Here is a 112,181-nt window from a genome sequence, read left to right as displayed (position 1 = left end):
CGACGGCGTACGGCATCTCATGTACGGCGGCCCCGGCGTCTCCCTCGGCAAGGACCTCCTCGTCCTGACCGCCTGGCTGCTCGCCGCCCTGCTCGCCTCAACCCTCGCAGCTCGCAAGCAACGCGTCTGGGTAGCCAAGAAACTCCAGCCGGAAATCGCCCTCTAGCCGAGCGAGAGCCGACCGTTCAGTCGGCAAGTGCCTGGTGGAGGCGGACGAGGTTTTCCTCGACGGGGTTGAGCGCGTTCAGGGTCAGGTGGGGGACGGTGAGGGGTGGGTACTCGGTGCGCATGCGTTCGACGTGGGGCCAGGGGACCTCGTGCCAGCCGGGGATGTTGCGGCGGCGGGTGGTGAGGCGGCGGTGGTGTTCTGGTTCGTCGGGGCAGATGCACTCGACGATCAGGGCGCGGGCGTCGTGCTGGGTGGCCAGGGTCTGCCAGCGGGTGGCGGTGGCGTCGTTGATCAGGCAGTCGACGATGGCGGACTGGCCGAGCATGAGTTGGCGGGTGATCAGGGTGGTGAGCAGGTCGTAGTACATGGCGAGCAGGGTGGGGCGGTCCAGGCCTGTCAGTACGCCGTGGGGTTTGAGGGCGCCGAGGAGCCAGTCGCCGGAGAAGGCGGGGGTGGACAGGTCGCGGGCCAACTGGTCGGCGGCGGTGGATTTGCCGGTGGCGGGTAGGCCGGTGATGGCTATGAGGGTTGGTGGGGGCACGTCACCGGTCTACCCGGGTGGGCAAGTCACAGGCGGAGGTGCCAGGTGGTGGGGGTGCGGATGCCGGGGCGGATTTCGCCGGTGATCAGGGTCAAGCCGTTGGTGTGGGGGACGGCGGGGGTGGTGACTTGGGACGGGCCGGGGAAATGGCCGGTGGTGGTCCAGCGGTTGGCTTCGTACTGGAGGAGCTCGGTGTTGAAGCCGGTGTGGTGGTCGTAGATCCAGGTGATGACGTTCTGGTGCTCGGTCCACGCGGGGGAACCCACGGGAGCGGCGTCGCGGAGGGCGGTGTGGTGCTGGATCTTGTTCCAGCGGGTGATGTCCTTGTCGCCGCCCAGGACGAGGAGGCCCTTGCGGGTGGGGTGGGCTTGGCCCGCGGTGACGCAGAAGGGGAGGTCGGGGAGGCGGGTCCAGCGGGATCGCCTGGGGTCGTAGGCGTAGGCGTCCTTATGGAACGTCCACGACTTGTCCGCGGCTTGGGAACGGCCGCTGAGGAGGTAGAAGTTGCCGTGGGCCGCGGTGCCGACGGCAACGGTGCGGGGTGGGCCGGGCCATGGGGGCAGGGCTTTCCAGCCTCGGGAGAGGTTGGCGAGGTCGAGGGCGTAGAAATCGGGGCCTTCGGCAACATAAACAGTCGTGCCGACGAGGCCGGCGACGGCGTACGACGTGGGCCGCGGTAGGGGTGGGAGGTCGCGACGGGTGCCGTTCGGCTGGAGGAGGACGACGTCGGCGAACTTGTCGGCGGGCTTGAGGGCGGTCGCGTTCGGGCCGCCTCGGTAGCCTTCGCCGCCGATCACCAGTACGCCGTACGGGGTGCTGAGGCAGGCCGAGTAGGCGATGGCGTCGGGGAGCTGGATCGGGTCCGACCAGCGGGTGGCGCCGGGGCTCAGGGTGAAGAGCTCGTTCCAGTAGACCTTGCCGAGCGTGGTGGGGCGGTTCGAAGTGAGCGCCGGTTCGGGGAAGTTGGCGCCGCCGCCGACCAGGAGGTGGCCGCGGTGTGAGCCGGCGATCGGGCCGGCCAGGCCTAGTTGGGTCCAGTAGGGCTTGGCGACGGGGATGGCGGGGTGCCAATCGACGCGGTTCGGCGGGAGGTCGGGGAGGCGCGTCCAGGTGCCGGGCGACCCGGCTGTGCCGGGTGCCGGGGTCGCGTGTGCGGTGGAGGGGGCGAGGAGCGGGGCCGTCGCGGTGGCGAGGCCGGCGGCCAGCAAGCTGCGGCGGGCCGGGCGCCGGGTGCTCGTCGAAGCGCTCATCGGTCCAGGTCCTTCAGGGGGATGCGGCGGAAGGTGATGGTTTCGTTGGCGCTGAAGTCACCGGTTTCGTAGAGCAGGCCGATGGTGCCGCGGTCGAGGGAGACCAGGTCCGAGTACGCCGCGGGGAGGCCGGAGATGGCGAGGGACGACTGCCAGGTGACGCCTTGGTCCTTGCTCGTGCGGATCGTCATCGCGGCGCGGGCGGCCGGGTCGGCGGGGCCGGAGTACAGGAGGGTGTTGCCGACGGCGAGGACGCTGGCCTGGACGACCGGGCCGATGAGCGTGGCCTGGGGGCGGAACGGCTTGTCGAGGGTCTTGCCGCCGTCGGAGGAGTAGGCGTCGGCTCTCGTGCCGGGGGCGGTGCCGTTGTGCTCGCGGGTGTTGAAGTAGACGCGGCCGTCGGGGAGCTGGGCGGCGGTCGACTCGTTGACGTTGAGGTAGCCGTCGGGGTTGTCGTCGACGTACCCGATCTGCCAGGTGCGGCCGCCGTCGTCGGAGTACAGGCTGTGGCCGCCGTAGTACTTGGCCTCGGCGCCGGTGTCGGTCGAGCCGGCCGGCGGGGCGATGGAGTGGTTGGCGGGGACGACGAGACGCCCTGATCTCAGGGCGATCGCGTGGCCGGGGGTGGTCGCGTACCAGCGCCAGTTGTCGAGCTTGGTGGTGGCGGTGATCTCGGCCGGGGCGGAGAAGGTGCGGCCGTGGTCGGTGCTGCGTTGGAGGAAGACTCGTCGGGTGTCTTCGGCGCTCGCTTCGCCGCGGAGGATCTGGGCTTCGCTGACCGGGCCGTTGCGGACGCTGAGCAGGACGACGTCGCCGGTCTTCGGGTCGACGACGGGGGCGGGGTTGCCGATGGTGTTGGTGCCCTGGTCGGTGACGACCTGTTGGGGTCCCCAGGTGCAGCCGCCGTCGGTGGAGTGACGCAGGACGATGTCGATGTCGCCGGTGTCGCTCGAGCCACCGCGGCGGCCTTCGGCGAAGGCGAGGAGGGTGTCCTTGGCTTTCACGACGGCGGGGATGCGGTACGACGCGTAGCCGCCGACGCCGGACTTGAAGGGGGTGGACTCCTGGCATTTGCCTTTGTCGGCGGGTGTTGCGCCGGCGGTCAGCGTGGTCGCCAGGGTGAGAGCCAGGGCTAGGGGCAGGACGGTACGGGAGAGGTGCATGGGGGTGTCCTCACGGCGTAGGTCTGATATCTGATCTCTGGGTTGGGGTGGGTGGGGATGCGGCCGGGGAGGTCGCGGGGGCTGAGGCCGCGGCGGCCGGGAAGAGCAAAAGAAGAGTTGGGGGGGTCGAGGGGAGCGGGCGGAGGCGGGCGGGCCGGAAGCGGATGCGGGGCCGGGGGCGGAAGCGGGGCGGGACGGGGCGGAGGTGCGGCGGGGTTATTCGGAGGCGTCGCGGAGCATGGCTGCTCGGACTCTTACGTCGTTGAAGTGGTCTTGCATGCGTTGGACTGCTTCGAGGGGTTCGCCGGACTGCAGGGCCTCGACGATGCGGAGGTGGACCGCGGCGCGGCCGGCCTCGGTGGGGGCGGGGATGGCGTCGCCGAGGCGGACGAAGATCTCCCAGAAGAGCTCGATCAGGTTGTCGACGAGCGGGTTCTGCAAACCCTTGTAGAGGGTGAGGTGGAAGGCCCGGTCGACCTCGATCGTCTCCTGGCCGGCGGCTTCGAGCTCGGCCATCTTGCCGGCCAGGCGGGTGCACTCCGCCAGCTCTTCGCTGTCGGGGCGGCGGGCGACCGCCGGCATCAGGCCGACCTCCATCGCCTCGCGGGCGGTGAGGATCTCCTCCAGTGCCATACCGGGCGCGGCCAGTCCGTACGGGAGTTGCTCGATCAGCGGACGGAAGGAGAACGTCGACACGAACAGGCCGTTGCCGTGCTGGGCCTCGATCACGCCCAGGGTCTGCAGGCTTCTTGTTGCCTCACGCAACGAAAGACGGCTGACGCCCAGCTCGGCGGCCAGGACGGCCTCGGCAGGAAGCCGGTCGCCGGGGCCGAGGTCGCGGGACTTGATGAAGTCGCGCAGCTTGACCTGGGCCTCGCGGTAGATCGGGCTCCTGCTCACGATTCATCCCTCCGGAGTGACAGCTCGCCAGGAGGCGGCGAGCCGTTCAATCGTGTCATGCGCGGCCACCGGCAGCGGCCCCCACGGCGTACGGGCCACACCGGTGTCCGGGCCACATGCGTTCAGCCACTCCTTCACGAAGCCGACGCCGCCGTACCGGCCGGCCTCCGCGGCGACCTGCCGGAACGGCTCGTGCAGCGTCAGCGCGTCGGCGACCCGCCCGGACGCCATCGCCGCCGCGACCTGATGAGCCTGCGGCGCGAGCGCGTTGTAAAGGCTCCCGATCACCGCGTCCGCGCCGAAGGCGAGCGCGGCCGGCAGCAGCTCGTCGCGCCCGAAGTACACCCGGACCTTCGACGACACCGCCCGCGTCCGGTCGAACTCGAGCAGATCCTCGTGGGTGAACTTCACCCCCGCGAAGTTCGGGATCCGCTCGACGGCCAGTGCGACCAGCTCACTCGGCTGGTACGGCGAACCGGTCATCCCGGGAAAGTGGTAGTACAGGAACGGCGTTGATGGAGCCTCGGCGGCGACCGCCGCGAGGTAGTCGACCGCGGTCTCCAAGGTGTTCGCCACCCCGAAGTACGGGGTGACCGAAGCGATCAGGTCCACCCCCGCGGCCTCCGCGTGCGCGGCCAACTCCCGCGCCTCGGCGAGCACGCTGTGCCCGACATGCGTCCCGAGCGCGAGCCCGTCGGGCCGTACCGAGGCCCACTCGTCGACGAGCGCCTTCCGCTCGGCCACAGTCATCGCGGGGAACTCCCCCGACGTACCGCCGACGAACGCGCCCTGAACGCCGTGCGCGAGCAGGTGCTTGCCCTGATCGGCGACCACCGGCAGGTTCAGTGCGCCGTCCGGGCCGAACGGGGTCGGCGTCGCCGCCCAGATCTCCAATGTGCTGGTCAACTCTTGGTCGCTCCTTCGGTGAGTCCGGCCACGATGTAACGCTGCAGGAAAACGAACGCGGCGATCACCGGCAGCGCGACCACGGCGGAGACCGCCATCAGGTCGTTCCACCGGGTGCCGAAAGCATTGGTGAGGCCCGCCAGGACGACGGTGATCGGCTGCAGGTCCTCGTCCGCGGCCAGCGCCAGGCCGAAGACGAACTCGCCCCAGGCGCCGAGGAAGCTGATCACCGCGAGCGTGATCAGGCCGGGCCGGCTGATCGGCAGCGCGATCCGGACGAACGCGCCGAACGTCGTACAGCCGTCGACCTTCGCCGCTTCGAGGATCTCGGTGGGCACCGACAGGAAGTACGGGCGCAGCAGCACGATGCCGAGCGGGATCGCCAGCGACGCGTTGGCCAGGATCAGGCCGGCGTAGCTGTTCACCAGCCCCAGGTCGCTGAAGATCGCGAACATCGGCAGCGCGAGGTTCACCGCCGGCACCATCTGGACCACCAGGAACAGCATCAGGAACACCGACACGAACCGCAGGCGCAGCCGGGCCAGCCCGTACGCCGCCGGAACGGCGATCGCGATCGTGAGCAGCGTCGTACCGATCGCGATCACGGCCGAGTTCGCCAGCCCCTTGGCGATCGCGGGGTTGCCGAACGCGGCGTCGGCGTACGAGCGCAGCGTCGGCGACAGCGGCACGAGCTGCGGCGGGGTCGCGAAGATGTCGGCCGGCTTCTTGAACGACGTGTTGAGCATCCAGTAGACCGGCAGCAGGTAGACGAAGGTGATCAGCACCCCCGCGACCGTCATCGGCCAGCGGCGCCTCATGCGGTCTCCTCCTTGCGCAGCGAGCGGAAGTAGAACACCGACAGCACCACCGGTACGACGAGCAGCATCGTCGTCGCCACCGCGGCGACGTCGAACTTGTAGAAGCTGAACGCCAGCTTGTACGCGTACACCGGCAGCACCTCGGTCGCGCCGCCCGGCCCGCCCTGCGTCATCAGGAAGACCGTGTCGAAGGTCTTGAACGTGGAGATGAAGCAGAGCAGCACGGTGGTCAGGCTGACCGGCCGCAGCAGCGGCAGCGTGATCCGGCGGAACTGCGCCCAAGCGCCGGCCCCGTCGATCCGGGCCGCCTCGTAGAGCGTGCCCGAGATCCCTTGCAGGCCGGCGAGCAGCAGCACCATCGCGAACGGCGCGAAGCTCCACGCCGACGCGAGCATGACCGCGACCATCGCCGTACCGGGCTTGCCGAGCCAGAAGATCTCCGTGCCGAGCACGGTGTTGAGCAGGCCGTACGTGCCGTCGAGCAGCCAGCGCCAGACGTTCGCGCTGACGACGGTCGGCAGCACCCAGGCCAGCAGGAGCAGCGCGCGCAGCACGTTCCGGCCCGGGAAGTCGCGGTGGAAGAACAGCGCCAGCGCGAGCCCGGCGACGAAGGTCGCGAGCACCGTGCCGCCGGTGTAGAGCAGCGAGATCCCGAACGACTTCCAGAACTCCGGACGGCCGAACTGGTCGGCGTAGTTGTCCAGGCCGACGAACTTCGCGTTGCCGTTGACGATCTGCGCGATCCCGACGTCCTGGAAGCTCTGCACGACGTTGTAGCCGAGCGGGTAGAGCACGGTGAACCCGACGAACAGCACGGCCGGTACGACGAACAGGTACTCCGCCGTCGTCGTCCGCCGGGCTGCCGCCCTGCCGGTCGCCACCCGCTGCTGCGGCACGGTGATCGCCATTACTTGGCCAACGACTCGTCGATCGCCTTCTGCGCGGTCTTCAAGGCGTCCTCGGTGCTGGCCGATCCGCTGGCCGACGCCTGCAGCGCGGCCTGGATGTGCGTCATCACCTCGGACGACTTCGGCGCCAGCTTCTCGTCCGGCGCCCACGCCTCCTCGAGCTGCTGCGCGAACACCTTGCGGACGGCGTCGTTCGAGCTGTCCGGTACGTCGTTGCGGGCGGCAAGCTTGTTGCGGACCGGGAGGTAGGTCTGCAGCTCGGCCGGCTGCTGCAGCCAGGTGATCAGGTCCCAGGCGCCGTCCGGATTCTTGCTGGTGGCACCGATCGCCAGGTTCTCCGCGGACAGGAACGTCTGGCCCGACTTGTCCTTCGGCAGCAGGGCGACGTCCCACTGCAGCTTGGGGTTCTCCTTGCGGAGGATGTTCACGTAGGTCGCTGAGTTGATCATCATCGCGGCCTTGCCGTTCGCGAACTGGTTCTTCGCGTCCTCCTCGTTCCAGGTCAGCGCGCCCTGCGAGATCGAGCCGGCCTTGATCATCCGGGTCAGCTGGTCGAGGCCGGCCTTCGCCTCCGGGGAGTCGACCTTGTCGATCGCGGCACCGGCGGCGAGCATCCGGATGATCGGCACGGTCGCGCCTTCGGGTCCTTCGATCCCGCTGATCGCGAGCCCGGTCCGGCCCTGCGTGGTCAGCGTCTTCGCCGCGGTCTCCATCTCGGCCCAGGTCGTCGGCGGCTTCACGCCGGCCTGCTGGAGGAGCTGCTTGTTGTAGTAGACGGCGTACGCGTCGGCGACGTGCGGGATGCCGTACGTCTTGCCGTCGACCTGCGTGGTGGCCCAGCTGGTCTTGAAGTACTTGTCCTGCTGCCCCCACTCGCCGACCCGGTCGCCGAGATCGGTGATGATCCCGGCCGAGGCCATCGTGGCGGTGTCGAAGGCGCCGATCAGCGCGACGTCGGGCAGTTCCTTGGCCGCGGCCGACTGCAGCAGCGTCCGGTTGAAGTCGTCGTACGGGATGAAGCGGATGTCGACGGTGACGTCGGCGTGCGCGTCGTCGTACTTCTTGACCAGGTCGTACAGCGGCTTGCCGGTCGGGCTGCTCGGGTCGCCGTAGTACTGCCAGAGCGTGATCGTGCCGCTCGCCTCGCTCCCGCCGCCACTGTCGCTCCCGCCACAGGCGACCGCGCCCGCCAGCAGGCCGATTCCACTCACCACGGCCACCAGCCGCCTACGAACACTCATCACGCGCCTCCTCACCAGGGGAATGCAGGCGAAATTAGTCAGATATCTGATATCTGTCAACAGGCCGGAGCCGGGGAGATCAGTCACCGGACGCGGCTGCGCGCGCTCGGCGGGGTCAGTTCTGAGGCACGAGCCAGCCGATCCGCAGCTCCTCGGCGCCCGGGCGGAAGGTTCTTTCCAGCTCGGCGCGTTCGGGGTCGCCCGCGGGCAGATCCTCGGCGAGGACGGCTTGGGCGGCGATGGTCTGAGGCCGGGCGCCGAGGGCGGCACGCAGGTGGAGTGAGCGGCGCAGCATCGCGATCCGCTCGGCAGGCTCCTGGAGGTGGGCGAGGTGCCGGATGATGTACGACTCGAAGAGGCCGTCGCCGGTCCTCGTCGCGATCTCGAGTGCCGTCGCGTACCGCGGGATCGCGCCGGCCACGTCGTCGTCGATGTTGTCCAGCAGGACGGCCCAGTGGTACTCGGCCCAGCCGCGCTGCAACTCGTCGCCGCTCTCGGCCGCGGCGCGGTAGTTGGCCTCGGCCACCGCGCGGTCGTCCGGGCGTGGGTCGCGCTGGAACAGCAGGCGACTGTAGGCCAGCCGCGCGGTCAGCAGGTACGCCGTCGACGACGTGGGATCGAGCGCGGCGACCGCCTTCTCCGCCTCCTCATGACCCTCGATCCGGAAGAACCAGCGGTCCACGGCGATCTCCGCGCGCAGCTCGGGATCGCCGTCCGGGCCGAGCACGGCCAGCGCGGCGTCCCACTCCCCGAGCAGCAACAGCCGCCGGGCCACGTAGGTGTCGTCAGTTAGCATGACGCCTACGGTAAGCAGCGGCGATGTAGGGGGTCAAGTGCAATACGGTGACTACATTGGGAACGTGACCCGGCTGGCCGTCGAGCTGGCCAACACCGGCACGCTCGACCCGTCCGGCGAACTGGTGGCCGCGTTCTTCGCCGAGCACGACATCACTCCACCGCCGGACGGCCAGTACGGCGACCTGCCGGATCTCGTCCGCACGACCCTGGCGCAGTCGGTCGACGGCGCGACTCCCGACGGCGTACACCGCCTGCTGCGCGACTACCCGCCGGACATGCACCTGTCCGACCACGACGGCGCCTGGCACGTCCACTTCAGCCGCAACGGCACCCCGGCCGAGCGCTGGGTCGGCCAACTGATCGCCGCCAAGCTCGCGCTCGTCGCGGCCGGGGATCCGGCGGTCACGCTGGGCCGCTGCGCCGCGACCAGTTGCGGCAACTACTTCGTCGACCAGTCACGCAACCGCACCCGCCGCTTCTGCTCCAACGCGTGCGCGAGCCGGACGACGGTCGCGGCGTACCGGGCGCGCAAGAGTTCCTAGTTCCGCCAGCCGGCGAGGAGGTCGGAGGCTGCGGTGAGCAGGTCGGTGGTGGCTCGTTGGTCGAAGAAGGTGATGAGGGCTTCGTAGGTCTGCTGGTGGGCGGCGTCGGGGTCGACGACGTACCCGAAGTAGCCGTCGGTGTAGCCGATCACGCGGGTGATCGGGTGCGGGCTGGTGGCCTGCAGGTAGATGCCGTGGAGAGCGAAGAGCTCGACGGGGAGGTGGAGCCAGGCGACGGGGCCGAGGCTCACGTGGCTCAGGGGGAGGTCGTAGGTGGCGGGGAGCGTGGTGGTGGACATCAGGGACTGACCGCGGACGCCGTCCAGGCGGGTCTGGGCGATGCGCTGGTTCGGGGAGTCGCCGGAGACCGCCGGGTCGAGGGTGGGTGCCTCGGTCGGGAGGTCGCGGACGCGCAGGCGCGCTGTCGTACGGCGGATGGTGGGGGCTGTCGACAGGAGGTCGAGGCCCGGGGTCTCGAGGGACGCAATGACTTCCTCGGCCAGGATCTTGCCGAGCCGGGTGACCTCGTCCGGGCCTCGGGACTGGCGGGTGAAGCGAGGGCTGACGTCCCCGGCGGCGCCTTGGAGGTAACCGACGACCGCGGGGGCCAGGGCGGCGCGGGTGGCGCCGGGCCAGTCGGCGGACCACTGCAGGTTCTCGGGGCCGTGGGCGGTCGGGTGGCAGGCGAAGTCGAGGAGGATCGCGGCCAGCGAACCGTCGAGCGCGTGCAGGGCGAGGATGCCGGCGGTGTTGTCGTGCGGGCCGTTGCGGCGATGGCGGTTGGTGCCGACACCGATGACCTCGGTCGAGCGCCAGGAGGCGCGGACCGGACGGCGTACGAGGTCTGCCTTGGCCACGGCCGCGACCAGTTGGTCGACGAGGGCCGGCTCGCGGTCGGCGGGGATGACCGGGTGGATCTCGCCGGTCCAGCCGGACGGGCCGGAGTGGGTGTGGGAGGCGCAGACCAGCACGTTCCCGGCGGGGATGCCGGCGGCCGAGGCGGCGGCCGCGGAGAGTTCGGCGGTCAGGGCGGTACCGGCGGCGATGGCGTCGAGGCTGAGCCAGAGGACGCCGGGCGAGCTTTCGGTGGAGAGCCAGATGATGGTGGCCTGCAGCGGGTCCGCCGTACCGGTGGCCAGGCCGGAGCGGGCCGAGTAGCCGTCCAGGCGGTGGCCAGGTGGCGGGGTGACGTCGAACGAGGTGGCGGCCAGCAGCAAGTCCGACATCGTTGTGCTCCCTCTCCGGTGTGGCTCATACATACGCCGGGACCCGGTCGGGGTGGAAGAGCTTCGGGTGACTTTGTTTAGACCACTTGGATCGCGGCGGCGAACCAGGCGGTGGTCTCCATCGGGTTCGTGATCGCGGTACCGATCACCACGGCGTGGGCGCCGGCCTCGCGGACGGCGCGGACGTCGGCGGCGGTCCTGAGTCTTCCCTCGGCGATCACCGGGCAGTCGAGGGTGGCTGCGAGGGAGCGGACCAGGGCGACGTCGGGGCCGGTGGCCGGCGTGGAATTGGTATAGCCGGAGAGGGTGGTCGCGACGAGGTCGGCGCCGGCGGCTCGGGCGGCGAGGCCTGCCGCGTGGGTGTCGACGTCGGCGAGTACGGGGAGGCCGAGCTCGGAGTGGATGCGGGCGATCTGGTCGGCGAGTGGGGTGCCGTCAGGGCGGGGGCGTTGGGTGGCGTCGATGGCGATCAGGTCGGCGCCGGCTTCGGCGACGCCGGCGGCTGCTTCGAAGGTAGGGGTGATGAAGACGCCGGAGGGGTCGCCGAGTTTGTGCAGGCCGATGATCGGGAGGCCGGTGACGGCGCGGATCGCGGCGATGTCGGCGGGACCGTTGGCGCGGAGCGCGGCGGCGCCGCCTGCTTCGGCGGCTCGGGCCATGAGGGCCATCGACTCCGGGGAGAAGAAGGGGTTGCCGGGGGCTGCTTGGCAGGAGACCACCAAGGACCCGGCGGGGACTTGAGGGCGAAGCGGAGGTGAGCCCCGGCGCGGGGGCGAGCCGGGGGGCGGGGGCGGGTGGATCGGGCGGGTCACCGGTGGACCAGGACCAGGTCGGCGTACGGGGTGAGGTCGCCGGTGGCCAGGCGTTCGGCGCCGTCCAAGGAGGTGCCTGCGGGTGGGGTGAGCTGGGCGCGGGGTGAGAGGGCTGCGCGCAGTGGTTCGACGAGTTGCTCGCCGGCGCCTTCGAAGAGGCCGCCGACGAGGGCGACCGGTACGGCGTCCGGTCCGATCAGCGCGGCATGAATGGTGTCGGCGATGTCGCGGGCGGCCTGGTCGACGATCGCCTGCGCGACGGCGTCGGTCGGGGCGTGCCGGAAGACCTCGGGGGCGAACGCGGCGACCTCGGCCACCAGGGTCGGCGACGGGTAGAGGCTGATCGGGTCGAGCCCGGTGCCGGTGAGCGTCGTCGACGGGCCGCGGCCGTCGCGGGCACGCTGGACGGCGACCAGGCCGGCGCGGCCGATGGCGAACGCGCTGCCGGCGTCGCCGAACAGGTAGCCGTGGCCGTCGACCTTGCGCCAGGTGCCGTCCTGGCCGACGCCGAGGCAGACCAACCCGGTGCCTCCGGCAACTACTACGCCGTGCCCGCCGGGCAGCGCCCCGGCGTGGGCGGTGACCATGTCCTGGGTCAGCCGCACCTCGCGGGCGGGCAGCGACCGGGCGATGTGCCGGGCGAGCTGCGCGGCGGTGGCCGCGTCGGGTGGGAAGCCGGTCAGTCCGAGGCAGATCGTGTCGACAGGCTCGGTGAGCCGCGCGCCGGACGCGCCGCGGATCGTGTCGACCTGCTCGGCGACCCCCGCGTCGCGGGCGGCGGCCCGGATCGCCTCGACCGTGGCGGCGCGGCTGTCGGGCCCGTGCTGGTAACCGGGCCCACGACCCGTCCTGCCGTCGGGGAGAACACGGAGGCGCAGGCCGGACTGGCCGCCGTCGATCGCGAGGTTGATCATCGCGGCCAACTCTGGCCGTTCACCGGCCGCAGGTAAAGGAGTTCCTAGCGCGAGGTTGTGTAGAGCAGCTCGCGCGTCGTGTGCAGGCGGCTCAGGACCGTGGTCAGGTCGGCGCCGTACACCGTCACGGACTCGTCGCACCACTGGTCGACGACGGGCTCGTTCCCGGTGACGTGCACGGCGAGCTCGGTCAGGTCGAGCTCGTAGAACTGCGCCGCGTTGCCGGTCATGTCGACGACCGTCCGGAGCAGGTCGGCGGCCTGCTGCTCCCACTGATCGTTGTCTGCGGCAACTTCATGGGGCCGGATCAGCAGCACCTCGACGTCGCTGTCCAGGTCGCCGTCGCCGCGCGCGGCCGCGCCGTACAGGCCGGCGTGGACCGGGGGCAGCGTCCAGGTGGCCAGCTCGGCGCGCAGGCCGGTGACGAACGCGGTGCGCAGCCCGGACAGCAGCTCGACCGCCTGGGCGGCGAGGTGCTTGCGGTTGAGGGTGTAGAGCAGCGAGTTGCCCGCCTCGGCGACGTGGACCAGCCCGGTCGAGGTCAGCCGCTGCAGCACCAGGCGGACGCCGGCGACGCTGCCGACCCCGGCGAGCCCGTGCACCTGCCGCCCGGACAGACCGCGATCGGCCCCCGCGAGGACCTGCAGCACAGCGCCGTCCAGTGACGGTACGACGGTTCCGATCGGCCTGCCGAAGTCCATAGTTCTGTGACTGTAGTGACTATTGTGATCAATCGCCTACTTTCCGTGACGACTCAGAGACCCTTCGCGGTCGCGCGCACGGTCGGCGTCATCCGGAGCTCGGCGGTGAAGGCGTAGCGGTCGCCGCGGTAGACCGCCGAGGTGTACTCGAAGACGCGCTCGCGACGGTCGAAGCTGATCCCGTACGACGCCAGGCACGGCTGGGTCGACGGGATGTCGAGCCAGCCGGCCGTCTTCGCGTCGGGCAGCACCGGCTCGAGCTTCGACGTACCGCTGACCAGCTCGATCCCGTACCGCGCAGTGAGCAGCTCGTAGAGCGAGCCGTCCAGGTCCTCGGCCTCCAGACCGGGCACGTAACTGCCGGGGACCGTCGTGTGCTCGACCACCATCGGCAGGTCGTCGGCGAGCCGGAGGCGGGTGAAGGTCAGGACCGGGTCGCCGACCGGGATGCGCAGCCGGCGTGCGGCCGGCCGCGAGGCCTTCTCGCGGCGGAACTCCAGTGTCCGGCTTCCCGGCGTCATCCCGCGCCGGCGGATGTCCTCGGAGAAGCCGATCATGCCCAGCCACTTCGCGACCTTCGGGCGGGCCGTGTACGTGCCGCTGCCGTGGCGGCGGACCAGCAGTTCCTCGATCACCAGCTCGTCGACCGCGCGGCGCAGCGTCATCCGCGCGACGTTCCAGCGCACCGCCAGCTCACGCTCGGCCGGCAGCGCGGCGCCCTGCGGCAGCGTGTCGATCAGCGAGAGCAGCAGCGCCCGGATCTCGGCGGCCTTTCCGGGCAGGGAACTCGGCATTGGTCCTGGCTACCAGGCGTGAGGATCAACCGGTAGCCATTCCATCAGGTTGCAAAGGAGGAAGCGGCCCGGTGGAGAAGTAACCTGACGCGAGTGAACAGCGGGCAGAAGTCTTCCTCGGCAATCGTTGTCGGCGCGGGGATCGGCGGGCTGACTGCTGCGGTCGCCCTGCGGAGGATCGGGTGGTCGGTGACGGTCCTGGAGCGGGCTCCGATCATCGCCGAGGTCGGCGCGGGACTGACGCTGTGGCCGAACGCGATGAGTGCTCTGGCCGCGCTGGAGCTGGACCGGAAGGTCGAGGCGCGCGCCGTCGAGACGATCTCGCGCGGGAACCTCCGGACGCCGAAGGGCGGCTGGATCCGGCGCAGTCAGCCGGAGGATGTCGGCGTGCTCGCGGTCCACCGGGCCGAGTTGCACGCCGTACTGCGGAGCATGTTGCCCGAGTCGGCGCTGCACACCGATGCCGAGGTGCTCTCGGTGGACGGCCGGAAGGTGCTCTGCCGGTGTGCGGGCGAGGAGCACGAACTGTCGGCCGAGCTCGTCGTCGCGGCCGACGGCGTCAACAGCGTCGTACGGCGAACGCTGTGGTCAGGCTCCGCGGTCTTCCAGGGCCGGACGGCCTGGCGAGGTGTCACTCCGAGCGGCGCGGTCTGGCCGGTGGAGGAGTCGCTCACGCTCGGCCGTGGCGTCCAGGTCAGCATCCTGCCGCTGCCCGACGAGCGGGTCTACTGGTTCGTCACCGCCAACGCGCCCGAGGCCAACCGCGAGTACGCCGACGAGCAGGCCGAGGCGCTCCGGCGTGTCCAGGGCTGGCACGACCCGATCCCGGCGCTGATCCGCGCGACCCCGCCGGACCAGGTGCTGCACAACGATCTCGTGGACCTCGATCCGCTGGACACCTTCGTCCGCGGCACCGTCGTCCTCCTCGGTGACGCGGCGCACGCGATGACGCCGGACCTCGGCCAGGGCGCGTGCCAGGCGATCGAGGACGCCGTCGTCCTGGCTGCATCGTTGAACGACAGCGATCTCGAATCAGGGCTGGCCGAGTACGACCGCGTACGCCGGGCGCGAGTGCAGCCGATGGTCGCCGCCGCCCGCGCCTCCGTCCGCCGCAGCTCCAGCACCAGCCGCGTCGCCCACCTCGGCGTGACTCTGGCCGCCCGCTTCGTCCCACCCGCCAAGTGGCGCAAGCTGACCGCCCGCTGGTCCGACTGGCAGGCCCCGAAGCTCCCCTAGGCCTCGAACAGTCTCCAGTGTCCCTCGGAGACGACCTCGACGGTCCCGTCGACGACCTTGAGCGCCGTCTGGTTGTCGATCGCGTACGCCGGGATCGGCAGCTCGGCGGCCCAGCGCTCGGCTTCGGCCATCGTGTTGTCCATGCCCGGGTAGTCCAAGTGCGGGAAGATCGCGAAGTCGACCAGGCCGAGCGTGCTGTCGTCACCGCCCTCGGGCGGCGTCCAGCCGACGAAGCTCGCGCCGATCCGGGGCGTCATCACCATGCTGCCGGCGCTCAGCCCGACGTACACCAGATCCAGCGACGGGAGAAGCTCGGCCAGTCCGGACTGCTGCATCCAGTAGTGGAGGTAGAGCGGGTCGCCACCACCCACGAGCAGGACGTCGGCCTCCTGGACCTTCGGCTCCCACAGCTCCCGGTCGAGGCTGGGCAACGCGGTCAGCTCCAGCACACCGACCGACTTCCATCCGACCTCGGTCATCGGCGACCTGGGCTCCTGCCCGCTGATCGTGCGATGGGCCATCTCGGGACCGATGGGCTTGGCGTAGATCGCGGTCGGCACGTACAGCGCGCTCGACTCGGCGATCGGCTGGCCCAGCAGCTCGACCAGCGCGTCGGTGATGCTCCGGTTGATGATGCCGGAGTCCGTGAGCAGAAGTTTCATGGCGACCCGTCCCCTGGTGCGGTTGGCGTGCGGCTGGGCGAGCCTAGCCCTCGGCACCGACAGCCGGAGCAAAACAAGCACCCTTGATTCTTTTTGCCCGGGGTGGGACGCTCGGCCGATGGACCTGGACGAGGTACTGGCTGATCTCTGGGCTGAGAACGCCGAGTTGGACATGGTGGTGGCCGGGCTGGCCGCTGACACGTGGACGACTCCGACGCCGGCGGAAGGGTGGTCGGTGGCGCATCAGATCGCGCACCTGGCCTGGACCGACGAGGCCGCGTTGAGCGCGATCACCGACCAGGACGAGTTCCAGGCGACGCTGCGCAAGGCGAGTGCCGATCCGGCGGGGTACGTCGACAAGGGCGCTGCCGAAGGCGCCGCGTTGCCGACCGATCAGCTGCTGCCGTACTGGCGAGAGACTCGGGCCGAGCTGGCCGAGGCACTGAAGCAGGTGCGCGCGGGCGAGAAGATCGCCTGGTTCGGGCCGCCGATGAGCGCGACCTCGATGGCGACCGCGCGGCTGATGGAGACCTGGGCGCACGGGCAGGACGTCTACGACGGGCTTGGGGTGAGCCGGCCGCCGTCGAGCCGGTTGCGGCACGTCGCGCACCTCGCCGTACGGACGCGCGACTTCTCGTACCTGCTGCACGACCGGAAGCCGCCGGCGGCGCCGTTCCACGTGGAACTCACCGCGCCCGACGGCACGACCTGGTCGTACGGCGACGCGACCGCGGACCAGCGGGTGACCGGTCCGGCGCTCGACTTCTGCCTGCTCGCGACCCAGCGCCGGCACCGCGACGACCTCGCGGTCGAGGCGGCCGGCGCGGACGCCGAGGAGTGGCTCGGGATCATCCAGGCCTTCGCCGGGTTGCCCGGCAAGGGCCGCGTCGCGGGACAGTTCGGCTGAAGGGGCGACGATGACGGAACCTCTCCGGATCGGCAACGCGTCGGGGTTCTACGGCGACCGGTTCAGCGCGTTCCACGAGATGGTGACCGGGGGGCCGCTCGACTACGTCACCGGGGACTATCTCGCCGAGCTGACGATGCTGATCCTCGGGCGGGACCGGCTGAAGGATCCCTCGCTCGGCTATGCGCGGACGTTCTTGAAGCAGCTCGAGACCGGGCTCGGCGAGGCGCTCGATCGTGGGGTGAAGGTGGTCAGCAACGCGGGCGGGCTGAATCCTGCTGGGTTGGCCGAGGCCATCGAGGGACTTGTCGACAAGTTGGGCCTGACAGCGAAGGTTGCCTATGTCGAGGGCGACGACCTTCTGGCGCGGGCCGGCGAGTTGGGGTTCGGTACGCCGTTGACGGCCAACGCCTATCTGGGTGCCTGGGGGATCGCCGAGGCGCTGCGCGACGGCGCCGATGTGGTCGTGACCGGGCGGGTCACCGATGCTTCGGTCATCGTCGGGCCGGCCGCCGCGCACCACGGCTGGCGGCCCGACCAGTACGACGAGCTCGCGGGCGCCGTCGTCGCCGGGCACGTGATCGAGTGCGGCTGTCAGGCGACCGGCGGCAACTACGCGTTCTTCCACGAGCTGCGCAACCTCGATCGGCCCGGGTTCCCGATCGCGGAGATCCACGCCGACGGGTCGAGCGTGATCACCAAGCACGACGGCACGGGTGGCGCCGTCACGATCGACACGGTCAAGGCCCAGCTGCTCTACGAGATCACCGGTGCCCGGTACGCCGGGCCGGACGTGACGACCCGGCTCGACACGATCGAGCTGAGCGACGACGGCATCGACCGGATCCGGATCACCGGGGTCCAGGGCGAGCCCCCGCCCCCGACGTACAAGGTGTCGCTGAACAGCCTCGGCGGATTCCGGAACGAGGTCGACTTCGTCCTGACCGGGCTGGAACTGGAGGCGAAGTCCGAGCTGGTCCAGCGACAGCTCGAGCACGGGCTCACCCGCAAGCCGGCCGAGCTGAAGTGGTCACTGACCTGGACCGAGCAGCCGAACGCCACGAGTGAAGAACTCGCGAGCGTGCTGCTCAAGTGCGTGGTGAAGGACCCCGATCCGAAGGTCGTCGGGCGTGCGTTCTCGAGCGCCGCGGTCGAGCTGGCGCTGGCGAGCTACCCGGGCTTTCACGTGACGCGGCTGCCGGAGGACGGTTCGCCGTACGGCGTGTTCACGGCGGGGTTCGTCGACGTCGACGAGGTCGAGCAGGTCGTCGTACTGCCGGACGGGTCGCGGCGGGTGATCGCCGCCGCTGCCGAGACGCAGGTGCTCGAGCCGGCCGACGACGCCGAGTTGCCGATCCCCCTGCCGCAACTCGTCGCCGCGGGCAGGCCCGCGCGGTCGCTGACGCGGGAGGTCCCGTTCGGCCGGGTGATCGGCGCGCGGAGCGGCGACAAGGGCGGCGACGCGAACGTCGGCGTCTGGGTGCGGAACGAGACCGCCTGGCGCTGGCTCGCGCACACGCTGACGATCGGGCTGTTCAAGGAGCTGCTGCCGGAGACCGAGGACCTGAAGGTGACTCGGTACGTGCTGCCGAATCTGTGGGCGCTGAACTTCGTGGTCGAAGGGCTGCTCGGTGAGGGTGTGGCGTCGCAGGCGCGGTTCGATCCGCAGGCCAAGGCGGTCGGCGAGTGGCTGCGGTCGCGGTACGTCGACGTACCGGAAGTGTTGCTGTGAACGACTTCCGGGAGTCCGTCCGGCGGTTCATGGCGGCGGAGGTGCTGCCGTCGCTCGACGGCTGGGAGCGCGCGGGTGAGTTGCCGCGGGAGCTGCACCAGAAGGCCGGCGCGCTGGGTCTGCTCGGAGTCGGCTTTCCCGAGGCGGTCGGTGGCGGTGGTGGGTCGCTGAGCGACGCGATCGCCGTGGTGGAGGAGATGCACTACAACGGTGGGTCCGGCGGGCTGGTCGCGTCGCTGCTGACCTGCGGGATCGCGGTGCCGCATATTGTTGCTGCAGGCAACCAGAGGCAGATCGATCGGTGGGTCAGGCCGACGCTGGCGGGCGAGCTGATCGGAGCGCTGGCGATCACCGAGCCGGATGGTGGGTCCGATGTCGCGTCGCTGCGGACGACGGCTCGGCGCGAGGGCGATCACTACGTCGTCAACGGCGCGAAGACCTACATCACCAGCGGAGCGCGGGCGGACTTCGTGACGACGGCGGTGCGCACCGGTGGTCCAGGGGCGCACGGGATCTCGTTGCTGGTGATCGAACGCGGCGACTTCGTGGTGTCCCGCAAGCTGGAGAAGATGGGCTGGCTGTGTTCGGACACGGCCGAGTTGTCGTTCACCGACGTCCGCGTGCCGGTGGGCAATCTGGTGGGCGAGGAGGGCACGGGCTTCGTTCAGCTGGCGCAGAACTTCGTCGCCGAGCGGCTGACACTCGCCGTACAGGCCTATGCCGGGGCGCAGCGGGCGCTCGACCTGACCGTCGAGTGGTGCCGGGCGCGGACGACGTTCGACCGGCCGTTGATCTCGCGGCAGACCGTGCAGTTCACGCTGACCGAGATGGCCCGGCGGATCGATGTCGCGCGGGTGTACGTGCATCGGGTGGCTGAGCGGGCGGCGCGGGGCGAGGACGTGATCGCCGAGGTGTGCTTCGCGAAGAACACGGCGGTCGAGGCCGGGCAGTGGGTCTGCGACCAGGCCGTGCAGCTGCACGGCGGACTCGGCTACATGCGCGAGTCCGAGGTCGAGCGGCAGTACCGCGACCAGCGGATCCTCGCCATCGGTGGAGGCAGCACCGAGATCATGACCGGCCTGGCCGCCAAGAGACTGGGGTTCACCGCATGAGCAACCGCGAGGCGATGCTGGACAAGCTCGCCGCTCTGGACGTCGAGCACGCGAAGGCGCTGGCCGGCGGCGGGGAGAAGTACGTCGCGCGCCACCACCAGCGCGGCAAGCTGCTGGCGCGGGAGCGGATCGAGTTGCTGATCGATCCCGACTCCGCGTTCCTCGAGCTGTCGCCGCTGGCCGGCTGGGGGTCCGACTTCACCGTCGGCGCGAGCCTGGTGACCGGGATCGGTGTGGTCGAGGGCGTCGAGTGCCTGATCACCGCGAACGACCCGACCGTCAAGGGCGGCGCGAGCAATCCGTGGACCCTTCGGAAAGCTCTGCGCGCCGACGAGATCGCGCGGGCGAACCGGCTGCCGGTGATCAGCCTGGTCGAGTCCGGCGGCGCGGACCTGCCGACGCAGAAGGAGATCTTCATCCCGGGCGGCGCGATGTTCCGCAACCTGACCCGGCTGTCGGCCGAGGGGATCCCGACGATCGCGCTGGTCTTCGGCAACTCGACCGCGGGCGGCGCGTACATCCCGGGGATGAGCGACTACGTGGTGATGGTCGACGGCGGCGCCAAGGTGTTCCTGGCCGGGCCGCCGCTGGTGAAGATGGCGACCGGCGAGGACGCCGACGACGAGTCGCTCGGCGGCGCCGCGATGCACGCGCGGGTCTCCGGGCTCGCGGACTATTTCGCCGTCGACGAGCCGGATGCGATCAGGCTCGGGCGGCAGATCGTGTCGCGGCTGAACTGGAAGAAGCTCGGGCTCGCGCCGGCGCCGTCGTACGAGGAGCCCTTGTACGACGCCGACGAGCTGCTCGGGATCGTGCCGGGTGATCTGAAGATCCCGTTCGATCCGCGGGAGGTGATCGCGCGGGTGGTGGACGGGTCGGTGTTCGACGAGTTCAAGCCGCTGTACGGGTCGTCGCTGGCGACCGGCTGGGCGTCGGTGCACGGGTACCCGGTCGGGATCCTGGCGAACGCGCGCGGCGTGCTGTTCTCGGAGGAGTCGCAGAAGGCGGCGCAGTTCATCCAGCTCGCCAACAAGTCGTCGACGCCGCTGATCTTCCTGCACAACACGACCGGGTACATGGTCGGGCAGGAGTACGAGCAGGGCGGGATCATCAAGCACGGGGCGCAGATGATCAACGCGGTCTCCAACTCGGCGGTGCCGCACATCTCGGTGCTGATGGGAGCGTCGTACGGCGCCGGGCACTACGGGATGTGCGGGCGGGCCTTCGATCCACGCTTCCTGTTCGCCTGGCCGTCGGCGAAGTCGGCGGTGATGGGGCCGCAGCAGCTGGCCGGGGTCTTGTCGATCGTCGCTCGGGCCGCTGCGTCGGCCAAGGGGCAGCCGTACGACGAGGACGGGGACGCGGCGATGCGCGCGTACGTCGAGGGGCAGATCGAGGCGGAGTCGCTGCCGATGTTCCTGTCCGGGCGGCTGTACGACGACGGCGTGATCGATCCGCGGGACACCCGGACGGTGCTCGGGCTGTGCCTGTCCGCGATCCACTCGGCGCCGGTGGAGGGCACGTCCTCCTTCGGTGTGTTCAGGATGTGAGGGCGATGATCAGCTCGGTACTTGTCGCGAATCGTGGGGAGATCGCTCGGCGGGTCTTTCGGACCGCGCGTGCTTTGGGCTTGGGGACTGTCGCTGTGCATTCGTCGGCCGACGCCTTGGCGCCGTACGTCGGGGAGGCGGATGCGGCGGTTCATCTGCCGGGTCACGCTGCCTCGGAGACTTATCTGGTGGGGGATTTGCTGATCGCGGCCGCGCGGGCGGCGGGGGCGGATGCGGTGCATCCGGGGTACGGGTTCCTGTCGGAGAACGCCTCGTTCGCGCAGGCTGTTCTCGACGCCGGGCTGACGTGGATCGGGCCGCCGGTGGCGGCGATCGCCGCGATGGGGTCGAAGATCGAGGCGAAGAAGCTGATGGACGCGGCGGGGGTGCCGGTCCTGCGGCAGCTCGCGGCTGCTGAGGTCACCGCTGCGGAGCTGCCTGTTTTGGTGAAAGCCTCGGCTGGTGGCGGCGGGCGGGGTATGCGGGTCGTCGAGTCCCTGGCGGAGTTGCGCTCGGAGATCGCGTCGGCGGAGGCTGAGGCGTTGTCAGCTTTTGGGGACGGGACGGTGTTCTGCGAGCCGTATCTGGCGAGCGGGCGGCATATCGAGGTGCAGGTTCTGGCTGATTCCTTTGGGACCGTGTGGGCGGTTGGGGAGCGGGAGTGCTCGATCCAGCGGCGGCATCAGAAGGTCGTGGAGGAGTCGCCGTCGCCTTTGGTGGAACGGGTTCCGGGGATGCGGTCTTTGCTGTTCGAGGCGGCACGGAAGGCTACGGAGGCGATCGGGTACGTCGGGGCGGGGACGGTGGAGTTCCTGGCGGACGAGCACGGGAAGTTCTACTTCCTGGAGATGAACACGCGCCTGCAGGTCGAGCATCCGGCGACCGAGTCGGTGACTGGGTTGGATCTGGTGGCGTTGCAGTTGTCGATCGCCGCGGGTGAGGCGTTGCCTGCTGAGCCGCCGGAATCGGTCGGGCACTCGATTGAGGTGCGGTTGTACGCGGAGGATCCGGCGACCGATTGGCAGCCGCAGACGGGGCGCCTCCACAGATTTGTTCTTCCAGGGAGTGAGTTCACCGCTGGTGGACCACGCAGCGGAACGCCTTGGATTCGGGTCGACTCCGGGGTCGAGGACGGCTCGGACGTCTCCCCCTACTACGACTCGATGTTGGCCAAGGTCATCGTGTGGGCGCCTACTCGGGAGGTGGCTGCTCGGCGGTTGGCTGCTGCTGTGGCTTCGGCGGAGATTCACGGGGTGGTGACCAACCGGGAGTTGCTGGTGTGGGTGTTGCGGCATCCGGCGTTTGTTGCCGGGGACACCGATACCGGGTTCTTCGACACCTACGGCGTGGGTGGTGAGAAGCAGGACGTGGAGTTGTCGGCGTTGGCGGCCGCCCTGGCTGAGGCGGCGCGGAATCGTGCGCGGGCGAAGGTGCAGGGGCGGCTGCCGAGTGGGTGGCGGAACCTGCCGTCCCAGGCGCAGCGGAAGTCCTACGCGGTGGGCGACTCGACGTACGAGGTGTCGTACCGGCTGACGCGGGACGGGCTGGTCACCGACGGGGACGTGAAGCTGATCGAGGCTTCGGGTGAGCTGGTGGTGCTGGAGATCGCCGGCGTCCGGCGGCGGTTCGAGGTGGCGGCCTACCCCGGCCTGGTGTGTGTCGGGCCGGTGCAGCTGGTGCCGGTGGAGCGGTTCGCGGATCCGGCGGATCAGCTGGCGGCGGGATCGCTGGTCGCGCCGATGCCGGGGTCCGTGATCCGGGTCGCGGTGGAGGTGGGTGACGAGGTGAAGCAAGGGCAGGCGCTGCTCTGGCTGGAGGCGATGAAGATGGAGCACACCATCTCCGCACCGGCCGACGGCGTGGTGGTCGAGCTGAACGTCGCCAAGGGTGAGCAGGTCGAGGTCGGGGCCGTTCTGGCCGTCGTACGAGGTGGGGAGGACGCATGAGTTTCGTCGAGAGCGAGGAGCGCCGGGCGTTGCGGGCGGCGGTGAGCGAGCTCGGGCACAAGTACGGCTATGCCTGGTTCACCGAGAAGGCGCGCACGGGCGGGCAGACCACCGAGCTGTGGCAGGAGGCCGGCAAGCTCGGCTACCTCGGGGTGAACCTGCCGGAGGAGTACGGCGGAGGCGGCGGCGGGATGGCCGATCTGTCGATCGTGCTCGAGGAACTCGGCGCGGCCGGGTGCCCGTTGCTGATGATGGTCGTCTCCCCCGCGATCTGCGGCACGGTGATCAGCCGGTTCGGCACCGACGGGCAGAAGCAGCGCTGGCTGCCGGGGCTCGCGGACGGCTCGGTCACGATGGCGTTCGCGATCACCGAGCCGGACGCCGGGTCGAACTCGCACAACATCACCACCACCGCCCGGCGTACCGACGAGGGCTGGTCGCTGTCGGGCCGCAAGGTCTACATCTCCGGCCTCGACGTCGCGCAGGCCGTGCTGGTCGTCGGCCGGACCGAGGACGCGCGGACCGGCCGGCTCAAGCCCGCGCTGTTCGTCGTCCCGGTCGACGCGCCGGGCGTCGAGTTCCGGCAGATCGAGATGGACCTGATCAGCCCGGACAAGCAGTTCTCGCTGTTCCTGGACGACGTGACGCTGCCCGCCGAGGCACTGGTCGGGTCGGAGGACGCGGCACTGCTGCAGCTGTTCGCCGGGCTCAACCCCGAGCGGATCATGGCCTCGGCGTTCGCGATCGGCATCGGCCGGCACGCGCTCGGCAAAGCCGTTGCCTACGTCAAGGAACGGCAGGTTTGGAAGACTCCGATCGGCGCCCACCAAGGGATCTCGCACCCGCTGGCCCAGATCAAGATCGAGCTGGAACTGGCCCGGCTGATGATGCAGAAGGCGGCCGCCCTGTACGACGCGGGCGAGGACCTGGCCGCCGGCGAGGCCGCGAACATGGCCAAGTACGCCGCCGGTGAAGCCTGCGTCCGTTCCACCGACCAGGCGGTCCAGTCGCTCGGCGGCAACGGCATGACGGTCGAGTACGGCGTCGCGTCGCTGGTCGCCGCGGCCCGCGCGACCCGGATCGCCCCGGTCAGCCGGGAGATGATCCTGAACTTCGTCGCGCAGCACTCGTTAGGCCTACCCAAGTCGTACTGATTCGGCCACAGTCGTGCCACTCAGCTTCGGAAAGGACCGCCCATGGTGATCAACAGCGAGTTCCCGCCGGTGGAAGTGCTCGACGTCCCGATCCACGACGCCGTGCTCGGCCGCGCCCAGGAGTACGGCGAGCGGCCGGCCCTCGTGGACGGGGTCAGCGGCAAGGAGATCAGCTACGCGCAGCTGGACGCGATGAGCCGCCGGGTCGCGGCCGGATTCGCCGAGCTCGGCATCGTCAAGGGTGACGTGATCGCGCTGCACAGCCCGAACACGATCCTCTACCCGGTCGCCTTCTACGGCGCGACGCGGGCCGGGGCGACGGTGACCACCGTCAACGCGCTCTACACCGCCGCCGAGCTGCACAAGCAGCTGGTCGACTCGAAGGCGAAATTGCTGGTGACGATTTCGCTCTTCCTGCCAGTCGCGACGGCCGCTGTGGAGGGCACGGACGTCCGGGAGATCCTCGTCTGCGACCAGGCCGAGGGATACCGGTCGGTGATGGAACTGGTCGCGTCGACCGGGCCCGAACCGGCCGTCGCCTTCGATCCCGCGGAAGATGTCGCCGTCCTGCCGTACTCCAGCGGTACGACGGGCGCTGCCAAGGGCGTGATGCTGACCCACCGCAACATCGCGACCAACATCGCGCAGGCGCAGGCGACCTTCACGATGGGAGAGGACGAGCGGATCATCGCGATCCTGCCGTTCTTCCACATCTACGGGCTGAGCGTGCTGATGAACCTGCCGCTGCGGGCCGGCGCGACCGTGGTGGTGCTGCCGAAGTTCGACCTGGACCAGTTCCTCACCACGCTGGACCGGCAGAAGATCACCCGCGCGTTCGTCGCGCCGCCGATCGTGCTCGCGCTGGCCAAGCACCCGGCCGTGGACGGGGTCGACCTGTCCGCGCTGAAGTACGTGACGTCGGCCGCGGCGCCGCTCGACGGTGAGCTGGCCGAGGCCTGCGCGAAGCGGCTCGGGCTGCACGCCGTACTGCAGGCGTACGGGATGACCGAGCTGTCGCCGGGCACGCACGCCGTACCGCAGGACGCTGTCGATCCGCCGGCCGGTGCCGTGGGCAAGCTGTTCCCGTCGACGGAGATGCGACTGGTCGGTGCCGATGGCAACGATGTGGGCGACGAGGAGACCGGCGAGATCTGGATCCGCGGGCCGCAGGTGATGAAGGGGTACCTCGGGCGTCAGGCCGAGACCGACGCGACGATCGACCCGGACGGCTGGTTGCACACCGGCGACATCGGGCGGGTCGACGAGCGCGGGTACCTGTACGTCGTCGACCGGGTCAAGGAGCTGATCAAGTACCACGGGTACCAGGTGCCGCCGGCCGAGCTGGAGGCGATCCTGCTGACCGACGACCGGATCGCGGACGCGGCGGTGATCGGCGTACAGGCCGACGGCAACGAGGTCCCGAAGGCGTTCGTCGTCCCGACGCCGGGCAGCGGGCTGACCGAGCAGGACGTGATCGACTACGTGGCCGAGCGGGTGGCGCCGTACAAGAAGGTGCGGCAGGTGGAGTTCATCGAGGCGGTGCCGAAGGCGGCCTCGGGCAAGATCCTGCGCCGCGAGCTGAGAGCGAGGGAGGCCGCGAGTGGCTGACCCGCTGCGCGCGCCGCAGCAGGACCGCAGCCGGGCGACTCGGCAGAAGCTGCTGGAGGCTTCGGTCGAGTCGCTGGCCCAGGTCGGCTACGCCGCGACGACGGTCGCCGTCGTCGCGGCACGCGCCGGGGTCTCGCGGGGTGCGGCGCAGCACCACTTCCCAACCCGCGCGGACCTCTTCGAGGCCGCGGTCGAGTACATGACCGAGGTCCGGCTCGCGGAGATCCGCACCCAGGCCGCTGCCCTCCCGGTCGGCGCCGGCCGCACCGAGGCCATCGTGTCGATGCTGGCCGACGTCTACACCGGCCCCCTCTTCCGCGCCGCCCTGCACCTGTGGGTCGCGGCCTCAACGGAGGAGCCCCTACGCCGCCAGATCGTCCGCCTGGAAGCCCACGTCGGCCGGCAAGCCCACCGAGCGCTGCTGGAGGTCCTCGAGGTCAGCGAGAAGACCCCCGGCGTACGGGAGACGGTCCAGGGCGTGCTCGACATGGCGCGTGGGCTGGGGCTGGCCGACCTGCTCACCGACGACGGCAAACGCCGCCGAGGGATCGTCCGCCAGTGGTCGAAGATCCTGGACCAGGCGCTCGCGAGCTGACCCTCACGGTGGTCGACCTCGACGGCGTGAACGGCAGAGTCCTTCGGTGAAGGTCCGCCGGCACTTCGGTCAGTCGAGACCTTCGACGATGCGGAAGTCGCGCTCGACGCCGTCCGACAGGGCGGCCAGCGCCTCCTGGTAGGCCGGGCTGTCGTGCGCCGCGACGGCCTGCTCGAAGCTGTCGAACTCGACCACGACGGTGCGTTCGGCGATTCCGGCGTCGTGCGCGACGACCCGACCGCCACGGACGATGGTCCGCCCGTCGAAGGCCTGAACAGCCGGCGCGGCCAGCTGGTTGTAGGCAGCCAGTTTCTCGGGGTCTGAAATGGTGCGGTAGGCGCTGACCCAGTAGCCCTTGGGCATGAGGAAACCTCCAGTGGTGGGACGAGTGCGGGTGACGTACGGGGTGGTCGGACGAGCGTCGGTGGTGGGTCTGGGGTCACGCGGTCGCGGGTTTGCCGATGGCCACCATGCGCTGGACCGAACGCCTGGCCCGCTCGGTGATCTCGCTCGGCAGCTGGATCTCGTCGCGGCCCTCGCGCAGGCAGCGGACCAGCAGCTCCGGGGTGATCATCTTCATGAACCGGCACGACGCCTTCGGGTTCACCGGGACGAAGTTCGTGTGCTGGTTCACCTTGCGCAGCTGGTGCAGCATGCCGATCTCCGTGGCGACGAGAGCCGTCTCGGCCTTCATGCCCCGGGCGCTCTCCAGCATCCCGGCCGTGGAGAGGATGTGGGTCCGCTCGGCCGGCAGGTCGCCCCGCCCGGCCAGCCAGATCGTCGACGACGCACAGCCGCACTCGGGGTGAACGAGCACCTCGGCCGCGGGATTGGCCGCGACCTGGGCGCGGAGGTCGACCGGGCTGATCCCGGCGTGGACATGGCACTCACCCATCCACACCTCGATGTTGTCCCGGCCCGTCTGCCGCCGGACGTGCTCCCCGAGGAACTGGTCGGGCAGGAACAGCACCGGCTGATCGCGGGGGATCGAGTTGACGACCTCCACGGCGTTGGACGAGGTGCAGCAGACGTCGGCCTCCGCCTTCACCGCCGCACTGGTGTTGACGTAGGCAACGACCGCGGCGCCCGGGTGCTGGGCCTTCCAGGCCCGCAACTGGTCCGCGTCGATGGTGTCCGCCAGGGAACAGCCTGCCTGGGCGGTGGGGATCAGCACGGTCTTCTCGGGGCTGAGCAGCTTGGCGGTCTCGGCCATGAAGTGCACGCCGCAGAAGACGATCGTGCCGGCGTCGGTCCCGGCCGCGATCCGGGACAGTGCGAGCGAGTCGCCGACGTGGTCGGCGACGTCCTGGATCGCCGGTTCCTGGTAGTTGTGGGCGAGGATCACGGCGTCTCGCTCCCGGGCGAGGCGGCGTACCTCGTCCTGCCACTGGGTCGAACGGGTCTCGGTCACAGTCACGGCGGTGCCCTTCGGGAGGTTTTCGCTTGACAGGCGATAACTAGGCCCACGTTAGCATCGTCGACGTGCCGGCAGCCAAGGAAGGTGATCGGGTTAACTTCCCGAGTTATCCCCACGAAGTACTCGCGGTGGTCCTCTCCGTCCGCGACGGCAGGTTGTGCGTCCTGCTGTGGAAGCGCGCCCGGAGTCCGCACCGGGACCGATGGGCCCTTCCCGGCGGCGGCGTCGAGTCCACCGAGAGGTTCCGGGACGCCATCACCGGGCACCTCGCCGCGAAGGTCGACGTCCGCGACGTCGCGCACCTGGAGCAGCTGGCCACCCACAGCCGGGTCGACCGTGATCCCCGGACCCGGGTGGTGGCCACGGGCTATCTCGGCCTGGTTCCGTCCGACGTCCAGCCGGACCTTCCGTCCGACACGGCGTGGCATCCGGTCGAGGATCTGCCGCGGACCGCGTTCGACCACCACTACTTCATCGACGCCGCGACCGGGCGGCTGCGCGCGAAGCTCTCGTACACGAACATCGGGTTCGCGCTGGCTCCGCTCGAGTTCACCATCGCGGAACTGCGGGACCTGTTCGGTGCGGCCCTGGGCTACCAGCCCGGCGCCACCAACCTCACCCGCGTCCTGACGCGCCGGCACGTGATCGACCCGACCGATCGGCGAGCCAGCTCCGGCCAGTCCGGTGGACGCCCGGCCACCGTCTACAAGTTCGTGACCCGCGAGCTCACCGTCACCGACCCGTTCGCGGTCCTCCGGCCGCCCCGATGATCGGCTTGGCGCTAGCGGGTTGAGCGCTGCCTGCGGCTTGTCGTGCGTTGGTCGACCTTGGCGGCGAGGAGGTCCGGTTGGCATTCGGCGAGGTGGTCGCGGACCAGGAGGTGGATGAAGGCGTACTCGCCGCGGCCGGTCCGGGTGAGGACGTAGCGGTCGGCGGCGTACTGGAGGAAGGCTCGACGGCGCCAGGGGAGGTAGCCGGTCCAGCGGAGGAGTAGGCCGTGCATGAGGCGGGACATGGGGCCGGCGAAGAGGGCGGGGCGGCGGCGCCAGGCTTTGGCGGCTACTACGCCGGTGACGATGCCCAGGATCGCTTCGACTTGGGTCCAGCCGGGGTCGGCTCCTAGAGCCAGGGCGACTGTGACGGCTGCGGCCAGGCCTGCGACAACCCAGAGGTCCATCAGGTCTCGGGCGTCGTCGTACTGGCGGACCTGGTGGTCCATGGGGAGAGCCTTCACGACTCTGATGCCTTGGGCAACGATTAGGCCGACGGTGGCCGAGGCCAGGAAAGCGTCTTGGTGGTCCAGCTGGGTCAGGGCGAGTGTGGTGCCGGTGGTGACTACTGCCAGGCGGATGAGGAGGAGCAGGCGCCGGCGGGGGCCGTCGGAGACGATCAGCTCGAAGGCGTACGACGCGGCTACGGCGGTGGCGAGGAGGAGCAGGGCCAGCCATCTGGGGAGGGCTGCGAAGACCGAGGCGCCTGCTAGGGATGAGGCGAAGCCTGCGACTGCGCCGACGGCGGTCATGGCTGCTGCGACCAGGGCGCTGGGCTGGCCTGGGCTCTTGCGGAGCGGTTGCCACGGGCGGGGGCGGATGTGGACCAGCAGCAGGCTGGTGGCGCCGACGGCTACGCCCGCCAGTACGCCGTACAGGGCGGTGATGGCGAGTGCTGCTCCGCCGACCAGGCCGGCGAAGAGGGCGGGCAGACAGACCCGGTGGACCAGGTAGCCGATGGATGGGAGCGACAGGCCGTACCAGCCGTTGGGGGTTAGCCAGCGCGGGACGGCCGTGCGGTCGCCGGCTCGGGTGCGGGTCCACCAGGCCAGGCACCACAGGGATCGGAGGGCTGTGCGTGAGTCGTACTGGCGACTGGCCGGGCGGGCGCGGGACAGGACTTCGGAGATGAAGGTGTCGAACAGGGCGCGGCGGTGGTCGGCGACTGCGCCTGCGGCGACCTCCTCGGCGTCGCGGCCCTGGTAGGCGAGCGCCATCACGTTCAGCATCAGCGGCGAGGTGATCAGGTCCCAGAGGTCGTCGTCCTGCTCCATCGCGGCCCGGGCGCCCGCCAGCTCAGCGCCGACGGAGGTGAAGTAGTCGAGGACCTGGCGGCGGGTCAGCGGGCGGATGCGCACTGCGCCGTACAGCTTGAGGGGCTGCGGGAGGCGGGCGTAGTCGGCGATGCGGCAGGTGACGGCGAGCTGGCCGACCAGGTAGCGCTGCTGGAGCTCCTCCAGGGCAGGGGCGAGTTTGACTCGGTGCTGCAGGGCTATCTCGTCCACACCATCCAGCAGGAGAGCTAGCCGGCCACGGCGGAGCCAGACCCGGCCGACGGCGGCGGGGATCTGGTAGCGGCTGTTGAGGTCGCGCAGCAGCCAGCGGACGAAGCCGGCCAGCAGCGGGCTGTCGCCGGGGTCGTCGTCCTCGCGCCGGGTGGTGATCGGGCCGGTCCAGCCGGAGAGGTCGACGAGGACCGGGATCGGTTGGTCCGGGTCCTGGTGAGCCTTGGCCGCGAGCGTGCGAGCCAGGTCGAGCAGGAGGGTGGTCTTGCCCGCTCCGGGAGCGCCGAGGATGAGGACCGAGTCCTGCAGGTCGTCGAAGGCCTTCGCGATGTCGGCGTTCTCGCGGATCTCCGGTTCGGTGCCGTGCAGCGGCTGGACCAGCAGGTCGTACGGGCGGACGACGGCTTCCGGGCTCTCGTCGAGGTCGAGCGCGAGGCGGGTGTACTGCGCGAGCGAGCCGGCGACGCGCTCGGAGAGGTAGCGGTCGACGCGGGCCAGGGCGTTCGGGCGGTTGCGGGGCTGGTCGGCGGAACGGATCGAGAGCGTGCCGGTCCGGCGGCTGCGGAGCTCCCAGACGCCGGTGACGATCGCGATCAGCCAGAGCACGCCGATCACGGGCCACGTCCAGCCGACGTACGGCGTGAGGAAGGCGGGCGCGGTGCCGCCGGTGCCGACGTTGATCGCGATCGGCAGCAGTACGAGCGTGAGGGACAGGGTGAGCACGACGAGGACGACCCTCAGCACTGCGCGCATCCTCACCCACGGAGAGTATCGGCAGCTGGATTCCCGAGGGAATGGTTGTTCGTTCAGTTAGATTGTTCTCCGATATGACTACCGAGCAGACCGACCGCGCCGCCGTTGGACTGCGGTCCGAACGCGGACCGATTCTCCTGTCCGTGATGCTCAGCGTCGGACTGGTCGCCATCGACGCGACGATCCTCGCGACCGCCGTACCGGCCGTGGTCGAGGACCTCGGCGGCTTCACCCAGTTCCCTTGGCTCTTCAGCATCTACCTGTTGGCCCAGGCGATCTCGGTCCCGATCTACGGCAAGCTCGCCGACCTGCGCGGGCGCAAACCGATCATGCTGCTCGGCGTCGGGCTGTTCGTGCTCGGGTCGATCCTGTGCGGCTTCGCCTGGAGCATGCCGGCGCTGATCGCCTTCCGGCTGATCCAGGGCCTCGGCGCGGGCGCGATCCAGCCGATCGGGATGACGATCATCGGCGACATCTACTCGGTCGCCGAGCGAGCCCGCGTGCAGGGCTACATCGCGAGCGTCTGGGGCATCTCGTCGTTCGTCGGGCCGGCCCTCGGTGGTGTGTTCGCCGACTACATCTCGTGGCGCTGGATCTTCTTCGTGAACATCCCGCTCGGCCTGGCCGCGGCCTGGGTGCTGGTCCGGCGCTTCCACGAGAACGTCGTCCGCGGAACCACCAAGCCGCAGATCGACTACTGGGGCACGATCCTGCTCGCGGTCGGCGGTTCGCTGCTGCTGCTCGGGCTGCTCGAGGGCGGCGTGATGTGGTCGTGGGACTCGGTCGCGAGCATCGTGATCCTGTCCGTTTCGGTGGTGCTGCTCGTCGCGTTCGTTCTGGTCGAGCGGAAGGCGCCGGAGCCGGTGCTGCCGTTGTGGGTGCTCGGGCACCGGGTGCTGAACTCGGCGAACTCATCGGCGCTGCTGATCGGCGTACTGATGGTCGGGCTGTCGACGTACGTGCCGCTGTACGCGCAGGGCGTGTTGGGGACGAGTGCGCTGGTCGCCGGGTTCGCGCTGGCGGCGATGACGCTCGGGTGGCCGATCGCGGCGTCGCTGGCCGGGCGGATCTATCTGCGGGTCGGGTTCCGGACGACGATGCTGCTCGGGGCGGTGATCGTGGTGATCGGGTCCGGACTGCTGCTCACGGTGTCGTCGGACAGCTCGGTGCTCTACCTCGCGCTGGCCTGCTTCGTGATCGGGCTCGGGCTCGGGTTCTCCGCGTCGCCCGGGGTGGTCGCGGCGCAGTCCTCGGTGGACTGGCGCAGTCGCGGGGTGGTGACGGGCGCCAACATGTTCGCCCGGTCGGTCGGGAGCGCGGTCGGGGTCGCGGTCTTCGGAGCGGTGGCGAACGGTGTGGTCGCCTCCCGGCTGGGTGACTCGCACGAGGATCTGGAGCACCTGTCGGGCGACGTACTGGCCCCGGCGATCCACGACGTGTACTACGGCGCTGCCCTGGCCGCGGTGCTGCTGGTCGTCGCGGTGGTCTTCATGCCGAACCGCGTCGAGGAGCAGCCGCGCGACACGCCCTAGGGCAGCAGGGCGACGAGGGCGACCTGGTCCGGACGCATTCGACGAGTCTGCCGGTTGGCGCGGGTCACCTCTAGATTGGGGGCATGCGTGAGGTCGACTGTGTGGGGGCTTTGATCCGGGATTCGTCGCAGCGGGTGTATGTGCATCGGCGGACGGCGTCGCGGCGGTTGTTCCCGGGGATCTGGGATGTCGTGGGCGGGCATGTCGAGGCCGGGGAGACGCCGGAGGAGGCGCTGGCGCGGGAGGTCTTCGAGGAGACCGGGTGGACCGTGCGCGACGTGCTCGCGGTGGTCGCGGACTGGGAGTGGACGTACGAGGGGCGGGTACGGCGGGAGCTCGACTACCTGGTGACCGTCGACGGGGATCTGTCGAATCCGCGGTTGGAGGAGGGAAAGCACGACGCGGGCGCCTGGGTCGGGGCCGACGACGTCGAGTTGCTGATGGTCGGGCGGACCGACGGAGATCGGCGGTTGCTGGAGATCGTGGCGCACGCCGTACGGATCCGGCTGACCGACCGGCTGCGGCTGGTGCCGATCGGTGGGCCGGTGGAGGTCCTGGGCGGACATGGGCCGGACCTGGAGAGGCTGCACGCGGATCCGTGGGTTGCCGAGTGGTACGCCGAGACGCTGTCGGCCGAGGCGGCGGTCGAGCGGGCTGCGGCGGTGCACGCCGCGTGGGAGCGCGACGGGGTGAACAAGTGGATGGCGTACGAGCGAGCGGGCGCGGAGTTGGCCGAGGGCGGGGCGCTGGTCGGGCGCGGGACGCCGGCTGAGGGCGGGGCGCCGGTCGGCCGCGGGGCGCTGGTCGGGCGGGGTGGATTGTCGCGGCTGGCGGCGGACTCGGTGGTGACCGAGCAGATCGCCGCGCTGGTCGGGCTGGAGTGGGCTGCTGATCGGCTCGAGCTGGGGTGGGCGCTGGTGGAGTCCGCGCGCGGACGCGGATATGCGACGGAGATCGGGGCGGCAGGGCTGGAGTTCGCGTTCGGCACGCTGGGCGCTCAGGCGGTGATCGCGTTCACCGAGCAGCACAACCGGGCGTCGCGAGCGGTGATGGAACGGATGGGGATGCAGTACGCCGGCGAGATCGTCGCGGAGGGCCTGGTCGAAGGGGTGGACAGTGTCCGACCGGACGCGCCGTTCGCGGTCCACCTGACGGCCCGGGCGGACCAGAAGCGGACCTGAATCGCTCTGACCTGCGGGTTTGCCGATTCAGAGAGCGGACACGAAGCGGGTCAGCAGGTCCGCGAAGGTCTGCTGCTCGGCCGCGGACCAGGTCTGCATGGCACCGGTGAAGCGGGCGCGGCGATGGGTGTGGACCTCGGTCAAGCGGTCCCGGCCGGCGTCGGTCAGGACCAGGACCGTACGGCGGCCGTCGTGCTGGTCGGCGTCGCGCCGTACGAGCCCTGCGGTGACTGCGGCGGCGACGAGTTTGCTCGCTCGGGGCTGGTCGACGCCGAGGGCATCGGCGACGCCGTTCACGCCGAGCGGCCCAGCCGCTTCGAGCGCGTCGAGGACCTGCTGACTCGCGTCGCCCCCGGTCTCAGCGGCGAACACGCGGCGGGTCTGGCGGCGGCGTACGGCGATCATCGCGGCCTCGACCTCGGCGACCGGATCGGCGCTGGGCATACGAGTCCTCCAGGTATATGCTCATTGACATGTATATGTCAGAGGACAACAAGCCTATCGGGTGGTGGCTGAAGGAGCTGGACCGGCGGATCGAGGCGTCGTTCGAGCGGTTGCTGGCCGGGGACGGGCTCGGCCGGCGGCAGTGGCAGGCGCTGAACGCGGCGGCGGGCGACGAGCCGATCGCTGTCGCGCTGGCGCCGTTCCTCGCCGGCGACTCGGAGCTCCGGGCGGCGACCGAGCCGCTGGAGGCGCGCGGCTGGCTCGTCGGAGAAGAGTTGACCGCCGAAGGACAGGCGGCGCTGGAGCGGTTGACCGCGCTGGTGGTCACGCAGCGGCAGCGGCTCTCGGCCGGGATCGACGACGGAGAGTACGCCGTAGCGCTCGGCGTACTCCGGAAGATGACGCAAAACAGCTCCGCTGTGTGACCACCCAGGCGCGGTGGTCACACAGCGGAGCGGGCCGCCCGGGGGACGGCTCGCGGTGAGGTTCGCGAGCCGTCTGTGTCCCGCGCCGGAGGTCATCTCTGACAAATCCGCCCGATCTCCGGCGTGGGGCACTGACCCCAGCTCCTGACCCGAGGTGTCGGTCAGGAGTGGTTGGAACGGCTGGGCGGCGGCGACACAGGGAGTTCAACCGCCTGCCCAGCCGGGCTGGTGGGCGGCGCGGTCCGGAGCTGAGGAGTGCTCCGGACCGCACCTGGTTGGCGTCCGGGGACTGAGGAGTGTCCCGGACCTTTCCGTGCACTGCTACCTGGACGTGAGGAGACTCCAGGGCGCAGCCGCTCAGGTCTGAGGAGGACCTGAGCAGGTTCAGATGTCCGTACCGTCCTGGGGCCCGAGGAGGTCGTTGGTGACCCGGAGGCCGGCGAAACGCCTCCGCATCGCCTGCTCGTAGCGTGCCGCCAGCGGTGCTTCGGCGACGTACTGCGCGATCACATGTTCGCCGAACCAGACCCGCACCCGGCGGCGGTGCTGCCTCGACGTCATCTCCGCGACTGTCACTACTCGCTCACCCCGTAACTCTCAGGCCTTGCAACCAGTTGGACTTACTGGTTGTCATGGCAGTAATGGTGCACAACCCGAGCGTGACCGCTCTAGGACCTGAGGCGGACCTTTCCCGGACCTCTTCAGGACCTCTGGCGGACATCTGGGTGACTGCACCTTGTCGTGGGGCATGAGTCGAGACACCGTCTGAACTGACGTGAACGGGAGGAACGATGGCGAGTAGGTATGCGCCAAGAACGGTCCTGGCGCACCTGATCCAGCGCCGGAACCAGACCTACTCCGAGATCGTCGCCGAGTTCGTCGAGCTGGGTGGAACCATCACCGAGCGGCACCTGCGGCGCCTCGCATCGGGCGAGCGCGCAGGGACCACTCCACAGACCCGGCGCACCCTGCAACGCATGTTCGGCAAGCCGGTCGAGGAGCTCCTCGCCCCGTACGCCCCCGAGCAGGCAGCCCAGGTGGTGCCGGCACCTGCCGCGAGTGGGCGGATCACGACAGGGAACGAGATGGAGGTACTCGACATGGCTGCCAGCCGTGCGCGGGCTTTTGCCCTCGCGGCCCAGACCGGTCTCGGGAGCGAGGCCATGGAACAGGTGTACGACGACGTCAGGCACGTCGCGAAGGCTTACCCGCAGCGTCCGCTGCCGGAGATCCTCGGCCAACTGGTAGAGACCCAGGACCTGGTCTTCGCGCTGCTGGAGAGCCGGCAGCGCCCGGAGCACCTGCGGCAGCTGTACTTCCTCGGTGGCGTCACCGGCGGTCTGCTGGCGAAGGCCTCCCACGACCTGGGCAACCCGCACGCCGCCCTGACCCAGGCCCGGACGGCGTTCCTGTGCGCCGACAACGCCGACCACCACGGTCTGCGCGCCTGGGTGCGCGGTCTGCAGTCACTGGTCTCGTACTGGGCCGGCAACCCGCACGACTCGGTCCGGTACGCGCAGCTCGGCGCCGGGTACGCGGAGCAGGCCAACAGCACCACCAGCGTCTGGCTCCCGGTCAGCGAGGCCCGCGCCTGGGCCGCGCTCGGCAACCCCGACGCCACCCGCGCCGCCCTGGAGCGCGCGGAGAACGCGTGGGGCTCGGTCCGCAACGACGAGCTCGACGACATGGGCGGCCTGTGCACCTTCGGGCGCAACCGGCAGCTCTACTACGCCGCCGACGCGCTGGCCTGGCTGCCCGGTGAGATGGAGACCGCCGAGCGGTACTCCAACCAGGCCGTCGACGCCTACACCGACCAGTCGCACCCCGAGTGGGCCTTCGGCGACGCGGCCGGCAGCCACGCCGCGATGGCGATCACCCGGATCGCAAGCGGTGAGCTGGACGGCGCCGCCGACGCGATCGCCCCGGTCCTGGGCCTGCCGGCCGAGCGCCGGATCAACGGCGTGGTGCACTCGGCCCGCCGGGTCCACCAGGCCCTGCGGCAGTCCGGTCGCGCCGACGACGCCCGGGAGCTGCAGGAGGAGATCGAGATGTTCACCCGGACGCCGATCCAGAGCTTCCCGCGGTAGCAGGCGGGATGGATCCGCTCACCGGCGACGGCGTCAGCCTGCGGGACTTCCGATCGGAGGACTTCGACGACTGGTTCGCCGTCGTCGGCGATGATCGGGTGACCGAGTGGATGGCCTTCGCCACCCACACGCCGGAGTCCGGGCGCAAGATGCTCGACGGCATCATCGAACGCTCCGCCCAGGAGAGCCGGCCCGACTACATGCTCGCCGTCACCCGCCTTGACGACGACCGTGTGCTCGGGTTCGTCCGGCTCGCCCCCGGTGTCCACAAGGGCGCCAAGCTCGGCTACGCGATCGGCGCCGACCACTGGGGTCACGGCTACGCCACCGCCGCGTGCCGGCTGATCCTCGACTTCGCCTTCGGCCCGCTCACCCTGCACCGCGTCACGGCCGCGATCGGCCCCGAGAACGCCGCCTCGATCGCCGTCGTCGACCGCCTCGGCTTCAGTTACGAAGGCCACCTCCGCGACCACGTCTTCACCAACGACGCCTGGCGCGACTCTTTGCTCTACTCCCTCCTTGCCGACGAATGGGCGGCACAGCAGGCGCGCTGAGCCCCCGCTTCCGCCGTACCCGGCACCGTTCATCTGGTGCACACGTGCAGGTCATCGGCACCCTTGACAGTGGCTTGTCAGCACAAGGAAGGGTTGCCGGATGCAGCAGCAGGTGCCGGAGTGGGCCGATCTGGCGGTGCCGGAGGAGCGGCTCGATGCGCAGGGGGTTTCCCGGCGGGGGCTGCTGCGGGGAGCCGGGATTCTCAGTGGGGTCGGGCTGCTCGGCGCCGCAGGGGTGACCGAGGCCGCGGCGACGTCGGGCGGGGATCCAGAGCTGGTGTGGCTCGTCGGTGACCACCACGTGCACAGCCGGTACAGCCACGACGCGAAGTACGGGTTCGGGCAGCTGGCGCAGCGGGGCGCGCAGTTCGGGCTGGACTGGATGGCGTTCACCGAGCACAGCAACTTCGGGCACGCGGACAAGGGCGCGGCGGCCGAGCAGGACGAGGTCGTGAAGGCGCGGGCGGAGAACCCGCGGATGCTGATCTTCCAAGGGCTCGAGTGGTACATCCCGGCCGCGGAGCACGGGACCGTGCTGGTCGCGCCGGGGCCGAACGTCGTACCGCTGCTGCAGGCCTTCGAGCGCGAGTACGACGGGAAGCTCACGAACCGCTCGGCAGACACCGCCGAGAACGAGGCGCACGCGGTCAAGGCGCTGCAGTGGCTGGCCGCGCAGAAGCGGAGCGGGTACGTCGACGACGTACTCGTGCTCGCCAACCACCCGCTGCGGCTCGGCATCGACGCTCCGCACGAGCTGCGCGCCTGGCGGGACACCGGCGTACTGATCGGCATGGAGGGCGCGCCCGGGTCGCAGGGCGACGCCGACCCGGCCTGGGTCGCCTATCGCGGCGTCACCAACGCCCAGCGCGGCGAGTACGTGAACGCGCCCGGTACCGGCAGCTACGCCGGCTACCCGGCCGACGCGTACCGCACGTACGGCGGCTTCGACTGGGCCACCGCGACCGTCGGCGGACTGTGGGACTCGCTGCTCGCCGAGGGCCGGCAGTTCTCGATCACCTCCAACAGCGACAACCACCGGACCATCTGGGACACCTGGAAGGACGGCGAGTTCCCGCCCGGCGAGACCTTCGACTCGCTCGGCTGGAAGCCCGCGCCGACCGACACCGGGACACCGCAGGCCGGCAGCGACTTCTGGCCCGGCCAGTTCAGCCGGACCCATGTGGGCGTGACCCGCTACTCGTACCTCGACGTGATGGCCGGACTGCGCGCCGGGCGGGTCTGGGTCGACCACGGCCAGCTGGTCGACGGCCTGGACGTGCGGCTCGCTCCTGCGGGCTCCAAGTACCGGGGCGTCACGCTGGGCGGCCGGCTGAAGGTGGGACGCGGCGAGCGGCTGGAGCTGCGCGTCACTGTCACCAGCGCGACCAGGCCGAACTTCCACGACCTCCTGCCGCGCCTGGCCCACCTGGACGTCATCCGCGGCGTCGTGACCGGCCCGGTGAGCAACCGGGACAGCTGGAAGGCACCTGACACCAGAGTGGTCGAGCAGCTCGACGTACGGCGGAAGTCGGGCACGTACACGCTGCGCATCCCGCTGGGCCGGGCCGAGCGCAACCACTACCTCCGGCTGCGCGGCAGCGACGGCCGCCGCAACGGCCCGGGCTACCTGGGCCGCGCGATCGACCCGGCTGGGCCGATCCAGCACCCGGTCAACAACGGCGACCCGTGGCTGGACACCTGGCTCTACACCAACCCGATCTTCGTCGACGTGGGCCGATGATCGAAGGCTTGGAGTGGTGGGGAGACTGGGGGTATGACCGCCACGCTGCCGACCACACTACTCGATCCGGTGAGGGACGGCCTGGCCCGGATGATCATGACGAAGGTGGCCGGCCCGGATCCGCGCGCCGAGCGGAACCGGGTGCACAACACCCCTGGGCCTAGGTGGTTCGCGCCGGACCGGCCGATCCGGCGGGTGCACGGCGACGCGTCGATGTTCGCCGGCGGGCTGCGAGCGCTGCTGCTGCAGTCGCTGCACCCCTCGGCGATGGCTGCCGTGTCGGCGCACTCCGGCTACCGCGGCGACCCGTGGGGGCGGCTGCAGCGGACCAGCTTCTTCCTGGCCATCACCACGTACGGCGCTGAGTCCGACGCGGAGGCGGCCATCGCCAAGGTGAAGTCGGTGCACGAGCGCGTCCGTGGGACGAGTCCGGACGGTACGCCGTACCGGGCCGGCGATCCGCACCTGCTCAAGTGGGTGCACTTAGCCGAGATCGACAGCTTCCTGACCGCCCACCAGCGGTACGGCGCGGCACCACTCGACGCGGCCGAGCAGGACGGGTACGTCGAGGACACCGCTCGGGTCGCCCGGGCACTGGGCGTGGTGGACCCGCCGACAACGCTGCTGGAGCTCCGGCAGATGCTGGACGCGTACCGGCCCGAGCTGCGCGGCACGACCGAGGCGCGGCAGGCTGCGCGGTTCATCCTGATCCACCCGCCGGTGCCGCTGGCCGCGCGTCCGGCGTACGGCGTACTGACGGCTGCCGCGGTCGGCCTGCTGCCGCGGTGGTCGCGGTGGCCGCTGCGCCTGCCGTACCTGCCGCTGGCGGAGGGGACTGTCGTGAGGGCCGCCGGAGACGGGCTGACGCGGACGATCCGCTGGGCGCTGACCTCGCCGATCCTGGGGAATGTCGACATCTCCACCCCCTGAATGCGCTTTCCTGCGCGGTCGCCCGCAGGGAGCGCGCAGGAAAGGCCTCCGCGCCGGTAGTTTGCTCCCATGTCACCTCGCCCGAACCGACCGCTGCCGCTGGCGACGCCGGCCGGGATCGAGGTACTCACCAAGATCCTCACCCAGGGTCCGATCCCGCGGGTCGAGATCGCCCGCCGGACCGGGCTGTCCCAGGCGGCGGTCACCAAGGCGGTCGCGCCGCTGATCGAGGCCGGGTTCGTCACCGACCAGCCGGTCGCGGCCGACCCGGACGCGCACATCGAGAGCCAGCTCGGGATCGGCCGGCCGGTCAGTCCGCTGACGGTCGTCGCGGACAGCGTCTCGGTGATCGGGCTGAAGGTGACGCCGACCGACCTGATCGGCGTGACCACGGACTTCACGGCGGGGATTCGCGCCGTGCGGCACTGCCGGCTGCCGGACACGGCGGCGGAGACGGTGACCGCGAAGCTGATCGAGCTGGCGCGGCAGCTGATCGAGGAGATCGAGGACCCGGCGAGCCTGGCCGGGCCGCTGGTCGGGATCGGCGTGGCGGTGTCCGGGGATGTGGACGCGGTGCACGGCGTCGTGCGGGACTCGCCGTTCATGGGGTGGCGGGACGTGCCGCTGGCGGCGTCGCTGACCGACTCGCTCGACGTACCGGTGGTGGTGACGAACGACGTCCGCGCGCTGACCGTGGCGGAGCACTGGTTCGGGGTCGGGGTGAACGCCGACTCGTTCGCGGTGGTGACGATCGGGTCGGGAGTCGGGTGCGGGCTCTACATCAACGGCGAGGTGGTGTCGGGGGCGCACGGGGTTTCCGGTGAGCTCGGGCACTTGCCGTTGGCGCCGGGTGAGCTGGTCTGCACGTGTGGGCGGCGCGGCTGCGTGGAGACCGTGGCCTCGTCCGACGCGATTCTGGCGCGGGCGCGGGAGACGACCGGGAAGCCGACGCTGGATCTGTCCGGCGCGATCGAGCTGGCGCACGCGGGGAACGACGACGCGCGGGAGGCGTTCGACCGGGCCGGCGAGGTGATCGGCTCGGCGCTGGCCGCCATGGTGAACCTGGTCGGGCCGGAACTGGTGGTGATCGCGGGCGAGGGCGTCGCGGACTACGACCTGTACGAACAGCGCATGCGTGAAGCGTTCGCGGCGCACGCCTTCGGAGCGGCTGGCGACTGCCGCCTGATGCTCAGGTCCCACACCTTCGACGACTGGGCGCGCGGTGCTGCGGCCACAGTCATCCGTTCTTACGTCCGTGGTGAACCGCCTCTGCGACGCTGAGGCGGTCCACCACGTCGTTGCTAACTGCGGGCCGCGGCGAGGATCTTGCGCCAGACCTTCTTGTAGGACTCCAGGCCGTCTTCGGCCAGAGGACCCGTGGGGCCGGCGGTGATGGAGACCCGCTCGGGGATGGAGCCCCAGACCGGGATGTTCTCCTCGGCGTACTGCTGCATGGTCTCCTGGTAGGCGCGGGTGTAGGTGCGCGCCGAGCAGATCACCAGGCCGACCGGCGTGCCCTCGGGGACCAGCTCGAGCACGGCCTTCACGCGGGGGGTCTCGACGCCGCCGACGCGGGTCGGGATGACCACGATCCGGGCCCGTTCGAGCGCCTTGTTCAGCAGGCGTTCGTGCGACGGTGGCATGTCGACGACGCCGATGCCCTCCGGTGGCACCTTGTCCAGCGCCTTGGTCAGCAACCGCTCCGTCGGCGCCTCGGCGATCTCGATCCGGGCCAGGTGGTCGTCGTCCGACGTCTCGATCCAGTCCGCGGCGGAGCCTTGCGGATCGGCGTCGACGAGGGTGGCGGTCCGGCGGTTCGACGATGCCAGCGCGGCGAGGTACACCGACGTGGTTGTCTTGCCGACCCCGCCCTTCAGTGCAGCTGTCACGATGATCATGAATCCGAACTTACCCGGTTCTGTCCGATTTCCGGCGTGTCGTCGGCGTTGCCGAAACGCGTCGTGATAGTTGCCGACGGCGTCGACAGTACGTCGGCCGGACGCCGGACGCCCGCTCAGGCCGCCGGTTTGCGGATCGTCTCGATCACGCTGCCGAGGCCGTCCCGGCCGTACCCGCCCGCGTCGGTCCGGGCGAACACCTCGGCCAGCGCGGCCGGCAGCGTGGTGTCCAGCCCGGCCTGGGTGAAGGCGTCCACGATGTGCTGGGTGCCCACCGCCATCATGTGGAGGTTGTTCTCGCCACCGGGGTAGCTGCCGTCGTCGATCTCGCCGGTGAGGATCTTCAGGAAGCCCATCGGGCCGTCCTCGGCGATGTCGACCAGCATCGTCGCGATGGCCGGCCGAAGCTTCTCGGCGCTGACGCCGGCCGAACCGACCAGCGCGGCCGAGTACATGTAGCTGGTCAGCGTCGTCAGGAAGAGGTTCAGCATGGTCTGGTAGTAGAGCATCGACAGACCGGGATCCGACCCGACGTAGTCGACCCGGCCCAGCACTTCCAGCGTGCTCGTGTGAGCCTCGAGGACGTCCTGCGGACCGCTGAAGAACGAGTACGCGCCCGGCTCGCCGATCCCCGGCGGCGGGACCATGATGCCGGCGGTGATCAGGGTCGCGCCCTGCTCGGTCGCCCAGCGGCCCGCCTGGCGAAGCCGGTCGGGGCTGTCGGAGCTCAGGTTCACCAGCACCCGGCCGGTCAGGTCCACACCCCGCAGGGAGTCGTTCATCGCCGCGTAGTCGACCTGGCTGATCACCACCAGGTTGCTCGCGGCCACGGCCTCGGCGGCCGTCGCGACCTCGGTGGCTCCGGCGGCGACGAGGTCGGCGCCGCGGCCCGGCGTACGGTTCCAGACGGTGGTGGGGTGGCCGGCGGCGACGAAGGTGTGGGCCATCTTGGCGCCCATCGCGCCGAGGCCGATGACGGTGACTGCTTCTCGGTTGGTCATGCGGCGATCCTGGCCGGGCCCGCTACGGATTCACTACGGGTGTCGGACCCGCTGGCTACTGTTGCGGCGTGTTCTTCGACGTGCTCGGTCCGCTGGTCGTCCGCACGGACGCGGGCGAGCCGGTCACCGTGCCCGACACGAAGGTCCGCGTCCTGCTGCTCGATCTGCTGGTGCACCGCGGCCACCCGGTCAGCGCGGACCGGCTGCTCGACGACGTCTGGGGCGACCGGCCGCCCCGCAACGCGCTCGGCACTCTCCAGGCGCGCGTCTCCCAACTCCGTACGGCGCTCGAGCGGGCCGAGCCGGGCGGTAGATCCCTCGTCACGCACGGCCCCGTGGGCTACACGCTGCAGGTGCCGACAGAAGTTGTCGACAGCAACAAGTTCGAGGACCTCCTGCGTAGCGCGGCCGAGCAGAGCGAAGCCGGCCGACGGATCGAGCTCCTGCGGCAGGCCCTGGCGCTCTGGCGAGGCACGCCGTACGCCGAGGTCGTGGACCGCGAGTTCGCCCGGGCGGCGCGAGACCGCCTGGAGGAGCAGCGCCTGACCGCTCTCGAGGACCTGCTGGACGGGTCGACCGAGGGCGATCCGCTCGGGAAACTGGCCGAGCTGGTCCGGCTCCATCCCCTCCGGGAACGCCTGCGGGCGATTCAGCTCCGGGCTTTGTACCGGGCCGGCCGGCAGGACGAGGCACTGAAGGCGTACGACGAGCTGCGGCGGGCCCTCGCGGAGGAGCTGGGCGCTGACCCAGGTCCCGAGCTGAGCGCGGTCCACCAGGCGATCCTCCGGCACGACCCGGCGTTGCTCGGAGACCGGCCCGACCACGTCTCGGCCGGTCTCCTCCCTGCCCCGCTGAACGACCTGATCGGTCGGGAGGCGGCCCTCACGGATGCTCAGGTGCAGCTCACCACGGCCCGCCTGGTCACGCTGATCGGCCCGGGCGGAGTCGGCAAGACCCGCCTGGCGCTGGAGACCGCTCGGCAAGAGTCGTCGGCTCAGGTCAGGTGGGTGGAGCTGGCAGCAGTCAGCGGTGACGAGGTGGTGGATGCCGTCGCGGCGGGAGTCGGGCTGCGCGACGACCTGCTGCGTGTGCCCGAGCCGCAGGAGCTCGGCCAGCGGCTGGTCGAGTCTCTGACCACCCGCGAGACCCTGCTCGTGCTGGACAACTGCGAGCACGTCCTGGAGCCGGTGGCCGACCTCGTCGGCCGCCTGCTGGCGGGCGTGCCCGGGCTGCGCGTGCTGGCGACCAGCAGGGAGCCGCTGGGCCTCGGTGGTGAGCACCTGCTCGAGGTGACCCCACTGACTCCGGCTGCGGCCGCTCAGCTGTTCCAGCTGCGGGCTGAAGCGGCAGCAGCCGAGGTGGACGACCCGGAGGCCGTGGCGGCGATCTGCCGGCGGCTGGACGGCATCCCGCTCGCGCTGGAGCTCGCGGCGACCCGCGTGCGCGCGCTCGGCGTACGGGCGCTGGCGCAGCGGCTGGATGACCGGTTCCGGCTGCTGGCGGGCGGGCGCGGCGTACCGGAGCGGCAGCGAACGCTCAGGGCGACCATCGACTGGAGCTGGGACCTTCTCAGCGAGGACGAACGCACCATGCTCCGGCGGCTGGCGGTCCACGCGGAGAGCTTCAGCCTGGAGGCAGCGGCGGAGGTCAGCGAGCTCCCGGACGACCTGCTGGCCAGGCTCGTCGACAGATCGCTGGTGGTCCCTGCCGCCGGCCGCTACCGCCTGCTGGAGAGCGTCGGCGCCTACAGCCTCGAACGCCTCATCGAGTCCGGCGAGGAGCCTCGCCTCCGCCGCCGTCACACCGCGTACTACGTGTCGCTGGCCGAGCAGGCAGAGCCGCACCTGCGGGGTCCCGGCCAGCGCAGGTGGCTGGAGACGCTCGACCACGAGGCAGCCAACGTCCGGGCAGCCCTCCACCACGCTTCGGCGGAGCAGGCGTTGCGCCTGGTCAACGCCATGGCCTGGTACTGGTACCTCCGGGGCCGACTGGGTGAGGGCCGCCGTGCACTGGCCGCGGCCCTCGCCGTACCGGGGCCTGCGTCAGCTGCTCGGGCCGCGGCAACGGTCTGGAGTGTCGGGCTCGCTGCGACGGCAGCGGACAGCGGCAACCTGACCGAAGCCAGTGACCGAGCGCTGGCGCTCTACGAGGTGATCGACGATCCCCACGGGCTCGCCAGGGCGGAGTGGTTCCTCGTATCGACCCAGTGGGCGTACGGCGACCCGGACGTCCTGATGGCGCGGATCAACCGGTCGATCGACACCTTCACCAGGCTCGACGATCGCTGGGGGGTCGCCGCGGCGCTCAGCACGCGGGCGCAACTCTCGCTCGTCCACGTGGACCTGGACGGCCTGCACCAGGACGGCGTACGGAGTCTGGAGCTGTTCGACCAGCTGGACGACACATGGGGCCGGCTGCAGGCGAACTACTCGCTGATCGTGGCAGCCGAGATCAGTGGCGACTACCCGACCGCCCGGCGCCGCCTGCTGGAGGCGCTGCGCGCGGCCGAGGACCTGGGCAGCTGGACGGAGGTGTCGTTCCGGACCTCCGGGCTCGGCCGCATCGCGCTGCTGTCCGGCGACTACGCGCAGGCCGACGAGCTGCACGAGCGGGCCCGCCGGCTGGCCTTGGAGCAGTCCAACAAGTCCGCCGAGGAGTACGCCGAGGTCGGGCTCGGGCTGAGCGCCCGGTGGCAGGGCCGGCTCGACGACGCCGAGTACCACCTGACCAGACCGCTCGACTGGCTGCGGCAGGTCGACGGAGTCGCGGGGATCGCCTTCATCCTCGCCCAGCTCGGCTTCGTCGCCGAGCAACGCGGCGACTACCTCCGGGCCGAGCAGCTCCAGCTCCAGGCACGGGTCGCCGCCGAGTCCACCGGCGACGAACGCGCCGTCGCGCTGACGCTGGAGGGACTCGCCGGCGCCAAGGCAGCAGCTGCCCTGGCGACCGGCGGTCAGGAGTCCGTCGAGCTCAGCCGCCAGGCCGCCGTACTGCTGGCGGAGGCGGAGGAGCGGCGCCGGGCGGTGGGGGTTCCCCTGCCACCCGGCGAGCAGTTCGACGTACGGCGGATCGGTGCGGCTATTTCCCGAGCCAGGCGTCGACCTTCGAGCGGTTCTCGTTGACCCACTTCTCGGCCGCCGCGTCGGGCGTCATCTTGTCCTCGGCGATGTACTTCGCGACGACGTTCTGGTCGTCGTTGGTCCAGCTGAAGTTCTTCACCAGGTCGTACGCCGGGCTGCCGGAGTCGGCGAACTTCTTCGACACGATCTTGTCCAGGTCGTACGCCGGGTAGTCGCAGGCGACCTTCGCCGGGTCGGCGTCGCAGCCGGTCTTGTACGCCGGGAGGTCGACCTTGACCAGCTTCAGCTCGTTGAAGAACCACTGCGGCTCGTAGAAGTAGCCGATCACCGGCTTCTTGTTCTTCTCCGCGTCCCGGAAGGCCTGGATCAGCGCGGTCTCGCTGCCGGCGTACACGACCTTGTAGTCGAGTCGCAGGTTCTTCACCAGCGCCTCGTCGTTGGTGACGAACGACGGGTCGCCGTCCAGCAGCTGGCCCTTGCCGCCGGACTCCGAGGTCTTGAACAGCGAGGCGAACTTGTTCAGGTTGTTCCAGTCCTTGAGCTCGGGCTTCTCGGCCGCGAGCCACGGCGGCAGGTACCAGCCGATCACGCCCTTGTTGCCCGACGGACCGACGACGACGGCGACCTTCTGCTGCTCGACGTACTTCTTCTTCAGGTCCTCGTGACCCCAGTTCTCCAGCACGGCGTCCACCTCACCGGTGCCGAAGCCCTGCCAGGAGATCTCCTCCTTGAGGTTCTTCTTGGTCACCGTGCAGCCGAGGTCCTTGGTCGCGACGTAGGCCACCACCGCGGCGTTCGCCTCGTAGCCGACCCACGGGTTGACGGCCAGGTTGAAGGTGCCGCACTCCTTGCCGCCGTCGGCCGGCTTCTCGGCCTCGCCGACCTTCGCGCCGCCACAGGCGGTCAGGGCCAGCGCCAGCGCGCTCAGCACTCCGACGGAGCGGAGCTTGTTCGTCACCACAGGTTGTCTCCTCTGACTGTTCCTCTGAACTTCCTCGTACGCCGAGCAGCCGCTTGCGTGATCCGGTCGAGCATCACACCCAGCAGCACGATCGCCAGCCCGGCCGCGAGGCCCTTGCCGTACAGTTCGCTCTGCGCGAAGCCCGCGGCCACGTCGTACCCGAGCGCGCCGGCACCGACCAGGCCGCCGACGACGACCATCGAGAGCACGTAGATCAGGCCCTGGTTCACCGCCAGCGTGATCGCCCGGCGGGCCACCGGCAGCTGGACCTTGCTGATCACCTGCCAGGTGCTGGAGCCGACCGAGTTCGCCGCCTCGACGGTCGCCACCGGGACCGCTCGGATGCCGTCGGCAACGATCTTGGTGGTGACCGGTACGGCGAACACGACAGCGGCCGCGATCGCGGTGAACCGGCTGGTCCCGAACAGCGCCAGGAACGGCACCAGGTACACGAACGGCGGCATCGTCTGCCCCGCGTCGAGGACCGGCCGGACCCAGTTGTCGACCCGCTGGTTGCGCCCGGTCCACACGCCGAGAACGATGCCGACGGCAACCACCACGACGGTGGCCAGCAGTGTCGACGCGAGCGTCACCATCGCGTCGTGCCAGACCCCGGTCCCGACCAGGAGCAGCAGGCAGGCCGTCGCCGGAAGCGCGGCGCGCCATCCGCCGAGCACCATCGCCAGCGCGACCACGGCGGCGGTCACCAGCCACCAGGGCGACTCGGTGAGCAGCGCCTGCAGCGGGTTGAGGACGCCGAACGTGACCGCGTCGCGGACGCCGTACGTGAAGCCGCCGAAGACGTCCTGCACCCAGGCGGTCACGTCGGCCGCCGCGACTGCGATCCGGGAGCCGAGGTTCACGTCGGTCGGGAACTCGGCCGCCCACAGGTAGGTCCGGGAGAACCAGATCGCGACCAGGACGCCGAGGGCGCCCGCGCCGAGCAGGATCTTGCGCCGCAGGCTGGCCACCCGCCAGGGCCGGTCGCCCGCGGCGGTGGTCACGCGGTCGAGCACGATCGCGAGCACGACGATCGCCAGACCGGCGTTGAACGCGACCCCGACGTCGAGCGTCTGCAGCGCCTTCAGCACGGTCTGCCCGAGGCCGGGCGCGTCGATCAGCGCGGCGACGGTGACCATCGACAGCGCGGCCATGATGGTCTGGTTGATCCCGACCACGACCGTGCTGCGCGACATCGGCAGCAGCACCTTGGCCAGCGTCTGGCCGCGGGTCGAGCCGAGCGAGCGGGCCGCCTCGACGCTCTCGGCCGGGACCGATCGGATCGCGTGCGCGGTCAGCCGGACGACGGGCGGCGCGGCGTAGATCAGCGTCGCGATGGTCGCGGCGGCCGGGCCGATCGCGAAGAACAGCGTCAGCGGCGCGAGGTACACGAACGTGGGCAGCGTCTGCATCAGGTCGAGCACCAGCGTCGCGACCTTGAAGAACCGGTCCGAGAGGCCGGCCCAGATGCCCAGCGGGATCCCGGCCAGGAGCGCCAGGACGACGGCCGCGATCGTGAGCGAGAGCGTGTCCATGCTCTCCTGCCACAACCCCTGCAGCCCGATGAAGGTGAGCCCGGCCGCGGTCAGCAGCGCGACCTTCCAGTTGCCGAAGGCCCAGGCCAGGAACGCCGAGAGCGCGACGACGCCGAGCCAGCCGACGACCGGCACCGGCCGCCCGTACGACGGCTGGGCGATCAGGCTCTGCAGCAGGACGACGAGCTGGTCGACGACGACCCGGATCCCGTCCGAGATCGCGTTGCCGCTGCCGACCACGCCGGCCTGTTCGGTCAGCCAGCGGTGGAACGGCGTCGTGTCCTGCCCGCCGAGCGTCAGCGTGTGGACGCCCCGTAGGACGAACCAGAGCGCGAGCCAGACGACGAGCAGGCCGCCGACGAGCACGACCTTGCGGGGTTTGCGGACGATCAGCTCGATCGAGCCGGTGATGGACGCCATCAGGAGCGCGGGGAGGAGGCAGCCGAGCCGGGGGCACCCGGCACGGCGGGGCCCGAGCCGGAGGAGCCCGACGCGAGTGTCGCTGAGCCGGAGGCCCCGCTCGCGCCGTACAGGGTGGTTGCGCCGGACGGAGCCGCGTCCGCGACGACGGCGAGGATCTCCTCGTCGCCGATCACGCCGAGCAACTGGCCCTCGGCGACGACCTTCACCGGGCGGTCCGACTCGAGCACGAGCCGGGTCGCCTCGCGGACCAGGACGTCGGGGCCGAGCTCCGGCCCGTCCAGCTGCTCTCCGTCGCGGGGTGGGCGGACGATCCAGCGCAGGGTCAGGACGTCGGCCCGCGGGATGTCGCGGACGAACTCGCGCACGTAGTCGTCGGCCGGAGCGCCGACCAGCTCGTCGCCGGTGCCGAGCTGGACGGCGGCGCCGTCGCGCATCAGCAGGATCCGGTCACCGAGCTTGAGCGCCTCGGACAGGTCGTGGGTGATGAACACCATCGTCTTGCCGACCTCGCGGTGCAGCCGGACGACCTCGGTCTGCATCTCGCGGCGGATCAGCGGGTCGAGCGCGGAGAACGGCTCGTCGAACAGCAGCACGTCCGGGTCGTTGGCCAGCGCGCGGGCCAGGCCGACCCGCTGCTGCATGCCGCCGGACAGCTGCTCGGGGTACATGTTCTCGTTCCCGGACAGGCCGACCAGGTCGATCACTTCCTGGGCGCGGCGCTTGCGGTCCGGCTTGCTCTCGCCACGGACCTCCAGCCCGTACGAGACGTTGTCGATCACCTTGCGGTGCGGGAGCAGGCCGAAGTGCTGGAACACCATCGAGAACTTGCTCCGGCGCAGCGTCCGCAGCCGCTTCTCGTCGGCCGCGCGCAGGTCCTCACCCTCGAAGATCAGGCGGCCCGCGGTCGGCTCGACCAGGCGGGTCAGGCACCGGACCAGCGTCGACTTGCCGGAACCGGACAGGCCCATCACCACGAACACCTCGCCCGGCGCGACGTCGAAGCTCAGGTCGCGGACGGCCGCCGTACAGCCGGTGCGGTCGTAGAGGGTGGCGCGATTGAGCTCGGCCAGCTCCGGGCGGCGCGGGACGCGGGCGGCTTTCGGGCCGAACACCTTCCACAGCCCCTGGACCGACAGCAGGGCCTCGGACTCCTGCGGGTCGGGGTACTCGAGCTGAGCGGTCACAGTGATTCACCCTCGCATCCCCGGCGGCCGGGTTCGTCGTGAACGGCGACTTTATCGAATGCCCGGTCCGGCGGTGCCGGTCCGGGTGTCTGAGCGGTCAATCACCACCGTCACCTCACCACGGATTTTGCTGTTTACACAGCAAAATCAAACATACGTCCGACCTTGGAAGAGGAGCCGGGAAGCGAGGAAGCCGGCAGGCCCGGAGGCGCCGGGGGTCCGGAGGTGCCGGGGGTCCGGAGGTGCCGGGGTCCGGAGGTGCCGGGGTCCGGAGGCCTGGGGCCGGGAGGCCGGAGGTGCCGGGGGCCTGGGACCTGGGGGCTGGGGGCCTGACGCCCGGAGGCCCGGAGAGGCCGCAGGCCCGGGGACGCCGGACGCCGGGTGCCGGGGGACGCCTGGCGCCGAGTGCCCGGGGACGCCTGGTGCCGGGGGCCCGGAGACGCCTGGTGCCGGGGGCCCGGAGATGCCGGGGGTCCGGAGATGCCGGGGGTCCGGAGATGCCGGGGGTCCGGAGGCCTGGGGCCGGGAGGCCGGAAGCCCGAAGGTGCCGGAGGTGCCAGATGCCCGGAGACCGGGGGGCCGGGGGGTGGAGGGCTGGGGGCTGGGCCTGGGGCCCGGAGGCCCGGGGACGCCGGGTGCCGGGGGGATCGAGGGCCGGCCCTGGGCCTAGGGCCGGGGGCCTGGAGGGCTTGGGGCCCCGGAGGCCCGGGGGCCCGGGAGGGCTTGGGGCCGGGAGGCCCGGAGGCCTGGGACCCGGGAGGGCCTGGGCCGGGGGCCTGAGGCCGGGGGGCCAGGGGCTGAGGGCCGGTGCCCGGAGGATCGGGGGATCGGGGCTCGGGGGCTCGGAGGATCGGGGGCCCGGCCCTGGGGGTGGGGGTGAGGAGGTGGCGGCAGGGCCGTCCGGGGCTTGGCTCAGCTTGGTTGGTACGGCGGGGCTTCGCCCCAGCCCCAACGGGGGACGGGGGCTTGGGGTGGTGGGGTGGCGCCGGGTTGGGAGTTGGCGAGGGCGATGCGGGTGCCCCACTCGACGTACGCGACGAAAGCCGAGCGGAACTCGGGGTCGGTGGGCAGGCCGGCCGGGTCGGCGCTGGCGGCGATCAGGGCGGCCCAGCGGGCGCGTTGCTGCTCGGTGAGGCCGAGGCCGATGTGGTGGTCGAGCATGGCGGGGTAGCCGCCGAGCTCGTCGGTGTAGGTCTTCGGGCCGCCGAACACCTCGCCCAGCCAGAGCGCGACGTGCTCGCGGTGCTTCGGGCTCATGTTCGCGAAGACGGGCGCGAGCAGCTCGTCCTCGAGCACCCGGTCGTAGAACACCTCGGTCAGGCTGCGCAGCGCCTTCGCGCCGCCGGCCCACTCGTACACGGTAGGTGTGGTCATCTGAATCCCCTCCCTCTCGTAATCATGTAATCACCCGCGAGGGTCGGTCAACGCCACCGCGATCGCGACCTGGACCGGGTTGATCGCGGACTCGTCGTCCGCGAGGTCCCACAGCACGTTCTGGAGGATCCGGCCGAGCGTCCAGCCGATCGCCCGGTCGCGGTCGAAGGCGAGGCGGTCGACCATCAGGTCGAAGCGGTACCGGATCGCGCGGTTCAGGTCGCCGGTCGCGACCAGTTCGTCCCAGCGGTTGTTCAGCGCCGGGAACAGCTCGAAGCAGGGATCACCGGCGAGCGGCTTCGGGTCGATCACCAGCCAGGGAGCCCGGTCCGCGGCCATCACGTTGTCGTAGTGCAGATCCCAGTGCAGAAGCCGGTCGCCGGGTTCAGTGAGCAGCTCGGTGACCCGAGCCGCGCACCGGCGAGCGAGATGCTGTTCCTCCGCGTCGGCGAGCTGAGGGATCAACGCCGGAGCATCGGCGACCATCTCGGTGGCCACGGCTTCGAGAGTGCGGAGGTCCGCGGGCCCTTCGGTGGTGCAGAGGCCGGCGAGTAGTTCGGTCAGGATGCGGGTCGCCTCGACGTCGTCGGGGACGTCGTTCAGGGTCCGGGGATTCAGGCGTTCGAGCAGCAACGTGGCGGTCTCGTCGTCGTACTCGAGGACATGCACCACGTCGTCGGCGTTCCAGGTCCGCAGGGCGAGCGCTTCGCCGGCGTTCTCGTCGTTGAGCGGCTGGAGCTTGAGGATCGCGGGGTCGCCGGTCGTTCGCCGTACGGGGAGGACGAGAGAGGCGGCGCCGTGCATCGGGGTGCCGTCGAGCGTGAGCTGCCAGCGGTCGAGGTAGCCGGCGGCGGTCTCGGGCAGCGCCTTCAGCCAGCGCAGGCCGGTCTCGTCGGTGTGGGACTCGTGCAGGGTTTGCGGGATCGTGAAGTCGGCCATCGATCAGCACAGTAGGTCGTCCGGGGTTTCTGTGCTTGGGTTTTCCCGTGAGCGGCGAACTGGCACGACGGCATCGCAAGGTCCAACTGGTCGTAGGCCTGATCCACCTGGGGCTCCCGGCCCTGACGCTGGCGGTCAGTCTGGCGACCGCTGGTCTGGCGGGTGCCGTTCCGCCGGCCGTGCTGCTGGCGCTCGGTGCGTTCCTCTTCGCCCGCCAGCGCTTCCGTCCGCAACGCTGGCGGATGACCGGCGCGATCTTCGGCGCGGTCGCGGCGGTCTACCTGACGCTCGTCCCGGACAACTTCGGGCTGCTCTTCATCCTGCTGGCCGTGCTCGTGATCTGGTGGCTCGGCGCCGGCGTCGGCGTCGCGCTCGCGGCGTACGCCGAACGCACGCTGCTCGTCCCCGTCGACCCGGAGCTCGCCGGTACGCCGTACGAACTCGCCTTCCGCCTGCGCGGCCTCTGGGGCACGACCCTCGTCCTCGGCACCGACACGGTCTCCATCCACACCATCCCGCGCAAGCTCCGCGGCGCGAACCCCGAGGACCTCCGCCGCACCTACCCCTTCACCAAGGTCACCGGCGTCCACGAGGTCGACCTCACCGGCTCCGAACGCCTCCGCTTCCCCATCCCCGTCACCGCGGTCCACACCCCCGGCCCCGCCGTCATCCTGCAGGCCGCCGGCGACGACTGGGTCCTCCCCACCAACCTCGCCCCCACCCTCACCCAACTCCTCAACCACCGCGTGGACGACGCGTCGAAGGACTAGCCGCGCGGCTGCCATCGGCGGACAATGCAGCCGCCCGCGCGTCAGGTGCCGCAGGCAGCCTCCGCACGAACGGCTGCGAGCTCCCGCCGCACGGCGGGCTCGCGGCCCTCGGCCGGAGGACGGCGGCGCTACTCCGCCAGCCGCGGATTGGTTCGGATCAGAGCGGCGGAGTGACGGCCGTCCGTCGTACGCCGGCCGGCTGCTCGCGGCCGGTGAACAACCGCCGCAATTCCGGTCCGACGATCGCGCGCGGCCCGAGGGCGGCGACGCGGTAAGTCCCGATCGCGTGCTCCCGCAGCGAGCGCCGGACCTGCCGGCCGTACTGCGTGAGCAGCCCCGGGAACCATCGGCTCATCAGCCCGCGCTCGACGAGCGAGGCCCTCAGCTCGGTCATCGCGGGAAGCCCGGCGACGGTGGTCAGCAGCGTCGGCAGCGGAACCCCGCCGGCGGGGAGGGCGGCGAGCACCGCGCGCTCCAACTGGTTGCTGCCGTCCGGCCCGAGCGCGTGGACCTCGCGGCCGGCGAAGCCGATCACGCGCTCGTCGTGCAGCGCGAGGACCGCGACCAGCGCCGCCCGGCGACGCCCGCCGCACAGGTAGGCGGTCTGGTTGAGGTCGAGCGGGTTCTCGGTACGCATCGGGTCCTCCTGATCCTCGGTGAAGCTCTCACCGCCTCAGACGGCCGGCACGCTCCGGCGGTTGCATCGAGTAGCAACGACCACGGAGCGTGCCCGCCTCCCCTCCACCCGAAGGGGAGGGGGAATGGGCGGAGGCCCGGCGCCGACGGGTGTCAGTTGCCCGCGGCTTCGCGTTCCTTGCGGGCGGTCTCGGCCTTCTCGGCCTGCCAGCCGTCCTCGTTCTTGCCGATCCGCCAGTACCCCGACAGCGACACCCGGTCGCGCGGCAGGCCGCGCTCGGCGAACAGGTTCTTCCGGATCCCGAAGACGAACCCGGCCTCGCCGTGGACGAACACGTGCACGTCGTCCGAGGGGAACTCCAGCCCGGCCACCGCCTCGACCAGGCGAACCCCGCACTCCGCACCCGCTCCGGCGCGGTGGAACCAGACCAGGTCGACGTCGCCCGAGCCGCCGAACTTCTGCTCCTCGGTCGCGTCCTCGACCTCGAGGAACACCGTGGCCGACGTACCGGCCGGCAGTGACTCGATCGCCGAGCCGATCGCCGGCAGCGCGCTCTCGTCACCGACGAGCAGGTGCCACCCGGCCGCCGCGTCCGGCGTGTACGCACCGCCCGGACCGTTGAACCACAGCTTGTCGCCCGGCTTCGCGTTCGCCGCCCACGGCCCGGCGATCCCCTCGTCGCCGTGGTGGACGAAGTCGATCGTCAACTCCTGGGCGGCCTCGTCCCACGAACGCACCGTGTACGTCCGCATCGTCGGCCACTGCTCGGACGGGAACTGCTCGCGGACGACGCCCATGTCGAGCGGTTCCGGGTACTCCACGCCGGGCTGCGGGAAGAGCAGCTTCACGTACATGTCGGTCATGCCGTTGCCGGTGAACTCGTCACAGCTCAGCACGACCCGGATCATGTGCGGCGTGATCCGCTCGGTCCGGCGGACGACACCGAGCTTGGCACGGCGACTACGGGGTGCGGGGGTGGGCACGCGACCACGGTTCCTCTCGGGCGGATCAGCGGATCCTGGATTCGACTTAGACGGTGCGACTTAGGTTGGCCTAACTCACCCTAGCCGACCCGGCCAATCACCCACGGATCCACCGCTGAGCGGCCCGCTGTTCACCTGATCGTTGCCAGCGGCATGCTTGTGGGGATCAGCCTGGTGCGATGGACCCGATCTTCGGTACGCCGCAGCGGCCCGCCTCGCCGGTCACCCGGATCGACGCGGCCGGGCGGCCGATCTCGCTGGATCTGCGGGCGCCGGAGCGGAACACCGTGCTGTTCACCGGCGGGCCCGGGATGGGCAAGAGCTTCGAGCTGGAGAAGGTCCAGGAGCTCGCGCGGTCGAAGGGCTGGCCGTGTCTGAAGGTCGAGGCGTCGCCGCGGGAGCCGCTGGAGAGCCGGTTCGTCCGGGAGGCGACCCGCAACCTCGGAGGACTGCGCAAGCAGTACGGGTTCCTCGGGCTGCGGAAGCTGAAGAAGACGATCAAGAACCTGACCCAGCGCTCGCGCAACCAGCAGAACGGCGCGGAGGTGCGGGTCGGCGTCGCGCCGGTGCAGCTGGTCGCGAAGCGGCAGTGGGACGCGCCGGGCGGCAACGGGCTCGGCTCGACGCTCGACGAACTGGCGACCGAGCTCGGTGACCTGGCCGCGAAGAAAGGCCAGCCGGTCGTCCTGATGGTCGACAACCTCGACGTCGCGTCCGAGCGGGACCTGGCCGCACTGACCGAGCTGTCGACGCATCTCGAGCGCGGCGGGCGGCCGGTGTACCTGGTCGCCGCGGGCAGCGAGATGGCGATGACGCGACTGATGGCCGCGTCCGGCGGGCACTCCGGCGTCGCGACCGCGGTCACCAGCCGGTACGACGTCCGCGAGTGCGGCCCGCTGTCGGGCGACGAGTTGCGGCCGACGCTGACCGAGCCGCTGCGGAAGGCGGGGATCGCGCACTCACCGGACGCCGCGGATCAGCTGCTGCAGGCGTCCGGGGGTCATCCGGGACGGCTGCGGGATCTGGCGGAGAAGGCCGTCGACCTGATCGGGAACCAGCCGGACGGGCTGACGCCCGACGTCGCGAAGGCGGCGATCGCGCAGGTCAACGCGGATTCGCGGGTGGTCTACCAGGCCGAGTGGAACTCGTGCTCGGGCGCGGAGAAGGAACTGCTGGCGAAGACGGCCTCACGGGGTGCACGCGGGTTGTCGATGCCGTCCGAGACGCAGGCCGCGGGTCCGGGGAACTGGCCGGCGGTCGACACCGCGCGGCAGATGCTGCTGGCTCGCGGGCTGGTCCGGGAGACCGGCGACCGGATCACCGTGGCGGATCCCGGGATGCGCGACTGGGTGGAGATCCGCGTCGGTCATTCCGCTGCCCACGCCGGAGTAGCTCTGCCTGGCTCGGCAGCACCGGCGATCACGGCGGAGACCCAGGGGCGGCATGTCGAGGGCGCCAACGCCTACAAGCGTCAGGTCGGGCAGACCACCTTCACGGTCAACCGCTAGTTTCGAACGTCGGCCTCAGGTGGCGAAGATCTGGTCCTCGTCCGCGAAGGCCTTGAACTCCAGGGCGTTGCCGGCCGGGTCGAGCAGGAACATCGTCCACTGCTCGCCCGGCAGGCCCTCGAAGCGCAGGTACGGGTCGATCACGAAGCTCTTGCCGGCCGCCTTGAAGCGGTCGGCCAGGGCGTGGAAGTCCGGGATCGGCAGAATCACGCCGAAGTGTGGGACCGGCACGTCGTGGCCGTCCACAGGGTTGTGGATCCCCTGTGAACGGCCCGGCGCGAGGTGGGTCACGAACTGGTGGCCGAACAGGTTCCAGTCGATCCAGGTGTCGCTGGACCGGCCGCGGTCGCAGCCGATCACGGAGCCGTAGAACTCCGCCGCGGCGGCGAGGTCGTCGACCGGCATGGCCAGGTGGAAGCGCGGAACAGAAGTCATACCGTCAAACCTACGGCCAGATCGACGCGACCCACTCGGGGTGGTCGATGAACGGGTTGCGGTTGTGCTGCCAGTTGTCGTAGATCACCTGGTTGCGGCGCTTCTCGAAGGCGTCCGGCGGGTCGGCCTGGCTCCAGGCCTTCAGCACCGAGAGCTTGCCGATGTACGGCGCGGAGCCGTTGTTCACCGAGTTGTTCGGCTCGAGGTTCGCGAACCCGTCGCCGCCCTCGTACCGGACCGCCATGTAGAAGATCATCCGCGCGACGTCACCGCGGACCGCCGCCCGCGGCGAGAACGAGTCGCCGTCGACCGCGCAGCCCGAGCACTCCGCGACCGTGCCGCCGCCGTTGTCGAAGTCGAGGTTGCCGCGGACGCCGTTCACCGACACGTCCTCGGGGCGCAGGTGGTGCACGTCGGTGCCCGGCCCGGTCGCCGTCCCGAAGTCGCCGTGCGACTTGGCCCAGACGTGCTCGCGGTTCCAGTCGTCCGGGTTGCCGCCGTTAGAGCTCTTCGACTGCGAGCGCCCGGAGTACAGCAGGATCACGTTGTTGGCGTTGTTCGGGTCCTGGTCGGTGTCCTTCAGCGCGTTCCAGACCTGGTCGTAGCTGAGCTTGGTCTGGTTCGCGATGATCGTGTGCAGCGCGGACTTCAGCGCCGCGCCGGTCTTGCCCTCGGCGCCTGCGTAGTAGTCCGAGGGATCACCCGGGTCGCCCGGGTCCGACCCACCACCACCGCTGAACGCCGTCGCCCCGGTGAGTCCCGGGTGCGAGAAGTACGCCGCCAGCTTGCCTGTGACCGTGATCTTCTGGCCCACCAGCGACGGGTTCGACTGCAGCCCGTACGCCGAACGGAAGCCGCTCGGGATCTGGACGTACAGCATGCTCGCCGTACTGGTCTGCCCGGCCGAGTCGGCCAGCGCCAGGGCGTAGTCGTTCGGGAAGTTGCTGCGGACCACCGTGTTCGTGGCGGTCGGCTGCCCGACGACGTAGCCCTCGACGGTGCCGGTGGCACCGTTCTGCTGCTGGACGGCAGCGGCAACGGTCAGGTTCGCACTGGTCGCGGCCGGCGCCGGCGTGATGCCGAAGCCGAGCAGAGCGAGCAGTACGCCGATCAGCAGGACCGGGCGGAGCGGGCGGAAAGTTGTCACGGCGGGTCTCCCACGGGGCGGTGTGGAACGGCGTCGGGGTCAGTCTGCCCCGTCGGACCGGCTGGTGAACGCCCTGGCGAGCGAAGACTTCCGGGCCGTAGGGTGACCGCGACATTGCAGGAAGTTGCCTTCGAGCGGCGAGCGCCCCCGGAGTTCGGCAGACTGCAGGGGTTCAGCACCCAAGTCTGGGGAGTAACGATGCGTGTGAAGAGGAGATCGCTGTCGATGGCGATCGCCGCGGTGTCGGTCGGTGCTGGTGGGCTCGCGCTCGTCGGTACGCCGTCGGTGGCCCAGCCGCTCGACGTGACCGAGGTCGCGGCACCTTCGGCAGAGGGGGCCGCGCTGGCGGCCGCTCGAGCCCAGAAGGAGGCAGCAGCCGCCACGGCCCCCGACGGGCCGCAGACGGCGCAGGAGAAACAGTTCAGCCAGGTCGACGACTACGCCACGAAGACCGGCGGTCTGGGGGTCTACTACGACCGGGCGACGGGCAAGTACGTCGTGCGGATGCCGAAGACGGCGAAGGCCCAGGCGGCCCGGTCCGTGAAGGTCGCCGGTGCCGAGACCGGGGTCCGGCCGAGCCGGACCACCAAGGCGGAGCTGACCTCGATCCGGACGGTGCTGGAGAACCGGCAGTGGAAGGACGGCGCGAACAAGTACAGCTACGCCTTCCACTACGACGCGCAGCGCGACGCCATGTCGGTGACGACGAACGCGCCGGCGGCGACCATGCAGCCGCTGCTGGCCAAGTACGGGCCGGTGCTCGAGGCGAAGTACGGCGACGTCGGCCGGAACTCCCGGCAGAGTGACCCGGCTCCGCACCGCGGTGGCGCGTCCATCACCAACGGCTCGTCGGTCTGCACGAGTGGCTTCACCATCACCTCGACGGCCCGCTACATGGTCACCGCCGGGCACTGCTTCGCGCTGGGTCAGCGCGTCTTCTCCAGCGGCGGCCGGCAGCTGTGGGGCACCGTCCGGAACCGGCCGAGCTTCCCGTACTACGACTTCGAAGCGGTCGGCGGCGGGACGTACGGCTCGGTCATCTACCGCGGCGGCGCGGCCGGCACGACCATCCTGGTCAGCGGCGCCTCCGACCCCGCGGTCGGAGCCGCCTACTGCCGCAGCGGGCAGACGACGTACGAGCAGTGCTCGCAGGTGGTCACCAGCCTGCACGCGCAGTTCTGCGACGAGGCCGGCTGCACGGTCGAACTGATCGCCTACCGCGGTCCGGACGGCCAGGGTGGTGACTCGGGCGCACCGCTGTTCCAGTACGTCCGCGGCACCGTGCAGATCCGTGGCATGCACATCGCCCACGCGGGTGACGAGCAGTACGCCGAGCGGTGGACCACCATCCGGTCCGTCTTCAAGGCGAACATCGCGATCAAGTGATCACTTCAGCGCGACCGTCCAGGGTCCGCCCTGGGCCTCGATCTCCTGGCCTCCGTCGGTCGGGCTGAAGATCTGCGTCGCGTAGAACTGGTAGCTGCCCGGCGCGAGTTTCTCCCCGGCCTGCGTCTTTGCCTCACCGCAACGGCGCAGGCTGATCGTCGAGGTGATGGTCTGCTGCTCGCCCGGCAGCAGCTTGACCTTGACCGCCACATCCCGGACCGGTGCCGGCGTCCCCACCACCTTGCTCTGCTGGGCCAGCGTGATCGCCGCACTCCGCCCCGCGGTCAGGTCCACCGGCTTCCCGCTGGTGTTGGTGACCACGACGTCGACGGTGCCGAAGTCGGACGCCACGCTGATCGGCTTGATCACGGGCGCGCTGAGCGTCAGCGGCGCACCTGCCCGTGGCTCGCCACTGACCGCACCACCACACGCCCCGATCGCCAGGCCGCTCGCCTCCTGGCGCGCGCCCGCGACGGGTGTGTCCGCACTCCCCCCGAGATTCGGTACGACGGCCACCGCCGCGATCGCGATCACCGCGGCCGTGCCCAGGCTCGCCGCTCCCGCGACCAGCGTGTTGCGCCGGCGGCGGCCCTTGATCCGGCCGGCCAGCGCCTGCTCGTCCAGGTCCACGGTGTCCCAGCCCTCGTCCGCCACCGCGCCGAGAAGGTCCTTCAGGTCCTTCGACGTCATTGCACACTCTCCTCTGTCACGCCGAGCTGCGCGGCCAACCTCGATCTCGCATCGGCTAGATGGCGTTTCACCGTGCCCTCGGCGCACCCGAGCTGGTCCGCGATCTCCGGGACCGTGAGGTCCTCGTAGTACCGCAGCACCACACAGGCACGCTGCTTGGGTGACAGGTCGGACAGTGCGTGGCGGACCGTGTGCGTGGTCGCCCACGTGTCGTCGCCCTCGCCGTGCTGGTGGTCGGGCTCGACCAGCAGGTGCCTGGTCTCGCGCCACTTCTTCGCCCGCCGCCGGTCGTCGACGTACAGGTTCAGGATCACGCGGCGCACGTAGCCCTCGAGCTGCTCGATGTCGCTGCCGACACGGAGCCGGCCGAACACCCGCAGCAGCGCTTCCTGCACCAGGTCGGCGGCAGTCGCCGCGTCACCGGTCAGCAGGTAGGCGTAACCACGCAGTGCCGGGCCGCGAACCGCGACCAGCTCGTCGAACGTGCTCTTCCAGTCAGCCACCGGCACCGTCCTTCGGTTTCCCTGTCGCCAAGCTAGACGACCGGCGGGTGCGGAGCGTTGGGGCGGTTCGCGGAGAAATCTTGAGTCGGTGGGGCGGGGAAGCGCGATGGTCGGACGACCGCGCTGCTCCGCCCCACCTAGGTGTCCGGGCCCCCATCAGACCTCGGCGTCTACCGGGGTCTGCTCGCCCAGCCACCAGTGAGGCGCTACTGGCGGGCAGCACCTCACCGACCGGTGAGAGGAAAGGCTCGGAGCCCTTCCCCAGGTGGTGGCGTGGTGCGGACGCCGTAACGGACCGTACTCAGTCGGAGACGGAAAGTCCATGGGTTGCCAGGGGCCGTCTCACCGTACTGACCATTAACTGTTTCAGCAGCTGATCGTGTCCGCGTGGGCGGTGCCGGAGGACCGGTACGACGCCACCCGGTCGGCCGCCGCCGACGGGCTCAGCACCTCGTTCTTCGCGTAGTACACCCAGTCGGCCGACTGGGCCCAGACGCTGGTCCCGCCGGAGTGGCCGTTCAGATCGATGAACCACTGGTTGTAGTTCAGCGTCATGCCCTGCCGCGGGTAGACCGTGTGGCCCTGGCCGTCGTCGGTGTGGTCGGCGACCAGCGCGCCGTCGACGTAGTACTTCACGTGCCCGTCGGCGACCGTCGCGACCAGCGTGTGCCAGCCGGCGTGGCTCTGCCTGCGCGCCGTCGACGCGCGCCAGCCGTCGAAGGGGTCGACCTGGTAGGTGTTCCAGCTGGTGAAGAAGTTCGTCGCGCTCGTCTCGCCCCAGCCGCCGTTCGGCAGGTACTCGGAGATGTCGAGCTCGCTGTAGATCGGGTCCCAGTCGTAGCGCAGCGGCGAGATCGTGTAGAAGGTCTGGTTGATCGTGTCGCCGTCGTTGCCGCTGACCGGTTCGTCGCTGAACTTGAACCGGGTCGCGTAGGTGCCTTCGAAGAAGCGCTGCTGGTTCTGCTGCACCTGGGCGTGCGTCGTACCGCCGGCCGAGCCGTCGGTGCTCGCGCGGAGCTGCAGCGACTGCTGGCCGTCGACGACCGGGAAGCTGATGTTGCTCGCCGCCCAGGTCGCGCCGCCGACGCCGGGCCCGCCGGCGTTCGTCCGGATGCTCCAGTCGTGGGCGGTGAACGCGGGGTCGGTCCGGGAGCTGTAGCTGAAGTCGTCGAAGAAGGCGCCGCATGCGGCGGCCTTGTCCGGAGCCGGGCGAGCGGAAGCCGGTACGCCGACCGTCGCCGCGACCGCGGCCAGGACAGCGACGGCGGCGGTCGTGCGGAATGCGCGGGATCGAGCCATGGTGAACACCTTTCTCGGGGCGGAGAGGGTGTGACCACTGGGTCACTTCTGGCAATCTGTCGCGTTCGAGTGGTTAAGTCAAGAGCTTGTCTTAACCGTGGAATCGCTCTCACTGGTCAGACCACTGGTAATCTTTGCCTTATGCGACGGACCCAGGCACGCGACCAGCTGCTGGCCCTGATCGAGACCAGCGGGCCGGGCCAGGTGCTGCCGTCGGAGCGCAGCCTGAGCGAGTCGCTGGGCGTCTCCCGGCCGACGCTGCGCGCGGCTCTGGACGATCTGGCGCGCGAGGGCGTGGTGGTCCGCGAGCACGGGCGCGGGACGTTCGTCAGCGCCCGGAAGATCCACCAGGAGCTCGAGCCGACCGAGGCCGGCGACTTCGCCCTGCCGCCCGCCGAGGGCAGCCCGTGGCAGAGCCGGCTGATCAGCTTCGCGGTCGAGCCGGCGGGCGCGCGGATGGGCCGGCGGCTGGAGGTCTCACCCGGCGCGGAGCTGATCGCGGTCGTCCGCCTCCGCCTGGTCGACGGCATCCCGATGTGCATCGAGCGGATCCGCATCCCGGCCGCGCTCGTCCCCGGCATCACCGGCCGCGACTTCGAGACCGGCTCGTTCTACGCGCTCCTCCGCGACCGGTACGCCGTGGCGCCGCGCGACGCCGTACAGGTCACCGAGCCGACGGTGACCGACCACCAGGAGTCCGCCCAACTCGACGTACCACTGCACTCCCCGGCCCTGCTGATCGAGCGCACCACGCGAACGGCGGACCGCGCCGTGATCGAGTACACGCGCTCCATCTATCGAGGAGACCGGTACCGGATCACGACGCGGCTGACGTTCCCTGACTGACTAGCCCTTGACGGCTCCCGCCGCCACGCCCGCGGTGACCCGGCCCTGGAGGACCAGGAAGATCAGCAGCACCGGCAGCATGAACAGCGTGGCGGCGGCCATCGTGGCGCCCCAGTCGGTGCCGAAGGTGTTGCTGAAGGACGAGAGCCAGACCGGGAGCGTGCGCTGGTCCTGGTTCTTGATGATCAGCAGGTTCGCGAAGGCGAACTCGTTCCACGCGGTGATGAAACCGAACAGCGACGTGGACAGCAGGCCGGGCGCGAGCAGCGGGAAGACGATCCGCCGGAACGCCTGGAACTGGTTGCAGCCGTCGACCTGCGCGGCCTCCTCGAGCTCGACCGGGATCGCGTTCAGGAACCCGCGCAGCGTCACGATCGTGAACGGCAGCGTGACCATGAAGTAGATCAGCGTCAGCATGGTCAGCTTGTCGAGCATGTCGGTGTCGCGGGCGATCACGTACATCGGGATCAGCAGCGCCTCCCACGGCGTCATCTGCGCGATGAACACCATCAGGATGAACGCCTGCCGGCCGCGCCACTTCATCCGTGCCACGGCGTACGCCGCCAGGCACGCGATCACCAGCGCCATCAGCACCGCCGACACCGCGACCAGTGCGCTGTTGCGCCAGAACAGCCAGAACCCGTCGGCGTTCACCGCCGTCCCGAAGTGGCTGAAGGTGATGTTGGTCGGGAAGAACGACGGCGTCTCGGCCTGGATGTCCTTGGTCGGCTTGAACGCCGTCAGCACCATCCAGTAAACCGGGAACACCGAGAAGGCGAACACGATCAGGGCCAGCGTGTTGAGCGAGATCTTCCGCCCGATCCGCGTCCTCACAGTTCACCCTCTTCCTTGAACATCTGCCGGAAGTAGGCCAGCAGCGCGACCCCGAGGATCACGACGGTCACCATCGAGATCGCGGCGCCGAGGTCGTAGCGGTTCAGCGACTGCGCCACCTGGTAGGCGTAGACCGGCAGCGTCAGCGTCGCGTTGCCCGGGCCACCCTGGCTGATCGCCCAGATCTGCACGAAGCACTTGAACACCCAGATGATCTCCAGACAGAGGATCAGCCCGAACATCGGCCGCAGGATCGGGAACGTGATCAGCCGGAACGTCTTCACGCCACCGGCGCCGTCGATCTGCGCCGACTCGTGCAGTTCCTTCGGCACGGTCGTCATCGCGGCGTACAGGGTCAGCGCGGCGAACGGCACCGACTGCCAGACGATCAGTACGACGATGATCGCGAACGTCGACGTACCGTTGGCGAACCACGCGTAGCCGTCGAACTGCTCGAAGCCGAGCGCGACCAGGACCCAGTTCACGACGCCCAGCTGGGACTGGAACAGCCACTGGAAGACCGTGGTCGCGGCGATCACCGGGATCGCCCAGGCGACCACCAGGCCGCCCATCACGGCCAGCCGCATCTTCTTGCCCAAGGCACCGATCAGCACCGCGATCAGCGTCGCCAGCACCATGATCAGCGAGACGTTGATCGCGGTGAAGACGAACGTCCGGAGCACCACGCTCCAGAACATGTCGTCCGACAGGATCTGCCGGTAGTTGTCGAGGCCGACGAAGTCGGCACCGCCGCGGATCAACTGGGCGATGCCGAACTTCTGGAACGAGATGATCAGGTTCCGGATCAGCGGGTAGACCAGCAGGTACGCCGTACCGAGCACCGTCGGCGCGACCAGCAGGTACGGCAGCAGACGCACCGGCAGGGAACGCCCCCGCCGCCCGGGAGCCGGCGAACCGGTCCGGGCGGCGGGGGCGTGTTCCGCCGTGCTCTCGACGTGGGTGACAGCCACGGCTACTTGGTGTTCAGGGCCTGGGTGATGATCTCGTCGGCCGCCTTCGCGGCGGCCGCCGGGTCACCTCCGGTCAGCACCTTGGTCTGGTACTCCTTGATCGGGTTCTTCGCCTCGACCGCGGCCCAGTTCGGGGAGTTCGGGGTCGCCTTGCCGTTGGCGGCGCCGGCGGCCATCGCCGCGACACCCTCGTCGGCACCGACCGAGGCGGCCAGGCTGGTCCGGTTCGGCACGTACTTCATCGACTTGGCCAGGTCGGTCTGCCACTGCTCACCGGCCAGCTCCTTGATGAACGTGTACGCCGCGTCCTGACCGTCGGAGGCCTCCGGGATGATCAGGTCCGAGCCACCGGTGAAGACCGCGCCCGGCTTGTCGGCGGTCTTGCCCGGGATCGGGAAGAAGCCCAGCTTGTCCTTCAGCGCCGGGTTCGCCTGGGCGATCAGCTCGGCCGCGCCCGGGACCGCGATCATCTGCGCGATCTTGCCCTGCGCGAAGACGTCGGTCTGGGTCGGCTTCGCCTCGTCCGAGTCCTTCGGGCCCTTGCCGAGCGCCTGGATCTGCTGGTAGAACTCCATGCCCTTCAGGGCCTCGGGCGTGGACAGCGCGCCCTTCCACTGGTCGCCGTCCTTGACCGCCAGGTCGCCGCCCTCGTCCCAGATGAAGCCGGACAGCACGTAGAAGTTCTGGCCGGGCAGGTAGATGCCCTGGTTGCCACCAGTGTTCAGCTTGGTGGTCGCGGCGATCCACTCGTCGCGGGTCTTCGGCGGGGTCACGCCGGCCGCCTGGAACAGGTCCTTGCGGTAGACGACCACGCGGTTCGCGGCGTAGTACGGGATGCCGTACTGCTTGCCCTCGTACAGGCCCGGACCGGCCAGGCCCTCAATCCAGTCGTCGCCCTTGAGGTCGGACTTCTTGTCGGTCAGGTCCTTGACGCCGCCCGAGGCCGAGTACTGCGCGACCTGGGTGTTGCCGACCTCGATCACGTCCGGCGCGTCCTTGCTGGCCAGCGCGCCGATGATCTTCGGGCCGATCCCGTTCCACTCCTGGATCTGGACGTTCGCCTTCACGTCCGGGTGCTTGGCGGCGAAGTCGTCGGTGAAGCGCTTGAGGAAGTCGTCGGAGACGCTGCCCTTCATCAGCCAGACGTCGATCGTCGTCGGGCCATCGGCGGCGGCGTTGTCACCGTCGGAGCCACCGCAGGCGGCCACGGTGGTGAGGGAGAGAGCCGCGACCGCGGCGACGGCAAGGGAACGGAACTTCATCGGATCACCTCTGGCGGAGTAGCCGGACCGGCGCCCGGCTGACTGGTATGAACCTGTCGTTCAGTGGCAGCGAGAATTGCGGACGACCGACGACCAGTCAATAGTTCAGTAGGTTCCGTTACTAAGTCGTGAGAGCGTGCGCAGTCACAAACTTGTCCAGAAGTGAGCGTTTGACAGCGTTATCTGCAGCCTGTGTTGCACAGTGCGCAACAGACCACTGGGCTCGCTGGTCAGCGATTTACCGGACCAGTTGAATTTTCGGGCAACCGCTTGCTGCTAGCCGCCGAGCGCCGCGATCACCGCGGACGCGGTCGCCGCGTCCTGCACGCCGAGCCCGGTCAGGTCCGCGATCGACCGGTCGGTCCGGCGGGTGAACCCGTCGCGCAGGACCGCGCCGACGGACAGGTCGATGCCGTCGGCGATCACTCCGGCCCGTACGGCGTTGCCGAAGTCCCCGTGGTCGAGGCACTGCTCGTGGTCGTCGGTGACGACGGTCGCTCCGGCGAAGAGCCCGGGCGGCAGCTCACCCTTGCCGGGCATGTCGGTGCCGACGCCGGTGATGTGCTGAGCGCCGCCGAAGAGCTCGATCGGCAGAGGCCTGGTGGCGGGCGTTGTGGTGGTCACGCAGGATGCTGCGCTTTCGGTGACCGGTCGGGCCTGGACACCTGCGGCTTGCAGGGTTTCGACCAGATCAGTGACGGCGGCGGGGCGGCGGCCCCAGATCTGGAACTTCAGCCCCGGGCGGAGGTGGGTGAGCCAGATCGCCTGCAGCCGAGCCTGGTCGCCGGTGCCGACGACGAGGACTTCCCTGGCCTCGGCCGGGGCCATCGCGTCGGTGATCAGAGCGCCGGCGGCCGCGGTGCGCCAGGCGGTCAGCCGGCCTTCGTCGGCCAGTACGGCGGCGGGCTCGCCGGTGGTCGCGTCGACGACGAGCATGAGGCCGTTGTTGACCGAGGCGAAGGTGCTCGCGATCTTGACCGTGAAGTGCGGAGAGCCTTCGACGTACCCGGCCTTCACGTGGCAGTCGCCCGAGGCTTTCGGGAAGTCCAGCACCATCGGGAGCGGGACCTGCGTCTGCCCCTCGGCGTGGGCGATCAGGGCGGACCGGACCGCGGCGAAGACCAGGTCCGGCGTCACCACCGAGCGGAGCTCGTCGAGACCGATCACCCGCAACGTCATCCCTGCTTCTCCAACCAGTTGCTCCAGGCATCGAGTGCCGGTTCGGGGTCCAGGCGGCCGAGGCCGACACGGAAGCGGTCGGCTGGTGTCTCGGTGAGGGCCGAGGCGTAGATGCTCGCCGGCAGCAGCAGGACACCGGCCTCCTCCACCAGGCTGGTGCACATGGCTTCGACGCCATCCGGACCGGCGTACCGCGGGAAGCAGACGCAGCCGCCCTGCGGCGCCGCGAAGTCGAAGAGATCCGGGCACCGGGCGAAGAAGTCCGCGAAGAGCGGCAGGTTCCGCGCGACGATTCCGCGGTTGCGGTCCAGCAAGCGGTCCCGGGCACGCAGGCCGATCAGCGCGAGAATCTCGCTTGGTGCCGAGTTGCAGATCGAGGTGTAGTGCTTGGCCCGCTCGAGCTTGTCCAGGACGGCGCGGTCGCGGCAGGCGATCCAGCCGATCCGCAGCCCGGGCAGGCCGTACGCCTTCGACATCACGTTCAGCGACAGCGCCGTCGGCGACAGGTCGGTTGCCTGAGGCAACGAGGGTCGGTCGAGCTCGAGCCCGCGGTAGACCTCGTCGCTGAACAGCCGGATCCCGCGTTCGTCGCACAGGCGCACGAGTCGTTCCCACGCCGCCGGATCCGGTACGGCGCCGGTCGGGTTGTTCGGGAAGTTCACCGAGACCAGCCGGGTCTCCGGTCGCAGCGCCCGCTCGATCGCGTCGACGTCCAGTGCCCAGCCGTCCTCGGGCCGCAGCGCGACGCCGGTCACCGTGCAGAGGTCGAGCGGGATCGTCTCGGCCGCCTGGTAGTTCGGCGTCAGGACGACGGCGTGGTCGCCCGGTTCGAGCAGGACGCGCATCGCCAGGTAGATGCCTTCCTCGGCGCCGGCGAAACACATCACGTCGTCCGGCTCGAGGCCGTCGTACGTACGGGCGATCTCCTCGCGCAACGCGGGCAGGCCGCGCGTCTCGGTGTAGCCGAGCGCGAGCGACTCCCACCGCTCGCGGCCGTCGTCGTCCGCCATCGCGAGCAGCTCCGACATCGGCAGGGACTGCGCGTCCGAGGCGGTCAGGTGGAACCGCGCGCTGAACTCCCAACGCGAGAAGTACGTCTCCAGGCGGAAGTCAGGCAAGGCCGCCATCATGCTCCTTGCGGGCCTCACCGAGCAGTTGGTAGAGCGCCGACCGGGAGATCTTCAGCGCCCGCGCCACCGCCGGAACCGACCGCCGTTGACTCAGTACGCCGGCCGCTTCCAGCTGCCCGACCAGCTCGAGTCGGTCCTCCCGGGACAGCCGGTCGACCGGCGCGCCCCGCTCGCGGACGAACTCGCCGACCACGTCGTTCAGCCGCTCGGTCCAGTCGTGCTCGAACAGCACCCGCGGCTGCCCGGTCACCGGCGCTGCGAACGCCGCCAGGATCCGCCCCGCCTCCCCGAACGCCGTCCGGTCGACGTTGATGCACAGCACCAGCCCGGCCTTGCCGTCCGCGTCCCGCAGTACGGCACTCACGCTCGACAGCCGCCGCCCGTCGGCCAGCGACTTCGGGTAGGGCCCGTAGACGTCGCGCCCGGTCTCCGCCAGCTCGTCCAGCTCGCCGAGCAACGACGGCGCCCCGACCTTCCGCCCCGACAACGGGTTCCAGATCGCGACCACCTGGTCGGTCGCCGGATCGTGCAGCACCACTTCGGCGTGCGGCGACAGCAGCCGGGCAACCGCCTCGCCGACCGGCGCGAGCCGATCGACCTCGGCCTTGAGCTCAGGACTGGACATGCCGTGGACGATACGTCCACGGCAGACGAACTGTCCAGGTCTACACGCTGCCGACGTACTGGCTGACGTGGTACGCCGTGCTGTTGCCGGCCGGGCCGTGGGTCCACTTGGAGACCATCAGGTGCAGTTCGTTCGCGCCGGCGCCGGACCACGGGTGGATGAAACCGCCGTACAGGGAGGGCTCCTGGGCGAAGGTGACCTGGATCTTCTCGTTGTTCCAGGCGCTGTCGGGGGTGTTGGCGCGACGGGTGACGATGTTGCCGGTGGCGCAGTTCAGGTAGGCCATCACCCAGGTGCCGTCGCCGAGGCGGCGGACCGAGGGTTCGCCGAAGCGCCCGTTCAGGATCGGGCTGCACGGGCGGCCCCAGCCCCAGTTGCTGCCGTTCCAGCCCCAGCCCTGGTACGCCGCCGGGTCGAACAACTGCTCCCACGGGACACGCCGCAGCATCATCGGGCCGTCCTGGCGGCCGGACCGGACCGAGAACACGTAGACCCAGTCGCCGTCACGCTGCATCGTCCACATCTGGAACGGGTCGGCGTTGTCCGCGTCGTTGAACCACTTCAGGTTGGTCCGGACGAAGTCGTTGCCGTTGTCGGTGTACGCCAGGCCGGCGTACCGGGACTTCCAGAGGGAGTAGCGCGGGCCCGGGTTCCAGTGCTCGATGCTCATGTACGAGACGAGCTGCCGGCCGGTCTCGGGGAAGCTGATCCCGTCGTTCGGGATCACCGTCACCTCCCAGAGGTTGTCGATGCCGATCCCGTTGTGGCCGTTGTGCATGATCTCCGGCGCCCGCCCGTTGCCGGCCACCTTCGCCGCGCTGTCGAACACGATCCCGCCGGCCTCGCCCGGGTGCACCGCCGACCGCAGCATCACCGGCGACCGCCAGTCGTTGTTCTGCTGCTCGGGCCACGGCGAGTTGAAGGTGTCGCCGAACAGGTAGCCGATCGAGCCGTTCTCCAGCACGTACGGGATGCCGAGATCGGTGCCCGCGACCTGCCACCGGCTGTTGGTGTCCAGGTCCGCGCCGGTCACCCGCTTCTTGTACGTCGCCGCCTGCGCGACGGCCGGGGCGAGCAGCCCGGGCGCCACGGCCGCGCCCACACCGGCGGCCGCGACACTGCCAAGGAAAGTCCGTCGTTTCATGAATCCGTCCAGACGTCGTAGAGGGCAGTGACAACGTGTCACTGGTCGGCTACGAACCTGGCAGACGTCCGCGGCGGCCGCCAGCCCTCCGTGGAGCTCTTCGACCGCAGGTGAAATCGGTTTCCTATCCCGGCAGCCGATCGTCCTGGTTGTTCGGGTGGCGTTCATGCGCCATGTCACAGGAAGGGCAGAGATGGACAGGGCGCAAACGTGCTGCCGCACCGCAGACTCCTGAGCACGAGGTGCCTGCCCCTAGCCTCTCGAAGGAGTCCGCCCGATGAAACCACCGTCCTCACGCAAGCGTCGCGCCGCCATCCTCGCGGCCGCACTCGCGCTGGCCACCACGTCGAGCCTGACCGCTACCGCGGCACCCCCGGGCCCGTCGGCCGCATCCCCGACCGCCGCCCAGGCGGGCACGTCGCAGAAGGTCACGCTGATCACCGGTGACGTCGTCGAGGTCACCGACGCCGGTGCCGGCAAGAAGGCCGCCGTCGTCCAGCCCGCGCCGGGCCGCGAACAGCTCGCGTTCCACACCGTCGAGGTCGACGGCGGGCTGCGCGTCCTGCCCAGCGACGTCGTCCCGTACGTCGCCTCCGGCATGGTCGACGCCGACCTGTTCGACGTCGACGAGCTGATCGCCGACGGCTTCGGCGACGCGACCACGCCGACCCTGCCCCTGATCGTCCGGTACGACGGCGGCGCCCGTGTCCAGTCCCTGACCGCTACGACGGACACCCGCCCGCTGGCCTCCATCGGCGGCGCGGCCGTCACCGCCACGAAGGCGGAGCTGCCCGCCTTGTGGAACTCGCTCAAGCCGACATCGCACACCGCCCGCACCCTCGACCAGGGCGTCGCCAAGATCTGGCTCGACGGCAAGGTCAAGCCGGTGCTCGACAAGAGCGTGCCGCAGATCGGTGCGCCGGCCGCCTGGCAGGCCGGGTACGAGGGCAGCGGTGTCGAGGTCGCCGTTCTCGACACCGGGGTCGACGCCAACCACCCGGACCTGGTCGGCAAGGTGCAGAAGGCCGAAGACTTCTCCACCAGCCCGACCGGCACCGAGGACCACTTCGGTCACGGCACGCACGTCGCGGCGACCATCGCCGGGACCGGCGCGGGCGCCGGCGGGACCCGGAAGGGAGTCGCGCCGAAGGCCGACCTGCTGGTCGGCAAGGTGCTCGGCGACGACGGCTCCGGCTACGAGTCCTGGATCATCGCCGGGATGGAGTGGGCCGCCGCCGAAGGCGCCAAGGTGGTCAACATGAGCCTGGGTGGTGGCCCGACCGACGGCACCGACCCGCTCAGCCAGGCCGTCAACGACATCACCGCGGCGTCCGGCACGCTGTTCGTCGTGGCCGCCGGCAACGACGGCGCGGACGAGTCGGTCGGTTCGCCGGGAGCGGCCGCGGCCGCGCTGACCGTCGGCGCGGTCGACCGCAACGACGCGCTCGCGGACTTCTCCAGCCGCGGCCCGCGGGTCGGCGACTCCGGTCTGAAGCCCGAGATCACCGCGCCGGGCGTCGACATCGTCGCGGCCCGCGCGGCCGGTACGGCGATGGGCCAGCCGCTCGACAACCTCTACACCGCCGCCTCCGGGACGTCGATGGCGACGCCGCACGTCGCCGGTGCCGCGGCGCTGCTCGCGCAGCAGCACCCGGACTGGAAGGCGGGCCGGCTCAAGGACGCGCTGACCAGTACGGCGAAGACGACGCCCGACCTGAGCGTCTACGCCCAGGGCACCGGCCGGGTCGACGTCGCCCGGGCGGTCGCGCAGAAGGTCGACGCGACCGGTGTCGCCGACTTCGGCCTGACCCTGACCGGCAGCACCGCGACCGCGCGGACCATCACCTACCGCAACGACACCGCCGCGGCGATCACGCTGAACCTCGCCGTCGACGTGGACAACCTGGACACTCGCCAGCCCGAGACGGACGCGTTCGGCGTACCGGCGACGGTGACGGTTCCGGCCGGCGGTTCGGCCGACGTCCAGCTGGCGCTCGACCCGGCGAAGCTCGACCGCGGCCTGTTCAGCGGCTGGATCGCGGCCACCGGTGCCGACAACGTCAGCGTCCGGACCGCGGTCGGCGCGCTCAAGTCCGGCCCGAAGCACAAGGTCACCTTCCGCGGCATCGACCTGAACGGTCAGCCGACCGGCGTCCCGGTGGTCACCCTGTTCGGCGACAACTCGCGGTCGGACACGCTGGGCTGGTTCGACGACGGCGGGACCTTCACGGCCGAGGTCGAGGAGGGCACCTACCTGATGCACGGGCTGGTCGAGTCGCGCGAGGCGCAGACCGAGAAGGCCGTGCTGATCACCGACCCGAACATCGTGGTGACCGGCGACCGCGAGATCGTCGTCGACGCCCGCAAGGCGGCGCCGATCACGATCCACACGCCGAAGCCGTCCGAGCAGCAGGCGGTGCTCAGCTACTACGTGCACCGCGAGTACCCGAACGGCCGGAAGATCACCCACGGCGTGATGCACTTCAGCACGGTCAGCCAGGTGCTGGTCACGCCGACCAAGCCGGTCCAGGGCGGCAGCTTCGAGTTCGCGTCGCGCTGGCAGCTGGTCGCGCCGCTGGTCCAGGCGTCGGCGCCGGGTGTCTCCGGTCCGATGGACATCAACCTGCTGCACCAGTCGCCGTCGTACGCGGGCAAGAAACGGTTCAGCCTCGTTGCTCCCGGCCCCGACTTCAAGGGGGTCAAGGGAGCGGTCGCCGTGATTCCCTCCAGCGAGGACGGCTGGGGCGGCGGCAGCGAGCAGGACCAGATCGCGGCGGCGGCGAAGGCCGGTGCGGCCGGCGTCATCCTGTACCGGCCGTCGGACTGGTCGGCCTGGACGGTCTGGCGTCCGGTCGGCGACCGGGAGCCGATCCCGGCGATGGTCACCACCGCCCGCGACGGTGCCAAGCTGGTCGCCCGGGCCAAGGCCGGTCGCGCGACGATCGACCTGACCCTGACCACCTCGAGCCCGTACCTGTACGACGTCTTCCAGGTCTCGAAGAACCAGGTCCCAGCCAAGATCGACTACCACGTGACCGCGGCGAACAGCGCCCGGATCAACACGTCGTACGCCGACAACGGCGGCTTCAACTGGGCCAAGGAGCAGCGGTTCGGCTGGCGCCCGTGGCAGGACTACTCATGGAACGACTCGCAGCGCTTCGTCGAGACGCCGAAGGTCCGCGAGGAGTGGGTCAGCTCGGGCGACACGCTCTGGCAGCACCGGGTGCACCACCTCTACACGTGGGACACGATGAACCCGCTGCGTGGCGGGATGGCCTCGGTGCCGCGGAGCTACACGACCGGTACGTCGAGCGAGTCCTGGTTCGAGCCGGTGGTCCGGCCGGCGGCCGCGCCGGGAGTGGTGTCGACGCGGACCGGTGACCGGTTCTCGCTGCGGGTGCCGTCGTTCGTCGACGCGGCCGGGCACTACACGGTCGGCGAGACCACCTCGTCGTCCGCGGTGCTCAAGCGCAACGGGTCGACGGTCGCCGAGCTGCCGGACGCCTGGCAGGACGTGATCACCACCAGCGGCGACGCGTCGTACCGGCTGGAGCTGGCGACCGAGCGGCAGGACACGGAAGGCGAGTGGAACTGGGGGACCAGGACCCAGACCGCGTGGGACTTCCGGTCGAAGAAGGCCGCCGAGGACAAGGCGACCGCACTGCCGCTGCTGCAGGTCGGGTACGACGTACCGACCGACCTGAGCGGGCGGGTCCCGGCTCGGACGCACGTCGTCGGCTTCACCGTGCAGCAGCAGGCCGGGGCTCCGGCCGCGCGGAGGACGTCGCTGCAGGCGGAGGTGTCGTTCGACGAGGGCAAGAGCTGGCGGCGGATCATCGCCGTCGGGGCCCTCGGCCACTACGTCGCCGTCGTACCGGCCGGCAAGGGCACGGTCTCGCTGCGGGTCTCCGCGGCGGACAACGCCGGCAACAAGGTCACCCAGACGGTGATCCGGGCCTACGGGCTGAAGTAGTGACTACGGCCCGGGCAGCTGGTCTGCCCGGGCCGTGCTACAACCACTTGCGCTTGGCCGCCTGGTAGGCGAGCCCGGTGCGGGTGTCGACACCGGCCAGCGCCATCATCCGGTCGAGCCGGCGCTGGACCGTACGACGGCTGATGCCGAGCTGCGACGCGATCGACTTGTCCGGTACGCCGGCCACCATCAGCGACAGCAGGAAGCGCTCGGAGCCGTCCAGGCCTTCGCCCTCCTCGGCCTCGTCCGGCTGGAGCTTGACCGGCGTCGCCGCCTCCCAGTGACTCTCGAACAGCGCGAGCAGCGCGTCCAGGAGCTGGCCGCGGCCGATGATCGCCGCGGTCGGCTCACCGATCGCCGCCTCGTCGTCCCGGACCAGCGGGCAGATCGCCGTCGCCCGGTCCACGATGGCCAGCCGGACCGGGAGCGTCGGCAGGGTCCGGGCCTCTTCGCCCCAGCCGATGCCCTCGGCGATGGTGTCCAGCTCGCCCGGTGTCTCCAGCAGGGCCCGCTCGTAGATGGCCCGGTAGCGGACGCCGCGGCTCAGTGCGCCGTACTCCTCGGTGTTCTCGGCGCCCTGCATGGCCAGTGGGTTGGCCCGGCAGAACCAGAGGATCTCCTCCCGGGCCGACTCCTGCAGGTCGCGCAGGCGGTCCCGCAGCGCGTCCGCTCCGACGATGACCTCGACCAGGTGGTGGGCGTCCCGCCGGCTCGCGCTGGCCCGGAACTCCTCGCTCAGCGACGCCACGGTCTTCCGGGCCGACTCCAGCGACTCCTGGCGGCGCAGCAGCGTCGTACCGAGGGCTACGTCGGGAGGCAGCGGCCGGAACACCGGGTCGTCGCCCGGCAGTACGGCGACCAGCCCCTTCGCCTGCAGCCGCTGCAGCAGCTCGTCGACCTCCTGCTGCGGCAGCTCCGCGACCTCGGCGAGCTCAGCGGCCCGCGCGACCGACAGACCGACCAGCAACCGGTACGCCTGCTCCTCCCGGGCGTCCAGCAACGCGTTGTCCTGCACCCGCCCCACCTCCCGTGCTCGAAGCACCACCTAAGCAGGCCGAACAGCGCAGTGGCGAGCAAGTCGGCCGGTATCCGGCACTCCTGGGCCATTCCAGAGGTCTGGCACTCCTGGCACGAGAGTGCCATCACGTTCTGGTCAGGCCGCCGTCACTACCGGTGTACCGCCAGTTGCTCCCCGCCCGAGCCCGTGAAGAGAGATCCCCATGACTGTCACCGACTTCGCCGGAGTCCTCGGCCTGGTTGCCGCCGCCGTACTCGCCGCCTGGATGCTGCTGGGCGCCAACACCACCCCGCACCGGGGTGATCCCCGGCACTCCGCGCCGGGTGTCGACGCCCGCCCGGCCCGCCACCGGGCAACGTCAGGAGGCCGGCTGCATCGCCCCTTCTCCCGGTGGGTCCGCGTCAGGTGAGTCCACAGCGGGCAGCTTGAGCTTGCTGGCGCGGTAGTAGACGCTCGCGCCGTACCCGTACATGCCGAGGCCGAGGCATGCCATCGCGACGATGATCGGCCACTGCCACGGTCCTGGTGCGTACAGGGCGAGGAACCACACCTTGGCAGGGTTGTCGTTGAGCTTGAAGACCGCTGGCACGACCGCCTGCGGGAAGAGCGGGATCGCACCGAAGCCGAGACAGGCGCCGGCCAGGTGGCGCTGCCACTTCGGGAGCAGCTGCATCTTGGCGGACAGGGAGGTGACGCTCGCCTGGTCGCCGGTGGTCCGTCCGTGCCGGAGCAGGGTGAGCAGCTCGGGACCGCGGGCGTCCAGCCGCGCCACCGCGAGCCGGCCGAACCCCCACCACGCCAGTACGCCGGTCGCGAGCCCCACGGGCACGCCCCACCATCCCGCGGGCAGCGCGACGACCAGGGCGGGCACGGCGGTGAGCGAGATGAGCACGAGCATCACGTAGACCAGGCCCATCGCCTCGCCCTCGTTCTCGCCCGAGTTCAGCGGGTTGCCGGACCGCTTGTGCGCGTCGGTGGTCGGCACCGCGGCGTACACGGAGGCGAGAACGACCAGACCGGCCGCGCCGCCGAGCAGCGCGGGCACCACACTGAGCACGACCGGCCAGGTGTCGGTGCCGGACCACCAGGTGAACAGCACGGTGATCAGCAGCGCCGGCGGGCCGAAGACGAGCAGGAAGGCACGCTGCCTGGCGCGGATGTCGAACCTGGACGAGCCGGGGACCATCAGCGTCGACCAGTACGCCGTACCGTCCGCGCCGTACAGGTTGGCGAACATCGCGCCGGCCATCACCACGGACGCGGCGCCGGCCCACGGGAGCATGCCCTTCCAGCCGACGGCGATCGGCATCAGGCAGAAGAACACCCCGTACGCGATCGCGAAGACGGCGCGGTGGCCGTAGAGCAGGTCCCTGGTCCAGGACCGGAGCTCCTTCCCGGCGGCGGCGCCGCGGGCGTCCGACGCGGTCAGCGGGCGGCGGGGCTGGACACCTGAGCGGGTCGCTGTCGTCCGTCGTACGAGTAGTGCGGACCAGGCGACGAACATCACGGCGGCCAGGAGCAGCAGGCCGGCCAGCGCGAGCAGCACTCGCAGCCAGTCGCCACGACCGGCGGCCTCGACGGCGACCAGACCCCAACCAGAGGGAGCGATCCGGGCTGCCTGGGCCATCGCGCCCTGGACGTCGGTGGTGATGTACGCCGCGATCAGCGCCCAGCCCTGCGCGGTGAAGGCGAGGATGAACGCATTGACCAGCGCGGCCAGTACGGCGCCGGACCGGATCTGCAGGAGTACGCCGTAGATCGCAACCGCGAGCCGGGACGCCAGCACGAAGCAGAGCAGCTGCAGCAGCAGTGCGGGCACCGAGACCAGTACGGCGACGACTGAGAGCTGCGCACCGACCACAGCCAGGCTGAGCAGAGCCAGCAGGCTGACGACAGGCGCCACACCGGCCATCGCCGCTGCCAGCAGGCCGCCGGACAACGCCCGCGGCGGCAGCGGGAGCATGGTGAAGTACTCCGGCTTGAGCGTCTCGTCACCACCACCGGCGAACAGCGGACCGACCACCCAGCCCAGCATCCACACGGCGATCGCCACCGCGACCACGTCGTGGTCGCCGCGAACCGCGAGCCAGACCGTGCCGCCCGCGAGCACCAGACCGACGAAGGCACCGCTGGCGATCCAGCTCACCTTGTTCTGGTCGCGGAGCGAATGCCGCAGCGCGGCCAAGCGCATCCTGACCAGGGTGTCGCCGGTCGCGACGGTCAGGCCGACAGCCACGTCAGTCCCTCCGCGCCCCGGGTGGACGCACCGACCAGCGCGACGAACGCGTCCTCCAGCGACCCGCCCGCCTGCACCTCCGAAACGGTGCCCGAGGCAACGACTTTGCCGTCGGCCACCACCGCGACCCGGTCGCAGAGCTGCTCGACCAGCGCCATCACGTGGCTCGACATCACCACCGATCCACCGCCGGCGATGAACCTGTTCAGGATCGTCCGGATGGTTGCGGCCGACACCGGGTCGACCGCCTCGAACGGCTCGTCGAGCACCAGCAGCCGCGGCGCGTGCAGCAGCGCGACGGCGAGGCCGAGCTTCTTCCGCATGCCGGTGGAGTAGCCGATCACCTGCTTGTCGTCCTCGTGGTCGAGCTCCAGGACCTCCAGCAACTCCTGGGTCCGGGCCTCCACCTCGGAGCGGTCCAGACCACGCAGCAGCCCGAGGTAGGTCAGCACCTCCCGCCCGGTCAGCCGCTCCGGCATCCCGAGCCCGTCCGGCAGTACGCCGACCAGCGCCTTGGCCCTGACCGGCTCGGCCCAGACGTCGACGCCGAAGATCTTCGCGGTCCCGCTGTCCGGCCGGAGCAGCCCGACCGCCATCGACAGCGAGGTGGTCTTGCCGGCGCCGTTCGGGCCGAGCATCCCGAAGAACGATCCGCTCGGCACCGTCAGCGCCAGCTCGTCGACCGCCCGCTGGGTCCCGAACGTCTTGGTGAGCCCGGCCAGCTCGAGTGCGTCCATGCGAGAAGTTAACCCGCCCACAGGGCCGCTGTGACACAGCTCTCGCGCCACGCCCACACCAATTCTGCGGCAACATCTGGGCGAACGAAAAAGTCCCGGTCGGGTGAGACCGGGACTTCGGTACTGCTTGTGCGCGAGGGGGGAGTTGAACCCCCACGCCCTTTCGGGCACACGGACCTGAACCGTGCGCGTCTGCCTATTCCGCCACCCGCGCGCTGGCTGATTCCGGCCTGTCGAAGCACCATCCCCAACCGAGGGAAAACACTAGCATGCCTTCTGACCGACTCTTGCATTGCGGGTTGGGCCGAACCTCCCGATACGATCGATCGTCGTACCGGGTGTGGCCACCGCCAGCTCGGAGGCCACGACGTACGGCGTGCCTGTCGAAGGCGCCGGACGGCAAGCACGATCGTTGGTGCTGACCTGGCGCCAGCCGACGACCGACGTGGAGGAGGACGCGTGCGACCGCTGCAGCGCTTCGAACGGCGCCTGGAGGGCATCGTGAGCGGTGTCTTCGCGCGTGCGTTCAAGGGCGACGTGGAGCCGATCGAGCTCGCCGCCGCACTCAAGCGGGAGATCGACAACACCGCCCGGATCCTGTCCCGGGACCGCCGGCTGGTCCCGAACCACTTCACCGTCGAGCTCGGCCCGGAGGACTTCGAGCGGCTGAACGCCTACGGCCGCACCCTGAACCACGAGCTCGCGAACGAACTCCGTGACCACGCGGACATCCAGCGCTACACCTTCTCCGGACCGATCGAGATCGAGTTGACCCAGCAGGACGACCTGCCGACCGGCAAGTTCCGCGTCGTCAGCCAGACGGTCGGGACGCAGCAGCGCTCCCGTCCCCAGCCGCCCCCGCCACCGGACCCGTACGCCGAGCCGTACGGCGGTGAGACCGTGATGCAGAGCGCGCCCCCGCCGCCCCCGGCACCGGCGCCGATCCGTCGCGGTCACCCGCAGGTGATGCTCGAGGTGAACGGCCGCCGCCGCCCGGTGAACCCGCCCGGCGTCGTGCTCGGCCGCGGTACCGACGCGGACATCCAGATCAACGACCCGGGTGTCTCCCGCAGGCACGCCGAGATCCGGCTGATGCCGGAAGGCCCCGGCGGGGTCCGGGTGGTGCTGGTCGACCTGGGTTCGACCAACGGCACGCTGGTCAACGGCCGCCGCGCCGCGGAGGCCGACCTGGTCGACGGATCGACCGTGCGGATCGGGAACACGACGATGACGCTGCGCCTGGCGGACGAGCCGATCGCCCAGCCGCCGAGCAGCGGGTGGTGACCGGAACTCCATGTCGGAACTGACGCTGACCCTGATCAAACTGGGGTTCCTGGCCCTGCTCTGGATGTTCGTCCTGGCGGTGCTGTCCGTGATCCGCTCGGACCTGTTCGGCGCCAAGGTGGACAGCCGCGCGCTGGCCCCGGCCGCGGCGGCGCCCGGCCGGACCCCGAAACCGGCCAAGCCGAACAAGAAGAAGAAAGGCCTGCCCGGCTCGGTGACCATCGCCGACGGCCCGCAGGCCGGAGTCGGCGCGACCCTGCACGAGGAGCCCGTGGTGATCGGCCGCGGCTCGGACTGCCAGATCCGTCTCGACGACGACTACTCCTCCACCCGGCACTCCCGGTTGTTCCTGTCGGAGGGCCAGTGGTGGGTCGAGGACCTCGGCTCCACCAACGGCACCTACCTGGACGGCCAGCGGGTCACCCGGCCGGTCCCCGCCGAGATCGGCGGCTCGATCCGGATCGGCCGGACGACGTTGAACATCGCGAAGTAGGCCTGAGTCCATGACCTTGTCGCTCGACTACGCCGCACTGTCCGACGTCGGACGGGTCCGCCGCAACAACGAGGACTCCGCGTACGCCGGACCGCACCTGCTGCTGCTCGCCGACGGAATGGGCGGTGCCGCGGCCGGTGAGGTGGCCAGCGCGGCCGCCGTCCAGGTGATCCGCCGGCTCGACACCGCGACGATCACCGGCGAGGACATGATCGAGGCGCTGGCCGGGGCCGTGCACCGCGCCAACGAGCGGCTCTCGGAGCTGGTCGAGGAGGACCCCGAGCGCGAGGGCATGGGCTCCACCGTGACCGCGCTGATGTTCGACGGCCAGCAGCTCGGCCTGGCCCACCTCGGCGACTCGCGCGCCTACCGGATGCGCGACGGCCGGCTGCAGCAGCTCAGCCACGACCACACGTTCGTCCAGTCGCTGGTCGACGAGGGCCGGATCTCCCAGGAGGAGGCCTTCACCCACCCGCACCGGAACCTGATCCTCCGGGTGCTGGACGGCCGCCCGGACTCCGATCCGGACCTGCAGATCCTCGACGTCCAGGCCGGCGACCGGCTGATGCTGTGCAGCGACGGCCTGCCGGACTACGTCAGCGACGACGTCATCGCGGCCGCGATGGCCGACGGTACGCCGGACTCGGTCGTGGTCGACCTGATCACCCACGCGCTCGAGGCGGGCTCGAACGACAACGTCACCTGCGTCGTCGCCGACGTCGTCGAGACCGACCCGGCGAGCGGCCCCGGCCCGCAGCTGGTCGGTGCGGCGGCCGAGCTCGCCCAGGGCGGGACCGCCGGCGAGCACACCATGGTCGTCCGCACCGCCGCGAGCGGGGACGGCGACGCAGGCGGGTCCGGTGGCCCCGTCGATCCCGAAGAGCTGCGGTACGCGCCGCGCCCGCCGCAGCGGTTCCCCTGGCTGCGCCGGCTCGGCGTCCTGATCGTCGTCCTGGCGATCGTCGTCGGCGGCGGCTGGTTCGCCTACAGCTGGACCCAGAAGCAGTACTACGTCGGCACCGACGGCGACTACGTGGCGATCTTCAAGGGCGTCGACGAGCAGATCCCGGGCCTCACGCTGACCAGGGTCTACGAGCAGAAGACGCTGCAGGTCGACAAGCTGCCGACGTACAACCGCGAGCAGGTCGAGGGCAACATCCAGGCCGACGACCTGGACGCCGCGCAGGCGATCGTCGGCGAGCTGCAGCGCGCCGCCGACGAGTGCGCCGCGCAGCAGAAGCCGACTCCCACCCCGACGCCGCGGCCGACCACGCCGCCGGCCAGCGGCAAGCCGCCGGTGAGCACACCGCCGAAGCCTCCGGCCAGCACGCCCGCCTCCACCCCGACGACACCCGGCAACGGCACGGCCGATCCCGACAACTGTGACGGGGTCCGATGAGCATCGCGTCCACGTCGGTCATCCAGATCATCCCGCGGACCCGCCGCGGGGTGGAGCTGATGCTGCTGATCATCGCGATCGCGGTGTCGGTGGCGGCCTACGTCAACATCGGCCTGACCGTCCAGAACAAGGTCCCGGCCAGCACCGGGTACTACGCCGCCGGGATCGGCCTGCTCGCGCTGATCGCGCACATGGCACTGCGGTACCGGGCGCCGTACGCCGATCCGGTGATCCTGCCCTGCGCCGTCCTGCTGAACGGGCTCGGCGTCGCGATGATCCACCGCGTCGACCTCGGCCTGAAAGCGGCCGCCGAGGCGGCCGGCACCAAGGCGCGCGGACCGGCGGCGCCACAGCAGATCACCTGGACGGCGGTCGGCATCATCCTGTTCCTGGTGGTGATCCTGGTCGTCCGGGACCACCGCCGCCTGCAGGCGTTCACCTACACCGCCGGCCTGGTCGGTCTGGTCCTGCTGGTGCTGCCGCTGGTCCCCGGCCTCGGCGCCGACATCAACGGCGCCAAGATCTGGATCCGGCTGGCCGGGATGTCGTTCCAGCCGGGCGAGTTCGCGAAGCTCTGCCTGGTGATCTTCTTCGCCGGGTACCTGGTGGTGAAGCGCGACGTCCTGACCCTGGCCGGGCACCGGTTCCTCGGGCTGGACCTGCCCCGGGCCCGGGACCTCGGCCCGATCCTGATCGCCTGGGGCGTCAGCCTCGGCGTGCTGATCTTCGAGAAGGACCTCGGCTCCTCGCTGCTGTTCTTCGGCCTGTTCCTGTTCCTGCTGTACGTCGCGACCGAACGCGCCGGCTGGCTGATCATCGGTGGCCTGCTGTTCGCCGGCGGCGCTTTCGTCGCCGCGCAGATCTTCAGCCACGTGCAGAAGCGGGTCTCGGACTGGCTCGACCCGTTCCACGAGGTCGGCGGGCAGGTTTCCACCGCGCTGATGGGCCAAGCCTGGGGTGGGCTGCTCGGCCGCGGTCTCGGCCAGGGCCGGCCCGAGATCGCGCCGCTGCGCTTCTACGGCCAAAGCGACTTCATCATCTCCTCGTTCGGCGAGGAGCTCGGCCTGACCGGGCTGATCGCGATCATCCTGGTCTACACCCTCATCATCGAGCGCGGTCTGCGGACCGCGCTCGGCTGCCGGGACATCTTCGGCAAGCTGCTCGCGACCGGTCTGGCGATGTCGTTCGCGCTGCAGGTGTTCGTGATCGTCGGCGGCGTCACCGGGCTGATCCCGCTGACCGGTCTGACCACGCCGTTCATGGCCCTCGGCGGTACGGCGCTGATCGCCAACTGGGCGATCATCGCGCTGGTGCTGCGGATCAGTGACCAGGCCCGCCGGCCGCAGACCCCCGCGGCACCGGTGTCCGACGAGACGATCGCGATGGCGGTGCAGAAGCAGTGAACTCGGCAATCCGGCGGCTCGCCGTCGCAGCGATCGTCCTGATGCTCGCCCTGATGGCGAACTCGACGTACCTGCAGGCGTTCAAGGCGAACGACATCAACGGCCGCAACGACAACCGGCGGGTCCGCGACGCGCAGTTCTCGATCGACCGCGGCCCGATCCTGATCGGCAACATCCCGATCGCGGAGTCCAAGGAGTCCAACGACCAGTACAAGTTCCTGCGCACGTACACCGCCGGGCCCGAGTACGCGCCGGTGACCGGCTACTACTCGTTCCTGTACGGCCGGCTCGGCATCGAGCTGAACCAGAACTCCCAGCTGAACGGCTCCGACCCGTCGCTGGCCTTCCGCCGGGTGGTGGACGTGATCACCAACCGCGACCAGCAGGGGGCGGCCGTCTCGCTGACGCTGAACGCCAAGGCCCAGATGGCGGCGTACCGGGGGCTGGCCGGCAAGAAGGGTGCCGCGGTCGCGATCGACCCGAAGACCGGCAAGATCCTGGCGCTGGTCTCGCGGCCGTCGTACGACCCGAACGAGCTGGCCTCCCACGACCTGAACAAGGTCGGCGCGTCCTGGAAGAAGTTCACCGAGGACCCGAACAAGCCGATGTCGAACCGGGCCGCCCGCGAGCTGTTCCCGCCGGGGTCGACGTTCAAGCTGGTGACCACGGCGGCGGCACTGTCCAGCGGCCGGTACAACCCGGACACCAAGGTCCGGTCGCCCGCCCAGCTCCCGCTGCCGCAGACCACGACCCCGCTGATGAACGAGAACAAGCTCAACTGTGGCGGCAGCGACAACGCCACGCTGACGGTCGCGCTGCGGAACTCGTGCAACACCGCCTTCGGCTCGGTCGGCCTGGAGCTCGGCGCGGACGCGCTGCGCGAGCAGGCGGAGAAGTTCGGCTTCGGCGAGCGGCAGCTGCCCGAGCTGGGCGCGGTCGCCAGCCAGTTCCCCGCCGACCCGAACCCGCCGCAGACCGCCCAGTCGGCGATCGGCCAGTTCGACGTCCAGGCCACGCCGCTGCAGATGGCGATGGTGGCGGCCGGCATCGCGAACAAGGGCGACGTGATGAAGCCGTACCTGGTGGAGAGCGTCCGGACCGCGGACCTGAAGACGGTCTCGGAGACCAAGCCGGAGTCGCTGCACCAGGCGGTCACGCCGGAGGTCGCGAGCCAGCTGACCCAGATGATGGTCGACGTGGTCGAGAACGGCACCGGCAAGCCGGGCCGGATCGGCGGTGTCCAGGTGGCCGGCAAGACCGGTACGGCGCAGACCGCCAAGGACCGGCCGCCGTTCGCCTGGTTCACGGCCTTCGCCCCGGCCGAGGACCCGCAGGTCGCGGTCGCGGTGATGATCGAGGACGCGAACGTCCCGCGCGACGACATCGCCGGCGGCAAACTCGCCGCGCCGATCGCCAAGAGCGTCATGGAGGCGGTGTTGGGCAGGTGACGACGATGCGAAATGATGCCGTCACGGTGTGTCGAACCAGCGGGGGTCCGCTCGTGGCTTTGGCTACGGTGGGCGGGAAGTACGTGTTGTGGCCAGGAACGATCCGCGCAGGTTGGAAGGCAGAGCAATGACATCGCAGGCACGTCTCGTCGGCGGGCGCTACGAGGAAGGCGAACCGCTGGGACGGGGAGGTATGGCCGACGTCCGCAGGGGCGTCGACAACCGGCTCGGCCGGTCCGTCGCGATCAAGCGGCTCCGGGTGGACCTGGCCAGTGACTCCACCTTCCAGGCCAGGTTCCGGCGCGAGGCGCAGTCGGCGGCCTCGCTGAACCACCCGACCATCGTGTCGGTCTACGACACCGGCGAGGAACCGGACCCGAACGGCTCCGGCATCACCATCCCGTACATCGTGATGGAGCTGGTCACCGGCAAGACGCTGCGGGACCTGATCCGCGAGGGCCGCAAGATCATGCCCGAGCGCGCCCTGGAGATCACCTCCGGCGTGCTCGAGGCGCTCGACTACAGCCACCGGGCCGGAATCGTGCACCGCGACATCAAGCCCGGCAACGTGATGCTGACCCCGCAGGGCCAGGTCAAGGTGATGGACTTCGGCATCGCCCGCGCGGTCGCCGACACCACCTCGGACATGACCCAGACCGCGGCCGTGATCGGCACCGCGCAGTACCTGTCGCCCGAGCAGGCCCGCGGCGAGACCGTGGACGCCCGCTCCGACCTGTACTCGACCGGCTGCCTGCTGTACGAACTGCTCACCGGCCGGCCGCCGTTCGTCGGCGAGTCCCCGGTCTCGGTGGCCTACCAGCACGTCCGGGAGCAGCCGGTCCCGCCGTCCTCGTTCGACCCCGACATCCCGCCGGAGGTCGACGCGGTCGTGCTGAAGGCGCTGGCCAAGAGCCGCGAGGAGCGCTACCAGAGCGCGTCGGAGATGCGCCAGGACATCCACCGGGTGCTCGCCGGCCAGCAGGTGACCGCGCCGATGGCAGCGGTCGGGGAGACCCGCGCGATGGCCGCCACGGCGGTGGCGCCGCAGGCGGCGACCCAGGCGTACCGGCAGACCCAGTCCGACGACCTGCTTCCGCCGGACGACGGCATGGACGAGGCCGAGGCGGCGCGCGCCCGGCGTAATCGCGGGCTCGCGTACTTCCTGCTCGGCCTTGCGATCGTCGCGGTGGCGGTGCTGGTCTACGTGCTGATCAACAACGGGAACAAGGACAACAACGGCGGCGGTACGCCGGAGGTCACCCAGGTCGCGGTGCCGGACGTGAAGGGCAAGACCGTCGACCAGGCGACCGCGCTGCTCGCGGCGCAGGAGCTCAAGGTGACGTCGACCGGCGCGGCCAACCCGACCGTCCCGCGAGGGCAGATCGTCAGCCAGACCCCGGCGGCCGCCACGATGGCGGACAAGGGTTCGACGGTGTCGGTGGTGGTGTCCAGCGGGCCTACGTCGTTCGCGGTGCCGGACGTCAAGGGCAAGTCCTTGCAGGACGCGACGGACATCCTGGAAGACTCACCGGGCAAGTTCAAGGTCGCCGAGAAGGTCAACCGGACCGACGACGAGGCGCCGAAGGACACCGTGCTGGGCCTGAACCCGGACCCGAGCGGTAAGTACCCGAGCGGCCAGGAGTTCACGCTGACGGTGTCCAGCGGGTCGGTCAAGGTCCAGGTCCCGGACGTCAGCAAGCAGAACCAGGACGACGCGGCGAACGCACTGAAAGCAGCCGGTCTGACGGTCGGTTACGAGAATGCTCCGCCCGGCTCCAACCAGCCCGAGGGCACGGTCGTCTCGCAGAGCGTCGCGCCGGGCACGAGTGTCGCAAAAGGCACCAAGGTGATCATCCGTATCGCCGGCCCGCCCCAGCCGACCAACTCCCCGACGGACACCCCCACCGGCGATCCGACGGGCGACCCGACAGGTGATCCGACCGGCGACCCGACCGACCCACCGACCATCGGCCTCCCCGGCGGCGGAGGCGCGGCCCCGGGCCGCCTGCCCTAGGACGGCATGACAGAAAGACCGCGGTACCCCACAGGGGTGCCGCGGTCTTTTGTTTGTCTGTCAGCTGACGACCGGGGCCATGCCGGCGGAGCGGGCGACGGCTTCGGGGTCGCCGCAGATGGTGAGCCAGTTGGCGAGCATGCGGTGGCCGCCTTCGGTGAGGACCGACTCGGGGTGGAACTGGACGCCCTCGACGGGGAGGTCCTTGTGGCGGGCGGCCATGATCACGTCGGCCTCGGTGCGTGCGGTCACCTGGAGTACGTCGGGGACGCTGTCCTGGGCGATCGCGAGCGAGTGGTACCTGGTCGCGGTGAACGGCGACGGCAGCCCGGCCAGTACGCCGGCGCCCTCGTGGAACACCTGGCTGGTCTTGCCGTGCAGCAGCTCGTCCGCGCGACCCACCACCCCGCCGTACGCGACACCGATCGCCTGCAGCCCGAGGCAGACCCCGAAGATCGGGACCTGACCGCCGGCCTGCTTGACGATCTCGACGCAGGCGCCGGCCTCTTCGGGCGTCCCCGGCCCGGGCGACAGCAGCACGCCGTCGTACGCCGTGGCCTGCTCGGGTGTCACCTCGTCGTTGCGCAGGACCGTGGTGTCGGCCTGCAGCTGCTGCAGGTACTGCACCAGGTTGTAGACGAACGAGTCGTAGTTGTCGACGACGAGGATGCGCGGCATGACCAGAGCCTACTGTGGAGACCGCCGCGGGCGCAGTCAGCGGCCGGTGCTGGACGGGCTCACCGTGGGCGTCTTGGCGAAGCCCGGCACGGTCGCGCTCTGCAGGTCCAGCGTGCCCTCGTAGGCCGGCATCGCGATGCTCGACTGGTTCTTCACCTCGTAGCCGAGCTGGAACTTCACCACGTAGTCCTGCAGGTTCTCGATGTACTTCGAGTCGTCCAGCGACTGCTGCAGCTTGCGCCGGTCACCGATCGCGGTGATCCGGTACGGCGGCAGGTACGGCACGCCGTGCAGGACGACCGAGTTGCCGACGCACTTGATCCCGGTCGTGGAGATCACCCGGTGGTCCTGGATCGAGATCGCGTCCGCGCCACCGGCCCACAGCGCGTTCACCACCGCCTGGATGTCCTGCTGGTGGATCACCAGCCAGTCCGCGTCGACGTCCGGGTTGTCCTTGACCACCTCGGGCGGCGCGTCCTTCAGCGTGACGGTCAGCCCGGGCCCGGTCACCGGCGTCGTCCCGACCGCGACCGACAGTTCCTCGAGCTGCTTGGTCAGCTTCGGCGGGAACGAGCCCTGCTGGGCGCGCAGCTTGTCGATGTCACCGCTCAGCGCGGCGTGCTGACGGGTCAGGCTCGCGCTGCGGCGGCTCTGTTCCTCGACCAGGCCGGCGAGCGTAGTGTTACGACTGGGACGGAGGTCGGTGCCACGGGCGTTGGTGGCGCTGGTCGCGAACAGCAGACCGGCGCACAGCAGTGCCAGCGGCGCACCCGCGCGCCAGAGCGAAAAACGCCGCAGCCTGCTCACTCGTGACCCCCATGCTCCCGTCTGCACTACGCTAACCGAGGCCAGACCCGTCGGTGTGGCTGGTGGCAGCCTCGCGAACCGAGGGACCACCACTCACCTTAGTGTCCGCTACAAGGAGCCCAAGTCGTGCCCGAGTCGAGCAGTCGCGAAAAGAAGAAGAAGTCGGCCGCGGAGAAGCCGCAGAAGACTCCGAAGAAGCCCCGCACCTCCAGTCGCGCCTGGGTGGCGCCGCTGATGCTCGGTTGCTGGCTGCTCGGGCTGATCTGGCTGGTGGTCTTCTACGTGGCGGGCCAGGACATCCCGTTCATGAACGACCTGGGCAACTGGAACCTGCTGATCGGCATGGGCCTGATCGCGGTCGGGTTCGTCGTCTCCACGCAGTGGATCTGACCTCTCCGCACTGACCCGCGACGCGGACCTCAGCCGGCGAACGGGCGCAACCGGCTCAGGTCCGCGTTCAAGTTATCCACAGCCGTATCCCCAGCTGTGCACAGCTTCCCCGTGGTTTGTCCCCAGGTTTTCCCCGGGTTGTGCACCGTTTCCGGCCGAAAAAGAGCCAAATCTGTGGATTGTTGAGGTTTGATCACCATGTTGTCCACAACTGGGGAAGACGGCTTCCCGGTGATCAGCCGCCCAGGAGTCCGGCCAGGAGCTGCCTGAACCCGGCCGGGACCTGATGGCCTTCGGCCGGGAGGATCCTGGTCTCCACCCCGAGCGCTTCCAGCGGTGCGCCGGTGACGGTGTCGAGCAGGTCGTCCTCGGAGCTGATCCAAGCGACGGCCGGGGACAACGAGTTCGCGGCGGCCCGCGGGAGAGCGCGGAGGGCCGGCGCGAGTACCAGTACGCCGTCCGCACGCTGCGGCAGGCCGGTGAGCGCCCAGTCGAGCGCCGCGCGGCCGCCCGCGGAGAAGCCTGCGGCGATCAGGGGCAGACCTTTGAGGTCGTCGGCCAAGTAAGTGAGAGCGCGAGCGATGTCGTCGCGCGCGGCCTCGGGGTCGGGCCAGGTCCGGTACATCGGGGACATCAGCTGGGACGACTCGACGCAGATCAGGGCGCAGTTCAGGTCGAGGACGGGCGCCCAGTCGCGGGCTGCGTGGGTGGCGCGTTGGCCGGCGCCGTGGAGTGCGACGACAACGCGCTGGGGAGACGAACCCAGCTGGACCACCGGTGGAGTGGCGTCTGTGGTCCGGCGCGTGCGGCTGAGGGCGAGCACCTGGTCGAAGCCGGGGAGGTTCTGAAGGCCGGCCAGGTCGTCGTCCTCGGTGAGGATCGGCTCGGCCCACCAGCCGCCGGCGTCGGTCGCCTGCTGGAGGACGACGAGCGCCTCGTCGGGGCGGGCGAGCGCGCCGAGGAGGCAGGCCCGGAGGTGGCCGAGCTCGGCCGACCACGGAGCGAGAGCGTCGTCCGCGGTGTCCATCAGGGCGAGCGCGTCGGCCTGGCGGCCGGCGTCGTACAGGGCGGCGACCTCGTCGGTCAGGGCGTCGTAGCGGTCTTCGGCAGGGTCCACGGAGGGATCTTCGCAGGCCCGGCCGAATCTACGTAGACATATACGTAGACACCTACGCATGGCATATGTATAGTTCTACGTAGAAGGAGACACCACATGCCGAACAAGACGATCTACGTGTCCGACGACGACCTGGCGCTCTACAAGCGCGCGCAGGAGATCGCCGGGAACCTGTCCTCCGCGATCTCGACCGCGCTCCGGCGGTACGTCGAGATGGAGGAGGGCCGGCTCGAGGGGTACGACGAGATCACCGTGCGGGTCGGCCGGGGCGCCGGCCGCAAGCAGCGGTTCTCCGGCGTACTGCTGGCCGAGGGAGGACGCTCGAGCAAGGACGGTTACGAGGCCTTCAAGGTCTACCGCAGCCGGACCGGCAAGTTCGTCCTGCACGCCGACCGCCGCGATCAGTACAAGCAGGGCTCGACCAAACCCGCCGCCACCGACGACGGCGGCTGGCGGAGCTGGATCGGGACGCTGGGCCTGCTCGACAACACGTGGAGCATGGCGCAGGGCGAGGCGACGCTGGACGTCGTCGACACCGTCGCGGAGCTGCGCGAACTGATCCCCGAGGACCTCTACGCCCTGGTCGAGGAGGCGGCGACCCAACCCGCCGTCGAGGACCTCGACATCTAGCCAACTGAACCAGCGCACCACCCTCTCCGGCGGCCTGAGGCCGTCCGGCCGGATCCGCACACCCTCCTTCTGATCCTTCGGGCCCGCACCCTGTCCCGGCGCGAGCCTGCTCACGAACACCACCCAGATCCCCAGGCGGCGCGAGCCTGCCCGAAAACGAGCGAGGAACCATGACACCAGCGATCGAGGTCCGCGGGCTGCACAAGTCCTACGGCGACCAGCGGGTGCTCGACGGCATCGACCTGACCGTTGCCCAAGGCACCATTTTCTCCCTGCTCGGCCCGAACGGCGCCGGCAAGACCACCGTGGTGAACATCCTGTCCACGTTGATCACCGCCGACGCCGGCGAGGTCCGGATCGACGGCACCGACCTGACCGCCGCGCCGGACACGGTCCGCGCCGCGATCGGCGTCACCGGCCAGTTCTCCGCGGTCGACGGCCTGCTCACCGGCGAGGAGAACCTGTGGCTGATGGCCGATCTGAACCACCTGGGCAAGGCGGCCGGCCGGCGTCGCGCCGCCGAGCTGCTGGAGCAGTTCGACCTGGTCGAGGCCGGCCAGAAGACGGCGATGTCGTACTCCGGTGGCATGAAGCGCCGCCTCGACCTGGCGATGACGCTGGTCGGCGAGCCGCGGATCATCTTCCTCGACGAGCCGACCACCGGGCTCGACCCGCGCAGCCGGCACAGCATGTGGCAGATCATCCGGCAGCTGGTCGCCGGAGGCGTGACGGTCTTCCTCACCACGCAGTACCTGGAGGAGGCCGATCAGCTGGCCGACCGGATCGCCGTGCTCGACCACGGTCAACTGGTTGCCCAGGGCACCCCGGAGGAGCTGAAGCGGCTCGTTCCCGGCGGCCACGTCCGGCTCCGCTTCACCGCGCCCGACGAGCTCGAGCTGGCCGCCCGCGTGCTGACGGCCGGCGTACCGGATCGCGACGCGCTGGTTCTGCAGGTCCCGAACGACGGTCGCGTGCAGTCCCTGCGTGACCTGCTGGCCCGGATCGACGACGCCTCGCTCGAGGTCGACGAGCTGACCGTGCACACCCCCGACCTGGACGACGTCTTCTTCGCCGTCACCGGTCACCCCACCGACGAGAAAGTGACGACCCGATGAGTACGACGACCGCGCAAGTTTCTGGTCACCCGCTGGCCGACACCGCGACCATGCTGCGCCGCAACCTGCGGCACCAGCAGCGCTACCCGGGGATGACGCTGAGCACGCTGATCAGCCCGGTGATCATGCTGCTGCTGTTCGGACTCGTCTTCGGCAAGACGTTCCAGGCCGGCATCGGCGGCGCCGGCTTCGACTACCTCGACTTCCTGGTGCCCGGCCTGCTGCTGGTCACGCTGGGCTCGGGCACCGTCCCGACCGCCGTCGCCGTCTGCACCGACATGACCGAAGGCATCGTGGCCCGGTTCCGGACGATGGCGATCTTCCGGCCGTCGGTGCTCGCCGGGCACGTGATCGGCAGTCTCCTGCAGACCCTGGTCAGCGTCGCGCTGCTGGTCGGCGTCGGCCTGCTGATGGGCTTCCGCCCGACGGCGACGTTCGGCCAGTGGCTGCTCGCGGCCGCCCTGATCGTCGGTACGGCGGTGGCGCTGACCTGGCTGGCCGTCGCGCTCGGTCTCACCTCCAAGACGCCGGAGGCGGCCAGCAACGTGGTGCTGCCGTTCAGCCTGATCCTGCCCTTCCTCAGCAGCACCTTCGTCCCGATCGACTCGATGCCGTCCGGTATCCGCTGGTTCGCCGAGTACCAGCCCTACACGCCGATCATCGAGACCCTGCGTGGGCTGCTGATCGGTACGCCGTACAGCGCCTCGGACGCCTGGCTCGCCGCGATCTGGTGCGTCGTGGTCGCGGTCGGTGGCTACCTGTGGTCCCGCCGCTCGTACAACAAGGGAACAGCGGCCTGACCTGCAGAAAGACCAGGTTTTGAGCGAGTGCTCAAAACCTGGTCTATGCTGCGTTCATGACCACTCCTGAGGAACCGCCACCTCCGGTCGCCTGGGCGAAGCGGCTGCCCGCCCTGCTGATCGTGGGATCGACCGCCGTCCTGGCCCCGCTGCTGCTGGCGAAGGCCGGCCGGCTCGACACCGCCGCGCTGTTCGTCGGCGCACCGCTCGCGATCGCCGTGGTGATCGCCCTCGCACCGCCCGCGAAGAGCCTGCACGGGCTGACCTTCCGGGTGGTCACGTTCGCGCTGATGATCACGTCGGCGTTCCTGCACGAGGGCGCCGCCTGCGTGCTGATGGCCTCGCCGCTCGTGTACGGCGTCGCGCACTTCGTCGCCGAGATCGTCCGCCAGTCCCGTATCCGTCAGGCCGGCCGGCGCTACCAGACCGCGCTCGCGATCTTCCCGCTGCTCATCGCCGGGCTCGAGGGCACGGCGTACCGGGTGGACCCGGTGCAGCAGGTCAGCACCGAGCGCGTGGTGGCGATGTCGCTCGGCGAGGTGCGCGACCAGCTCGCCGAGGGCCCGGACTTCTCCACCGAGCGGCCGTTCCTGCTCCGCCTCACCGGCTACCCGACGCCGACCTCGGCGACCGGTTCGCGCCTCGAGGTCGGGAGCCGGTGGACCTTCTCCCTGGCCGGCGACCCGATCAGCACCGAGGTGACCGCCCAGGACCCGCGGCAGATCGTGTTCAAGGTCGTCGCGGACCAGTCGAAGACCCAGCGCTGGTTGCACTGGCAGGGCGCAACGATCGACCTCACACCGCGGCCGGACGGCACGACGGCGGTCAAGCTGACCGTCTCGTTCACTCGCCGGCTCGACCCGAGCTGGTACTTCGGCCCGATCGAGTCCGCGATGGTCAGCGCCGGCCTCGCCCACTTCGCCGACAGCTTCGGGCTGCGGGAAGGCGCGACGGGCGATGACTGAACTGGTCCTGGTGCGATGGCTCTGCCTGATCGTTCCAGTGGTGCTGACCTGGGTGTTCTGGCGCAGACCGTCTCGGCAACGGGCCGGTGCCGCCTTGCTCGGCTTTCTCTTCGCCTTCGTCGCGCTCGGGGCAACCAACCGGTTGGTTGTTTGGCTGGGGTGGTGGGCGTTCGAGGAGGTGCCGGGGAGCTTCCTGGGGATGCCGTTTGATCTGTGGATCGGGTGGGCGCTGTGCTGGGGTGCGCTTCCCCCGCTGGTCGGGGGCCGCGACCATCAGATCGGCCTGCCGCGGGACCTGGTGATCTGGGTGCTGACCTGTGGATGGGTCGATCTGCTGCTGATGCCTCGGCTCGACGGGCTCGTGCAGCTCGGCCCGCACTGGCTGGTCGGCGAAGCCGTCCTGCTCGGCGTCGTTCTCGTCCCGGCCGTCCTGCTCGCCCGGTGGACCGTCACCCGCAAACAACTAACCGGTCGGTTGGTCGTCCAGCTGATCACCTTCACCGGGCTGGTCCTGTGGCTGTTGCCGTCGGCGGTGATGAGTGAGGGGGACGGTAGTTGGGGTCATCTGCTGGACGGGCCGGTCTGGCGGACGTCGCTCATCCTTCAGCTGATGGCCCTCGCCGCGGTCCCAGCGCTCGCCGCCGTGGCCGAGTTCGCCAGAGCCGGCGGTACGCCGTACCCGTGGGATCCGCCGCAGCGCCTCGTCACCACCGGCCCGTACGCCTACCTCGCCAACCCGATGCAGGCCTCGATCGTCGTCATGCTGGCCCTGCTCGCGATCGGTACGCAGAGCTGGTCGCTCGCACTGGCGACGGTCGGCACGGTCTCGTTCGCGCACTTCGTCGCCGATCCGCACGAGCGCGAGCAGCTCGCCGCCCGCGAGCCCGCCTGGCGCGCGTACGACCGCGAGGTCCGGCCGTGGATCCCGAGGCGCCGCCCGTACCAGCCGCAGGCCGAGCTCTACCTCGCCGAGACGTGCACGATCTGCGCGCAGACCAGGACCCTGATCGAGTCGACCAAGCCGGACGGCCTCACCATCACCGCAGCCGAGACGTATACGGTGGCTGGGCTACGGCGGGCCCTGTACGTCGGGCCGGACGGCCAACGCGCGAGCGGGCTCGGAGCGATCGCGCAGGCCTTCCAGCACAGCGGTCTCGGCTGGGCGTACGTCGGCTGGCTGATCGGGCTGCCCGTCGTACGGCCGCTGCTGCAACTGCTGCTCGACGGCATGGGTGGCGGTGAACGCGAACTGCCGGCCCGCCGACCGTGAAGGGAAGGGACCGATGGCGAAGACCACCCGAGCCGACCTGCTCGACGCCGCGCTGCGGACGATCGGCGAGCGTGGGTTCGCCGGAGCGTCGGCGCGCACGATCGCGACCGAGGCCGGGCAGAACCAGGCGCTGGTCTTCTACCACTTCGGTACCGTCCACGACCTGATCGCGGCCGCCTGCCGGGAGAGCACCGAGCAGCGTGTCGCGCTGTACCGGGACCGGTTCGACCAATCCACCACGTTCGCCGAGCTGCTCGCCGTCGGCCGTGCGGTGCACGTGACCGAGCACGCCGAGGGCAACGTCGCCGTCCTGGCGCAGATGCTCGCCGGTTCGCGTGGCAACGAGGTGGTCGGCGCGGCGGTCGCGGATGCGCTCAACCTGTGGGTGGTCGAGGTGGAGAAGACGCTCGCCCGGGTGCTCGCCGACAGCCCGTTGCTTCCGCTGGTCGATCTCGGTGGTCTGGCTCGCTCCATCTCGGCGGGGTTCGTCGGGATCGAACTCCTGGACGGCGTCGATCCCGAGGGTGCGACTCGGGCGCTCGCGTCGTTGGAGCAGCTCGCCGTTCTCACCGAGACCCTGCTGTCGGAGCTGGACAACCTCGGCCCGGTCACCAGCCGTCTGGTGAAGCGCCGGCTGAACGCACTCACCAACCCGTAGCCGCGGGGGCTCCCAACTGGTTGGCTCGCGTGCGGACGTGCGCGGGCACGAGCAGGTCGCAGTCGTCGTTGGTGATCGGCTCGTCGGCGACCACGCGCAGCGGGACGACGCCGGTCCAGTACGGCAGGTCGAGGTCCTCGGGATCGTCGTTCGCACCGCCGGTCCGGGTCTTCACCGAGGCCTCGGTCAGGTCGAGCGCGAGCACCGAGGTCTTCGCCAGCTCCTTCTTGTTCGGCCCGCGTGAACCGTGCGACCGGCCCGGCACCAGGTGGTCGACGATCACCGTCAGCCCGTGCAGCTTCTCGTCCGGGTCGGTCACCAGCCGCGGAGTCCCCAGTACGACGGCCGAGCGGTAGTTCACCGAGTGGTGGAACGCCGACCGGGCCAGCACGAGCCCGTCCACGTGCGTCACCGTCACGCAGATCGTCTGCTCCGGCGCCGCGACGACGCTCCGCGCGGCCACCGAGCCGTGCAGGTAGAGCGTCCCGTCCGGCCCGCGGTCGAGATCCACGCCGTACGCCGTGGGCAGCACCAGCGGATCGCCGTCGAGCACGACCGCGAAGTGGCAGAACATGCCGGCCTGCAGTACGTCGTACAGGGCCTGGCGGTCGGTGGCGGCGCGTTCCTTCGAGCGACGCAGCCGGGTTCGCGGGGTCGGGGACAAAGGAGTCGTGGTCATAGCTCGAGCGTGGCAGGGTAGTGGCATGGTGCCACGGTCCAATTCGAGAAGATTCGAGTAGTCCATTTGCGTACCTCGCTGCCGTTCACCGTGGACCGCGCCATCGGCGTCCCGCTGCATCTCCAGCTCGCCGAGCAGGTCCGGGCGGCGATCCGCGACGGCCGGATCCAGGCCGGGCATCGCCTGCCGTCCACCCGCGACCTGTCCCGCGAGGTCGAGGTGTCGCGGGCGGTCGCGCAAGCGGCGTACGACCAACTGCACGCGGAGGGCTGGATCGAAGGGCGCACGGGCTCGGGCACGTACGTCGCCGACGTGGCGCCGCTTCCACCGGCGGTGGTCCACCGTGCGCGACGGCATCAACCACCGGCGCCAGACCTTCTGACCCTCCGCCCCGGCATCCCCTTCATCAGCAAGACGACGGACCAAGGCTGGCGGCGGGCGTGGCGGGAGGTCTCCGCGCAGAACCCACCGCACGGGTACGCCGACGCCGCCGGTCTGCCTGAGCTTCGCACCGCGCTCGCCGAGCACGTCGGCCGGGTCCGCGGGCTCGCCTGCGGTCCGGAGAACCTGGTGATCACCAACGGCACCGTGCACGGCCTGCGCCTGCTGCTCTCGACCACACTCGCACCGGGGGACCGGATCGCGATGGAGGATCCCGGCTACGTCAACGCCGTGAAGGCCGCCCGGTCGCACGGGCTCGACGTCGTCGACGTACCGGTGGACGCGGACGGGCTGCGGGTCGGGACGCTCGGCGACGACCTCGCGGCGGTCTACGTGACGCCGTCGCACCAGTACCCGCTCGGCGGCCGGCTTCCCGTTGCCCGGCGCAACGAACTGATCCGCTGGGCGCGCCGGACCGGTGCCACGCTGATCGAGGACGACTACGACAGCGAGTTCCGGTACGACGTCGCGCCGCTGCCCGCGCTCGCCCAGCTCGATCTCGACCGCGTCGTCCACCTCGGCACGCTCTCCAAGATGCTCAGTCCGGCGCTCCGCCTGGGTTGGCTGGTCGCGTCCACGACCGTGGTCGACCGGATCGCCGCCTTCCGCGAGGACGCGAGCGACTGGCCGGCCTGGCCGATGCAGGCCGCCCTGCTCGCGATGCTGCGCGACGGCTACCTCGACCAACTCGTCCGCCGCTCCAGCCGCCTGTACGCCGACCGCCGCAACCTCACCTGCCGCATGCTCGCGCCGTACGGGCAGGTGGTCGGGCAGGACGCCGGGCTGCACATCACCCTGCTGCTGCCCGACCACGTCGACGATCGCGCCCTCGCCGCCAGGGCCCGCACCGCGGGCGTCGCGGTAGCTCCCCTCGCCGAGTACCGCCGAGGCATCCCTGGCCGCCCCGGCCTGGTAATCGGCTACGCGACACCGACCGACGAGGACCTGGTCAAGGCCCTCGAGATCCTGATCGACCTGCTCAGCTGAGTCAGGGTTTGGAGGGATTGTCCTTCAGCGGGGGTTGGACGACAGGCTTGTCGCCGTCCCAGGTGAGCTCGGACAGCCACATCGTGCGGCCGGGTGGATCCACGCCGACCAGTGCGGGATCCCAGGCGTGGTAGACGAACCAGTAGCGACCGTCCTTCTCCAGCACCATGTTGTGGCCCGGGCCGGCCGCGGCGTCCGAGGTGGTCAGGATCGGGTCGCCCGATTTGGTACACGGCCCGGCGGGTGTCGTGCAGAGTGCGTGGCCGACGGCGTACTCGGCCTTGTCGTAGGCGTTGGCGGAGTAGAACAGGTGGAACTTGCCGTTGCGCTCGACCACGTACGGCGCCTCGACCAGGTTGCCCTCCCAGGGGAGGTCCTGCTTGATCAGCCTGGTGGTCTCGCCGACCAGTTGGAGTCCGTCGGCCGACAGCTTGGAGACGTAGATCCAGGTGTCCATGCCGACCGCGTTGCCGTCGTTCTTCCAGTACAGCCAGCGCTGGCCGCTCGCGTCCTGGAAGGGACTCGCGTCGATCGATCCACCCTCACCTCCCTGACACACCAAGGGATTACTCGATTTGTCGACATATGGACCTTCGGGCCGGGTGGCGACCGCGACGCCGATGCACTGCCGGCCGGAGGCGTCGTTCGAACTCGTGTAGTACATGACGTACCGGTCGGGACCGTGGACGGCGACCTCGGGCGCCCAGACCTTGCCGGCCGAGGTCCACGCGGGCAGCTCCGGCAGTGCGTCGCCGACCTGCTCCCACGCGACCAGGTCGGCGGACTTCAGCGTCTGGATGTTGCCGAGCGGCCCGTTCGTCGCGAACGCGTAGAACGTCTCGCCGGCCGCGATCACCTGCGGGTCGGCGAAGTTGTTGTCGTAGACGGGGTTGGTGAATCCCACACTCGCTCCTTCTGACGGCGGGCCGGAGCCGCCGCAGGCCGCCAGCACGATGACCAGCAGCAGCGACGACCCCAGCCCGCGCAGCATCACTTGCTCTCGTAGAACCGCAGGTAGTCGAACGTTGCCACCGGCGCCGGGTTCGCGCCGGTGAACTCGCCGTGCGCGAACAGTCCGAGCCTCGGCGTCTCACCGGCCGGCAGCACCCACGACGCTCCCCAGACCCACTTCTTGCCGTCGACGCTCGTCCCGGCCTGGTAGACGTGCTCGCCCGCGGCGTTCTTGTGGAAGGCGAGCCGCATCCACAGGTCCTTCGCGGACCGGCCGATCGCGGCGCCGCCGTAGCTGGTCGCGCCGTCGGACTCACGGGCGACGAGCTCACGCCCGTACTCCGTCTGCCGGGTCCGCCAGATCGAGACGTCGCCGAGGCGGGCGAAGTCGTCGTCGTTGCGGTACGCGATCATCCCGGCCTGCTGGTAGTTGCGGATGTCGCCCTCCCCGAGATCGAGGTTCAGCTTGGTCTCGGCGATCCACCGGTCGGTGCTAGGCGTCTGGTGGAACAGCAGTCCGGCGGTGTTTCCGGAGCCGACCAGGTCGGCGTTCTGCAGCGGCCACGACAGCTTGCCGTTGGCAACTACCGCGTTGGCGTCCGGGCGAACCCACGACCAGCCGGCGCCGAGAGGGCCGCTGAACTCGTCCCCGGCCAGCAGCTTGCCCGGCTTCGGCTGCGGCGCCAGCGCCTTCACCGGCTTCGCCACCGGGCGGACGGTCAGGTTGTCGACCTCCGCCGAGCCGAGCCAGCTCACCGGCGCCGACTTCACCTTGAGCTTCGGTACGGCGAGCCGCGCCTCGGCGTACAGGTCGCCGAGCCCGGAGTCACTGAGCCGCGCAGTCACCACACCATCGACGACCTGGACGCTCAGCTTGTTCCACTGCGTCCGGTCGAAGTCGGCCGGGATCGTCGCGCTGGCGGTCTTCCCACCGGCGACGACCGTGATCTTGTGCGCCGAGACCGAGGCGACGACCGAACCACCGAGCACCGTGGTGAAGCTGTTGCCCAGCCGGACGTCGGCATCGACCCTGAGCGATCCGCCCGGCGCCGACTGCTTGGTCGCGGCCGCGCCCTTGAGCTGCGCGGTCGGCCCACCCAGCGCGTCACCAGTACGCCGGGTCGCGAGCCAGATCCCCGACGCCGGGTCGGCCGCCGTGATCCCGGCGCCGGAACCGGTCGTCGGCGCGGGCTGCGGGGTCTCCGAAGGACCGGCGCCCGCGCGGGTCCGCGGCCAGCCGTCGATCCAGTCGATCCGGTCGACCAGCATCGGCCGCCGGTTGATGCCGAACGGGTTGGTCAGCCACGGCTTCGCGCGGTCGATCGCGTGGTACAGGATGTGGTCCTGCCCGGCCGCGTCGGTGAAGAACGCGTGGTGGCCGGGGCCGATCCACTTGTTGCCGTTCTGGGTGAGGACGGTCGTCCCACCGACCCGGGACTCGTTCATGCTCGCGCCGTCGGCGTCGAGGAACGGGCCCTTGGGCGACTTGGACCGGCCGGCGAAGACGGAGTACCCGGTGGTCGGGCCCGCGCAGCAGTTCATCGACGAGGCCATCAGGTAGTACCAGCCGTCGCGGTAGACGACGTACGAGCCCTCGTACCGATCGCCGACGGTGACCTGGGTCGGCTCGCCGACTGCCTGCAGGCCGTCGGCGGTGACCTCGGTGACCGAGATGCCGCCGTAGAAGCCGCCGTAGTAGAGGTAGCGCTTGCCGTCGGCCGCGGTCAGCAGCGCGGGGTCGATGGTGTTGAACCAGCCGCCGTTGCCGTCGGACTTCGGCGTGACGACCGGTCCGCCGCTCGCGGTCCACGGACCGGCCGGCGTCGGCGCGGTCGCGACGCCGATCGAGTAGTCGCCGCCGGGGTTGGCCGCGGTGTCGGTGACAGTGAAGTACATGACGTACCGGCCGCCGAAGTAGCGGATGTCCGGCGCCCAGAAGAACGAGCCGGGCGCGGCCCAGGACGGCTTGGTCGCGTCGTTGAAGACCGTGCCGAGGTACTCCCAGGAGCCGAAGTCCTTGGTCCTGGCCATGTGCATCAGGCCGAAGGGACCACCGGAGACCAGAGGGTCGGAGGTGGCGTAGGCGTACCAGTAGCCGTCGCGGCCCTGGATGATCGCGGGGTCGGCGAAGGTGTCGGCGAAGGGCTTGGAGATGTCGTTGGTGGTGGTCACCGGTGGCGGCGGGGCCGCGACAGCGGCCGTCGTACCGGTGGCGACCGCTGCCACGGCTAGGGCCGCGGCAAGGAGACGTCTGGGAGGCACTGGCGGGTTCCTCTCGGGGAGTTTGTTCAGCCTTTGATGCCGCTGCGCGCGACACCTTCGATCACGTACCGCTGGACGAACACGTACAGGATCAGGACCGGTACGGCGGCGACGGTCGCGCCGGCCATGATCACCGGGTAGTCGGTCGTGTAGGCACCCTGCAGCAGGCTCAGACCGGCCGGCAGGGTGAGGCGTTCGGGACTGAAGAGCACGAACAGCGGCCAGACGAAGTCGTTCCAGTTCGCCAGGAACGACAGCACGGTCAGCGTGGCCAGGGCCGGCCGGGCGTTCGGCAGGATGATCCGGGTGAAGATCGTCCAGGCGTTCGCACCGTCGATCAGCGCGACCTCCTCGAGCTCCCTCGGGATGGCCAGGAAGAACTGGCGCATGAAGAACACCCCGAAGGCACCGGCCGCGCCGGGCACGACCAGCGCCCAGAACGTGTCCAGCCAGCCCAGGTTGTCCATCAGCAGGTAGTTCGGCATCAGGAAGACGAAGCCGGGCACGAACAGCGTCAGCAGGATGAAGCTGAAGATGAACTTCTTGAACCGGAACTCCATCCGGGCCAGGGCGTAGCCGGCCATCGAGGCGACCACGACGACCAGGACGGCGTGAAGGCTCGCCGCGGCGAAGCTGTTGAGGGCCCATCGCAGTACCGGGTTCTGCCCACCGGTGGTGAGCACCTCCCCGAAGGCACGGCCGCTCGGCTCCTGCGGGATCAGCGTCGGCGGGTCGGCCTGCGCCTCCCCGACGGACTTGAACGAGGTGATCACCATCCACAGCAACGGGACGACGACCAGCAAGGTCAGCAGCACCACCATCACCCAGAAGGCGGCGGACGGACGGCGCCTCATGACTTCCGCTCCCTCATCAGTCCGAACGTGATCAGCGCGACGACCGCGAGGCACAGCGCCAGCAGGTAGCTCATCGCCGCGGCCTGGCCCATCCGGAACTGGCTGAAGCCGACGTCGGTGATCACCATCAGCGCCGTGGTGGTCGTGTCACCCGGTCCGCCCTGCGTGATCAGCAACGCCTGGCCGAACATGTTGGCGCTGGCCAGCAGCGTGATGGTCACGATGAACACCGTGACCGGACGCAGTCCCGGCAGCGTGACGTTGCGGAACTTCTGCCACCCGTTCGCGCCGTCGAGCTCGGCCGCCTCGTACTGCTCGGCCGGGATGTCCTGCAGCCCGGCCAGGTAGATGATCGCGTTGAACCCGGTCGTCCACCACACCGTCACCGCGACCAGCGCGACGAACGCGTACGGCTGCTCGGTCGTCCAGCCGATCTCCGGGACGCCGAAGATCCCGAGGAACGCGTTCAGGATGCCGAACGTGGTGTCGAGGATGTAGCGGAACATCAAGCCGATCACCGCCACGCCCAGCACGTACGGCGCGAAGTACACCGCCCGGAAGAACGTCCGGCCCGGGAAGTGGCGGTTCAGCAGCACGGCCAGACCGAGCGGAACCGCCACCAGGAACGGCACCGACGCGATCGTGAAGATCCCGGTCGCCCGCATGCCGTGCCAGAACGGCTCGGCCGTCGCCGACAGCGGGTCGAAGAGATCCTTGTAGTTCTGCAGCCCGACGAACGGCTTGCCGGGCAGCTGGAAGTCCCAGTCGTGCAGGCTCATCCAGAGGCCGAAGACGGCCGGCCCGAGGACGAACACCGTGAACAGGACGAGGTACGGCGCGAGGAACAGGTACGGCGTGGCTCGCCCGTGACCTCTCATGCCCCGTACTTCTTGCGGTTGGCCTCCAGGATCTTGTCCGCCCGCGCGGCCGCGTCGGCCAGTGCCTTGGCGGGGTCGGTCTTCTGCAGCACCGCCTCGTTGACCGCCTTGTTCAGCTCGGCCAGCGCGTCGCCGATGCCCGGCACCGGCGGCGGGAAGTGCAGGTCGTCGATCTGCGTCGCCAGCGCGGCCTGATCGGTCAGCGCCTTGAAGTCGGCGGACTCACGGACCTGCTTGCGGGCCGGCACCTGGCCGCCCTTGGCCCACTCCAGCGACTTCTGGCTGACGTAGTTCACGAACACCCGGGCCGCGGTGGACTTGTTCTGGTCCGGCGTCTTCAGCTTCGGGAGGCAGAACTGGTGCGAACCGGCCCAGGCGGCCTTGGTCCCGCCGATGTTCGGCAGCGGGGCGACGCCCCACTCCAGTCCCTTCTTCTCCTTGAACGTGTTGATGTTCCAGATGCCGTTCCAGACGAAGGCGTTCTTGCCGTTCATCACCGCGATGTTGTCGGCGTCCTGCGCGACGTTCTTCGGGCTGTGCCCGTTCTTGACCAGGTCGCTGAACCAGGTCAGCGCCTTCACACCCGGCTCCTCGTGCCAGACCGTCTTCGACGAGTCCTCGTTGAACAGCTGCCCGCCGTACTGCCAGAGCAGGGCCTGCACGCTCAGGACACCGGTGAACGTGAACGGCGTGGCCCAGTGGCCCTGGATCCCCTTGCCCTTCAGGGCGTCCAGCGCGGCGGCGTACTCGTCGGCGGTGGCCGGCGGCTTGGCCGGGTCGAGACCGGCCTGGGTCATCAGCGTCTTGTTGTAGAAGAACCCGAGCGGGTGCACGTCGAGCGGGATGCCGTACCGCTTGCCGTCGTACTCGCCGGCCTTCCAGACCACGTCGGCGAAGTCCTCCTGCTTCAGTTCCAGCGCCTTGGCCACGTCGTCGAGCGGCTCGATCACGTTCCGGGCGGCGTTGGTGGCCAGCGAGTCGACGTGCATGATCGCGACGGCCGGGCCGCGGCCGCTGCTCACCGCGGTGGGCAGCTTGGTGTAGTAGTCGGACCACTGCATCACGGTCATCTTGACCTTGACGTTCGGGTGCTCGGTGTTGAACTGGTCGACCAGCTTGCGCATGAACGGGCCGTCACCGCCGGTGAAGCCGTTCCAGAAGTCCAGCTCGACGTTCGGGCCCTCGTAGCCCTTCGCGCCGCCGTCGCCGGTGGCGGGGGCCGCGCCGGGCTTGCCCGCCGAGCCTTCGCCGCAGCCGGCCAGGATGCCTGCCGCACCGAGTGCGCCGATACCGCCCAGCACGAGTCGCCGGTTGATGGTGTTCACCGTGTACCTCCAGGGGAGAGCCTGATCATGTGCCACGAGGCCGGAGGCAGCGTGGCGCGGCAGATGCCGTTGTCGATGCCGGTCCCGTCGACCGGTCGGGGGACGACCCGGTCCGGCTCGGCGGCGGTGTTCGCCGCTGACCGGTCGTCGTCGTACAGACCGAGGTGCTCGGTCAGGTGCAGCGGTCCCAGCGCGTGCAGCGGGACCTCGAGGTCGAGGGTTTCGGTTTCACTGCGGTTCACCACGAAGAGCACCACCTCGCCGGTGCTCTCCTCGTACGTCGCCGTGCTCCACAGGGCCGGTACGTCGCCGTACCGGGCGGTGTGGACGGTCGGCCCGGCGATCTCGGTCCGCAGGACGGTCGAACCGGCGTACTGGGCCGTGAGCGCGAACGGGTGGAACGTGGTCTGCCGCCAGGCGCGGCCACCGGGCTCGGTCCGGATCGGGCCGATCACGTTGACCAGTTGCGCGAGGCAAGCGATCTTCACCCGGTCGGCGTGCCGGAGCAGCGTGATCAGCAGGCTGCCGACCACGACCGCGTCGTCGACGCTGTAGGTGTCCTCGATCAGCGGGCTGACCTCGCGGACGTCGAGACCGAGCTCGCCGGGGAAACGCTGCTGGTACCAGACGTTCCACTCGTCGAAGGAGAGCGTGATCTCCTTGTCGCTGCGCTTCAGCGCCTTGACGTGGTCGGCCGTGGCGACGATCGACGTGATCATCGCGTCCATCTCCTCGGCGGCCGCCAGGAAGCTGGCCTGGTCGCCGTTCTTCGGTTCGTAGTACGCGTGCAGGCTGATGTGGTCGACCAGGTCGTAGGTGCGCTCGAGCACCGTGCGCTCCCAGTCGCCGAACGTCTCCATCTGCGCGTTGCTCGACCCGCAGGCGACCAGCTCGAGGCCCGGGTCGACCCGGCGCATCGCGTTCGCGGTCTCCTCGGCCAGCCGGGCGTACTCGTCGGCGGTCTTGTGGCCGATCTGCCAGGGACCGTCCATCTCGTTGCCCAGGCACCAGACCCGGATGTCGTGCGGCTCCTTCGTCCCGTTCGCGACCCGCCGGTCGGGCAGCTCGGTGCCGGCCGGGAGGTTGCAGTACGACAGCAGCTCGACGGCCGCCTGGATCCCCCGTGTGCCCAGGTTGACCGCCCAGATCGGGTCCACGCCGGCCTTGCGCGACCAGGCGACGAACTCGTCGGTGCCGAACTGGTTCGGCTCGATCGCCCGCCAGGCCAGGTCCAGCTTGCGCGGCCGGTCCTGCTTCGGGCCGACGCCGTCCTCCCAGTCGTAGTTGGAGACGAAGTTGCCGCCCGGGTAGCGGATCGCGGTCACCCCGAGCTCGCGGACCAGCGCCAGGACGTCGGTCCGGAACCCGTCCCGGTCGGCGTCCGGATGGTCCGGTTCGTAGATCCCGGTGTAGACGCAGCGGCCCATGTGCTCGACGAACGAGCCGAACAGGCGCCGGTCCAGGCTCCCGACCACGAATGCGGGGTCGACGGCGAGACGTGCCACTGGTTTTCCCCCTTGCGATCTTTACAACGTTTACCGAATCTGGTGTTGGGGGATTTTTACAACGATTGACATCCGCTGGCAAGAGCTGACCACTCACGGGCTGGTCCGGTCTGCGGAACGGCCGTGACAGACTCTGGCCGAGCGAGCAGGGGAAGGGACCACGATGGTGACGAGGCTGAGCGACGTGGCGGCACGGGCCGGCGTCTCGGTGAAGACGGTGTCGAACGTCATCAACGACTACCCGCACATCACCTCGCAGACCCGGGCCAAGGTCCAGGCGGCGATCGAGGAGCTCGACTACCGGCCGAACGTCAGCGCCCGGTCGCTGCGCAAGGGCCGCTCGGACTTCATCGCGCTGGCGATCCCCGAGATGGCGTCGCCGTACTTCGCCGAGCTCGGCGCGGCGATCTCCCGGGCGGCCAAGAAGCGCGGGATCACCGTGCTGATCGACCAGACCGAGGGCGAGGCGGCGGCCGAGAAGCTGGTCCTGGACGGGATGCGCGGCCAGCTGATCGACGGCATCATCTTCTCCCCGATCACCACCTCGCCGGCCCGGATCGGCGAGACCGAGACGGCCAAGCCGATCGTGCTGCTCGGCGAGCGCGACGCCGGCGGCCGGCTCGACCGGGTCGCGGTCGACTCGGTCCAGGCGTCGTACGACGCGACGACGCACCTGATCTCGCTCGGCCGGCGGCGGATCGCCGCGATCGGGGTCGGTGGGGGCGCGGGCACCGGATCGGTCCGCCGTCGCGGTTACCGGAAGGCCTTGAAGGCCGCCGGGATCGCGCACGACCCGGCGCTGGAGCTGGCCGGGACCGGATACCACCGCGAGGACGGCGCCGCCTCGATGCGCGAGCTGCTCGCGCTGCCGGAGCCGCCGGACGCGGTGTTCTGCTTCAACGACCTGCTGGCCCTCGGAGCCCTGCGGACGCTCGCCGACGCCGGCTTGTCGGTGCCGGACGACGTCGCCGTGGTCGGTTTCGACGACATCGAGGACGGCCGGTACCACTCGCCGTCGCTGACCACGATCGCGCCGGACATGGAATGGCTCGCCGACCACGCCGTCGAGCTGCTGCTCGACCGGATCGCCGGCAACGGTGAGGCCGCGCGCCGCGACCTCACCGTGCCGCACACGTTGACGATCCGGGAGTCGACCTCGAGCTAGAAGCCGGCCGCGCAGGTCGTCAGGTTCGCCGTCACGCTCGCGCCGCGGGCGACCGTGACCTGCCGGGTCTCCAGGACCTGACCGGACGGGCGTTCACAGGTCAGCGTCCACGACTCGGTGCCGCCCTGCTGGACGACGGTCGGCCGGGTCGACGGGTTGGTGTGCCAGGTGTAGGTGCCGCCGGCCGGGACCACCATCGTGGAGTCCAGTACGTCGGGCAGCTGCGTGCCGTTCCAGGTCTTGGTGGTGAACGACTTCTTCAGCCGGAGTACCGCGCCGGCCGGGCCCGAGCCGGTGACGATCGAGTGCCGGGCCGGGTTGATGGTGGACTCGGCCGCGAGCAGGAAGGCCGAGCGGTTGCCCTTGCCCGCCGTACTGCCGGTGCCGAAGTAGTAGTTCACGACGTTCGAGAACGCCGGGTGGAAGCTGTTCGCCCCGTGCTCGAAGGTGAAGCCGAGACCGCCGGTCGCGTAGTACGACCAGTCCTCGGTGGTGCCGGTGGTGTCGTACAGCTCGTAGCTGAACTGGCTGTCGTACCCGTTCTGCGCGGCCATCTGGTCACCGAGTGCCTTGTAGATGCTCTCGTCCGGAGTGGGGCCGGCACCGGCGTACCCGGGCTCGCGGAGGACCAGGTTCGAGTAGGTGTGGTTGGTGATCAGCGTGGTCACCTGGTGCGCGGAGACGAACGCCTGGACGTTGCGCGACTCGGGCTCGCTGAACGCACTCGCGCCGCGGTAGGTCTCCGAGGTCAGGCTGCTGGACGCGCCCGGTCCGCCCCAGAAGCCGGAGTAGTTGCGGTTCAGGTCGGTGCCGCGGGAGCGGTTGGCCGACTGCGCGCACTGGCCGGCGGTCGGGAGCTGGCCGTTGGTGATCCGGCAGTTCTTCCGCTTCAGCTCGTAGCCGAGGGTGCGGCTGAGGTTGAAGCCGTCCGGGTTGACCACGGGCACGAAGACGACGCGGGCCTTGTCGAGGATGTTCGTGATCCGCGGGTCGACGCCGTCGTTCTTCAGCAGGTCGTACGCGAACTCCAGCGTCAGCTCGCCCGACGGCCACTCGCGCGCGTGGTGCAGGCCGAGCATGAGGAAGACGGGCTTGCCGTTGCTGACGTTGACGTCGCGGGTGACCTCGATGCCGCGGATCGCGCGGTTCTCCAGCGAGTTGTTCTTCAGCGTGAACTGCTTGACCTTCGTCGGGTACTGGGTGGCGAGCGCGGCCATGTCGCTGGTGTAGTCGGCCAGCTGCCGGTACGCCGTCCGGCCGCTCGGCAGCGTGGCCGCGATCGCCTTGTTCCGCACGGCTTTCGCGTACGCCGCGTCGGCGGCCTCGCGCTCGCGGTCGGCGCCCTGGAGGTCGTCCTCCAGCGTCGACTAGGTCAGGCCGGCCAGCTGCAGCAGCCGGCGATCATGGTTGCCGTAAGCAACTACATCGACAAAGCTCTTCCCGGCCGACTCGGCCAGGTCGAGGTCGAGCGTGCTCAGTCGCTGCTTGTCGGCGGCGGTCGGGGTGTTCACCCGGAGCAGCTGGACCAGCTCGTCGTTCGCGTAGGCCTCGGCCTTCGGGTCCGGCGGAGCAGCCGCCTGCACCTGCCCTCCGGCACCCACCGCGAGCGCGGCCGCGAGTGCCAGGGGGACCAGTCGTTTCCATCGGGCGGGATGGGACACGGTGACCTCCAGTAGTGAGTTCACAACGTTGGGTAACTGGAGGGTAAGGGCCGACCGTTGGTCGCGGAAGGCATTTCGCAGAGCGGACGGGAAAACCCTCGCTCAGTCGGACCTGATGGCCGACAAGCGCACGGCCAACCCTCGCCGGACGGCCGGGAGGCGGCCCAGCAGGCGGAGGACCAGATTGCGGGCCGGGCGGAGGGCGGTGGGAATCGTCGCGATCCGGGTCAAGCGGTGCGCGAGCGAGACGACGTCGAGGGCTTCGGCGCGGGCTTCTACGGCGTACTGGGTGAGGGGTGTCTCGTCGCCTGTGTTGAGGGCTGTGGACAACGCTTCGCCGAGCGTGATCGCGTCGCGGAGGCCTAGGTTCATCCCCTGGCCGCCCGCGGGGCTGTGGGTGTGGGCGGAGTCGCCGGCCAGCACCACGCGTCCGTTCAGGTAGGAGGCGGCGACCCGCTCGTGGATCCTGAAGCGGGAACCCCAGATCACCTCGGTGACCTTGACTGCGCGTGGCCCTCGGTTGTCGAGGAGCTGCTGGGCGTAGGCGATGTCGACCTGCTCGGGCGCCTGGTCGACCTCGGCGACCAGCCGGAACGAGCCGTTCGGCAGGGGAGCCACCACCAGCACGCCCTGGGTTGCCAGGTAGAGGCGCACCTCTTCGGTGGTCAGGCCGCCGTCCACCCACACGTCGGCGAGGCTGAAGTTCAGGGCCAGCGTCTCGGTGGTGTCGTCGCCGAGACCGGCGAGGTCGCGGATCCGGCTGTGCATGCCGTCGGCCGCGACGACGTACCGGGCGGTGATCGTCTCGCCGGTGTCGAGGGTGACGACCGCGTGGTCGTCGTACTGGGTGATCCCGGTCGCCTCGCAGGGACGGCGGACCTTGCCACCGAGATCCTCGAACCGCTCGACCAGCACCTTCTCGGTGAGGTCCTGCGGGATCATCAAGGTGTACGGGTACCTGGTCGGCAGCCCGCCGAACGGTACGCCGATCAGCTCGCGCCCGCCGTCGCGGATGCTGAACCGCCCGGCCGGTACGCCGAGCTCCACCAACCGATCGCTGACGCCGATCCGCTCGAGCACCTCCAGCGTCCGGGCGTGCACGACAGCCGCCCGCGAGGTGTTGGCGCCCTCGGCGAGCTTGTCGATCACCACGACCTCGCACCCCGCGCCGGCCAGCACGACGCCGACCGCCAGTCCGGCCGGCCCGGCTCCGACCACTACGACATCCGTCATCTCCGCCTCCTGGTCAACGCTTGTTGACTTCGACGGTACGACGCTCCGCTGGTCAAGTCAACAGGTGTTGACCTAGGCTGCCGGTATGCGACGTTCCGGCGACCAGACCAAGGCCGCGATCCTCGGCGCGGCCCGCGAACGCTTCGCCGCCGACGGCTACGAGCGCGCCACCATCCGCTCGATCGCCGCCGACGCCGCGACCGATCCCGCGCTGGTGATGCGCCACTTCGGCAGCAAGGAGAAGCTCTTCGCGGCGGCCGCCGACTTCGACCTGCGCCTCCCGGACCTGTCGACCCTGCCGCGGGAGTCTCTCGGGGCGGCCCTGGTCGACCACTTCCTCCGCCGCTGGGAGGAGGACGACACCCTGCAGGCTCTGCTCCGCGCGGCCGTCACCAACGAGGCCGCCGCCGACCGGATGCGCGAGATCTTCACCGGCCAACTGGCGATCGCCGCGGCCGGCCTCGCCGACGACCCCGAAGTCCGGGCCGGCCTGGTCGCCTCCCAGACCCTGGGCCTCGGCCTGTGCAGGTACGTCCTGAAACTGGGGCCGATGGCCGAGCTGCCCCGGGCGGCGGTGGTCGCCTGGATGGGTCCCACGGTCCAGCGGTACCTGACCGCCACCGCCCCCGGTCGCGACGTGCCCTAGTTGTCGTTGTGCCAGGTGGCGCCGTTGCAGTAGCCGGCGTGCAGCTGGTCGTCACCCCGGCAGATCAGGAAGTGGATGTTGTGCTCGGGCAGGTTGTACTTCCCGCCCATGCTGGCGCGCACCGTCGTGCAGTTGCCCTCGCCACCGGCGCGGATCCAGTAGAGCTTCGGGCCGTCCCTGCTCCCGTCGAAGACGGTCAAGTACGCCGCGTCCCCGTCGGCGTCGGTGTCGCACACCTTGACGATGTCGCCGTGCTCGGTGAACTCCATCCTCCCGGCGGCATCCTCCCCGGGGAACATCGTGTCCTTGGTCTCCATCGAGTGATCGGCGGCGAAGGCCTGCGGCACGCTGACCATGCCCAGCGCGACGGTGGCGACAGCGATCCCCAGGGTTCTGCGGTACTTCATCAAGACTCCGAACTTCGGGCGGCGGCCACCGGTTGGTGGTCAGTTCCCAGAAGTTATCGGTAGAAACCCGCTCGAAACGTCAGCTTGGAGTGGGATATCAACCATCAACCGGTGGTAGGACCTCAGGTCCGTGATCGACGGCGTCGCTTGGTCTCCTGCAGGAAGAGCCAGGCGACGGCCGCGCCGACGACGAAGCCGCCGAGGTGGCCCTCCCAGCTGATGTTCGGGAAGGTGAAGGAGATCACCGCGGTGATCGCGACGTACGCGAGGATCCAGGTGACGTCCATGCCGCGGGCCCGGCTGATCACCAGGAGCGCGCCGACCAGGCCGAGCACGGCGCCGGACGCGCCGAGCGTGGCGCCGAGCGGGTTGCCGAGGATCCAGACCGCGACACCACCGCCGAGCGCGGACAGGAAGTACAGCAGGATGAACCGCACGCGGCCGAGCATCTGCTCCAGCGGCGGACCGACCTGGTAGAGCATGAACAGGTTCGAGAAGATGTGGAAGATCTGCACGTGCGCGAACGCCGACGTCAGCAGCCGCCACGGCTCGGTGTCGACCAGCGCCGGGACCAGGACCAGGTCGTTCACCAGCCGGCTGCTGCTGGAGCGGATCGCGATGAAGACCAGCACGTTGATCGCCAGCAGCGTCAGCGTGACGACCTGGGTGTTGCCGCGAGCGACACCGCCGAGCGACGTCCGGGTCTTCGGGATCGACTTCACGCCCTCGTTGAAGCAGTCCGGGCACTGGAAGCCGACCGACGCGGTGTTCATGCAGGACGGGCAGATCGGCTTGTCGCAGCGCTGGCAGCGCACCCCGGTGGGCCGATCCGGGTGCCGGTAGCAGACGGTCTCGGTCACGGGCTGATCCTCTCGGCGGAGCTGTGGAACGTCACTCGGAGGTCGCTGGAGTCACGAACGGCCGATCCGTTGAGATCGGCCGTCCGGTGGAGAAAGTCCTGCGGGTACCGCGGTGGTTCAGTTGGTGCGGGTCTCGATCTTCACGCTGTTGATCACGACCGGCTCGACCGGCTGGTCGGCGCCCTTGGTCTTCACGGTCGCGATCTCGTCGACGACCTTGCGCGACGCGTCGTCGGCGACCTCGCCGAAGATCGTGTGCTTGCGGTTCAGGTGCGGGGTCGGCACGACGGTGACGAAGAACTGCGAACCGTTGGTGCCGCGGCCGAACTGGATGCCGGCGTTCGCCATCGCCAGCAGGTACGGGCGGTCGAACTGCAGGTCCGGGTGGATCTCGTCGTCGAAGGCGTAGCCCGGCGAACCGGTGCCGGTGCCGAGCGGGCAGCCGCCCTGGATCATGAAGCCGGAGATCACCCGGTGGAAGCCCAGACCGTCGTAGAAGCGCTCGTTCTTCTTCTCACCGGTCTCCGGGTCGGTCCACTCCTGGGTACCGTCCGCGAGGCCGACGAAGTTCTTCACCGTCTTCGGCGCCTCGTTGGGGAACAGTTTGATGACGACGTCGCCCTTGGTCGTCTGCAGGGTCGCGAACAGTTCTTCGGCCACGGGAGTACTCCTCATCGAATAACAACTGACGCCCTCGATCCTGTCACGGAGGTTCAAGTCGGCGGCCACCGACCGGCCGGGAACCCGGCCCGGGATCCGTCCACAGGCTGTGGACAACGTTTGCCGATCGCCGGGTCGCCGGGGCGGCCGGTTTATCGGCTGGGTACGTCGTACGATGCAGATGCAGCCGGATTTGTCCAGAAGCCGTACAGGTCGTCCCACTCCGTCGCTGGGCCGGACCGAGCCCGTGACACGGGCGACCACCGAGGAGGAACCGTGGGTTTGTTGAAGTCCAAGGGCCGGGTCGAGACCGCGAAGGACCGGGTCCGGCCGCTCGCCGAGACGGCGTCGCACAAGGTCGGTGCGGGTGCGGGCCAGGTCCGTGACCACCTCGGACCGGCCGTGGGCACCGCACGGGAGAAGGTGTCGCCGTACGCCGAGAAGGCCGTCGAGCGCGGCGCCTCGATCGCGCACACCGCGGTGGAGAAGGCCCAGCCGGTGATCGACGACGCGCTGAGCAAGGTCGGCCCGGCCACCGAGCACGCCGCCGAGAAGGCGCGCGAGCGGATCAACGACGACCTGATGCCGAAGGTGACCGCGGCGCTGGCGGCCCTGGCCGCGGCCGCGGAGCCGGTGGTCGAGGAGACGTCGCGCCGGGGCAAGGCCACCAAGGCCGCGCTGCGGGGCGAGCTCGAGGTCCCGAAGAAGAGCCACAAGCTGCGCAACTTCGCGCTGCTGCTCGGCTTCGGCGCGCTGGCGGCCGCCGCCGTCCGCAAGCTGCTGACCCCGCCGGAGCCGGCCTGGCAGTCGACTCCGACCAGCGGCCGCGACTACAGCTCGGCCCCGGCCGGTACGACGTCGCGCCCGGCCCCGGCCGCTGACAAGTCGGCCGCCGACAAGCCGGCCGCGCCGAAGGCGGAGACGGCCACCTCGAACGGCAAGACCGAGGAGTCCGCGGACGCCAAGGCGGACGAGGCTCCGAAGGCGTCGTCGAACGGGACGGCCAAGAAGACCACGACGTCGGCGCGCAAGCCGGACACCAAGCCGACCGACTCCTGATCGCAGCGACAAACAGAAGGGCCACAGACTCGACAGTCTGTGGCCCTTCTGGTTTTCGCTGCTTCAGTCGTCGTCGTCCTCGTGCTCGTCGCGGCCCGAGGTGGTGGAGATCCGGCCGGCCGACAGCAGTTGCGTCGCGTACCGGTGGGTGATGCACGGGTAGGTAGCTCCGCAGTGCACGCAGACGGCGTCGTTGCGGTGGATCCACGGCAGGACGCCGAACCGTTTCGTCTTGGTCAGCGGCTCCCGGTCCGGGGCGTGCAGCTGGAGCGCCTCGCGCGCCGCGTTCTGGATCTCCGGCGCCGACCACTCCTCGGCACTCTTGTCCATCAACGCGTGCAGGTCCGGGTGGAGTGAGTCGCCGGTGGTGACCGGCGGATCGGCAGGGGACTGGGTCATCTTTCGTCTCCGGGCTGAGGTCGGGGCGGGGCACGACCGGACCAGGCTGGAACGGCTGTCTGAAGCGTGTCAGTCTGATCGCTCGCAGCGACACTAGCCGCTGGGAGGCCGACTCCTGCCACTGCCCGGCAGTACTCCCGAGTAAGGGTTTCGTCAGGTTCCCGGCGGGGTCGCCGGTCAGCTCCAGAGGTTCTCGAACGCGACCCTGGCCTCGAGCTCCAGCAGGTGCCGTTTACGGGGGATCCCACCGCCGAAACCGACCATCTTGCCGCCCGCGCCGACCACCCGGTGACAGGGCACGACGAGCGGCAACGGGTTGCGGTTGCAGGCGACGCCGACGGCCCGGGCCGCACCCGCGTCGCCGACGGCTTTGGCGACGTCGCCGTAGGTCTGCATCTCGCCGTACGGGATGCGCAGCAGCTGCTGCCAGACCGCGCGCTCGAAGGTGGAGCCGCCACGCACCGACAGCGGCAGGTCGAAGTCGGTCCGCTCGCCGGCGAAGTACG

The 112,181-nt window shown here is 70.2% G+C and carries 106 protein-coding genes and 1 tRNA gene (2 of these 107 only partly in view); 44 read left to right on the top strand and 63 right to left on the bottom strand.

The window, feature by feature from the left end:
* Positions 1 to 166: the 3' portion of a YhgE/Pip domain-containing protein gene (locus HDA39_RS30435; RefSeq protein WP_184801019.1), read on the top strand. The gene continues 1,898 nt to the left of window position 1, outside the view; the window shows 166 of its 2,064 coding nt (coding positions 1,899-2,064); its start codon lies off the left edge, out of view; its stop codon occupies positions 164 to 166.
* A 19-nt stretch (positions 167 to 185) separates the two neighbouring features.
* Here HDA39_RS30435 and HDA39_RS30430 read toward each other — a convergent pair whose 3' ends face one another.
* From HDA39_RS30430 to HDA39_RS30390, 9 genes are all read right to left on the bottom strand, one after another.
* Entirely contained in the window at positions 186 to 710 is a 525-nt protein-coding gene (locus HDA39_RS30430) for an AAA family ATPase (RefSeq protein WP_184801017.1), read from the bottom strand.
* A 26-nt stretch (positions 711 to 736) separates the two neighbouring features.
* Positions 737 to 1,960, bottom strand: coding sequence for a galactose oxidase (locus HDA39_RS30425; RefSeq protein ID WP_184801015.1), 1,224 nt, complete (start codon positions 1,958 to 1,960; stop codon positions 737 to 739).
* Positions 1,957 to 3,123: a sialidase family protein gene (locus tag HDA39_RS30420; protein ID WP_184801013.1), complete on the bottom strand. Its 1,167-nt coding sequence runs from the start codon at positions 3,121 to 3,123 to the stop codon at positions 1,957 to 1,959. The genes HDA39_RS30425 and HDA39_RS30420 overlap by 4 nt, the downstream gene beginning before the upstream one ends.
* Positions 3,124 to 3,339: 216 nt before the next feature.
* A complete protein-coding gene (locus HDA39_RS43885; protein WP_184801011.1) occupies positions 3,340 to 4,023 on the bottom strand; it encodes an FCD domain-containing protein in 684 nt (227 codons plus the stop codon).
* Positions 4,024 to 4,026: 3 nt separating this feature from the next.
* On the bottom strand, positions 4,027 to 4,929 hold the full coding sequence (locus HDA39_RS30410; RefSeq protein WP_184801009.1) for a dihydrodipicolinate synthase family protein: 903 nt from the start codon (positions 4,927 to 4,929) through the stop codon (positions 4,027 to 4,029).
* Positions 4,926 to 5,747 (bottom strand): carbohydrate ABC transporter permease, encoded by an 822-nt coding sequence (locus tag HDA39_RS30405; RefSeq protein WP_184801007.1) that lies wholly within the window; start codon positions 5,745 to 5,747, stop codon positions 4,926 to 4,928. Before HDA39_RS30405 ends, HDA39_RS30410 begins: the two co-directional genes overlap by 4 nt.
* Positions 5,744 to 6,655 carry a carbohydrate ABC transporter permease gene (locus tag HDA39_RS30400; RefSeq protein ID WP_184801005.1) on the bottom strand — a complete coding sequence of 304 codons (912 nt, stop codon included), beginning with the start codon at positions 6,653 to 6,655 and terminating at the stop codon, positions 5,744 to 5,746. Before HDA39_RS30400 ends, HDA39_RS30405 begins: the two co-directional genes overlap by 4 nt.
* A complete protein-coding gene (locus HDA39_RS30395) occupies positions 6,655 to 7,896 on the bottom strand; it encodes an ABC transporter substrate-binding protein (RefSeq protein ID WP_184801003.1) in 1,242 nt (413 codons plus the stop codon). Before HDA39_RS30395 ends, HDA39_RS30400 begins: the two co-directional genes overlap by 1 nt.
* 115 nt (positions 7,897 to 8,011) lie before the next feature.
* Complete coding sequence (locus HDA39_RS30390; protein ID WP_202893164.1) at positions 8,012 to 8,692, bottom strand: hypothetical protein; 681 nt, start codon at positions 8,690 to 8,692, stop codon at positions 8,012 to 8,014.
* A gap of 64 nt (positions 8,693 to 8,756) precedes the next feature.
* Between HDA39_RS30390 and HDA39_RS42665 the strand changes: the two genes are divergently transcribed.
* Positions 8,757 to 9,236: a CGNR zinc finger domain-containing protein gene (locus tag HDA39_RS42665; protein WP_337925956.1), complete on the top strand. Its 480-nt coding sequence runs from the start codon at positions 8,757 to 8,759 to the stop codon at positions 9,234 to 9,236.
* Here the strand turns inward: HDA39_RS42665 and HDA39_RS30380 are convergent.
* The 5 genes from HDA39_RS30380 to HDA39_RS30360 all read right to left on the bottom strand — a co-directional run bounded on the left by HDA39_RS30380 (position 9,233) and on the right by HDA39_RS30360 (position 13,683).
* On the bottom strand, positions 9,233 to 10,462 hold the full coding sequence (locus HDA39_RS30380; protein ID WP_184800999.1) for a hypothetical protein: 1,230 nt from the start codon (positions 10,460 to 10,462) through the stop codon (positions 9,233 to 9,235). The two genes, HDA39_RS42665 and HDA39_RS30380, sit on opposite strands and share 4 nt — an antisense overlap.
* A gap of 77 nt (positions 10,463 to 10,539) precedes the next feature.
* Complete coding sequence (locus HDA39_RS30375) at positions 10,540 to 11,184, bottom strand: N-acetylmannosamine-6-phosphate 2-epimerase (RefSeq protein WP_202893163.1); 645 nt, start codon at positions 11,182 to 11,184, stop codon at positions 10,540 to 10,542.
* An 86-nt stretch (positions 11,185 to 11,270) separates the two neighbouring features.
* Complete coding sequence (locus HDA39_RS30370) at positions 11,271 to 12,188, bottom strand: N-acetylglucosamine kinase (RefSeq protein ID WP_184800997.1); 918 nt, start codon at positions 12,186 to 12,188, stop codon at positions 11,271 to 11,273.
* A 44-nt stretch (positions 12,189 to 12,232) separates the two neighbouring features.
* The gene (locus HDA39_RS30365) at positions 12,233 to 12,889 is read right to left on the bottom strand and encodes a hypothetical protein (protein ID WP_184800995.1); all 657 of its coding nucleotides are present in this window, start codon (positions 12,887 to 12,889) and stop codon (positions 12,233 to 12,235) included.
* A gap of 53 nt (positions 12,890 to 12,942) precedes the next feature.
* Positions 12,943 to 13,683: a GntR family transcriptional regulator gene (locus HDA39_RS30360; protein WP_184800992.1), complete on the bottom strand. Its 741-nt coding sequence runs from the start codon at positions 13,681 to 13,683 to the stop codon at positions 12,943 to 12,945.
* Positions 13,684 to 13,776: 93 nt separating this feature from the next.
* On the opposite strand from HDA39_RS30360, the gene HDA39_RS30355 reads away from it, so the two are divergent.
* Positions 13,777 to 14,919, top strand: a complete 1,143-nt coding sequence (locus HDA39_RS30355) for an FAD-dependent monooxygenase (RefSeq protein ID WP_184800990.1) — start codon at positions 13,777 to 13,779, stop codon at positions 14,917 to 14,919.
* Here the strand turns inward: HDA39_RS30355 and HDA39_RS30350 are convergent.
* On the bottom strand, positions 14,916 to 15,581 hold the full coding sequence (locus HDA39_RS30350) for a Type 1 glutamine amidotransferase-like domain-containing protein (RefSeq protein WP_184800988.1): 666 nt from the start codon (positions 15,579 to 15,581) through the stop codon (positions 14,916 to 14,918). The genes HDA39_RS30355 and HDA39_RS30350 overlap by 4 nt on opposite strands.
* Positions 15,582 to 15,699: 118 nt before the next feature.
* Here HDA39_RS30350 and HDA39_RS30345 point away from each other — a divergent pair, with 118 nt between their 5' ends.
* Genes HDA39_RS30345 through HDA39_RS30310 form a run of 8 tightly spaced genes read left to right on the top strand, consistent with a single transcriptional unit; the run spans position 15,700 to position 26,185 of the window.
* The gene (locus HDA39_RS30345) at positions 15,700 to 16,488 is read left to right on the top strand and encodes a TIGR03084 family metal-binding protein (RefSeq protein ID WP_184800986.1); all 789 of its coding nucleotides are present in this window, start codon (positions 15,700 to 15,702) and stop codon (positions 16,486 to 16,488) included.
* A gap of 10 nt (positions 16,489 to 16,498) precedes the next feature.
* Positions 16,499 to 18,220, top strand: coding sequence for an acyclic terpene utilization AtuA family protein (locus HDA39_RS30340; protein ID WP_184800984.1), 1,722 nt, complete (start codon positions 16,499 to 16,501; stop codon positions 18,218 to 18,220).
* Complete coding sequence (locus tag HDA39_RS30335; protein WP_184800982.1) at positions 18,217 to 19,332, top strand: acyl-CoA dehydrogenase family protein; 1,116 nt, start codon at positions 18,217 to 18,219, stop codon at positions 19,330 to 19,332. The genes HDA39_RS30340 and HDA39_RS30335 overlap by 4 nt, the downstream gene beginning before the upstream one ends.
* On the top strand, positions 19,329 to 20,882 hold the full coding sequence (locus HDA39_RS30330) for an acyl-CoA carboxylase subunit beta (protein ID WP_184800980.1): 1,554 nt from the start codon (positions 19,329 to 19,331) through the stop codon (positions 20,880 to 20,882). Before HDA39_RS30335 ends, HDA39_RS30330 begins: the two co-directional genes overlap by 4 nt.
* A gap of 5 nt (positions 20,883 to 20,887) precedes the next feature.
* Entirely contained in the window at positions 20,888 to 22,828 is a 1,941-nt protein-coding gene (locus HDA39_RS30325) for an acetyl/propionyl/methylcrotonyl-CoA carboxylase subunit alpha (RefSeq protein WP_184800978.1), read from the top strand.
* The gene (locus tag HDA39_RS30320; RefSeq protein ID WP_184800976.1) at positions 22,825 to 23,982 is read left to right on the top strand and encodes an acyl-CoA dehydrogenase family protein; all 1,158 of its coding nucleotides are present in this window, start codon (positions 22,825 to 22,827) and stop codon (positions 23,980 to 23,982) included. The genes HDA39_RS30325 and HDA39_RS30320 overlap by 4 nt, the downstream gene beginning before the upstream one ends.
* Positions 23,983 to 24,024: 42 nt before the next feature.
* A complete protein-coding gene (locus tag HDA39_RS30315) occupies positions 24,025 to 25,590 on the top strand; it encodes a 4-coumarate--CoA ligase family protein (RefSeq protein ID WP_184800974.1) in 1,566 nt (521 codons plus the stop codon).
* On the top strand, positions 25,583 to 26,185 hold the full coding sequence (locus HDA39_RS30310) for a TetR family transcriptional regulator (RefSeq protein WP_184800972.1): 603 nt from the start codon (positions 25,583 to 25,585) through the stop codon (positions 26,183 to 26,185). The genes HDA39_RS30315 and HDA39_RS30310 overlap by 8 nt, the downstream gene beginning before the upstream one ends.
* A gap of 69 nt (positions 26,186 to 26,254) precedes the next feature.
* Here HDA39_RS30310 and HDA39_RS30305 read toward each other — a convergent pair whose 3' ends face one another.
* Both HDA39_RS30305 and nadA read right to left on the bottom strand, forming a co-directional pair.
* The gene (locus HDA39_RS30305; RefSeq protein WP_184800970.1) at positions 26,255 to 26,548 is read right to left on the bottom strand and encodes a DUF1330 domain-containing protein; all 294 of its coding nucleotides are present in this window, start codon (positions 26,546 to 26,548) and stop codon (positions 26,255 to 26,257) included.
* A 76-nt stretch (positions 26,549 to 26,624) separates the two neighbouring features.
* The gene (gene nadA / locus HDA39_RS30300) at positions 26,625 to 27,602 is read right to left on the bottom strand and encodes a quinolinate synthase NadA (protein WP_420488752.1); all 978 of its coding nucleotides are present in this window, start codon (positions 27,600 to 27,602) and stop codon (positions 26,625 to 26,627) included.
* A 65-nt stretch (positions 27,603 to 27,667) separates the two neighbouring features.
* Here nadA and HDA39_RS30295 point away from each other — a divergent pair, with 65 nt between their 5' ends.
* Entirely contained in the window at positions 27,668 to 28,372 is a 705-nt protein-coding gene (locus HDA39_RS30295; RefSeq protein WP_337925955.1) for an NUDIX hydrolase, read from the top strand.
* A gap of 11 nt (positions 28,373 to 28,383) precedes the next feature.
* Here HDA39_RS30295 and HDA39_RS30290 read toward each other — a convergent pair whose 3' ends face one another.
* Positions 28,384 to 30,630, bottom strand: a complete 2,247-nt coding sequence (locus HDA39_RS30290; RefSeq protein ID WP_202894261.1) for an NACHT domain-containing protein — start codon at positions 30,628 to 30,630, stop codon at positions 28,384 to 28,386.
* A 74-nt stretch (positions 30,631 to 30,704) separates the two neighbouring features.
* Here HDA39_RS30290 and HDA39_RS30285 point away from each other — a divergent pair, with 74 nt between their 5' ends.
* Positions 30,705 to 32,162, top strand: coding sequence for an MDR family MFS transporter (locus tag HDA39_RS30285; protein WP_184800968.1), 1,458 nt, complete (start codon positions 30,705 to 30,707; stop codon positions 32,160 to 32,162).
* Positions 32,163 to 32,245: 83 nt separating this feature from the next.
* Complete coding sequence (locus HDA39_RS30280) at positions 32,246 to 33,343, top strand: GNAT family N-acetyltransferase (RefSeq protein WP_184800966.1); 1,098 nt, start codon at positions 32,246 to 32,248, stop codon at positions 33,341 to 33,343.
* A gap of 27 nt (positions 33,344 to 33,370) precedes the next feature.
* Here the strand turns inward: HDA39_RS30280 and HDA39_RS30275 are convergent, their stop codons facing one another.
* Positions 33,371 to 33,787 carry a MarR family winged helix-turn-helix transcriptional regulator gene (locus HDA39_RS30275; RefSeq protein WP_184800964.1) on the bottom strand — a complete coding sequence of 139 codons (417 nt, stop codon included), beginning with the start codon at positions 33,785 to 33,787 and terminating at the stop codon, positions 33,371 to 33,373.
* A gap of 29 nt (positions 33,788 to 33,816) precedes the next feature.
* Here HDA39_RS30275 and HDA39_RS30270 point away from each other — a divergent pair, with 29 nt between their 5' ends.
* Positions 33,817 to 34,212 (top strand): hypothetical protein, encoded by a 396-nt coding sequence (locus tag HDA39_RS30270; RefSeq protein WP_202893162.1) that lies wholly within the window; start codon positions 33,817 to 33,819, stop codon positions 34,210 to 34,212.
* A gap of 384 nt (positions 34,213 to 34,596) precedes the next feature.
* On the opposite strand, the gene HDA39_RS30265 is transcribed toward HDA39_RS30270, so the two are convergent.
* Positions 34,597 to 34,773 (bottom strand): hypothetical protein, encoded by a 177-nt coding sequence (locus tag HDA39_RS30265; protein WP_184800962.1) that lies wholly within the window; start codon positions 34,771 to 34,773, stop codon positions 34,597 to 34,599.
* A 230-nt stretch (positions 34,774 to 35,003) separates the two neighbouring features.
* Here HDA39_RS30265 and HDA39_RS30260 point away from each other — a divergent pair, with 230 nt between their 5' ends.
* The 5 genes from HDA39_RS30260 to HDA39_RS30240 all read left to right on the top strand — a co-directional run bounded on the left by HDA39_RS30260 (position 35,004) and on the right by HDA39_RS30240 (position 40,805).
* On the top strand, positions 35,004 to 36,299 hold the full coding sequence (locus HDA39_RS30260) for an NsdA family TPR-like regulatory protein (protein ID WP_184800960.1): 1,296 nt from the start codon (positions 35,004 to 35,006) through the stop codon (positions 36,297 to 36,299).
* 8 nt (positions 36,300 to 36,307) lie between these two features.
* On the top strand, positions 36,308 to 36,853 hold the full coding sequence (locus HDA39_RS30255) for a GNAT family N-acetyltransferase (protein WP_184800958.1): 546 nt from the start codon (positions 36,308 to 36,310) through the stop codon (positions 36,851 to 36,853).
* A gap of 100 nt (positions 36,854 to 36,953) precedes the next feature.
* On the top strand, positions 36,954 to 38,594 hold the full coding sequence (locus HDA39_RS30250) for a PHP domain-containing protein (RefSeq protein ID WP_184800956.1): 1,641 nt from the start codon (positions 36,954 to 36,956) through the stop codon (positions 38,592 to 38,594).
* Between the two features lie 33 nt (positions 38,595 to 38,627).
* A complete protein-coding gene (locus tag HDA39_RS30245) occupies positions 38,628 to 39,524 on the top strand; it encodes an oxygenase MpaB family protein (protein WP_184800954.1) in 897 nt (298 codons plus the stop codon).
* A 69-nt stretch (positions 39,525 to 39,593) separates the two neighbouring features.
* A complete protein-coding gene (locus HDA39_RS30240; RefSeq protein ID WP_184800952.1) occupies positions 39,594 to 40,805 on the top strand; it encodes an ROK family transcriptional regulator in 1,212 nt (403 codons plus the stop codon).
* 20 nt (positions 40,806 to 40,825) lie between these two features.
* On the opposite strand, the gene HDA39_RS30235 is transcribed toward HDA39_RS30240, so the two are convergent.
* Together HDA39_RS30235 and HDA39_RS30230 are read right to left on the bottom strand one after the other, a co-directional pair.
* A complete protein-coding gene (locus HDA39_RS30235; RefSeq protein WP_184800949.1) occupies positions 40,826 to 41,422 on the bottom strand; it encodes a ParA family protein in 597 nt (198 codons plus the stop codon).
* 116 nt (positions 41,423 to 41,538) lie between these two features.
* Entirely contained in the window at positions 41,539 to 42,423 is an 885-nt protein-coding gene (locus HDA39_RS30230; protein WP_184800947.1) for an NAD(P)-dependent oxidoreductase, read from the bottom strand.
* Between the two features lie 68 nt (positions 42,424 to 42,491).
* Between HDA39_RS30230 and HDA39_RS30225 the strand changes: the two genes are divergently transcribed.
* A complete protein-coding gene (locus HDA39_RS30225) occupies positions 42,492 to 45,545 on the top strand; it encodes a BTAD domain-containing putative transcriptional regulator (protein ID WP_184800945.1) in 3,054 nt (1,017 codons plus the stop codon).
* Here the strand turns inward: HDA39_RS30225 and HDA39_RS30220 are convergent.
* The 5 genes from HDA39_RS30220 to HDA39_RS30200 form a co-directional block, all read right to left on the bottom strand.
* Positions 45,502 to 46,461, bottom strand: coding sequence for an ABC transporter substrate-binding protein (locus tag HDA39_RS30220; protein WP_337925954.1), 960 nt, complete (start codon positions 46,459 to 46,461; stop codon positions 45,502 to 45,504). The two genes, HDA39_RS30225 and HDA39_RS30220, sit on opposite strands and share 44 nt — an antisense overlap.
* Complete coding sequence (locus tag HDA39_RS30215) at positions 46,458 to 48,419, bottom strand: ABC transporter permease (RefSeq protein ID WP_184800941.1); 1,962 nt, start codon at positions 48,417 to 48,419, stop codon at positions 46,458 to 46,460. Before HDA39_RS30215 ends, HDA39_RS30220 begins: the two co-directional genes overlap by 4 nt.
* Entirely contained in the window at positions 48,419 to 49,606 is a 1,188-nt protein-coding gene (locus HDA39_RS30210; protein ID WP_337925953.1) for a quaternary amine ABC transporter ATP-binding protein, read from the bottom strand. The genes HDA39_RS30215 and HDA39_RS30210 overlap by 1 nt, the downstream gene beginning before the upstream one ends.
* A gap of 912 nt (positions 49,607 to 50,518) precedes the next feature.
* The gene (locus HDA39_RS30205) at positions 50,519 to 50,980 is read right to left on the bottom strand and encodes a group II truncated hemoglobin (RefSeq protein WP_184800939.1); all 462 of its coding nucleotides are present in this window, start codon (positions 50,978 to 50,980) and stop codon (positions 50,519 to 50,521) included.
* A 30-nt stretch (positions 50,981 to 51,010) separates the two neighbouring features.
* Positions 51,011 to 51,919: an aminoglycoside phosphotransferase family protein gene (locus HDA39_RS30200; protein ID WP_184800937.1), complete on the bottom strand. Its 909-nt coding sequence runs from the start codon at positions 51,917 to 51,919 to the stop codon at positions 51,011 to 51,013.
* Positions 51,920 to 51,966: 47 nt separating this feature from the next.
* Here HDA39_RS30200 and HDA39_RS30195 point away from each other — a divergent pair, with 47 nt between their 5' ends.
* The gene (locus HDA39_RS30195) at positions 51,967 to 52,689 is read left to right on the top strand and encodes a hypothetical protein (protein ID WP_184800935.1); all 723 of its coding nucleotides are present in this window, start codon (positions 51,967 to 51,969) and stop codon (positions 52,687 to 52,689) included.
* A gap of 157 nt (positions 52,690 to 52,846) precedes the next feature.
* Here HDA39_RS30195 and HDA39_RS30190 read toward each other — a convergent pair whose 3' ends face one another.
* Both HDA39_RS30190 and HDA39_RS43880 read right to left on the bottom strand, forming a co-directional pair.
* Complete coding sequence (locus tag HDA39_RS30190) at positions 52,847 to 53,326, bottom strand: TIGR04222 domain-containing membrane protein (protein WP_184800934.1); 480 nt, start codon at positions 53,324 to 53,326, stop codon at positions 52,847 to 52,849.
* Between the two features lie 152 nt (positions 53,327 to 53,478).
* The gene (locus tag HDA39_RS43880) at positions 53,479 to 54,309 is read right to left on the bottom strand and encodes a siderophore-interacting protein (RefSeq protein ID WP_184800932.1); all 831 of its coding nucleotides are present in this window, start codon (positions 54,307 to 54,309) and stop codon (positions 53,479 to 53,481) included.
* A gap of 179 nt (positions 54,310 to 54,488) precedes the next feature.
* Between HDA39_RS43880 and HDA39_RS30180 the strand changes: the two genes are divergently transcribed.
* Entirely contained in the window at positions 54,489 to 55,817 is a 1,329-nt protein-coding gene (locus tag HDA39_RS30180; protein WP_184800930.1) for an ATP-binding protein, read from the top strand.
* Positions 55,818 to 55,832: 15 nt separating this feature from the next.
* Here the strand turns inward: HDA39_RS30180 and HDA39_RS30175 are convergent, their stop codons facing one another.
* Together HDA39_RS30175 and HDA39_RS30170 are read right to left on the bottom strand one after the other, a co-directional pair.
* Complete coding sequence (locus tag HDA39_RS30175; RefSeq protein WP_184800928.1) at positions 55,833 to 56,252, bottom strand: VOC family protein; 420 nt, start codon at positions 56,250 to 56,252, stop codon at positions 55,833 to 55,835.
* Positions 56,253 to 56,262: 10 nt separating this feature from the next.
* Positions 56,263 to 57,399 (bottom strand): endonuclease, encoded by a 1,137-nt coding sequence (locus tag HDA39_RS30170; RefSeq protein ID WP_337925952.1) that lies wholly within the window; start codon positions 57,397 to 57,399, stop codon positions 56,263 to 56,265.
* Positions 57,400 to 57,597: 198 nt separating this feature from the next.
* On the opposite strand from HDA39_RS30170, the gene HDA39_RS30165 reads away from it, so the two are divergent.
* Positions 57,598 to 58,785 (top strand): chymotrypsin family serine protease, encoded by a 1,188-nt coding sequence (locus HDA39_RS30165; protein ID WP_184800926.1) that lies wholly within the window; start codon positions 57,598 to 57,600, stop codon positions 58,783 to 58,785.
* On the opposite strand, the gene HDA39_RS30160 is transcribed toward HDA39_RS30165, so the two are convergent.
* The 3 genes from HDA39_RS30160 to HDA39_RS30150 all read right to left on the bottom strand — a co-directional run bounded on the left by HDA39_RS30160 (position 58,786) and on the right by HDA39_RS30150 (position 61,277).
* The gene (locus HDA39_RS30160; RefSeq protein ID WP_184800924.1) at positions 58,786 to 59,475 is read right to left on the bottom strand and encodes a hypothetical protein; all 690 of its coding nucleotides are present in this window, start codon (positions 59,473 to 59,475) and stop codon (positions 58,786 to 58,788) included.
* Entirely contained in the window at positions 59,472 to 59,978 is a 507-nt protein-coding gene (locus tag HDA39_RS30155) for a sigma-70 family RNA polymerase sigma factor (protein ID WP_184800922.1), read from the bottom strand. The genes HDA39_RS30160 and HDA39_RS30155 overlap by 4 nt, the downstream gene beginning before the upstream one ends.
* Before the next feature lie 366 nt (positions 59,979 to 60,344).
* Positions 60,345 to 61,277: a glycoside hydrolase family 16 protein gene (locus HDA39_RS30150; protein ID WP_184800920.1), complete on the bottom strand. Its 933-nt coding sequence runs from the start codon at positions 61,275 to 61,277 to the stop codon at positions 60,345 to 60,347.
* A 141-nt stretch (positions 61,278 to 61,418) separates the two neighbouring features.
* On the opposite strand from HDA39_RS30150, the gene HDA39_RS30145 reads away from it, so the two are divergent.
* Positions 61,419 to 62,123, top strand: coding sequence for a GntR family transcriptional regulator (locus tag HDA39_RS30145; RefSeq protein ID WP_184800918.1), 705 nt, complete (start codon positions 61,419 to 61,421; stop codon positions 62,121 to 62,123).
* Here the strand turns inward: HDA39_RS30145 and HDA39_RS30140 are convergent, their stop codons facing one another.
* From HDA39_RS30140 to HDA39_RS30110, 7 genes are all read right to left on the bottom strand, one after another.
* Positions 62,124 to 62,957 carry an ABC transporter permease subunit gene (locus HDA39_RS30140; protein WP_184800916.1) on the bottom strand — a complete coding sequence of 278 codons (834 nt, stop codon included), beginning with the start codon at positions 62,955 to 62,957 and terminating at the stop codon, positions 62,124 to 62,126. It lies immediately after the preceding gene.
* A complete protein-coding gene (locus HDA39_RS30135) occupies positions 62,954 to 63,928 on the bottom strand; it encodes an ABC transporter permease subunit (RefSeq protein WP_184800914.1) in 975 nt (324 codons plus the stop codon). Before HDA39_RS30135 ends, HDA39_RS30140 begins: the two co-directional genes overlap by 4 nt.
* A 2-nt stretch (positions 63,929 to 63,930) precedes the next feature.
* Positions 63,931 to 65,190, bottom strand: coding sequence for an extracellular solute-binding protein (locus tag HDA39_RS30130; protein ID WP_184800912.1), 1,260 nt, complete (start codon positions 65,188 to 65,190; stop codon positions 63,931 to 63,933).
* 276 nt (positions 65,191 to 65,466) lie between these two features.
* A complete protein-coding gene (locus HDA39_RS30125) occupies positions 65,467 to 66,369 on the bottom strand; it encodes an ornithine cyclodeaminase family protein (RefSeq protein WP_184800910.1) in 903 nt (300 codons plus the stop codon).
* Positions 66,366 to 67,496, bottom strand: coding sequence for an aminotransferase class I/II-fold pyridoxal phosphate-dependent enzyme (locus tag HDA39_RS30120; protein ID WP_184800908.1), 1,131 nt, complete (start codon positions 67,494 to 67,496; stop codon positions 66,366 to 66,368). Before HDA39_RS30120 ends, HDA39_RS30125 begins: the two co-directional genes overlap by 4 nt.
* Positions 67,480 to 68,124, bottom strand: a complete 645-nt coding sequence (locus HDA39_RS30115) for a helix-turn-helix transcriptional regulator (protein ID WP_184800906.1) — start codon at positions 68,122 to 68,124, stop codon at positions 67,480 to 67,482. Before HDA39_RS30115 ends, HDA39_RS30120 begins: the two co-directional genes overlap by 17 nt.
* Before the next feature lie 40 nt (positions 68,125 to 68,164).
* Positions 68,165 to 69,268: a DUF4185 domain-containing protein gene (locus HDA39_RS30110; protein ID WP_184800904.1), complete on the bottom strand. Its 1,104-nt coding sequence runs from the start codon at positions 69,266 to 69,268 to the stop codon at positions 68,165 to 68,167.
* Between the two features lie 277 nt (positions 69,269 to 69,545).
* Between HDA39_RS30110 and HDA39_RS30105 the strand changes: the two genes are divergently transcribed.
* Positions 69,546 to 73,241 carry a S8 family serine peptidase gene (locus HDA39_RS30105; protein ID WP_184800901.1) on the top strand — a complete coding sequence of 1,232 codons (3,696 nt, stop codon included), beginning with the start codon at positions 69,546 to 69,548 and terminating at the stop codon, positions 73,239 to 73,241.
* 37 nt (positions 73,242 to 73,278) lie between these two features.
* Here HDA39_RS30105 and HDA39_RS30100 read toward each other — a convergent pair whose 3' ends face one another.
* Entirely contained in the window at positions 73,279 to 74,256 is a 978-nt protein-coding gene (locus HDA39_RS30100) for a helix-turn-helix domain-containing protein (protein WP_184800900.1), read from the bottom strand.
* Between the two features lie 205 nt (positions 74,257 to 74,461).
* On the opposite strand from HDA39_RS30100, the gene HDA39_RS30095 reads away from it, so the two are divergent.
* Positions 74,462 to 74,668 carry a hypothetical protein gene (locus HDA39_RS30095; RefSeq protein ID WP_184800898.1) on the top strand — a complete coding sequence of 69 codons (207 nt, stop codon included), beginning with the start codon at positions 74,462 to 74,464 and terminating at the stop codon, positions 74,666 to 74,668.
* Here the strand turns inward: HDA39_RS30095 and HDA39_RS30090 are convergent.
* The 3 genes from HDA39_RS30090 to HDA39_RS30080 form a co-directional block, all read right to left on the bottom strand.
* Complete coding sequence (locus HDA39_RS30090; protein ID WP_184800896.1) at positions 74,618 to 76,495, bottom strand: hypothetical protein; 1,878 nt, start codon at positions 76,493 to 76,495, stop codon at positions 74,618 to 74,620. The two genes, HDA39_RS30095 and HDA39_RS30090, sit on opposite strands and share 51 nt — an antisense overlap.
* On the bottom strand, positions 76,480 to 77,232 hold the full coding sequence (locus HDA39_RS30085; RefSeq protein ID WP_184800894.1) for an ABC transporter ATP-binding protein: 753 nt from the start codon (positions 77,230 to 77,232) through the stop codon (positions 76,480 to 76,482). The genes HDA39_RS30090 and HDA39_RS30085 overlap by 16 nt, the downstream gene beginning before the upstream one ends.
* A gap of 130 nt (positions 77,233 to 77,362) precedes the next feature.
* Positions 77,363 to 77,446: transfer RNA gene (locus HDA39_RS30080), tRNA-Leu, on the bottom strand.
* 245 nt (positions 77,447 to 77,691) lie between these two features.
* Here HDA39_RS30080 and HDA39_RS30075 point away from each other — a divergent pair.
* The 6 genes from HDA39_RS30075 (at position 77,692) to pknB (ending at position 85,273) form a co-directional block, all read left to right on the top strand.
* Entirely contained in the window at positions 77,692 to 78,516 is an 825-nt protein-coding gene (locus tag HDA39_RS30075; RefSeq protein ID WP_184800892.1) for an FhaA domain-containing protein, read from the top strand.
* Between the two features lie 10 nt (positions 78,517 to 78,526).
* On the top strand, positions 78,527 to 79,009 hold the full coding sequence (locus HDA39_RS30070) for an FHA domain-containing protein FhaB/FipA (protein ID WP_184800890.1): 483 nt from the start codon (positions 78,527 to 78,529) through the stop codon (positions 79,007 to 79,009).
* Between the two features lie 10 nt (positions 79,010 to 79,019).
* Positions 79,020 to 80,408, top strand: a complete 1,389-nt coding sequence (locus HDA39_RS30065) for a PP2C family protein-serine/threonine phosphatase (RefSeq protein ID WP_184800888.1) — start codon at positions 79,020 to 79,022, stop codon at positions 80,406 to 80,408.
* Entirely contained in the window at positions 80,405 to 81,811 is a 1,407-nt protein-coding gene (locus HDA39_RS30060; RefSeq protein WP_184800886.1) for an FtsW/RodA/SpoVE family cell cycle protein, read from the top strand. The genes HDA39_RS30065 and HDA39_RS30060 overlap by 4 nt, the downstream gene beginning before the upstream one ends.
* Positions 81,808 to 83,259 carry a penicillin-binding transpeptidase domain-containing protein gene (locus HDA39_RS30055; RefSeq protein ID WP_184800884.1) on the top strand — a complete coding sequence of 484 codons (1,452 nt, stop codon included), beginning with the start codon at positions 81,808 to 81,810 and terminating at the stop codon, positions 83,257 to 83,259. Before HDA39_RS30060 ends, HDA39_RS30055 begins: the two co-directional genes overlap by 4 nt.
* Positions 83,260 to 83,386: 127 nt before the next feature.
* On the top strand, positions 83,387 to 85,273 hold the full coding sequence (gene pknB / locus HDA39_RS30050) for a Stk1 family PASTA domain-containing Ser/Thr kinase (RefSeq protein ID WP_184800882.1): 1,887 nt from the start codon (positions 83,387 to 83,389) through the stop codon (positions 85,271 to 85,273).
* A 60-nt stretch (positions 85,274 to 85,333) separates the two neighbouring features.
* Here pknB and HDA39_RS30045 read toward each other — a convergent pair whose 3' ends face one another.
* Complete coding sequence (locus HDA39_RS30045) at positions 85,334 to 85,951, bottom strand: aminodeoxychorismate/anthranilate synthase component II (RefSeq protein ID WP_184800880.1); 618 nt, start codon at positions 85,949 to 85,951, stop codon at positions 85,334 to 85,336.
* A 36-nt stretch (positions 85,952 to 85,987) separates the two neighbouring features.
* Positions 85,988 to 86,758 carry a DUF881 domain-containing protein gene (locus HDA39_RS30040; protein WP_184800878.1) on the bottom strand — a complete coding sequence of 257 codons (771 nt, stop codon included), beginning with the start codon at positions 86,756 to 86,758 and terminating at the stop codon, positions 85,988 to 85,990.
* 126 nt (positions 86,759 to 86,884) lie between these two features.
* Between HDA39_RS30040 and HDA39_RS30035 the strand changes: the two genes are divergently transcribed.
* A complete protein-coding gene (locus HDA39_RS30035) occupies positions 86,885 to 87,148 on the top strand; it encodes a cell division protein CrgA (RefSeq protein ID WP_077018283.1) in 264 nt (87 codons plus the stop codon).
* 235 nt (positions 87,149 to 87,383) lie between these two features.
* On the opposite strand, the gene HDA39_RS30030 is transcribed toward HDA39_RS30035, so the two are convergent.
* Complete coding sequence (locus HDA39_RS30030; protein WP_184800876.1) at positions 87,384 to 88,265, bottom strand: alpha/beta hydrolase; 882 nt, start codon at positions 88,263 to 88,265, stop codon at positions 87,384 to 87,386.
* A gap of 96 nt (positions 88,266 to 88,361) precedes the next feature.
* Between HDA39_RS30030 and HDA39_RS30025 the strand changes: the two genes are divergently transcribed.
* From HDA39_RS30025 to HDA39_RS30000, 6 genes are all read left to right on the top strand, one after another.
* A complete protein-coding gene (locus HDA39_RS30025; protein WP_184800874.1) occupies positions 88,362 to 88,895 on the top strand; it encodes an EXLDI protein in 534 nt (177 codons plus the stop codon).
* Positions 88,896 to 89,065: 170 nt separating this feature from the next.
* A complete protein-coding gene (locus HDA39_RS30020; protein WP_184800872.1) occupies positions 89,066 to 90,010 on the top strand; it encodes an ATP-binding cassette domain-containing protein in 945 nt (314 codons plus the stop codon).
* On the top strand, positions 90,007 to 90,810 hold the full coding sequence (locus tag HDA39_RS30015; RefSeq protein ID WP_184800870.1) for an ABC transporter permease: 804 nt from the start codon (positions 90,007 to 90,009) through the stop codon (positions 90,808 to 90,810). Before HDA39_RS30020 ends, HDA39_RS30015 begins: the two co-directional genes overlap by 4 nt.
* 56 nt (positions 90,811 to 90,866) lie before the next feature.
* Entirely contained in the window at positions 90,867 to 91,775 is a 909-nt protein-coding gene (locus HDA39_RS30010; RefSeq protein WP_184800868.1) for an SRPBCC family protein, read from the top strand.
* On the top strand, positions 91,768 to 93,045 hold the full coding sequence (locus HDA39_RS30005) for a methyltransferase (protein ID WP_184800866.1): 1,278 nt from the start codon (positions 91,768 to 91,770) through the stop codon (positions 93,043 to 93,045). Before HDA39_RS30010 ends, HDA39_RS30005 begins: the two co-directional genes overlap by 8 nt.
* A gap of 13 nt (positions 93,046 to 93,058) precedes the next feature.
* Positions 93,059 to 93,703, top strand: coding sequence for a TetR/AcrR family transcriptional regulator (locus HDA39_RS30000; protein ID WP_184800864.1), 645 nt, complete (start codon positions 93,059 to 93,061; stop codon positions 93,701 to 93,703).
* Here HDA39_RS30000 and HDA39_RS29995 read toward each other — a convergent pair.
* Positions 93,690 to 94,382: a pyridoxamine 5'-phosphate oxidase family protein gene (locus HDA39_RS29995; RefSeq protein ID WP_184800862.1), complete on the bottom strand. Its 693-nt coding sequence runs from the start codon at positions 94,380 to 94,382 to the stop codon at positions 93,690 to 93,692. The two genes, HDA39_RS30000 and HDA39_RS29995, sit on opposite strands and share 14 nt — an antisense overlap.
* A gap of 66 nt (positions 94,383 to 94,448) precedes the next feature.
* Between HDA39_RS29995 and pdxR the strand changes: the two genes are divergently transcribed.
* On the top strand, positions 94,449 to 95,810 hold the full coding sequence (gene pdxR / locus HDA39_RS29990) for a MocR-like pyridoxine biosynthesis transcription factor PdxR (protein ID WP_184800860.1): 1,362 nt from the start codon (positions 94,449 to 94,451) through the stop codon (positions 95,808 to 95,810).
* Between the two features lies 1 nt (position 95,811).
* Here the strand turns inward: pdxR and HDA39_RS29985 are convergent, their stop codons facing one another.
* The 6 genes from HDA39_RS29985 to arfA are packed head-to-tail and all read right to left on the bottom strand — an operon-like array spanning position 95,812 to position 103,585.
* A complete protein-coding gene (locus HDA39_RS29985) occupies positions 95,812 to 96,801 on the bottom strand; it encodes a glycoside hydrolase family 43 protein (RefSeq protein ID WP_184800858.1) in 990 nt (329 codons plus the stop codon).
* A complete protein-coding gene (locus tag HDA39_RS29980) occupies positions 96,801 to 99,023 on the bottom strand; it encodes a family 43 glycosylhydrolase (protein ID WP_337925951.1) in 2,223 nt (740 codons plus the stop codon). The genes HDA39_RS29985 and HDA39_RS29980 overlap by 1 nt, the downstream gene beginning before the upstream one ends.
* A gap of 26 nt (positions 99,024 to 99,049) precedes the next feature.
* Entirely contained in the window at positions 99,050 to 99,877 is an 828-nt protein-coding gene (locus tag HDA39_RS29975; protein WP_184800856.1) for a carbohydrate ABC transporter permease, read from the bottom strand.
* Positions 99,874 to 100,755 (bottom strand): carbohydrate ABC transporter permease, encoded by an 882-nt coding sequence (locus tag HDA39_RS29970; protein WP_184800854.1) that lies wholly within the window; start codon positions 100,753 to 100,755, stop codon positions 99,874 to 99,876. Before HDA39_RS29970 ends, HDA39_RS29975 begins: the two co-directional genes overlap by 4 nt.
* On the bottom strand, positions 100,752 to 102,080 hold the full coding sequence (locus HDA39_RS29965; RefSeq protein ID WP_184800852.1) for an extracellular solute-binding protein: 1,329 nt from the start codon (positions 102,078 to 102,080) through the stop codon (positions 100,752 to 100,754). Before HDA39_RS29965 ends, HDA39_RS29970 begins: the two co-directional genes overlap by 4 nt.
* Positions 102,077 to 103,585 carry an arabinosylfuranosidase ArfA gene (gene arfA, locus HDA39_RS29960; protein ID WP_184800850.1) on the bottom strand — a complete coding sequence of 503 codons (1,509 nt, stop codon included), beginning with the start codon at positions 103,583 to 103,585 and terminating at the stop codon, positions 102,077 to 102,079. The genes HDA39_RS29965 and arfA overlap by 4 nt, the downstream gene beginning before the upstream one ends.
* Positions 103,586 to 103,748: 163 nt before the next feature.
* Here arfA and HDA39_RS29955 point away from each other — a divergent pair, with 163 nt between their 5' ends.
* On the top strand, positions 103,749 to 104,750 hold the full coding sequence (locus tag HDA39_RS29955; protein ID WP_184800849.1) for a LacI family DNA-binding transcriptional regulator: 1,002 nt from the start codon (positions 103,749 to 103,751) through the stop codon (positions 104,748 to 104,750).
* Here HDA39_RS29955 and HDA39_RS29950 read toward each other — a convergent pair.
* From HDA39_RS29950 to HDA39_RS29940, 3 genes are all read right to left on the bottom strand, one after another.
* Positions 104,747 to 106,045 carry a M14 family zinc carboxypeptidase gene (locus HDA39_RS29950; protein ID WP_184800847.1) on the bottom strand — a complete coding sequence of 433 codons (1,299 nt, stop codon included), beginning with the start codon at positions 106,043 to 106,045 and terminating at the stop codon, positions 104,747 to 104,749. The genes HDA39_RS29955 and HDA39_RS29950 overlap by 4 nt on opposite strands.
* Positions 106,046 to 106,117: 72 nt before the next feature.
* On the bottom strand, positions 106,118 to 106,411 hold the full coding sequence (locus tag HDA39_RS29945; protein ID WP_184800845.1) for a hypothetical protein: 294 nt from the start codon (positions 106,409 to 106,411) through the stop codon (positions 106,118 to 106,120).
* Between the two features lie 102 nt (positions 106,412 to 106,513).
* Positions 106,514 to 107,644, bottom strand: a complete 1,131-nt coding sequence (locus HDA39_RS29940; protein ID WP_184800843.1) for an FAD-dependent oxidoreductase — start codon at positions 107,642 to 107,644, stop codon at positions 106,514 to 106,516.
* Positions 107,645 to 107,729: 85 nt separating this feature from the next.
* On the opposite strand from HDA39_RS29940, the gene HDA39_RS29935 reads away from it, so the two are divergent.
* Positions 107,730 to 108,290: a TetR/AcrR family transcriptional regulator gene (locus tag HDA39_RS29935; RefSeq protein ID WP_184800841.1), complete on the top strand. Its 561-nt coding sequence runs from the start codon at positions 107,730 to 107,732 to the stop codon at positions 108,288 to 108,290.
* Here the strand turns inward: HDA39_RS29935 and HDA39_RS29930 are convergent.
* From HDA39_RS29930 to HDA39_RS29920, 3 genes are all read right to left on the bottom strand, one after another.
* On the bottom strand, positions 108,287 to 108,697 hold the full coding sequence (locus tag HDA39_RS29930) for a hypothetical protein (protein WP_184800839.1): 411 nt from the start codon (positions 108,695 to 108,697) through the stop codon (positions 108,287 to 108,289). The two genes, HDA39_RS29935 and HDA39_RS29930, sit on opposite strands and share 4 nt — an antisense overlap.
* A 122-nt stretch (positions 108,698 to 108,819) precedes the next feature.
* Positions 108,820 to 109,557, bottom strand: a complete 738-nt coding sequence (locus HDA39_RS29925) for a rhomboid family intramembrane serine protease (protein WP_184800837.1) — start codon at positions 109,555 to 109,557, stop codon at positions 108,820 to 108,822.
* A 117-nt stretch (positions 109,558 to 109,674) separates the two neighbouring features.
* A complete protein-coding gene (locus HDA39_RS29920) occupies positions 109,675 to 110,232 on the bottom strand; it encodes a peptidylprolyl isomerase (RefSeq protein WP_184800835.1) in 558 nt (185 codons plus the stop codon).
* Between the two features lie 261 nt (positions 110,233 to 110,493).
* Here HDA39_RS29920 and HDA39_RS29915 point away from each other — a divergent pair, with 261 nt between their 5' ends.
* Positions 110,494 to 111,276: a DUF5324 family protein gene (locus HDA39_RS29915; RefSeq protein ID WP_184800833.1), complete on the top strand. Its 783-nt coding sequence runs from the start codon at positions 110,494 to 110,496 to the stop codon at positions 111,274 to 111,276.
* A gap of 63 nt (positions 111,277 to 111,339) precedes the next feature.
* Here the strand turns inward: HDA39_RS29915 and HDA39_RS29910 are convergent, their stop codons facing one another.
* Both HDA39_RS29910 and HDA39_RS29905 read right to left on the bottom strand, forming a co-directional pair.
* The gene (locus tag HDA39_RS29910) at positions 111,340 to 111,675 is read right to left on the bottom strand and encodes a hypothetical protein (RefSeq protein WP_184800831.1); all 336 of its coding nucleotides are present in this window, start codon (positions 111,673 to 111,675) and stop codon (positions 111,340 to 111,342) included.
* A gap of 177 nt (positions 111,676 to 111,852) precedes the next feature.
* Positions 111,853 to 112,181 carry the 3' portion of a methylated-DNA--[protein]-cysteine S-methyltransferase gene (locus tag HDA39_RS29905; RefSeq protein WP_184800829.1) on the bottom strand. Its footprint extends 154 nt past the window's final position, so the window shows 329 of its 483 coding nt (coding positions 155-483); its start codon lies beyond the right edge, outside the window — the gene reads right to left on this strand; it ends in the stop codon at positions 111,853 to 111,855.

The sequence above is a fragment of the Kribbella italica genome, assembly GCF_014205135.1.
Taxonomy (GTDB): domain Bacteria; phylum Actinomycetota; class Actinomycetes; order Propionibacteriales; family Kribbellaceae; genus Kribbella; species Kribbella italica.
Note: the sequence above shows the minus strand (reverse complement) of the source record. Positions and strands in the feature narration are given on the sequence as shown.

What these genes read in the sequence shown, in the direction of transcription:
- HDA39_RS30425 (WP_184801015.1), bottom strand. Translation starts at nt 1,960, where the DNA reads ATGAGCGCTTCGACGAGCACCCGGCGCCCGGCCCGCCGCAGCTTGCTG.
- HDA39_RS30420 (WP_184801013.1), bottom strand. Translation starts at nt 3,123, where the DNA reads ATGCACCTCTCCCGTACCGTCCTGCCCCTAGCCCTGGCTCTCACCCTG.
- HDA39_RS30405 (WP_184801007.1), bottom strand. Translation starts at nt 5,747, where the DNA reads ATGAGGCGCCGCTGGCCGATGACGGTCGCGGGGGTGCTGATCACCTTC.
- HDA39_RS30400 (WP_184801005.1), bottom strand. Translation starts at nt 6,655, where the DNA reads ATGGCGATCACCGTGCCGCAGCAGCGGGTGGCGACCGGCAGGGCGGCA.
- HDA39_RS30395 (WP_184801003.1), bottom strand. Translation starts at nt 7,896, where the DNA reads ATGAGTGTTCGTAGGCGGCTGGTGGCCGTGGTGAGTGGAATCGGCCTG.
- HDA39_RS30390 (WP_202893164.1), bottom strand. Translation starts at nt 8,692, where the DNA reads ATGCTAACTGACGACACCTACGTGGCCCGGCGGCTGTTGCTGCTCGGG.
- HDA39_RS30380 (WP_184800999.1), bottom strand. Translation starts at nt 10,462, where the DNA reads ATGTCGGACTTGCTGCTGGCCGCCACCTCGTTCGACGTCACCCCGCCA.
- HDA39_RS30370 (WP_184800997.1), bottom strand. Translation starts at nt 12,188, where the DNA reads ATGATCAACCTCGCGATCGACGGCGGCCAGTCCGGCCTGCGCCTCCGT.
- HDA39_RS30365 (WP_184800995.1), bottom strand. Translation starts at nt 12,889, where the DNA reads ATGGACTTCGGCAGGCCGATCGGAACCGTCGTACCGTCACTGGACGGC.
- HDA39_RS30360 (WP_184800992.1), bottom strand. Translation starts at nt 13,683, where the DNA reads ATGCCGAGTTCCCTGCCCGGAAAGGCCGCCGAGATCCGGGCGCTGCTG.
- HDA39_RS30350 (WP_184800988.1), bottom strand. Translation starts at nt 15,581, where the DNA reads ATGAAACTTCTGCTCACGGACTCCGGCATCATCAACCGGAGCATCACC.
- HDA39_RS30345 (WP_184800986.1), top strand. Translation starts at nt 15,700, where the DNA reads ATGGACCTGGACGAGGTACTGGCTGATCTCTGGGCTGAGAACGCCGAG.
- HDA39_RS30340 (WP_184800984.1), top strand. Translation starts at nt 16,499, where the DNA reads ATGACGGAACCTCTCCGGATCGGCAACGCGTCGGGGTTCTACGGCGAC.
- HDA39_RS30330 (WP_184800980.1), top strand. Translation starts at nt 19,329, where the DNA reads ATGAGCAACCGCGAGGCGATGCTGGACAAGCTCGCCGCTCTGGACGTC.
- HDA39_RS30325 (WP_184800978.1), top strand. Translation starts at nt 20,888, where the DNA reads ATGATCAGCTCGGTACTTGTCGCGAATCGTGGGGAGATCGCTCGGCGG.
- HDA39_RS30320 (WP_184800976.1), top strand. Translation starts at nt 22,825, where the DNA reads ATGAGTTTCGTCGAGAGCGAGGAGCGCCGGGCGTTGCGGGCGGCGGTG.
- HDA39_RS30315 (WP_184800974.1), top strand. Translation starts at nt 24,025, where the DNA reads ATGGTGATCAACAGCGAGTTCCCGCCGGTGGAAGTGCTCGACGTCCCG.
- HDA39_RS30305 (WP_184800970.1), bottom strand. Translation starts at nt 26,548, where the DNA reads ATGCCCAAGGGCTACTGGGTCAGCGCCTACCGCACCATTTCAGACCCC.
- HDA39_RS30290 (WP_202894261.1), bottom strand. Translation starts at nt 30,630, where the DNA reads ATGCGCGCAGTGCTGAGGGTCGTCCTCGTCGTGCTCACCCTGTCCCTC.
- HDA39_RS30285 (WP_184800968.1), top strand. Translation starts at nt 30,705, where the DNA reads ATGACTACCGAGCAGACCGACCGCGCCGCCGTTGGACTGCGGTCCGAA.
- HDA39_RS30280 (WP_184800966.1), top strand. Translation starts at nt 32,246, where the DNA reads ATGCGTGAGGTCGACTGTGTGGGGGCTTTGATCCGGGATTCGTCGCAG.
- HDA39_RS30275 (WP_184800964.1), bottom strand. Translation starts at nt 33,787, where the DNA reads ATGCCCAGCGCCGATCCGGTCGCCGAGGTCGAGGCCGCGATGATCGCC.
- HDA39_RS30270 (WP_202893162.1), top strand. Translation starts at nt 33,817, where the DNA reads ATGTATATGTCAGAGGACAACAAGCCTATCGGGTGGTGGCTGAAGGAG.
- HDA39_RS30265 (WP_184800962.1), bottom strand. Translation starts at nt 34,773, where the DNA reads ATGACGTCGAGGCAGCACCGCCGCCGGGTGCGGGTCTGGTTCGGCGAA.
- HDA39_RS30260 (WP_184800960.1), top strand. Translation starts at nt 35,004, where the DNA reads ATGGCGAGTAGGTATGCGCCAAGAACGGTCCTGGCGCACCTGATCCAG.
- HDA39_RS30255 (WP_184800958.1), top strand. Translation starts at nt 36,308, where the DNA reads ATGGATCCGCTCACCGGCGACGGCGTCAGCCTGCGGGACTTCCGATCG.
- HDA39_RS30250 (WP_184800956.1), top strand. Translation starts at nt 36,954, where the DNA reads ATGCAGCAGCAGGTGCCGGAGTGGGCCGATCTGGCGGTGCCGGAGGAG.
- HDA39_RS30245 (WP_184800954.1), top strand. Translation starts at nt 38,628, where the DNA reads ATGACCGCCACGCTGCCGACCACACTACTCGATCCGGTGAGGGACGGC.
- HDA39_RS30240 (WP_184800952.1), top strand. Translation starts at nt 39,594, where the DNA reads ATGTCACCTCGCCCGAACCGACCGCTGCCGCTGGCGACGCCGGCCGGG.
- HDA39_RS30235 (WP_184800949.1), bottom strand. Translation starts at nt 41,422, where the DNA reads ATGATCATCGTGACAGCTGCACTGAAGGGCGGGGTCGGCAAGACAACC.
- HDA39_RS30230 (WP_184800947.1), bottom strand. Translation starts at nt 42,423, where the DNA reads ATGACCAACCGAGAAGCAGTCACCGTCATCGGCCTCGGCGCGATGGGC.
- HDA39_RS30215 (WP_184800941.1), bottom strand. Translation starts at nt 48,419, where the DNA reads ATGGCGTCCATCACCGGCTCGATCGAGCTGATCGTCCGCAAACCCCGC.
- HDA39_RS30205 (WP_184800939.1), bottom strand. Translation starts at nt 50,980, where the DNA reads ATGACCACACCTACCGTGTACGAGTGGGCCGGCGGCGCGAAGGCGCTG.
- HDA39_RS30200 (WP_184800937.1), bottom strand. Translation starts at nt 51,919, where the DNA reads ATGGCCGACTTCACGATCCCGCAAACCCTGCACGAGTCCCACACCGAC.
- HDA39_RS30190 (WP_184800934.1), bottom strand. Translation starts at nt 53,326, where the DNA reads ATGCGTACCGAGAACCCGCTCGACCTCAACCAGACCGCCTACCTGTGC.
- HDA39_RS30180 (WP_184800930.1), top strand. Translation starts at nt 54,489, where the DNA reads ATGGACCCGATCTTCGGTACGCCGCAGCGGCCCGCCTCGCCGGTCACC.
- HDA39_RS30175 (WP_184800928.1), bottom strand. Translation starts at nt 56,252, where the DNA reads ATGACTTCTGTTCCGCGCTTCCACCTGGCCATGCCGGTCGACGACCTC.
- HDA39_RS30165 (WP_184800926.1), top strand. Translation starts at nt 57,598, where the DNA reads ATGCGTGTGAAGAGGAGATCGCTGTCGATGGCGATCGCCGCGGTGTCG.
- HDA39_RS30160 (WP_184800924.1), bottom strand. Translation starts at nt 59,475, where the DNA reads ATGACGTCGAAGGACCTGAAGGACCTTCTCGGCGCGGTGGCGGACGAG.
- HDA39_RS30150 (WP_184800920.1), bottom strand. Translation starts at nt 61,277, where the DNA reads ATGGCTCGATCCCGCGCATTCCGCACGACCGCCGCCGTCGCTGTCCTG.
- HDA39_RS30145 (WP_184800918.1), top strand. Translation starts at nt 61,419, where the DNA reads ATGCGACGGACCCAGGCACGCGACCAGCTGCTGGCCCTGATCGAGACC.
- HDA39_RS30130 (WP_184800912.1), bottom strand. Translation starts at nt 65,190, where the DNA reads ATGAAGTTCCGTTCCCTTGCCGTCGCCGCGGTCGCGGCTCTCTCCCTC.
- HDA39_RS30125 (WP_184800910.1), bottom strand. Translation starts at nt 66,369, where the DNA reads ATGACGTTGCGGGTGATCGGTCTCGACGAGCTCCGCTCGGTGGTGACG.
- HDA39_RS30120 (WP_184800908.1), bottom strand. Translation starts at nt 67,496, where the DNA reads ATGGCGGCCTTGCCTGACTTCCGCCTGGAGACGTACTTCTCGCGTTGG.
- HDA39_RS30115 (WP_184800906.1), bottom strand. Translation starts at nt 68,124, where the DNA reads ATGTCCAGTCCTGAGCTCAAGGCCGAGGTCGATCGGCTCGCGCCGGTC.
- HDA39_RS30110 (WP_184800904.1), bottom strand. Translation starts at nt 69,268, where the DNA reads ATGAAACGACGGACTTTCCTTGGCAGTGTCGCGGCCGCCGGTGTGGGC.
- HDA39_RS30105 (WP_184800901.1), top strand. Translation starts at nt 69,546, where the DNA reads ATGAAACCACCGTCCTCACGCAAGCGTCGCGCCGCCATCCTCGCGGCC.
- HDA39_RS30095 (WP_184800898.1), top strand. Translation starts at nt 74,462, where the DNA reads ATGACTGTCACCGACTTCGCCGGAGTCCTCGGCCTGGTTGCCGCCGCC.
- HDA39_RS30085 (WP_184800894.1), bottom strand. Translation starts at nt 77,232, where the DNA reads ATGGACGCACTCGAGCTGGCCGGGCTCACCAAGACGTTCGGGACCCAG.
- HDA39_RS30070 (WP_184800890.1), top strand. Translation starts at nt 78,527, where the DNA reads ATGTCGGAACTGACGCTGACCCTGATCAAACTGGGGTTCCTGGCCCTG.
- HDA39_RS30065 (WP_184800888.1), top strand. Translation starts at nt 79,020, where the DNA reads ATGACCTTGTCGCTCGACTACGCCGCACTGTCCGACGTCGGACGGGTC.
- HDA39_RS30060 (WP_184800886.1), top strand. Translation starts at nt 80,405, where the DNA reads ATGAGCATCGCGTCCACGTCGGTCATCCAGATCATCCCGCGGACCCGC.
- pknB (WP_184800882.1), top strand. Translation starts at nt 83,387, where the DNA reads ATGACATCGCAGGCACGTCTCGTCGGCGGGCGCTACGAGGAAGGCGAA.
- HDA39_RS30045 (WP_184800880.1), bottom strand. Translation starts at nt 85,951, where the DNA reads ATGCCGCGCATCCTCGTCGTCGACAACTACGACTCGTTCGTCTACAAC.
- HDA39_RS30025 (WP_184800874.1), top strand. Translation starts at nt 88,362, where the DNA reads ATGCCGAACAAGACGATCTACGTGTCCGACGACGACCTGGCGCTCTAC.
- HDA39_RS30020 (WP_184800872.1), top strand. Translation starts at nt 89,066, where the DNA reads ATGACACCAGCGATCGAGGTCCGCGGGCTGCACAAGTCCTACGGCGAC.
- HDA39_RS30015 (WP_184800870.1), top strand. Translation starts at nt 90,007, where the DNA reads ATGAGTACGACGACCGCGCAAGTTTCTGGTCACCCGCTGGCCGACACC.
- HDA39_RS30010 (WP_184800868.1), top strand. Translation starts at nt 90,867, where the DNA reads ATGACCACTCCTGAGGAACCGCCACCTCCGGTCGCCTGGGCGAAGCGG.
- HDA39_RS30005 (WP_184800866.1), top strand. Translation starts at nt 91,768, where the DNA reads ATGACTGAACTGGTCCTGGTGCGATGGCTCTGCCTGATCGTTCCAGTG.
- HDA39_RS30000 (WP_184800864.1), top strand. Translation starts at nt 93,059, where the DNA reads ATGGCGAAGACCACCCGAGCCGACCTGCTCGACGCCGCGCTGCGGACG.
- HDA39_RS29995 (WP_184800862.1), bottom strand. Translation starts at nt 94,382, where the DNA reads ATGACCACGACTCCTTTGTCCCCGACCCCGCGAACCCGGCTGCGTCGC.
- HDA39_RS29985 (WP_184800858.1), bottom strand. Translation starts at nt 96,801, where the DNA reads ATGCTGCGCGGGCTGGGGTCGTCGCTGCTGCTGGTCATCGTGCTGGCG.
- HDA39_RS29975 (WP_184800856.1), bottom strand. Translation starts at nt 99,877, where the DNA reads ATGAGGCGCCGTCCGTCCGCCGCCTTCTGGGTGATGGTGGTGCTGCTG.
- HDA39_RS29970 (WP_184800854.1), bottom strand. Translation starts at nt 100,755, where the DNA reads ATGAGAGGTCACGGGCGAGCCACGCCGTACCTGTTCCTCGCGCCGTAC.
- HDA39_RS29955 (WP_184800849.1), top strand. Translation starts at nt 103,749, where the DNA reads ATGGTGACGAGGCTGAGCGACGTGGCGGCACGGGCCGGCGTCTCGGTG.
- HDA39_RS29940 (WP_184800843.1), bottom strand. Translation starts at nt 107,644, where the DNA reads ATGACGGATGTCGTAGTGGTCGGAGCCGGGCCGGCCGGACTGGCGGTC.
- HDA39_RS29935 (WP_184800841.1), top strand. Translation starts at nt 107,730, where the DNA reads ATGCGACGTTCCGGCGACCAGACCAAGGCCGCGATCCTCGGCGCGGCC.
- HDA39_RS29930 (WP_184800839.1), bottom strand. Translation starts at nt 108,697, where the DNA reads ATGAAGTACCGCAGAACCCTGGGGATCGCTGTCGCCACCGTCGCGCTG.
- HDA39_RS29920 (WP_184800835.1), bottom strand. Translation starts at nt 110,232, where the DNA reads ATGAGGAGTACTCCCGTGGCCGAAGAACTGTTCGCGACCCTGCAGACG.
- HDA39_RS29910 (WP_184800831.1), bottom strand. Translation starts at nt 111,675, where the DNA reads ATGACCCAGTCCCCTGCCGATCCGCCGGTCACCACCGGCGACTCACTC.